Consider the following 115343-nt stretch of genomic DNA (forward strand, 5'->3'; position numbering starts at 1 on the left):
GTCGACTCCGTCGAGACGTTCAGCAAGGCGAAGTTCCCGGACAAGCGCGTCTACTCCGACACCCCGTCCGCGCAACTCCGCCTGATCACCTGCGGCGGCCCGTACAACAAGACCGCCAAGGACTACGAGGACAACGTGGTGGCCTTCGCCCACCTCGACTCCTCGAAGAACGGCTGACGGCCGACCGGCGGACGACGCCGCGATACGACCGCCCGCCGGGCCGGAAACCGTACGGGGCGGCGCGGACCCCGAGCCCGTGCCGCCCCGTACCGGCTTCCGTCCCGGCCCCGCACCGCGCGCGTACCGCCGCGGCTCTTCACTCCGGTGGGAGACACGGAGGCGTCACAGCCAGCCCTTCTCGCGGGCGATGCGGACGGCCTCCGCGCGGTTGCGGACCGCCAGCTTCTGGATCGCCGTCGAGAGGTAGTTGCGGACCGTGCCCTGGGAGAGGTGGAGCGCGGCCGCCACCTCCGCGTTGGTGGAGCCGTCCGCCGCGGCGCGCAGCACATCGCGTTCGCGGTCGGTGAGCGGGTTCGCCCCGTCGGCGAGTGCGGCCGCCGCGAGGGTGGGGTCGATGACCCGCTCCCCGGCGAGCACCTTCCGTACCGCCGACGCCAGTTGGGAGGCCGGGGCGTCCTTCACCAGGAAGGCGTCGGCGCCGGACTCCATGGCCCGGCGCAGATAACCGGGGCGGCCGAAGGTGGTGACGACGACGACCTTCACGGCCGGGAGTTCGCGCCGCAGGACCGCCGCCGCCTCGATGCCGGTCATACCCGGCATCTCGATGTCGAGGAGCGCCACGTCGATGCGGTGTTCGCGGGCCGCGGCCAGCACCTCGTCCCCGCGGGCGACCTGGGCCACCACTTCGATGTCGGGTTCCAGACCGAGGAGTGCCGCGAGGGCCTCGCGCACCATGGACTGGTCCTCGGCGAGGAGGAGTCTGATCATGCTCATTCCGTGGATCCTAGGCCGGAACCGAGCGGGACACTCAAGGTCAGGGTGAAGCCTTTACCGGATCCGGAAGCAGAACCGGAACGGGATGTACCGGACCGGGTGGTCAGCGTGCCGTCGACCGTGGCCAGGCGTTCGGCGATCCCGGTGAGGCCGTTGCCCGGTTCCGTACCCGCGGCTCCGACGCCGTCGTCCGCGACGGTGAGTTCGAGGATCCTGCCGTCGAGGGTCTGGCGCGGGGCGAGGGCGACCGTGCAGTGCCGGGCACTGCTGTGGCGCACGACATTGGTGACGGCTTCGCGCAGCGCCCAGGCGAGCGCCTCCTCCGGCTTCTCGGGGAGGTCGTCGGCGGCCTCGGCCGGGACGTCGGCGGTGATGCCCGCGGCGGCGAGTGCGGTACGGGCTCCGGCCAGTTCGCCGGGGAGGGTCGGCCGACGGTAGCCGGTGACGGCGCTGCGTACGTCGACCAGGGCCTGGCGGCTGACCTGTTCGATGTCGGCGACCTGCGCGGCCGCCTGCTCCGGGTGGTCGGGAAGCATCCGCCCGGCCAGTTCGCTCTTGAGCGTGATGAGCGAGAGCGAGTGGCCGAGCAGATCGTGCAAATCCCGGGCGAGCCTCAGCCGCTCCTCGTTGGCGGCGAGCTGGGCGACGGTCGCGCGGGCCTCGCGGAGCTGGATCGTCGTGCGGATCATCTGCCGTACGCCGGTCATCGCGAACCCGCCGAGCAGAGCGGGGAAGACCAGGGCGGTGATGATCTCGCGGGAGTGCCCGTCGACGAAGCCGATGAGCACCAGGACGGCGGTGACCACGGGAATCAGCCAGCGGGCGGTGCGCAGCGGCAGCGTGGCGCCGACGGAGACCGCCACGTACACGAAGAGGACCAGCCACGCGGTGCCGAGCGTCAGGGAGAGGGTGACGGCGAGGGCGCCGAGGAAGGCGAGGGCGGACTGGACGACGCGCCGGTCGAGGGCCTTCGCCGTGTGGCGGAAGACCAGCACCAGATACGCGCCGACGAAGACCACCAGGCCGAGTACGCCCAGCGCGGTGCCCCACGGCGTGTGGCCGCCGTCGGCCAGGTCCGTGACCGGTGCGCCCAGGAACGCGAGCCAGATACCGATCCAGAGCAGTTTGATCCAGACCTGTCGGCGGCCGGTGGGCGGGAGCCCGGTGCCCACGTACTCCTCCTCGTCGTTCACGCCTTCAGGGTGTCCTTCCGGTAGAGCCAGGCCGCTCCACCCGAGAAGATCAGGAAGTAGACGCAGAGGATGGCAACGTCCTTGGCGTGCGGCGACCCGCCCATTTCGATCGCCTGGCCGAGAGCAGCGTACGCGTGTGTGGGCAGCCATTCGGAAATGTTCTGGAGCCACTGCGGGAAGGTCGCGCTGGGCATCCACAGGCCGCCGAGGATGGAGAGCCCGAAGTAGATGATCATCGTGATCGGGCGGACCGCGTCACCGCTGGCGAGGTAGCCGATGGCGACCCCGAGCGCGGCGAAGACCAGCGAACCGGCCCAGATGACTCCGGCCAGCGCGAACCACTGCCAGGTCTCCAGCCGTACGTGCTTGACGGCGGCGGCGACCAGGAACACGACCACGATGCAGGGCAGGGTGACCATCGCCGCGCTGGCGATCTTCGCCAGGACGTAGCCGCGGCTGGGCAGTGCGGTGAGCCGCAGCTGGCGGACCCAGCCCTTCTCGCGCTCCTTGGCGATGCGTTCGCTGTTGCCCATGAGGACGGCGGTCAGCGCGCCGAAGGAGGCCATCGAGACCATGAAGAAGGCCTGGAGGGTGAGGTCGCTGTTCGGGACCTTGTCCGTGGTGTTCTGCGTGCCGGAGATCAGCAGGTAGATAACCGACGGGTAGACGACCGAGAAGAACATGAACTTCTTGTTCCGCAGGGTGCGGGTCACTTCGAGCCTGATCAGCGTCCACGAGAAGAAATTCAGCATGCGGTCCTGGCCTCCTCGGCCTCGGTGATGGCGACGAAGGCCTGCTCCAGGCCGAGTCCCGCGACTTCGAGTTCGCGCGGGTAGAGGCCGAGCCCGTAGACCGCGTGGACGGTCGCGTCGGCGTTGTGCGACTGGATGCGGACCCGGTTGCCGGTGATGTCGAGCGTGGTGAGGAACGGCAGCCCGCGCAGGGCCGCTTCGTCGACCGGGCCCTCCAGCTCGAAGGAGATCCGGCGGGCCCCGGCTTTCGCCTTGATCTCGGCGGCGGTGCCGTCGGCCAGCAGCCGGCCCTTGTGGAGGACGAGGACGCGGTCGGCGATCACGTCGGCCTCTTCGAGGTAGTGGGTGGCGAACAGGACGGTGCGGCCCTGATCGGCCTGCTCGCGCATGGTGGCCCAGAAGGCCTGGCGGGCGGTGACGTCCATGCCGGTGGTCGGTTCGTCGAGGACGATCAGGTCGTTGGCCCCGGCGGTGGCGAGCGCGAACCGTACGCGCTGCTCCTGGCCGCCGGACAGCTTGTTGACCATGCGGTCGGCGATCTGCGCGACACCGGCCCGGGACAGCACCTCGCCCACGGGGTAGGGCCTGGGGTGCAGATCGCAGGCGAGGCCGACCAGTTCCTCGACGGTGACGTCCTCCATCAGGCCGCCGGTCTGCAGCATCGCGCCGACGCGGCCGGCGGCGATGGCGCCCTGCGGGGTGGTGCCGAAGATCCGGACCGACCCGGAGTCCGCGGTGCGCAGGCCGAGCAGCAGATCCAGGGTGGAGGACTTTCCGGCGCCGTTGGGGCCGAGGAGCGCCACGGTCTCGCCGGGGTGCAGGTCGAGGGTGAGTCCGTCGACGGCGCGTACCGCTCCGTACGCCTTGCTGACCTGGTCGAAGCGGACCGCGGCGGTCTTCGCTCCGGTGGTCTCGCGAGCTGTCGTTGTCATGCGTCCAGCGTGGCGGAGCGGGCGGTGCGTCCGGCAGGGCCGCACGTCGCGGAAACGGGATGACAGATGTCATGCGGAGCATGTGACGCCGCTGCGGGGCGGGTGCCCGAAGCCCTGTCGCGGGGTCCGTCGCGGGGCCTGCTGCACGGTCCTGTGGCGCCCCCCTGCCGCCGGTCCCTACTGCCCGTCCCTGCCTCACGGCCCCTGCCGCACGGCCCTCTGGGGGTGCGCGCCCGCCGCGCACGGCGCCGCCCCCGGCCGGGGGTCCGGCCGGGGGCGGGTGCACGGTGCGGTTCGCCGTGGCGGGCAGTTATCCGTTGCCGTCGAGCGGGATCCTGACGGTCCGTTCGGCGGTGGTCTTGCCCTTCAGCGCCGTCTGCATGGCGGCCGCCACGTCGTCCGCGCCGAGCTGGTGCTTCTTGCCGTCGCCCTTGGTGATCATGACACCGTCGAAGACGCCGTCGCAGAGGGCGTCGATGGCCTTCTTGTCGTAGTGCTCGACCAGCCGGCCCTTGATCGGCACCATCGTGAGGATCTTCGGCAGCGACCGGTCCGGACCGAACGGGATCTGCTTGGGACCGGCCTGGATCACGATCAGTCCGGACATCGCGGGCTTCGCGAACTCCTTCATCGCCCGGTCCAGTTCGGCCTGGTCGATGGTGGGTTCGCGGGTGGTGACAGGCAGTTGGACGGTCTCCGACCGGCCGGTCTGCACCTGCGCCCGGTACGCGTCGCGCACCGAGATCATCGACTGGTTGACGTCCAGCGCCTTGCCCGATTTGCCGGGTACCGCGACGGCCTTGCCCGGCTCGAAACGGATCGTGCCGTCGCTGGCCGAGCCGGAGACGCCCGCCAGATCCGTCAGCGCGACACCGAGCTTCTCCTCGTCGACCGGGATCACCGGGTCGACGACGCGCTTGCCACCGAAGAGGGAGCCGATGACGGAGAGCGGGTTGTAGTCGCTGCCCGCAGCCGAGCGCACGGTCTCCTGGCTGTCCAGGCCGAGCCCCGCCCTGTCCGGTGCGAGCTCGGTCTTCTTGCCGTTCACGGACAGCTGGAGGGGTGCCTCGGCGCGCTTGCCGAGGGCGGCGTCCAGCTTCGCGACGCCCTCCTCCTTCGTGCCTCCGCCGATGTCGACACCGAGGACCGTGGTGCCCTTGGGTACGTCGGCGTGGTTCATCAGCAGCCCGGCGCCGTACGCGACACCGAGCAGGGCGACGGCACCGGCGCAGAGGAGGACCAGCTTGGAACGGCCCTTCTTCTTCGGGGCCGGAGCCGCCGGGGCGGGGCGGGCGGCGGGAGTGGCCGACGAGGCGGCGGGACCGCCCGGTCCGGTCGGGCCGGTGCCCATCGCGTCGTCCGCGACACGGGGCGTCAGGCCGGGGCCTCCGCCACCGGGCCCGCCCGCGAACGGGGACGGCGAGCGGCGCTCCGGCGGGACGACCGGGATGCCGCTGGTCAGCGTGTCACCGGAGACATTGCCGCCGGGCCCGGCGGAGGCCGGGGCCGGGGCCGCGAACTGGGGCGTCAGCACCGCCGTGTCGTCGGACATCCGCGGGGGCGCGCCACCGGGGGCACCGGGTCCCTGCGGACCCGCCGGACCGCCGGAGCCCAGGCCACCCGGACCGGCCGTCCCGTCGAGGTTCGGAGTCAGGGACGAGGTGCCGGTGACCGGGCCCGCGGTGGGTCCGGCGGGGCCCGGCGTACGCACTCCGAGGTTCGGCGTGGGGCGCGCACCGCCGGAGGCGGGCCCCGTGGACGCACGGGGGCCGTACTCGTCGAGAGCACTGCCGGGACGCGGCGCGTCCTGGTCGGCGGTGTGCTGCGGACCGTCCGAGAAGTACGGCAGGTCGGCGCGGGGCGGGGTGGGCGCGGCGTCCTGGGAGCCGTCGGCGCCACCCGGCGCGCCGCCGCCGACGACCGAGGTGTTCGCGGGGGCCTTGCGCGGGGCGAACCAGTCGCTGCCGCTCTTCTCCCTGGCCGGCTTCTCGGCAGCCGGTTCCGCGGTCGCCGATCCGGCTCGCGCCTCGGCGGCCGGTGCGGCGTCGGGCGCGTCCGACGCACCGCCCGGCGCGGGCGCGCCGGGGCGCGGGATGCTGCTGGTGCGCTCGGACTCGCTGGTGTCGGCGTCGCTCATCGGCGTACGCATGACGACGGGCGGGATGGGGCGCGAGCCCGGAATGTTGATCCGGATCCGCGTCGTCAGCGTCGTCTCGGTCCTCGGCTCTTCGGACCGAGGCGGATCCGCAGGCTCCGGGGCCCCCTCCGGGGCGTCCTGCGAAGGGTGCAGCGACGGATACTGGCGGGATCCGTACGGCGGCGTCCCCGAGGGGTACGCGGCTCCTCCGCGCCCCTGGGGCCCGGAGGACGAACTGTCAGTTTCACGACTCAAAGCAGGTTCTCCCGATTGGCTCCGCCGCCCGTACTTCCCCCATGCCGCAGGCCAGGGGACGGCTCGGCGCGCGAACCACCATACTGGCCGCCGCCGACAGACACCCCGCGACCGGGGGAAACGACTGCGCGACCACCGGACGGGCAAAGGGCATTACGGGATCGGACGTGGCACTTTACTTGCCAGGCCGGCCGCTGTCGGTGCCCGGCCGGGGCGACCGCGACATGGTGGCACAGATCACAGCGACGGCCATCCCGCCCAGCATGAAGAGGGTGAGGCCCAGTTCATCGCCGAAGACATAGTCGCCCTCCGGCCGCCCGCCGAGCAGCACAACGATCGAAATCAGCCAGCCCGCGGCCGGCGCCAGGGCGCCGAGCTGGGTGCCGAAGACACAGCGCCCGCCGTAGAACAGTCCGGCGCACGCGAGCAGTGCGAGCAGCAATCCGGCGGGGAACCACGCGGCTTGGACCAGTGCCCCGGCGATCCCGACCAGCGCACCCAGGACGGCGAGACCCACGTAGACGGCGATCCGGCCGGGGTCGAGGGGCGCGGCGAGGCCGGTGCCCGGGACGCCCCCGGAGGGCGTTCCGGTGCGCGGCGCGCGCTGCTTGCCGCCGCTCATCGCTCCGCTCCCGGCGTGTCCGCTCCCAGTACGTCGGCTCCCGGTACCCCGGCGAACAGGTCGTCCTCGCGGGCCCCTTGGGGCGCCCCGGAGACACCGCGCGCCAACTCGTAGTACTCGGTGGTGAAGACGGGCTGGCCGAGGTCGTTGGAGAGGGCGAAGAAGGGGCCGTTCACGGTGATCTGGGTGACGTGGGCCCGCATCGCGGCGCTCTTGGCGGCCCCGTGGGCCGAGCAGTCGATCCGCGCGGTGATCCTCGTGTCGTCGACCACACCCGGTACGTCGTCGATGGTGGCGATCCCCGGGAAGGCGTCCGGCGCCGTCTCCCGCAGGCGCGCGAAGCCCTCTTCGGCGACCGGGCGCGGCAACCGGTTCCAGTAGATCTTGGCGATGGTGTGCGGGGCGTCCGGTCCGGGGCGGTACGCGGGGTCGGCGGCGAGCTCGGCGGCGCGCATCGCGACGCGGTGCGCCTGGATGTGGTCGGGGTGCCCGTAGCCGCCGTCGGGGTCGTACGTGACGAGGACCTGCGGGCGCACCGAGCGAATCACCTCTACGAGGTACCCGGCTGCGTCGTCCACGTCCGCGTCCCAGAAGGCGCCGGGGCGGTGGTTCTGCTCCGCGCCCATCATTCCGGAGTCGCGGAAGCGGCCGGGGCCGCCGAGGAGGCGGTGGTCGGCGACCCCGAGTTCCTTCATCGCCGCGGCGAGTTCACCACGGCGGTGCGGGCCCAGGGCGTCCTCCCGGTCCGCCGCGAGATGGGCGAGGGCGGGCGGGATGATCTCGCCCTCCTCGCCGAGCGTGCAGGTCACCAGGGTCACCTGGGCACCCTCGGCCGCATACCTGGCCATGGTGGCGCCGTTGTTGATCGACTCGTCGTCGGGGTGCGCGTGCACCAGAAGCAGACGCCGGGCGGGATGGTCCGTCATGGGGACCACCCTACGAGCCGAGCGCCTCGGGAACCGACCGTGCCCGCGGACCGGCCGGCGACGAGCCGGGTCTCAGAACTTGAGGCTTCCGATCATGCCTGCCACGTTCGTGGTCAGGTTCGAGATGCTGGGCGCAATGGACGAGCTGGCGAGATAGAAACCGAGCAGCGCGCAGACCACCGCATGTCCGCCCTTCAGTCCGGATTTCCGGATCAGCAGGAAGACGACGATCGCCAGCAGCACCACCGCCGAAATCGAGAGTGCCACGGCGGTTCACCTCCATCAGTACGGTCGGGTCGGGCAGCACACATGGAGCCAGCAGGTTCATACCCACCGAGCGCTACGGATCATAACTATCCGTCGCCCCGCATTGATCGGGGCACAGCAGCACGAGGGGCGCACGACCGGGCGGTCGGGGACTAGGTTCGGGCCCATGACTTCGCAGAAGATCTCATTTCCCCGCCAGCATGCCAAGACCATGCGGTTCACCCTCGGCGCTCCCCGTGCGTTCACCGTGTCACCCGACGGTGAGCGGGTGATCTTCCTGCGGTCGGACTCGGGCACGGACCGGTCGGGCCGGTTGTGGGTGCTGGACCTGCCGGAGGGCGGCACCCCGAAGGAGCGGGTCGTCGCCGATCCCGGGGCCCTGCTGGGCGGTTCGGCGGAGCGGCTGTCGGCCCAGGAGCGGGCCCGGCGCGAGCGCAGCCGCGAGGGCTCCTCGGGGATCGTCGGCTACGCGGTCGACGCGGCGGCCGAGTTGGCCGCGTTCGCGCTCTCCGGGAAGGTGTACGTCGCGGAGCTGCGGGCGGGTACGGCGCGGGCGCTGCCGGTGCCCGGCCCGGTGATCGACCCGCGGCCGTCGCCGGACGGGCGCCACATCGCGTACGTGTCCAAGGGCGCGCTGCGCGTCGTGGGCGCCGGGGGCGACGGGGACCGGGCGCTCGCGGAGCCGGAGGGGGAAGGCGTCTCGTACGGCCTCGCGGAGTTCATCGCGGCCGAGGAGATGCAGCGTTCACGGGGCTTCTGGTGGTCGCCGGACTCGGACCGGCTGCTGGTCGCCCGGGTCGACGACAGCCCCGTGCAGCGGTGGTGGATCGCGGATCCCGCGCACCCGGACCGCCGGCCGGCCGAGGTGGCCTACCCGGCGGCGGGGACGCCCAATGCCGAGGTGCGGCTCTTCGTGGCGGGGCTGGACGGCACCCGTACGGAAGTTGTCTGGGACCGGGCTCGCCATCCGTACCTGGCCCAGGTGCACTGGTCGTCGGCCGGGGCTCCGCTGCTCCTCGTACAGGCCCGTGACCAGCAGAGCCAGCTCTTCCTCGCGGTGGACACGGAGACCGGTACGACGCGGACGGTCCATGTGGACGAGGACCCGGTGTGGCTGGAAATCTTCCCCGGTGTGCCCGCCTGGGCGCCGGACGGGCGGCTCGTGCGGATCGCCGACGAGGGCGGGGCGCGGGTGCTCGCGGTCGGCGACCGGCTGCTGACCGGGGCGCAGTTGCAGCTCCGGGCGGTCCTGGACATCGGTGAGTCGGATGTCCTGGTGGCGGCGTCGGCGGGCGAGGAGGCCGCGGATCCGGAGATCGGCGAGACCCATGTGTACCGGGTCAACGAACTGGGCGTCGAGCGGGTCTCCGAAGGGGCGGGAGTGCATTCGGCCGTCCGCTCGGGCGGGGTGACGGTGCTGGTCTCGCATTCCCTGGAGCAGCCGGGGGCCCGCACCGAGGTGCTCCGGGACGGCAAGCGGATCGCCACCGTCGCGAGCTTCGCGCAGGAGCCGGTGCTGTCGGCGCGGGTCCGCCTCACCGAAGGGGGCGCACGGCGAATTCCGTGCGCCGTGCTGCTCCCCGACGGGTACCAGGAGTCGGACGGCCCTCTTCCGGTGCTCATGGATCCGTACGGCGGACCGCACGGACGCCGGGTGGTCGCCGCCCACAATCCGCATCTGACGTCGCAGTGGTTCGCCGATCAGGGCTTCGCGGTGGTCGTCGCGGACGGCCGCGGCACGCCGGGGCGTTCACCGGGCTGGGAGAAGGCCGTCAAGGACAATCTCGTCCTCAGCGTGGACGACCAGATCGAGGCGCTGCACGCCCTGGCCGGGCGCTTCCCGCTGGACCTCGGCAAGGTGGCGATCCGCGGCTGGTCGTTCGGCGGGTACCTGGCGGCGCTGGCCGTGCTGCGGCGGCCCGATGTCTTCCACGCGGCGGTGGTGGGCGCGCCGGTGACCGACCAGCGGCTGTACGACACCCACTACACCGAGCGCTACCTCGGCGACCCGGCCGAGCGGCCGGAGGTGTACGCGCGCAACTCGGTGCTGACGGACGAGGGGCTCTCCGAGGCCGCGGACCAGGTCCGGCCGATGATGATCATCCATGGTCTGGCGGACGACAACGTGGTGGTCGCGCACTCGCTCAGGCTGTCGTCGGCGCTGCTCTCGGCGGGGCGCCCGCACGAGGTGCTGCCGCTCAGCGGGGTGACGCACATGACGCCGCAGGAGCAGGTGGCGGAGAATCTGCTGCTGCTCCAAGTGGACTTCCTGAAGCGGTCGTTGGAACTGCCGCGGTGACCTGGCCGGGGTGACCGGCGGTCTCGTCCGGCCGCGCCCGTCACCAGCCCGGAGGCGGCTGGGACGGGGGCGGCGGGCCGAAGACGCCGGGCCGCGGACCGCCGTACCCCTGCCCATAGCCCTGGTGGTGCGGGGCGGGGGTGCCGGCGGTGCCCCGCCGGGCCAGCACGATGAGCACCACCGCACCGGCGATCACTTCGAAGAACCAGGTCAGCACCGTGAGTTGCTCCTCGACCGGCAGATCGCCGAAGTGGCCCAGGAACTCGTAGTGCACGGCGCGGGCCACCCCCAGCGCCCCGCCGGACAGCAGCCCACCGGCCGCGATCAGGCCGAACGGCCGCGCGTGCACGGCGCGGCAGAGCGCGCTCGTCGCCGCGTACAGGCAGAGCAGCGCGAGGACCGCGCCGCTCCAGCCGGGCGGCGGGTCGATCAGTCCCTGGAACACCCGGTCCCCGCCCAGGTACCAGTCGGGGTAGATCTCGGGGAACCGCACGGCCTGGCGGATCTCCCAGGCGATCACGACCGCTCCCGCGGCGCCCAGCAACAGGAAGGCCGTCACCCCGGCGCCCTGGCCCGGACGGGTCGGGGCGGCCTCGGAGCTGTCGCGCGCCGGCCGGCGGCCGGCCCCCACGACGATGATCAGCGCGATCCCCGCCGCGAGGGCCGCGAAGGCGCAGACCAGAGCACGGGTGCGGAGGTCGTCGGAGTACCCGGCCTCCATCCGGGACTCACCGATGTTCCAGAGCCCGGGGAGCCGCACGGCGAGGGTCACCACTCCGGTGGCGACCAGCGCGGTTGCGGCCACCGAGGACCGCAGGGCGGCGACGGCGGCGACGAGGTACGCCACGAGCAGCATCACGTCGTCGGCCGAGGTGGCGGGCAGCGCGGCCGGGCGCCCCTCGTAGGAGCCGGCCCAGTGCCGCCACAACTGGCCGGGGTCGTCGACCGCCCTGACGTCCCGTACGAGCCAGCCCGCGACGATCACCGCGAGCAGGGCGCAGAGAACGGCGCCGGTGATCCTCGCTCCGCGCGTGACTGTCACGCGAGCGATGTTCCCCCGTCCCCGCCCGCCGGACAAGAGGGCCGCCCGGAAGGTGCGCGAACGGGCAACCGGCCGGGGGGACTTGACGGCCCCCCGGCCGGTTCACGGCACCCGCACGGCCGTACGGCGGCCATGGTGGCGCGCTTGTGTGCCGGAGGTGGGACGGCCGGGTTTCCCACGCGTTGCCGTATCCGCGGTCAGCGGACCCGGCTGCTCCCCGAGGGCGGCGGCCCGTCCTCCCGCTCCACGGCGTCCGAGGGGCCCGCCTCGTGGTCGTCCTCCGCCTCCTGCGCCCCCTTCTCCCCCGGCGTCTCCAGCAGCCCCTCCGGCGGCACCACCTGCTTCTCCTCCGCGAAATGGCAGGCCGAGTCGTGACCGGCCGGTGTGTCCGCCAGCCGGAAGACCGCCGGGACCGCCAGCAGCGGCACCTCCAGTTCGCACCGCTTCTGCGCCTTCCAGCAGCGGGTGCGGAAACGGCAGCCCGAGGGCGGATGGGCGGGTGAGGGGACGTCGCCGTGCAGGATGATCCGCTCCCGGTGCTCGCGGGCCATCGGGTCCGGCACGGGGACGGCGGACAGCAGGGCCTGGGTGTACGGGTGCGTGGGGTGGTCGTAGATCTGCTCGTCCGTGCCGATCTCGACGATCCGCCCCAGGTACATCACGCCGACCCGGTCGGAGATGTGCCGGACGATCGACAGGTCGTGCGCGATGAAGACGTAGCTCAGCGCGAACTCCGCCTGGAGCCGGTCCAGCAGGTTGACGACCTGGGCCTGCACGGAGACGTCGAGGGCGGAGACGGGTTCGTCGGCGACGATGATCTCGGGGTTGAGCGCGAGGCCGCGGGCGATGCCGATGCGCTGGCGCTGGCCGCCGGAGAACTGGTGCGGATAGCGGTTGATGTACTCCGGGTTGAGCCCGACGACGTCCAGCAGGTCCTGGACCCTGCGCCGCCGGTCGCCCTTCGGGGCCACCTCGGAGTGGATCTCGTACGGCTCCCCGATGATGTCGCCGACCGTCATCCGGGGGTTGAGGGAGGTGTACGGGTCCTGGAACACCATCTGGATGTTGCGGCGCACGGCCTTCAGGGCGCGCCCCGACAGCTTGGTGATGTCCTCGCCCTTGTACCTGATCGCCCCGGCCGTCGGCTGTTCCAGGTGCACCAGCATCCGGGCCACGGTCGACTTGCCGCAGCCCGACTCCCCCACGATGCCGAGCGTCTCGCCCGCCGCCAGGTCGAAGGAGACCCCGTCGACCGCCTTGACGGCGCCGATCTGCTTCTTGATCAGGATGCCCTGGGTCAGCGGATAGTGCTTGACCAGGTCGCGGACCTCCAGAATGGGTTCGCCGCCCGCGCGGGTGCTCCCCGGTTCAGCGCGCATCGAGCGTCTCCTTCCAGAAGTAGCAGGCGCTCTCGCGGTGCTCGGCCACCTCGAACAGCGGCGGCACCTCGCCCCGGCAGACCTCCTGGGCCAGCGGGCATCTCGGATGGAAGGCGCAGCCGGGCGGGATGTGCAGCAGATTGGGCGGGAGGCCCTTGATCGCGTACAGCTCCTGGCCCTTCTGGTCCAGGCGCGGGATCGACCGGAGCAGGCCCTTGGTGTACGGGTGGGCGGGTGCCCGGTAGATCTCGTGGACGGGGGCGGTCTCGACGATCCGGCCCGCGTACATCACGGCGATGTGGTCGGCGACGTCCGCGACCACGCCGAGGTCGTGGGTGATCAGGATCAGGCCCATGTTCAGTTCGCGCTGGAGCTCGGCGAGCAGGTCCATCACCTGGGCCTGGACGGTCACGTCGAGAGCCGTGGTGGGTTCGTCGGCGATGATCAGCGAGGGTTCCAGCGCCATCGCCATGGCGATCATGATGCGCTGGCGCATGCCGCCGGAGAACTGGTGCGGGTAGTTCCCCACGCGCTCCTTCGCGGCCGGGATGCGGACCCGGTCCATCAGCTCGACGGCCTTCAGCCTGGCGTCCTTGTGGGACATCCCGCGGTGGACGACGAACATCTCCCCGAGCTGCTCCCCCACGCTGAGCACGGGGTTGAGGGAGGAGAGCGCGTCCTGGAAGATCATGGCCATCTCCTGGCCGCGGATCTTCCGGCGCTCGTCCTTCCTCATCTTCAGCAGATCGCGGCCCTTGAAGAGGATCTCGCCGCCGCCGATCCTTCCCGGGGGCATGTCGAGAATCCCCATGATCGCCTGCGCCGTGACCGACTTCCCGGAGCCGGACTCGCCGAGGACGGCCAGCGTCTCGCCCTCGGCCACCGAGTAGTCGACTCCGTTGACGGCTCTGGCCACCCCGTCGCGGGTGTGGAACTCCACGTGCAGATCGCGCACTTCGAGCAACATGGCAGCGGGCTCCTCAGCGCAGCTTGGGGTCGAGGGCGTCGCGCACCGCGTCGCCGAGCATGATGAACGCGAGCACGGTGACCGCCAGCGCTCCGGCGGGCCAGAGCAGCATGTGCGGGGCGTTGCGGATGTACTGGGACGCGGCGGAGATGTCGATGCCCCAGGAGACGGCCGGCGGTTTCAGGCCGACACCGAGGAACGAGAGGGTCGCCTCCAGCGAGATGTACGTACCGAGTGCGATGGTCGCGACGACGATCACCGGCGCGACGGCGTTCGGGGTGATGTGGCGCAGCATCATCCGGGCGTTGGAGGCGCCCAGCGCGCGGGCCGCCTGTACGTAGTCGTTCTGTTTGGCGGTGATCACGGAGCCCCGGGCGATGCGGGCGATCTGCGGCCAGCCCAGCAGCACGATGAAGCCGATCACCGGCCAGACGGTGGCGCTGGTGACCACGGAGAGGAAGACCAGGCCGCCGAGGACCACCGGGATGCCGAAGAAGACATCGGTCAGGCGGGAGAGGACCGAGTCCCACCAGCCGCCGAAGAAGCCTGCCAGGCCGCCGAGGAGGCCGCCGAGCAGGGTGACGCCCAGCGTGGCGCAGACGCCGACGGTGACCGAGTTCCTGGCCCCGTAGACGGTACGGGTGTAGACGTCGCAGCCCTGCCCGTCGAAACCGAAGGGGTGACCGGGCTGAGAGCCCTGCTGCGCCTTGCCCAGGTCGCAGTTCAGGGGGTCCTGGTCGGCGATCAGCGACGGCCAGATCGAGATGACCACGAGGAAGAGGATGATCAGCGCGGAGATGATGAAGACCGGGTTGCGGCGCAGGTCCCGCCAGGCGTCGGACCACAGGCTGCGCGGCTTCTCGGCGGGGCCGGTGCCCTCGGGGCCGCCCGGCGTCCTTTCGAGGGTCGTGCCTTCTTCCAGGGCCAGGTCCATCACGCCTCCCGCTCCGGCCGGTGAGATCGCCTCGTCCGGTGTCTGCTCAGGCATAGCGGATCCTCGGGTCGAGTACGGCGTACAGCAGGTCGACGATCAGGTTCGCCGCCAGGAAGACGAGGACCAGGATGGTGACGAACCCGACGACGGTCTGGGAGTTCTGGCGCAGGATGCCCTGGTAGAGCTGGTAGCCGACGCCATGGATGTTGAAGATCCGCTCGGTGACGATCGCCCCGCCCATCAGGGCGCCCACGTCCGTACCGATGAAGGTGACGACGGGGATCAGTGAGTTGCGCAGCAGGTGCCGGACGACGACGCGCCGACCGGGCAGGCCCTTGGCGACGGCGGTACGGACGTAGTCGGCGCGGGCGTTCTCGGCGATCGAGGTCCGGGTGAGCCGGGTGACGTACGCCAGCGAGACCGAGGCCAGGACCAGTCCCGGGACGAGGAGCTCGTTGAAGGGCGCCTCCGGTGAGACGGAGGGCTTGATGACGCCCCACTCCACGCCGAGGAGGAGCTGGAGCAGCAGACCGGTGACGAAGGTCGGGATGGAGATGACGACCAGGGTGAGGATGAGCACGGTGGTGTCGACGGGGCGGCCGCGGCGCAGGCCGGTGACGACGCCGAGGCTGATGCCGATGACGATCTCGAAGACGATCGCGACGACGGTGAGCCGGATGGTCACGGGGAAGGCGGCGCCCATCAGCTCGGTGACCTTCTGCCCGTTGAACGCGGTGCCGAAGTCGCCGGTGAAGACGTTGCCCATGTAGGTCGCGTACTGCTGCCAGACGGGCTTGTCGAGGCCGAATTCCGACCGGAGTTGGGCTGCGGTCGCCGGATCGCACTGGCGTTCGCCGCAGAGGCCCGCGATGGGGTCGCCCATCACGTTGACCATGAGGAAGATCAACAGCGTGGCGCCGAAGAAGACCGGGATCATCTGCAGCAGCCGCCGGATCACATAGCGTCCCATGAAGGTCTCCGGGGGTCGCGGGGGTCAGAGGCTCGGGACTGGGGAGCGACGCGTCGAGGGACGCGGAAGCCGGGTGGCCGGTGCGTCCGTTCCTGGCACCGGCCCCCGGCTTCAACGGGTCACTTGACCTTGATCTGCTCGTACACCGGGACGCTGAACTGGTTGAGCGCCACGTCGGAGATCCGGTCCGAGTAACCGGCGCTGCCGTTCTGGTACCAGAGCGGAATGACGGGCATCTGCTCGACCAGGACCCTCTCCGCGTCCTGGAAGGTCGAGACGGCCTTGGCCTTGTCGGACTCCGCGTTGGCCTTGTCGACCAGGCCGTCGAACTTCTTGCTGCTCCACTTGCCGTCGTTGGAGGAGGCGTCGGTGTAGTACACCGGCTGCAGGAAGTTCTGGATCAGCGGGTAGTCCATCTGCCAGCCGGCCCGCCAGGCGCCGTTCAGCCTCTGCTGGGAGACCTGGCTGCGGAAGTCGGCGAAGGTGCCGACCGGGCCGCCGACGCACGCCTTGTTGTTGCCCATCACCTTGTTGATGCTGTTGCAGACGGCGTCGACCCACTCCTTGTGGGAGCCGGTGTCCGCGTTGTACGAGATCTTGAGCTGGCCGCCGGGGATGCCGCCGCCCTCCTGGATCAGCTTCTTGGCGTTCGCCGCGTTGTACTCGCAGGGCGCGCCGCACAGCCCCTCCTTGAAGCCGCCGTTCGCACCGAGGACCGGGGACGTCCAGTCGGAGGCGGGTGTGCGGGTGTTCTGGAAGATCTGACGGGTGATCTGCTCGCGGTTGATCGCCATCGACAGCCCCTGGCGGACCTTGATGCCGCCGGGGGTGTTCCACTTCTTGTCGTAGAAGGGGAAGGCGAGGGTCTGGATGATGCCGGCCGGGGTGTTGATGTACCGGTCGCCCAGGTCCGCCTTGACGTTCTTCAACTGGGAGGCGGGCACGTCGTCGACGAGGTCGAGGTTGCCGGCCGTCAGGTCGGTGTAGGCGGTGTTGTTGTCGGTGTAGACCTTGAGGTCGATGCCGCCGTTCTGCGCCTTGTCGGCCCCGGGGTACTGGTCCCACCTGCGCAGGTTCATCGACGAGCCCTTGGTGTACTTGTCGATGGTGTACGGGCCGTTGCCGATCGGCTTGGACACCCAGGCGGCGTGGTCGGTGAAGAAGGCCCTGGGCAGCGGCGCGAAGGCCGGGTAGCCGAGGGTGTCGGGCCACAGGGAGAACTTCTGCGTCAGCTTGACCGTGAAGGTCCGGTCGTTGACGAGCTTGAGCCCGGAGAGCGTATTCGCGCGGGCGCTGCCGGATTCGGGGTGAACTTTGTCGTATCCGTCGATGTATCCGAAGAAATACGCGTTCTTCTGATTGTTCTTCAGCAGGGCGCCGTAGTTCCAGGCGTCCACGAACGACTTCGCGGTGACCTTCTCGCCATTGCTGAAGGTCCAGCCGTCCTTCACGGTGATGGTGAAGTTCTGGTTGTCCTTGGTGTCGATTTTCTCGGCGAGCATGTTCATGGCCGCGCCGGTCTTCGGGTCGTACCTCTTGAGCCCCCGGAAGATCATGTCGAGGACCTTGCCGCCCTGCACCTCGTTGGTGTTCGCGGGCTCCAGCGGGTTCTGCGGGTCACCCCAGGAGGAACTCACCATTCCGTCGGCCCCACCGCCACCACCACCGCCGCCGCCCCCGCCGCCACAGGCCGTCGCCGCCAGGGCGACGGCCACCGCGCATGCGGCCCACTTGGCCTGTGTGGCTCCGCGCATGGAGTGCCTCCTCTTGGTCTTCGTCACACGTAGAGCCAAATATCACCGTAAAACGACTCCAATGCACCCTAACTGCGGCCGTACGTGTGTAGGTGTCATCAAGCCATTCGGGTGTGCCGCATAACGAAAAGGACACACCCATGACCGGACACCCCGCCAGGTTCGCCCCGATTACCCCGTTCCGTAAAACACCTGTCCACCTGTAGGACATCCGTGTCTTGTCAAGTTCGGGTCAAGAACCTAAAGACCGGGTGTGGACTTCCACAGCTGATTGACCGTTGTCAACGCGATTGATTGGGTCCGTTCCAACCCCTCAGCTCCTCCTGTCCGGAGGATGCCGCTTTCCGTACGGGGACAGGAGCTCGATGACCACGCCATCCCCGGCCCCCATCACCTCGGTGGACACGACCGCCACCGAAGTCGTTGAGGAGTCCCGGCAGCCCGCAGGCCCCGACAAGGGCGCCGATGCACGGAGTCCAGGCCAGCTGGCCTGGCGGCGCTTCAAGCGCGACAGGACGGGCGTGCTCTCCGCCTACATCGTCGTGTTCTTCTTCGTGATCGCGGTGGCCGCCCCGCTGATCGCGAAGCTGTACGGCAAGAATCCGTACGAGCAGTACGGCCAGGAGATACCCGGGCTGCTCAACGGATTCGCGTATCCGGTCAAGCCCAACGGCGGTATCAGCAGCGACTTCTGGTTCGGCGTCGAGCCCCAACTGGGCCGGGACGTCTTCACGTTCCTGCTCTACGGAATCCGCACCTCGCTCCTGATCGCGGCGGCGACCACCATTCTCGTCACGCTCATCGGTGTGGTCATCGGTGTCACCGCCGGATATCTGGGCGGCAAGACGGACTACCTCATCGGCCGGGTCATCGACATTCTGCTGTCGTTCCCGTCGACGCTCTTCTTCATCGCCTTCATGCCGGTCGTGTACGGGCTGTTCGTGTCGCCGGACGACGAGATCCCCACCTCCCTGCGGGCCACGTGTCTGATCATCGCGCTCACCGCCTTCGGCTGGGCCTCGATGGCCCGCCTGCTGCGCGGTCAGGTACTGGCCCTGCGCGAGCGGGAGTTCGTCGAGGCCGCGAAGGTGACCGGTGCCTCCCCCGCCCGGATCATCTTCAAGGAACTGCTTCCGAACCTCTGGACGCCGATCCTGATCCAGGCGACCCTCGCCCTGCCCGCCTTCGTGACGGCCGAAGCGGGTCTGGCCTTCCTCGGCGTCGGAATCATCGACCCGACCCCCGACTGGGGCGTGATGATCCAGCGCGGAGCGTCCTTCTACACGGACGACATCACCTTCATGCTCTTCCCGGGCATCTCGATGATCATCTTCGTGCTCGCCTTCAATCTGCTCGGCGACTCAGTACGCGACGCGCTCGACCCGAAGTCGAAGCGCTGAGCCTCCGCTCCACCCGGCCCGGCCGCTGACGTCCGGCCTGCCGTACCTGCTTCGTCCACCGACCACAAGGACCGATACGCATGTCTTTCTCCCGCAGAAACTTCCTGATCGCCACCGGCGTGGCGGCCGCGAGCTCCACTGTCCTGAGCGCATGCAGCAGCGGTGACGCGGGCGGCGGCGGCAAGGGGGGCGACAAGGGTACGCAGAAGGTCACCGGCAACAAGGGGGCCGAGATCCTGGTCGGCACCAAGGCCGACTCCACCGGCCCCGCCCCCGAGGTCCCGGGCGCGGTCAAGGGCGGCACGCTCTACACGATGGACCAGATCGACTGCGACCACCTGGACCCGGCGCAGATCTGGTCGAGCTACGAGAACCTCATCACCCCGCTGTTCATGCGTGGTCTGGTCGGCTACAAGGTGGCCAACAACGGCACCACCACGCTCGTGGGCGACCTCGCCACCGACGCCGGCACGACGAAGGACGGCGGCAAGACCTGGTCGTTCACGCTGAAGGACGGCGTGAAGTGGGAGGACGGCGCGGACATCACGATGGAGGACGTCCGCCACACCTTCGAGCGGCTCTTCGCCAAGTTCGTGACGTTCGGCCCGCGTTACCCGCAGGAGTGGCTGGTCGGCGGCGAGAAGTACAAGGGCCCCTACGAGGGCAAGCACCTGGACTCCATCGAGATCGACGGCAAGACCGTCACCTTCCATCTCAAGGAGGCCCGCGGCGACTTCAACTTCACCCTGGGCATGCGGGCCTTCTCCCTGGTGCCGAAGAAGCACGACACCAAGGAGGACTACGACAAGAAGCCGTTCTCCTGCGGCCCGTACAAGATCGACGCCCGCCAGATCGGCAAGTCCATGTCGCTGTCGCGCAACCCGCACTGGGACGCCAAGACGGACCCGATCCGCAACGCCTACCCGGACACGTTCCAGCTGCGGTTCGGCTTCCAGTCGCTGGCCTCCACGGACCGCTACATCGCGGACCAGGGCAACGACCAGCACACGCTGTCGATGTTCAACGAGGTCGCGGCCGAGCGCATCCAGAAGGTCCTCGGTGACCCGGCGCTGAAGAAGCGCGTCCTGAACCACCTCGACGCGGCGACGTACTACTACGCGATCAACACCACGCGCATCACGGACGTGAAGGTCCGTCAGGCCCTCAACTACGCCTGGCCCGCGCAGCAGACCCAGCTGATCCGTGGCGGTGCCTCGTCCTCCGAGATCGCCACCACCGTCATCAGCCCCCTCACCCCGGGCCACGTCGACTTCGACCTCTACGGCAAGAAGGCGAAGCCGGCCGGCGACCCGGTCAAGGCCAAGCAGCTGCTGAAGGACGCCGGCAAGGAGGGCCAGAAGATCGTCATCGCCTTCCAGCAGTCCGACAACGCCGTCAAGCAGGCCGTCGCCATCAAGAGCGCGCTCACCAAGGCGGGCTTCGACGTGGTGACGAAGCAGGTCGACAAGACCTCCTTCTACAGCCAGATCGGCCTGATCAACAACCACTTCGACATGTTCGCGGCCGGCTGGTCCGCCGACTGGCCCGGCGGCTACACCGCCCTTCAGCCCACCTTCGACGGCCGTGTGATCGCGGACGGCGCCTCCAACTGGCCGCAGTTGAACGACGCGGGCGTCAACAAGGCCATCGACGCCGCCGCCAAGATCACCGACCCGGCGGAGGCCAACAAGGCCTGGGGCGCGATCGACCGGCAGATCATGGAGCTGGCGGCGTGCGTTCCGGACTACTGGCCGATCCGCAACTGGTTCTACGGCTCCAAGGTCGGCGGCGTGGCCTTCGACTCGGGCAACAGCGGCATCGCGATCACCAAGCTCTACGCCAAGGCGTGACGCGGTCGGGGAAGGGCGGCCCACCGGCCTCCCTTCCCCGGTCCCGGTCACTCCCCCGCCCACCACCCCCCGGCGACGGCGCCCCACCCGGAAAGTCACGACCCCATGCTTCGATTTCTTCTCCGCCGCGTGACCGGCGCTTTCGTCATTCTGTTGGTCATCAGCGCCATCACCTTCTACCTCTTCTACGCGATACCCCGTGACCCGGCCCGGATGGCCTGCGGCAAGGTCTGCACGCCCGAGCTCCTCGGGCAGATCAGGCAGAACCTGGGGATCGCCGACCCGATGCCCGTCCAGTACTGGCACTGGCTCTCCGGCATCTTCGTCGGCCGCGACTACGGGAACTACGGCCACTGCCCGGCGCCCTGCCTCGGCTACTCGTTCACCAACCGCCAGCCGGTGTTCGGCACGATCATGGACCGGCTGCCGCTGACCCTGTCGCTCTCGGCGGGCGCGGCCTTCTTCTTCGTGATCTTCGGTGTCGGCACGGGCATGCTCGCCGCCGTCAAGCAGGGCAAGGCGCTCGACAAGATCGCCAGCTCGCTCTCGCTGCTGGGCTCCTCGCTGCAGATCTACTTCGTCGGCTACATCGCGATGTTCCTGCTGGTGCAGCAGATGGGCCTGCTCGATCAGCCCTCGTACACGCCCATCACCGAGAACCCCGCCAAGTGGGCCGGCGGGCTGCTGCTGCCCTGGCTGGTGCTGTCGATCATCTTCACCGCCAACTACACCCGTATGACCCGCTCCCAGCTCGTCGAACAGCTCAGCGAGGACTACGTCCGCACGGCGCGCGCCAAGGGGCTGTCCCGCCGCTCGGTCTTCTTCCGCTTCGCCTGGCGCGGGGCGATGGGACCGATCGTCACGATCTTCGGCATCGACCTGGGCACGCTGATCGGTGGCGCCATCATCACCGAGATAACCTTCAGCCTCCAGGGTCTGGGCCAGCTCTCCGTGCATTCCGTCGACACCAGCGACCTGCCCATGCTGCTCGGGGTCACCATCGTCGCGGCGGGCGCGATCGTCTTCGCCAACATCGTCGTGGACGCCGTCTACGGCCTCATCGACCCGCGGATCCGGCTCGCCTGACCCCGCTCCCCGTTCCGGCCCACCCTCTCCCGCAACATCCTCCTGGAGCGTCCCCGTGACGAGCACCGATCAGCAGCCCCTCCTCTCCGTCAGGGATCTACACGTTCACTTCTCGACCGAGGACGGCGTCGTCAAGGCCGTCGACGGCCTGTCCTTCGACGTGGAGAAGGGCAGGACCCTCGGCATCGTCGGCGAGTCCGGTTCCGGCAAGTCCGTCACCAACCTGACGATTCTCGGACTGCACCACCCCGACCACACCGAGATCGACGGCGAGATCCTGCTCGACGGGCAGGACCTGCTCGCCGCCTCGGAGCGGGAGCTGGAGCGGCTGCGCGGCAACAAGATGGCCATGATCTTCCAGGACGCGCTGGCCTCCCTGTCGCCGTACCACACGATCGGCCGGCAGATCGGCGAGGCGTACCGCAAGCACACCGGGGCCTCCAAGCGGGAGGCCAGGGCGCGGGCCGTGGAGATGCTCACCAAGGTGGGCATCCCGCAGCCCGACCTGCGGGTGGACGACTATCCGCACCAGTTCTCCGGCGGTATGCGCCAGCGCGCCATGATCGCCATGGCGCTGGTCTGCGACCCGGAACTGCTGATCGCCGACGAGCCGACCACCGCGCTGGACGTCACCGTGCAGGCCCAGATCATGGATCTGCTCAAGGAGCTCCAGCAGGAGACCGGTACCGCGATCGTCTTCATCACCCACGACCTCGGTGTCATCGCCGACATCGCGGACGACGTGCTGGTGATGTACGGCGGCCGGTGCGTGGAACGCGGCACCAAGAAGGAGGTGCTGCGGGCGCCGCAACACCCGTACACCTGGGGCCTGCTGGGGTCCATGCCGAGCCTCGACGGCCCGGTCGACGTACCCCTGTCGCCGATCCCCGGCACCCCGCCGAGCCTCCTCAACCCGCCGACCGGCTGCCGCTTCCACCCGCGGTGCTCGTTCACCGAACAGGTCGGCGGCAAGCGCTGCGCGACCGATCAGCCGCCGCTGGAGCTGACCGACGGCCGCGGGGCCGCCTGCCACCTCACTCCGGAGCAGCGCGTCCAATTCTTCGCCGACTTCGCCGGCACTCGGCCCAACTGACGTACAAGAGACGGGACTTCCCCACTATGAGCAGCACAGATCCCCTCCTGGACGTCTCCGGACTCACCAAGCACTTCCCGATCAAGGCCGGCTTCCCGATCCGGCGGACAGTGGGCGCGGTGCAGGCCGTCGACGGGCTGGACTTCACCGTGGGCGAGGGCGAGAGCCTGGGCCTGGTCGGCGAGTCCGGCTGCGGCAAGTCGACGACGGGCCGGCTGATCACCCGGCTCCTGGAGCCGACGGCCGGCACGATCTCCTACCGCGGGCAGGACATCACCCACGCCTCGCGCAAGCAGCTGGCGCCGGTCCGCTCCGAGATCCAGATGATCTTCCAGGACCCGTACGCCTCGCTGAACCCGCGGCAGACGGTCGGCAAGATCGTCGCCGGGCCGATGGAGATCAACGGCATCGACCCGGCGGGCGGCCGCGAGGCGCGCGTACGGGAGCTGCTGGAGATCGTCGGGCTCAACCCGGAGCACTACAACCGCTTCCCGCACGAGTTCTCCGGCGGTCAGCGCCAGCGCATCGGGGTGGCCCGCGCGCTGGCCCTGGAGCCGAAGCTGATCGTCGCCGACGAGCCGGTCTCGGCACTCGACGTGTCGATCCAGGCCCAGGTGGTGAACCTGCTGCAGAAGCTGCGCCAGGAGCTGGGCATCGCGTTCCTCTTCATCGCGCACGACCTGGCCGTGGTGCGCCACTTCTCGCAGCGCGTCGCCGTCATGTACCTCGGCCGGATCGTGGAGATCGCCGACCGGGACGACCTGTACGGCAACCCCCGGCACCCGTACACCAGGGCGCTGCTCTCGGCCGTGCCCGAGGCGACGGCCGACGGGGTGCCGGCCCGGGACCGCATCCTCCTCACCGGCGACGTGCCCTCCCCGGTCAATCCGCCGTCGGGCTGCCGCTTCCGCACCCGTTGCTGGAAGGCGACGGACAAGTGCGCGAGCGAGGCGCCGCCGCTGGTGCGGGTCGAGGGCAGCCGGGACGGCCATCTGACGGCCTGCCACTACCCCGAGGACCATGCGGCTGTGCCGTCCGCCCCGCAGGCCCGTAGCGCCCCCCAGGGGCCCTCGCTCGACAAGGCCGCCGAGAACCCCGGGACCGAGGCCTGAAACCCCTGGCCCCGGCCCCCCGGGAACCCTCGCCGGCACGGACCTGACCGGTCCGGGAACCGCGGGGTTCCCCCGGCCCGAGGAACCGAGCACGTCGGCCCTTTGACCCGAGCCACCTGCGAGCCCGGTTCCCGGGCACGAGGAAGCGCCCGGAACCGAATCGGCTCCGGGCGCTTCCGCATGTCCGCGCACCACAGGCCCGCGCACCGCAGGCCCGTACGCCGCGTGCCCGCACGCCGCACGGCGGCGCGCCGCCGGACCGGCACCTCCTCCGGACAAAGCAACGATCATGTCCGCGTCCTACCACCAAAGCTCAATAGTCGCTCAAGTCCCATATCTCACAGGCAACTTGACTGCCAGGATGTGACGCGTACCCCACAAGAACGCCTCGGATCCGGAGGATCTACGTGAAACGTGTCATGAGCACCGTTCTCTCCACCGCGCTGCTGAGCGCGGGAGTCGTAGCGGTGTCCGCCGCACCCGCCTCGGCCGGTACCAAGTGCGACGACTCGCCGATCTACTCGATCGGCGACAAGAAGACCGTCTGGCGCGCGACCAACGTGCACAGCGACTGGGCGAAGCCGGGCGTGACCATCAGCTACGCCAAGAACAAGACCGGCACCTGGACGGCCACCGGCACCGCGACGGTCGGCACGGAGGCGGGCGCCATCTTCGCCAAGGCGTCGGCCTCGTTCAGCGTCGCCGTCGGCAAGTCCTGGTCGAAGTCCGACACCTGGACCTACTCGGCCAAGGTCGAGAAGAAGAAGGGCAAGAGCCGGGGCCGCCTGATGATGTACCACGAGGCCAAGGGCTTCAGCGTCACGAAGTACCACCTGGAGCCGAAGTCCGGCGGCGGCTGCAGGAAGGTGAAGAACTGGAAGAAGCCCAACAACGTCGCCCCGGTCAAGAAGAGCAGCAACCTGTGGGGCATCCAGTACAAGTAGCCTGTCGGCACCAGCCACTGACGTACCGTCATGAAAGCGGAGGATGACGGTACGCCGACCACGGCGGAAGGCCCGGAACCCTGGCGGGTTCCGGGCCTTCCGTGTCATACGTGCCGTGTCACGAGGCCGCGCCGACGACGTCCTTCTCCTCGGCGAAGTGGCAGGCCGACTCGTGCGCGGCCGGCGTGTCCGAGGCCTTGAAGCGCTCGGGGACGGCCAGCAGCGGCATCTCCGTGGCGCACTTGTCCTGGACCTTCCAGCACCGCGTACGGAAGCGGCAGCCCGACGGCGGGTTCGCCGGGGACGGGACGTCTCCGACGAGGATGATCCGCTCGCGGCCCTCGCGGGCCTCCGGGTCGGGGACCGGGACCGCCGACAGCAGCGCCTGGGTGTAGGGGTGCGTCGGGTGGTCGTAGATCTCCGTGTCCGTACCGATCTCGGCCATCTTGCCGAGGTACATCACGCCGACCCGGTCGGAGATGTGCCGGACGATGGACAGGTCGTGGGCGATGAAGAGGTAGGAGAGGTTGAACTCGTCCTGGAGCTTCCCCATCAGGTTGATGACCTGCGCCTGCACCGACACGTCGAGCGCGGAGACCGGCTCGTCGCAGATGATGATCTCCGGGTTGAGCGCGAGGCCGCGGGCGATGCCGATGCGCTGGCGCTGACCGCCGGAGAACTGGTGCGGATAGCGGTTGATGTACTCCGGGTTGAGGCCCACGACGTCCAGAAGCTCCTGGACCTTGCGGCGCCGGTCGCCCTTCGGGGCCACCTCGGGGTGGATCTCGAAGGTCTCCCCGATGATGTCGCCGACCGTCATGCGCGGGTTCAGCGAGGTGTAGGGGTCCTGGAACACCATCTGGATGTTGCGGCGCACGGCCTTCAGCGCGCGGCCGGACAGCTTGGTGATGTCCTGGCCCTTGTAGAAGACCTCGCCGGCGGTGGCCTGCTCCAGCGTCATCAGGAGCTTGGCGACAGTGGACTTGCCGCAGCCGGACTCGCCCACGATGCCGAGCGTCTCGCCCTGGTACAGGTCGAACGAGATGCCGTCCACGGCCTTGACCGCGCCGACCTGCTTCTTGAACAGGATGCCCTGGGTCAGCGGGAAGTGCTTGACCAGGTTGCGGACCTGGAGGATCGGCTCGCCCTTCGACACCGGCGCGTCGAGGGCGGCGACCGCCTCCGACTCGGTGGCGGCGTCGACCGTCTCCACTTCACTGACGTTCGGGGTGGCGTCCACGGGCTCCTTCTTGATGTCAGCCATGGATCGTCTCCTTCCAGAAGTGGCAGGCGCTGCCGCGGCCGACCAGTTCGGTGCCGTCCTGCTCGGTCACCGGGCTCAGCACCGGGATGTCCGTACGGCAGATGTCCTGCGTCATCGTGCAGCGCGGGTTGAAGGCACAACCCGTGGGCACGTTGAGCAGGTTGGGCGGCAGGCCCTTGATCGCGAAGAGCTCCTGGCCCTTCTGGTCCAGGCGCGGGATCGACTCCAGCAGGCCCTTGGTGTACGGGTGCGCCGGGCGCTTGTAGATCTCGTGGACCGGGGCGGTCTCGACGATCCGGCCCGCGTACATCACGGCGATCTTGTCAGCGACGTCCGCGACGACCCCGAGGTCGTGCGTGATCAGGATCAGACCCATGTTGTACTCGCGCTGGAGCTCCGCGAGGAGATCCATCACCTGGGCCTGGACGGTCACGTCGAGCGCGGTGGTCGGCTCGTCCGCGATGATCAGGTCGGGCTCCAGCGCCAGTGCCATGGCGATCATGATGCGCTGGCGCATACCGCCGGAGAACTGGTGCGGGTAGTCCGAGACACGGGCCTTGGCGGCCGGGATCTTGACCTGGTCCATCAGCTCGATGGCCTTGGCCTTGGCGTCCTTCTTGGACAGGCCCTGGTGGACCCGGAACATCTCGCCGAGCTGGTAGCCGACGGTGAGGACCGGGTTCAGCGAGGAGAGCGCGTCCTGGAAGATCATCGCGATCTTCTGGCCACGGATCTGCCGACGCTCCTCGTAGGACATCTTGAGCATGTCCTGGCCGCGGAAGAAGATCTCGCCCTGCGGGATCTTGCCCGGCGGCATGTCGAGGATGCCCATGATGGCCTGGGCCGTCACGGACTTGCCGGAGCCGGACTCGCCGAGCACGGCGAGCGTCTCACCGGCGTCCACGCTGTAGTTGACGCCGTTGACCGCCTTGGCCACACCGTCGCGGGTGTGGAACTCCACGTGCAGGTCGCGGACTTCGAGCAGCGGGCCGACGTGGTCGTCACCCGAGCGTGCGGACGGGACTTCAGCGGTCTTGTCGATGGTGGTCACGTTCGCCCTCCTTATCGCATCTTCGGGTCGAGGGCGTTGCGGACCGCTTCGCCGAGCATGATGAACGCCAGAACGGTGATGCTGAGCATGATCGACGGGTACAGCAGGATGTGCTGCGCGACGCGGATCTGGCTGGCGCCACCGGAGATGTCGATGCCCCACGAGATCGTCGGCGAGGCAAGACCGAGGCCCAGGTACGACAGGGTCGCCTCGGCCGAGATGTAGACACCGAGCGAGATGGTCGCGACGACGATCACCGGAGCCATGGCGTTCGGCAGGATGTGCCGGAAGAGGATCCGGCCGGTGCCGGCGCCCAGTGCCCTGGCGGCCTGTACGTAGTCCGCCTGCTTGATGGTGATGACCGCACCGCGCATGACACGGGCGATCTGGGTCCAGCCGAGGAACGCCAGGGCGAAGACGACCACCCAGACCGTGCGCTCGGTGAAGGCCTGGAGAACGACCATGGCGCCGAGCAGGAACGGGACACCGAGGAAGATGTTGGTGAAGCCGGACAGGAGCGCGTCGACCCAGCCGCCGAAGTAGCCGGACAGCATTCCGACGAGACCGCCGAAGACGGTCACCAGCGCCGTGACGCAGACACCGACGATCACCGAGGCGCGGGTGCCGTAGATGACACGCGCGTAGACACTGCGGCCCTGGAGGTCGTAGCCGAGCCACTCGGGCGAGCCGATCTTGCTCAGTTCGGGCTTGCCGAGGAAGTGGTGCACCAGGTCGCCGGAGGTCGGCGAGGCACTGGTGAAGAGCCCCGGGAAGACGGTGATCACGAGCAGGATCACGATGAGCACCGACGACACGATGAAGTACCAGTTGCGCCGCAGGTCGCGCCAGGCGTCGCCCCACAGGCTGCGGGCCTTCTCGGCCTTCACGTCCACCGGCACTGCGGCGGGCGTCCCGGAGGCCTTGGGCGCGGGTGCGGTCTTGGTCACGTCAGGCATAACGGATCCTCGGGTCCAGGACCGCGTACAGCAGGTCGACGATGAGGCTCATGAAGAGGTAGACGAGCACGAGGATGGTCACCAGCCCGACGAGCGTGGTGCCCTCGCGCTTGACGATCGACTCGTAGATCGTGCCGCCGATGCCCTTCACGTTGAACAGGCCCTCGGTGACGACCGCGCCGCCCATCAGGGCGCCCAGGTCGGTGCCGAGGAAGGTGATGACGGGGATCAGCGAGTTGCGCATCAGGTGCACACCGACGATGCGGCGCTTGGGAAGTCCCTTGGCCACGGCGGTGCGCATGTAGTCCGCGCGCAGGTTCTCGGCCATGGTCGTACGGGTCAGCCTCGCCACATAGGCGAGTGACAGTGACCCGAGCACGATGGCCGGCGCCAGTAGTTCGCCCCAGGTCACGTCGATCGAGACGTTCGGTTCGATCCAGCCGAGCTGGAACGCGAACACCGTCTTGATGATGAAGCCGAGAACGAAGACCGGGATCGAGATGATCAGCAGGGTGAAGATCAGGATCACGTTGTCGGTGAGCCGGCCGGCGCGCAGACCCGCGGCCGTGCCGAGGCCGATACCGACGACGATCTCGATGACGAACGCCAGGCCGGCCAGCCGGAGGGTGACGGGGAACGCGTCGCCGAGGACGTCCGTCACCGGACGGCCGCTGGCAATCTGAGTGCCGAAGTCACCGTGCAGGACGATGCCTGTCATGTAATTCCAGTACTGCTGCAGGATCGGCTGGTCCAGCCCGAGCTTGTGCCGCATGGCGGCGAGGGTCGCGGGATCCGCGCCCTTGTCCCCGAACAGCCCGCGCACGGGGTCGCCGGGCAGCGTGTAGACCATCAGGAAGATCAGCAGAGTCGTCCCGAGGAAGACCGGGATCATCTGGAGCAGTCGTCGTGCGACATAGCGCCCCATCATGCCTCCATGTAATAGGCGGGCGGCAGCCGACGGGCCCTCCCCCGCTCCGACTCCCCCTGTGGGGTCGTCAGTTGCGTGGAAGGGCCCCCCGGCCACTGCGTGCGGTCGGCGCGGACCGTCCTCAGTGTCGGTCCCGCGCCGGCGCGCGGACTACGTCGGTGGTTACTTCTTGACTTCGACCTGCGTCAGGATCGGGTCGCCGTCCTGGGCGTAGTCGACGTTCTGGACCTTCTCCGAGTACCCGGCGTTGACCTTGTAGTACCAGAGCGGGATGGAGGGCATGTAGTTCACCAGCTCCTTCTCGATCTTCTGGTAGGCCGCGACGGACTCGTCGAGGGAGGCCGCGGAGTCGGCCTTCTTGATCTCCGCGTCCAGCGCCTTGTTCGAGAAGTCACCCTGGTTACCGGCGGCACCGGTACGGAACAGGTCCGAGATGAAGTTCGCGTTCACCGGGTAGTCGAGCACCCAGCCGGAGCGGTACAGGGACTTGACCTGCTTGGCGTCACGGGCGTTCGTGTCGGCCTGGAAATCGGCCTTCGAGTCGCCGGTGCACTTGACGCCGGTCGCCTGGGTGATGCTGTTGCAGACAGCCTCGACCCATTCCTTGTGACCGCCATCGGCGTTGAACTGGATGGAGATGGCGTTCTTCGGGACGCCGCCGCCGTCCTTGATGAGCTTCTTGGCCTTCGCCGGGTCGTACTTGGTGATGTCGCCCGTGGCGTTGGGCTGGTAGCCGAGAACGCCCTTGGCGACCCAGCCGGTGGCGGGCTCGCGGGTGCCCTGGAGCACCGTCTTGGTGATGGTGTTCCGGTCGATCGCCATCGACAGGCCCTGGAGGACCTTCGGGTCGATGTCCTTCCACTGGTCGGTGTAGAAGGCGACGGCGATGGTCTGGATGGCGGAGTACGCCTTGTCCACGGCGCGGTCACCGAGGTCGGCGCGGTAGACCGGGAGGTCCTTCGGGCCGATCTGGCGCAGCACGTCGACGTTGCCGGACTTCAGGTCCTCGTAGGCGGTCTCCAGGGTGCTGTAGTTCTTGAAGACCACACCACCGTTCTTCGCCTTGTCGGGGCCCTGGTAGTCGTCGTTGCGGACGACCTTGATCTGCTTCTTGTGGTCCCAGCTGACGAACTTGTAGGCGCCGTTGCCGACCGGCTTCTGACCGGCGGCCTTCGGGTCCTTGTAGAAGGACTCGGGCAGCGGGGAGAAGACCGTGTAGCCGAGCTTGTACGAGAAGTACGGCAGCGCGCCGTTGAGCTCGATGGTGAAGGTGTGGTCGTCGATGACCTTCAGGCCGGACATCGTGTCCGACTTCGGCTTGGCCTTGGCGTCCTCGGGGTGGACGTCGGAGAAGCCCTTGATGTCGCCGAACCAGGACGCGTTGGTCTGGTTGTTCTTGATGTTCGCGGCCCAGTTCCACGCGTCGACGTAGGACTTGGCGGTGACCGGCGTTCCGTCGTGGAACTTCCAGCCCTTCTTGAGCTTGACCGTCCAGAGCTTGCTGTCCTTGGTCTCGACAGACTCCGCGTTGATCATTTCGAGCTTGCCGGCCGGGTCGTAGTCAACGAGCTGCGAGAAGATCGCGTCGGTGACGATGCTGCCGTTCGACTCCATCGTGTTCGCCGGCTGCAGCGGGTTCTGCGGCTCACCGACCTCGACGGAGAAGATGCCGTCGGCGTTGACAGCACCCTTGGCGCTGTCGCCCCCCTTGCCCTTGCCGCTGTCGTCGCCGCCACCACAGGCGGTCGCAGCCAGGGCGATGATTGCCGCTCCCGCGACCCACTTGGCGCTCTTGGCACCACGCATGGGTTTCCTCCTCATGAGTCCACTTTTGACTACAAGAGGGGCACTGGAGTGATCCACCGACACCCCTGACGGTGATCGTTTCAGTGCCCCGAGTGTGCTCGTGAGTCGGCACTCCCCACAGTGCGTGACCCATTGACCCGAGCTCAATGGAGCCAACTATTAAGTACAGCCGGGCCGTAAACCACACTTAAAGGGTCTCGGTTTGACAACATCAGCGAGGCATGGTTGACCGAAATCCGGACAAAGTGATCCCAGACAGACACGCCCGAAACGGACCGTTAACACATGTTCCGGAGAGCGACGCTCGATAACCGGACACCTCGGGCAGGGAAAACGAGTTGACGAAACGACCGGGCCCCCACAGTGTCTGCGGGGGCCCGGCCCTCATGTCAATGGCTCGAACGGTTCATACGGCCGAGCCGTCGGCCGACGCGTCGTCAGCGCTTGGCGCGCGACGCGGCGCGGCCGCGCTCCTTCTGGTCCAGGACGACCTTGCGGATACGGACCGTCTCCGGGGTCACCTCGATGCACTCGTCCTCGCGGCAGAACTCCAGGGACTGCTCCAGGGAGAGCTTGCGGGCCGGCACCACGTTCTCCGTGGTGTCCGCGGAAGCCGCACGCATGTTGGTGAGCTTCTTCTCCTTGGTGATGTTCACGTCCATGTCGTCGGCGCGGGAGTTCTCGCCGACGATCATGCCCTCGTAGACCTCGGTGCCGGCCTCGGTGAAGATGACACCGCGCTCCTGGAGGTTGACCATCGCGAACGGCGTTACGGAGCCCGCGCGGTCGGCGACCAGCGAGCCGTTGTGACGGGTGCGCAGCTCACCGAACCACGGCTCGTGGCCCTCGAAGATGGAGTGCGCGATGCCCGTACCGCGGGTCTGCGTCAGGAACTCCGTACGGAAGCCGATGAGGCCGCGGGACGGAACGATCCACTCCATGCGGACCCAGCCCGAACCGTGGTTCGTCATCGTCTCCATACGGCCCTTGCGGGTCGCCATCAGCTGGGTGATCGCGCCGAGGTGCTCCTCGGGGGAGTCGATCGTCATGCGCTCGATCGGCTCGTACGTCTTGCCGTCGACCTGCTTGGTGACGACCTCCGGCTTGCCGACCGTGAGCTCGAAGCCCTCACGGCGCATCTGCTCGACGAGGATGGCCAGCGCGAGCTCACCGCGGCCCTGGACCTCCCAGGCGTCGGGGCGCTCGGTGTCCAGGACGCGGAGCGAGACGTTACCGATCAGCTCGCGGTCGAGGCGGTCCTTCACCTGACGGGCGGTGACCTTGTGGCCCTTGCCGCCCTTGCCGACGAGCGGCGAGGTGTTCGTGCCGATGGTCATCGAGATGGCCGGCTCGTCGACCGTGATCAGCGGCAGCGCGATCGGGTTCTCGGGGTCGGCCAGGGTCTCGCCGATCATGATGTCCGGGATACCGGCGATGGCGCAGATGTCGCCCGGACCCGCCTTCTCGGCCGGCTTGCGGGTGAGCGCCTCGGTCATCAGCAGCTCGGTGATGCGGACGTTGGACATCGTGCCGTCGCGCTTGATCCAGGTGACGGTCTGGCCCTTGCGCAGCTCGCCCTGCTCGACGCGGCAGAGCGCGATACGGCCGAGGAAGTTGTCGGCGTCCAGGTTGGTGACGTGGGCCTGGAGCGGGGCCTCGTCGTCGAACTCCGGGGCCGGGACGTGCGACAGGATCGTGGAGAAGAACGGCTCCAGGTTGTCGCTGTCCTGCGGGACGGTGCCGTCCTCCGGCTTGGTCAGCGAGGCCACGCCGTCACGCGCGCAGGCGTAGACGATCGGGAACTCGATCTGGTCCTCGTCCGCGTCGAGGTCCAGGAAGAGGTCGTACGTCTCGTCGACGACCTCGGCGATCCGGGAGTCGGGGCGGTCCGTCTTGTTGATGCAGAGGATGACCGGCATCTTCGCGGAGAGCGCCTTGCGCAGCACGAAGCGGGTCTGCGGGAGCGGGCCCTCGGAGGCGTCGACGAGCAGCACGACCGCGTCCACCATCGACAGCCCGCGCTCGACCTCGCCGCCGAAGTCGGCGTGGCCCGGGGTGTCGATGATGTTGATCGTGATCGGGTCCCCGCCGTCCTTGGGGTGATACTTCACCGCCGTGTTCTTGGCGAGGATCGTGATGCCCTTCTCACGCTCCAGGTCGTTCGAGTCCATCATGCGGTCGTCGAGGTGCTCGGCGGCGTGCGCGGCGAAGGCACCGGCCTGCTTGAGCATGGCGTCGACCAGCGTGGTCTTGCCGTGGTCGACGTGGGCGACGATGGCTACGTTACGGATGTCGTGGCGCGTGGGCATGGGTGGCTTGCGCTTCTCTCGGTTCGTGGGGTCAGGCGTCTCAGTCGCTCTCGGGTCCTCGTACGCCCGCCGGGCGGACGCGCCACGGCTACCACCATGGTACGGGGCTGGCGCCCGGGCGGCTTCCCGGGCAAGAACTACCGGCCGCAGGACAGGCGCTCGGCCTCGCGGGCGGCGGCCGACGCGTGCGCGCGCAGCGGCTCCTCGCAGCGGAGGATTCCGCCGACCACTGCGGCAGCGGCGGCCGCGGCCGCCGGTGTCCGCTTCATGTTTCCGCCCCCGTGGTCATGTCTTCCGGTGAATTTCACCGGTTGCCATGACCACGGTCCCCCGGGCGGAGACGGCAGACACGGGACTTGAGCAACCTCAGAGGCGGGGCTCCGAAGCGGCTGCTCCGAGACGGGCCCGGAGCCGGGGCTCCGGGGTGGGGGGCTCGGAGGTGGGGGGATGAGCGGCCACCCGGGTCGGCAGGCACCCACGACCTTGCCCGCCGGGGCTCCGGCGGGCAAGGGACTTGAGCCAGTTCTGAGCTTCCGGCCCCGTTCTGACCTGCTACTTCTTCTTGTTCGCCGGGGCTCCGGCGGCCTGCGGCTTCTTGAAGCCGATGTCCTGGTAACGGGGTGTCCCGAAGCCGAAGGCGCCGACGTTCGCCAGCTTTCTGTTCGTCGCCACGAGCTGCGGGCGCTGGTAGAGCGGAATCGATCCGGCGGCGGCCCAGATCCGGGCGTCCGCCTGCTTCATCAGATCCCGGGCGGCCCCCTCGTCGAGCTCCGCGACCGCCTGGTCGAAGAGCTGGTCGATGTGGTCCGTACCGACGCGGGTGTAGTTCTGCTCGACCAGCAGCGAGCCGTCGGTGGCGGGTACCGGCTTGGCGAAGATCGGGCGGTCGTCGGTCGCCGGGTAGGCGGTGGCGGGCCAGGAGTACAGCGCCAGGTCGTAGTCGCCGGAAGCGATGTGGTCCTGGAAGTAGCTGTCGTCGGCGACCTTGGTGACCGACGTGCCGATGCCGATCGAATCGAGCATCGCCGAGATCTTGTCCCCGACGGCACGCAGCGCCTCCGAGCCGGGACCGGACGGCAGGACGAAGCGCAGGGTCAGCGCCTTGCCGTCCTTGCCCAGCGGACCGCGGCGGGCGTCGGGGGCCTGGGCGGGGGCCGCGGTGCCCGCGGGGGCGTACGCACCGGTGGCGCCGCCGGGCCGCTCGTCCTGGGCGGCGGCCTCGGCCGGGGCGTCCACGGAGGTGACGGTCCCGGCCAGGTGTCCGGCCTGGCGCAGCAGGGCGGCGCTGTGGAACGCGGCGGTGGTGGCGGGAGCGAGGATCCGGGAGGTGCTGCCGGACGCCCTGCTGTCGCCGGGCTTGTTGTCGTCGCCCACGATGTACAGGCCGTCGTCGGCCGCGGGCTCGCGCTCGTGCCGGTGGGCGGCGTGGCCGGCCTTGCCGTCGTCGGCCTTGCCGTCGCCGGTCTTGCCGTCGCCGGTCTTGCCGTCGCCGGTCTTGCCGGTCTTGCCGGTCTTGCCTTCGCCTGCTTTGTCCGCCTTCTCGGACGGATCCGCCTTGCCGTCCTCCCCGGCGGCGGTGTCCTTGTCCTTCGTGCCCTTCTTCCCGGCCTCGCTGCCCGCCTTGGTGCCGTCCGGCTTCTTGACCGCGCCCTCCCGCGTCCAGCCCGCGTCGGCCAGCAGCGCCCGCGCCTCCTCGGTGTCGTGCCCGCCGAGTGCGCCGCTGCTGTCCTTGTACCCCGGCTGCCCGACCAGGGCCACGTGGCTGCCGAGCGGCGCGGCGGGCAGGCCGAGCGGTTTGAGTACGGTGTCGGCGAGCTCCTGGCGGTTCAGGGCCCGGGCGACCGCCCGGCGTACCCGGTCGTCGGCGAGCGGCCCGGACTCGCCGTTCAGCGCGAGCTGGGTGTAGGCGGGCTCCAGCGCCTTGCGGACCACGTACGCGCGCAGTCTGCCCTGCTCGGCGGCGTGCGCCTCGGCGGCCGCCCGGTTCTTCTCCCTGGCCTCCTGCGCGGCCGCCGCCGCCTCCTCGTCCGAGCCGTGCGCCACCGCCCAGGAGCGCAGCGCGGCGGCCGGGCCGGTCCCCGAGCCGGGGCCCTGGGCGAGCGGCTGCCCGTTCCCGCCCTCGTCCCGGCCCGCCTGCACGATGCGGTGCGCGGTCGCGGCGTCGACGTCGGCGACATCGACCTTGCCCTCGGTCAGCGCCTGGGTGCGGTCCTGCGGCTTGACCGCCCGGAAGACCAGCGTGTCGAGCTTGGCCGGGCTGCCCCACCAGCGCGGATTGCGGTCCAGGGCGACCTGGCCCGTCTTCGTGTCCACGCCGCGCAGGCGGAACGGGCCCGCGGTGGCCTTGAGGGTGGTCCGCGCGCCGTCGTTGAAGGCGTTCGGGGTGCCGGTCACCTCCTTCGGGTACAGCGGGGAGAAGAGCGAGCGCCAGTCCGCGTACGGCTTGGCGAAGGTGACCCGGACCTCCAGGTCGTCCGCACCGCGCTCGATCTTCTCGATCCGCTCGTAGCCGGCGTTGCGGGCGGTCCAGTACGCCGAATCCTTGCCGTTCAGCGCCCGCCACTGGGCGACGAAGTCGGACGCCCCGATCTCCCGGCCGTCGCTCCACACCGCCTGCTGGTTGAGCCGGTAGAGCACCACCTGCCGGGGCTCGCGCTCGACCACCTTCGCGGACTCCAGATAGTCCGGGTTGAGCTGTGGCCTGCCCTGCGCGTCCAGCGGGAAGAGCGTCGGCAGCAGAGCGCCGGTGATACGGGTGGTGGAGCTGTCGGCGTCGGCCTGGAAGGTGTTGAGGGTGGTGGGCATCGCGTCGATCGCCCAGGTGGCCGTGGAGCCCACGGCCACCGTGCTCCGGGCCGCGACCGCGACGTCCTGCGGGACCACGGCGGAGGCCGTGCCGCTGTCGTCGGAGCTGCAGCCGGCCAGTACGGGGAGCGTCAGCACACCCGTCGTGAGGAGCGCGAGCGAGCGGCGCTTTCGGGCCGTCCCCCGCGGGACGCCGACGTGGGACATGGCTGATACCTCCGAGGCCGTCCCGGTCCACCCGCACCGGAGTGGGCCGGATTGTGCTTTTTTGGTGGCATATGCAGTTGATCACACCGATTCCGTCCGCCCACTGAAGGCGCCCCCGCGCGAGAGGCGGCGCAGACACGGCGCAGCACCCCCCGAACCTCACCCGTGCGGCGGAACACCCGCAGCAGACCGGAAGGTCCCGCACTCTTCCCAACGGGGGTGTGACGCGCGACACTCTCAGGCGCATGAACATGACCACCCGCGACTGCGGAAGTGAGAGCAAGTCATGTCACTGCAAGAGGAATTGACGGTTCTTCAGGACTGCCTCGACGATCTGGTCCGCACCGTCGGCCGGCTGGAGCGGAGTCTCGCGCGGCTGCGCGGGGCGGAAGCCGGGCCGGCCCCGCTCGAAGCCGCCGGCGGCACCGGACCCGCCGGCGGCGTCATCACGATCAGCGAAACGCCGTACGACGCCACCCTGTGGACGGACTCGGACGACGAAGGTCTGGGCGTCCGGGGCCGGCACGCCCCCTAGGAGAGTTCCTTGGCCACCGGTACGGAAACAGGAACAGCACCAGGTACGGAACCACCCCACCCGAAGGGCGCGGGAGGCGTCCACCACGCCTCCCGGGCCGCCATCGCCGCCCGCCACCTGCGCACCGACCGCTGGTGGCTGTCGCCCGCGCTGACGGCCGGCGGGCTGCTCGCCTTCATCGCCTACTCGACGTGGCGGGCCTTCTCGAACGCCGGCTACTACGCCGCCCCGTACGTGTCACCGTTCTACTCGCCCTGCCTGGCGGAGAACTGCGCGCCCATGCGGCACGGCCCGAACTGGGAGCTCTTCGGCAGCTGGTGGGGCCTCTCCCCCGCCCTGCTGATCCTGATCTTCCCACTGGGTTTCCGGCTGACCTGCTACTACTACCGCAAGGCGTACTACCGGGGCTTCTGGGCGTCACCCCCGGCCTGCGCCGTCGCCGAGCCGCACACCACGTACACCGGCGAGACCCGCTTCCCGCTGATCATGCAGAACATCCACCGGTACTTCTTCTACGCCGCGGTGCCGGTCGCCGGAATCCTCACGTACGACACCGTGCTCTCCTTCCGCGACGAGCACTACGCCTGGGGCCACATGGGCCTCGGTTCACTGATCTTCCTGGCCAACATCACCCTGATCTGGGCGTACACGCTGTCCTGCCACTCCTGCCGGCACATCATCGGCGGCCGTCTGCGGCACTTCTCCAAGCACCCGGTGCGCTACCGGCTGTGGAGCTGGGTGGGCCGGCTCAACGCCCGGCACATGCTGCTCGCCTGGGCCTCGCTGATCAGCGTGGCACTGGCCGACTTCTACGTGTATCTCGTCGCCTCCGGCGCCTTCGACGATCCGAGGTTTTTCTGAATGACAGAGCTCGAACGGCAGCAGTGGGACGTCGTCGTGGTCGGTGCCGGAGGTGCCGGGCTGCGCGCCGCCATCGAGGCGCGGGAGCGCGGCGCCCGTACCGCGGTCATCTGCAAATCGCTCTTCGGCAAGGCGCACACGGTCATGGCGGAGGGCGGAATCGCCGCGTCCATGGGCAATGTGAACTCCGGGGACAACTGGCAGGTGCACTTCCGCGACACCATGCGCGGCGGGAAGTTCCTCAACCAGTGGCGGATGGCCGAGCTGCACGCCAAGGAGGCGCCCGACCGGGTCTGGGAGCTGGAGACCTGGGGCGCGCTCTTCGACCGTACGCCGGAGGGGAAGATCTCCCAGCGCAACTTCGGCGGCCACGAGTACCCGCGCCTGGCACACGTCGGGGACCGTACCGGCCTCGAACTGATCCGCACCCTCCAGCAGAAGATCGTCTCGCTCCAGCAGGAGGACCACCGCGAATTCGGCGACTACGAAGCCCGGTTGAAGGTCTTCCAGGAGTGCACGGTGACCCGCGTCCTGAAGGACGGGGACCGTGTGTCGGGCACCTTCTGCTACGAGCGCGAGTCCGGCCGCTTCTTCGTGCTGGAAGCACCCGCGGTCGTCCTCGCCACCGGCGGCATCGGCAAGTCCTTCAAGGTGACGTCGAACTCCTGGGAGTACACCGGCGACGGCCACGCGCTGGCCCTGCTGGCGGGCGCGCCGCTGCTGAACATGGAGTTCGTGCAGTTCCATCCGACCGGCATGGTCTGGCCGCCGTCGGTGAAGGGCATCCTCGTCACCGAGTCGGTGCGCGGGGACGGCGGGGTGCTGCGCAACTCCGAGGGCAAGCGGTTCATGTTCGACTACGTCCCCGATGTGTTCAAGGAGAAGTACGCGCAGTCGGAGGAGGAGGGCGACCGCTGGTACGACGACCCCGACCACAACCGCCGCCCGCCCGAGCTGCTGCCGCGCGACGAGGTCGCCCGTGCCATCAACTCCGAGGTCAAGGCGGGCCGGGGCTCGCCGCACGGCGGGGTGTTCCTGGACGTGTCGACCCGGATGCCGGCGGAGGCCATCCGGCGCCGGCTGCCCTCGATGTACCACCAGTTCAAGGAGCTGGCGGATGTCGACATCACGGCGGAGGCGATGGAGGTCGGCCCGACCTGTCACTACGTGATGGGCGGGATCGCCGTCGACTCCGACACCGCGGCAGCCGTGGCCGTGCCCGGTCTGTACGCGGCGGGCGAGGTCGCGGGCGGCATGCACGGCTCCAACCGGCTCGGCGGGAACTCCCTCTCCGACCTGCTGGTCTTCGGGCGCCGGGCCGGGCTGCACGCCGCCGAGTACGCGCACACGACCGGTGCCGCGCCGGTGGTGGACGAGGAGCAGATCGACGGGGCGGCCGCGGAGGCCCTGCGCCCGTTCGGCTCCGGGGCGCCGGGCACGGCCGGGAGGCCCGCGGAGACCTCAGAGGCCGCAGCGACCGCAGCGACCGCGGAGAATCCGTACACCCTCCACCAGGAGCTCCAGCAGACGATGAACGACCTGGTCGGCATCATCCGGCGGGCGCCCGAGATGGAACAGGCCCTGGAGAAGCTGGCCGCGCTGCGGGTACGGGCCCGGCGCGCCGCCGTCGAGGGGCACCGGCAGTTCAACCCCGGCTGGCACCTCGCCCTGGACCTGCGGAACATGCTGCTGGTCAGCGAGTGCGTCGCGCGGGCCGCGCTGGAGCGTACGGAGAGCCGGGGCGGCCACACCCGGGAGGACTGCCCGGAGATGGAACGCTCCTGGCGTCCGGCCAATCTGCTGTGCCGGCTGGCCGACGGGGCCGCCGAGGGCGCGCCGGGCGGCCGAATCGAACTCGTACGGAAGACGACCGAACCCATCCGTCCGGATCTGCTCTCCCTCTTCGAGAAGGAGGAGCTGGTCAAGTACCTGGCCGAAGAGGAGCTGTACGAGTGAGCAGCTACAACGCACGGTTCAGGGTGTGGCGCGGCGACCAGGACGGCGGTGGTGTGGAGGACTTCGAGGTCGAGGTGAACGACGGCGAGGTCGTCCTCGACATCATCCACCGGATCCAGTCCACCCAGGCGGGCGATCTCGCGGTGCGCTGGAACTGCAAGGCGGGCAAGTGCGGTTCGTGCAGCGCGGAGATCAACGGCAGGCCGCGGCTGATGTGCATGACGCGCATGTCGGTCTTCGACCGGGAGGAGACGATCACCGTCACCCCGCTGCGGGCCTTCCCCGTCGTCCGCGATCTGGTGACCGATGTGACGTTCAACTACGCCAAGGCACGGGAGGTGCCCGCCTTCGTACCCCCACAGGGGGTGAAGGCGGGCGACTACCGGATGCAGCAGGTCGATGTGGACCGCTCGCAGGAGTTCCGCAAGTGCATCGAGTGCTTCCTGTGCCAGGACACCTGCCACGTGGTGCGCGACCACGAGGAGAACAAGACGGCGTTCGCCGGGCCGCGCTTCCTGATGCGGATCGCCGAGCTGGACATGCACCCCCTGGACGCCGCCGCCGAGTCGGGGCTCGACCGGAAGGCGACGGCGCAGGAGGAGCACGGGCTGGGGTACTGCAACATCACGAAGTGCTGTACGGAGGTGTGCCCCGAACACATCGCGATCACCGACAACGCGCTGATCCCGCTGAAGGAACGGGCCGTGGACCGCAAGTACGACCCGCTGGTGTGGCTGGGGAACAAGATCGGCCGGCGCGGGGACCGGACGTGAGGCCCGGCACCGGGGTGGTCAGCCGAGCAGCTTGAGGATCGCCTCGGTGGTGTCCGTCTCGCCGAGGCGCGGGAAGATCCTCTCGACGCTGTTGCGGTGGGCATCGGCGTCCATGTCGGTGACCGCGTCCGTGGCCACGGTGACGTGGTAGCCGTGCTCGTGGGCGGCGCGGGCGGTGGACTCGACGCCGATGCTGGTCGCGACGCCGGTGACGACGACCTGGGTGACGCCGCGGCGGCGCAGCTGGAGGTCGAGGTCGGTGCCGTGGAAGGCGCCCCAGGTGCGCTTGGTGACGACGATGTCGCCCTCGCGCGGGCCGAGCTCGGGCACGAGGTCGGCCCAGTCGGCGGGCAGCTGCCCGCCGGACTGCGCGGGGCCCTCGTTGCGCCCGGGGGCGCCGCCGACGACGTGGACCAGGACGACCGGGAGGCCCTTGGCGCGGAAGGCGTCGGCGAGGCTCGCGGAACGGGCGACGATGTCGGCGGTGGGGTGGACGGTGTCGCTGGTGACAATGCCCTTCTGGAGATCGACGACGACCAGGGCGGTCTTCGGGTCCAGGGTGGTGGCGGTCATGTCGGCTCCTCCGAGGGGGCGGATCGATCGTTGGGGTTCAGGTACGGCGGGTGCGGATCCGGGGCGGACGCCGCTCCCGGGGCACGGACGGCGGACACGTCACGCCCCGGGCCGGTGGGGCGCCGGTCAGGTCCCGGCCTGTCGGCCACGCCCCGGGCCGGTGGGGCGCCGGTCAGGTCCTGACCAGTCGGTCGAGCAGCTCCGCGGCGCGGGCGACGGTGAGCCGCTCGTCCGCGTCGAGCTCGGCGGCGACGGCCTCGGCGAGCCAGTTGTGCTTGGCGGCCCGGACCGCGGTGAGCGCGGCCAGCCCGGCGTCCGTGATCGACATGACCGACTTGCGGCCGTCGGCCGGATCGGGCGCCCGCCCGACGAGCCCCTGGCTCTCCAGCGCGCCGAGGGTCAGCCGCATCGACTGCGGACGCACGTACTCGGCGCGGGCCAGCGCGGCCGTGGTGGCCGGGCCCTCGCGGTCCAGCCGGGCGAGCACCGAGCGCTGCGTGGGCGTGAGCAGGCTCTCCGACGACGTGGTGCGCAGCCGTCGCAACAGCCGGCTGATCACGGCGGCGAGCTGCGTCGCCAACTGCTCGGGGCTCAGCTCGGCGGACGGGGCTTCGGTCGGTTCCGGCATGCCTTCACCGTAGAAGATGCACAGGCAATCTTGCAAGGTTGCCTGTCTATTCCGTGGCGGTCTTGCCCGTCGCACAGCCCGCGATCTAGGGTGAATGCGCTTTCAGAAGAGGGTCGGTACATGCAACAGCAGGTGCTTCGGTACAGAAGAAGAAGCGGACGGTCGGTCGAGTGAGCGCCCCAACGGTGTACGACGTCGCCGAGCGGTCGGGCGTCTCCATTGCCACGGTCTCGCGGGTCTACCGCACCCCCGATTCGGTACGCGCGCAGACCCGTGAGCGGGTCCTCGAAGCCGCCCGCCAGCTCGGCTACGTACCCAGCGGGAACGCCCGGGGCCTGGCCAGCCGGACCACCGGCGTGCTCGGCCTGTGCTTCCCCGACTACGCCGACCCGGACGCCGAGGCCGACGCGGAGGCGGACAGCGACGCCGACGACGCGGTGATGCTCTACTCCGACCAGATCATCCGCGGCATGGAACGGGCGGCGCGCCGGCACGGTTACGCGCTGCTGATCGCCGCCTCGCTGGAGGGCGGGCCGGAGAGCCTCGTCGCGAAGGTCGCGGGGCGGGTCGACGGCTTCGCCGTACTGGCGCAGACCGTGCCGACCGAGGACCTCGACGTGATATCGCGCCGGCTGCCGGTGGTGATGCTCGCCGGACCGCGCGAGATCGACCATCTCGACCACATCGTCGTCGCGAACGCCGACGGGGAGCGGGAGCTGGCCCGCCACCTGATCGAGGACCACGGGCTGCGCAGGCTCGCGTTCGTCGGGGGCGAGGTCGACTCACCGGACGCCGAGGCGCGGTTCCTCGGCTTCCAGCAGGCGTGCCGCGACGCCGGACTGCCGGTGCCGGACGAGCCGGACCTGCGGGCATCGATGATGACGCAGGCCGAAGGGGCGCGGGCCGCGGAGGCGCTGCTCGACCGGGAGCCCGAATGGCCGCAGGGCGTGCTGTTCGCCAATGACCAGATGGCCGTGGGCGCGCTGCGCGCACTGGAGCGGCGCGGGGTGCGGGTGCCCGAGGACATCGCGGTGACCGGCTTCGACGGGATTCCACTGAGCCGGATCGTACGGCCGTCGCTGACGACCGTACGCCAGCCGATCCGCCAACTCGGCGAGCAGGCAGTCGAGTTGCTGGTACAGCGCCTGGGCGACAGCGGGCGCGACCCGGTATCGCTGATGCTGCCGGTCTCCCTGATCCACCGAGCGAGCTGCGGCTGCGGCTGACGAGTCCACCGAGCGAGCTGCGGCTGCGGCTGACACGGACGACGGCAGGCGGCCAGGGCCGGTCCGCCGCTCGACGACCGACCGGGCGCGGGACACCCCGCCACACGGCCCCGGAGCGGGCGCCCGGCACCCTCGGCCGACGTGTCAGGGCGCAGCTGCCCCCGGGCACGACACCGGCCCGCCAGAGCCCGGCTCACCACCGGGCTGACTCACCCGCCCGGCCCGGCTCACCACCGGGCCGACTCACCGCCCGGCCCGGCTCACCGCCCGGCCCGGCTCACCGCCCGAGCCACGCCCCGAAGAACCGCCGACGGGCCGCCCGCAGCTCCTCCGTCTCCGCCGTCAGCCCCTCGTACACGAAGTGCCCCGCACTCAGCACCTGGAGCTCGCGCTCCCCCGCCAGCGCGTTGTGCACGGCGAACTGCCCCGGCGGCGGCACCGAGGGGTCGAAGAGCGCCGCGGCCACCAGCACGGGAAGCTCCAGCCGGGTCGCGGCCGTGGCGGCGTCGAAGTACCGCAGCACCTCCGCGACCTCCGGGTGCTCCCGGTGGTAGCCCTGCACCGTCGCCCCGCTCCCCGCGCACGGCAGGGTGAGCCGCAGCGGATGGTTGCCGAAGGTCGGCACCGTCAGCTGCCCGGCCCCGAACCGGTCGTCCCAGGGCAGGGCCAGCGCGCCGAGTCCGCCGCCGAAGCTCTCCCCGAGGTAGCCGAGCCGCGGCCTGCCGTCCCCGGGCGCCGTCTCCGGCAGCAGTTCGTGCAGCGCCGACGCCGCACACCACAGGTCCGCCACGCAGTCGCCGATGACGTAGGTGTCGCGCGACTCGATGCCGTGCAGCACATGGGCGTCGGACACGTCCGGGATGCCGTCCCGCAGGCCGCGCGCGCCCATGCCGCGTACGCACGGCAGGATCGCCGCCGCCCGGGGCAACGGCAGCGGCACGTCGGGGCCGGGCGCCTGCCGGCCGCCGTAGCCGTGCCCGATGACGAATCCGTACTCCGCGGCCCCCTCGGCGGGCAGCGCGACCCAGCCCCCGAGCCGGACCCCGCCCACCGAGGTGAAGGTCACCCCGTGGATCCGCACACCGTCGCGCTCCTCCTCCAGCGGGCCGAGCTCCGGCTCCGTGGCGACCTCGCGGGCCTCCTCGTACCGGGCCCGCCAGAAGGCGTCGAAGTCGTCCGGGGCGGCGGGAGCGGGTATGCGCAGCAGGTCGTCGAGCGTGCGCCCGTAGGTCGGATCGAAGGGGAAGTCATGCGCGAACGAAGCCATGATCACGACAATATCGCTCCCCTCCCCTCCCCGCCCCACCCATGCCGGTGCGGACGCGCGAACACGCGGACCAACCACGCGAAATAGGTCACACCATTTCCAATTTCACAAACAAGGCGCTTACCGTGCCAAGTTGAACATTCAGATGTCCAGCACGTTGCACGAGTGTGACCTAGCACCCTCTTGCGGATTCCCGAATCCCTGCCGCAGAGTGATGTATGCGCTTACAGGCAGCGCATACATTCGGATTGCTCAAGGAGGAGCCCTCCATGCCCCGCACCGCCAGAAACGTTTCGGTCGGCATCGCGGCCGCAGCCGCACTCACCTTCGGTGTCACCGCGTGCGGCAGTTCCGGTGGCGACGACGTCGCCGCGGACAAGAAGCAGACGATCACCGTCTGGGCCATGGGGGCCGAGGGCGAGAAGCTCGCGGATGTGGCCAAGGAGTACACAAAGGCCAACCCGAACGTGACCGTGAAGGTGACCCCGGTCGGCTGGGACGTCGCCCACCAGAAGCTGGTCTCCGCGGCCGCCGCCGGCACCCTGCCGGACGTGGCGCAGATGGGCGGCAGCTACATGGGCGAGTTCGCCGAGCTCGGCGTCCTGGAGCCGGTCGACACGAAGACGTTCAACGAGAAGGACTTCTTCCCGTCCGGCTGGAAGCAGGGCGAGGTGGACGGCCAGGCGTACGGCGTGCCGTGGTACGTCGACACCCGCGTCCTCTACTACCGCACCGACCTGGCCGAGAAGGCGGGCATCACCAAGGCTCCGACCGACTGGAAGGAGATGCAGGACCTCGCCTCGGCCTACCAGAAGAAGGCCGGAACCAAGTGGGGCCTGTCCATCCAGCCCAGCGGCCTGGACACGGTGCAGAACTTCTACTCCTTCCTGTACTCGGCCGGCGGTGAGATCGTCGACGACAAGGGCAAGGTCGTCATCGACAGCCCGGAGGCCGTCAAGGCCCTCAAGGAGTACGGCTCGTACTTCGACAAGGGGCTCTCCAACAAGTCCGTGCAGCCCGGCTACGACGTGGTGAAGGACTTCGGCAACGGCCGCGTCCCGATGTTCTTCGGCGGCCCCTGGCACGTCACCCTGCTGAACGAGGGCCAGCCGCAGCTCAAGGGCAAGTGGGCGGTGGCCAATGTGCCCGCCGACAAGTCCTCCGTCTCCATGGCCGGCGGTTCCTCCCTGGTCGTCTCCAAGGACAGCAAGCACAAGGCGGCGGCCACCGAGTTCATCAAGTACCTGACGGACACCAAGGGCCAGGCCGACTGGTACAAGCGCACCAAGGACCTGCCGGCCAACACCTCCGCCTGGACCTCCGGCGACCTCGCCGACGACGCCGACCTCCAGGTCTTCAAGAAGCAGATGGACACCGCCAAGTCCTCCCCGTCGCTGTCCAACTGGACAGAGATCACCGACAAGGTCGACCAGGCCATCGCCAAGGTCACCCAGGGCAAGGCGTCCGCCGAGGACGCACTCAAGACGGCCCAGTCCGAAATCGAAGGCCTCGTGAAGTAGGAGTCATGCGCACCATGACCGCAAAGGCCGCAGAGTCGGCCAAGGTGCAGGCCGGGCCGGGGGCTTCCGAGCCCCCGGCCACCGGGCCCGCAGGTCGCCGGGGTGGCAAGAAGTCCTCGATGGGCGTGCAGAACCTGGCCGGCTGGCTGTTCTCCACTCCTTTCCTCGTCCTCTTCCTCGTCTTCATGGCGCTCCCGATCGTCGCGACGCTGGTGATGAGCTTCACCGACTTCGGGCTGCGCAATGTCACGCACCCGCTGGACGCGAACTTCATCGGCTTCGAGAACTACGTCAATCTCTTCAGCGACGAGAAGTTCCTCAAGTCGCTGTTCAACACGGCGTACTTCGTGGTGATCGGCGTCCCCCTGACGATCCTCCTCGGGCTGGTCGTCGCCGTCCTGCTGAACAACGGCATCGACCGGGCGCGGACCTTCTTCCGTGTCGGCTTCTACGCCCCGGTGGTCACCAGCATCGTCGCGGTCGCCGTGGTCTGGCGGTTCGTGCTCGACCCCGCCGACGGACTCATCGCGGGCCTCTTCTCCGAGGTCGGTCTCACCTCGCCGGACTTCCTCGGCTCCGAGACGCTCGCCATGCCCTCGATGATCGCGATGGCGGTCTGGCGCAACCTCGGCACGGTCATGGTGCTCTTCATCGCCGGTCTGCAGGCCATTCCCACCGAAGTAAGGGAAGCCGCGCGGCTGGACGGCGCCGGTGTCTGGCAGGAGTTCAAGGGCATCACGGTGCCCCTGCTGCGGCCCACGCTGCTCTACGCCACGGTGATCACCACCATCGGTTACCTCAATGTCTTCGAGGAGCCGTTCGTGATGACCCAGGGCGGCCCCTCGGACTCCACGCTCACCGTCTCGCTGAACATGTACCGCGAGGGCTTCAACTTCTTCCACATGGGCTATGCGAGTGCCATGGCGTATGTCCTCTTCGTAGTGATCATGGGCATCACGGTGCTGCAGCTCCGACTGCTGAAGGACAACACGAAATGAGCGCCACCCGTGCACCCGGCGCCGTCTCGACGGCGCCGGCGAAGAAGCCCCAGGACACGCCCGAGCCGGGCGCGAAGAAGGCTCGCAACCCGAAGCGCGTCCTCGTCTACGTCCTGCTCTCCATCGGCCTGCTGATCATGTCGGCGCCCTTCCTGTGGATGGCCCTCTCGGCGTTCAAGACGTCGCAGGAGCTGACCGCGAGCCCGCCGGTGTGGATCCCGACCGAGTGGACGCTGGAAAACTTCCGGGACCTGCTCGACAAGCTCGATCTGCCGCTGTACTTCATGAACTCGGTGATCGTGGCGGTGCTGGTCACCGTCTCGAACCTGGTGTTCTGCTCGATGCTCGGGTACGCCCTGGCCAAGCTGAACTTCGCCGGGCGCAACAAGATCTTCGGCCTGGTTCTCGGCGCCCTGATGGTGCCCGGCAACCTGATGCTGCTGCCGCTCTTCGTGCTGATGAGCAAGCTCCACCTGATCGACTCGTACGCGGGTCTGGTGCTGCCGTTCGCCGCCGGAGCCTTCGGCGTCTTCCTGATGCGGCAGTTCATGCAGTCGATCCCGGACGAGCTGCTGGAAGCGGCCCGGATGGACGGCGCCGGCGAGTGGTACATCTTCTGGCGGATCGTGATGCCGCTGGTGAAGCCCGCCCTGGCGACGCTCTCGATCTTCACGTTCCTGGGCTCCTGGAACAACTTCGTCTGGCCGCTCATCGCGACCAACGACCCCGACAAGTACACCCTTCCGGTCGCCCTGGCCACCTTCGCCACCGACCCCAACAAGGCGGGCGGGTCCAACGGCATGCTGATGGCCGGCTCCCTGCTGATCGTGCTGCCGGTCCTGGTCGTCTTCATCGCGCTCCAGCGGCACTTCACCCAGGGCATCGCGACGGCCGGCATGAAGTAGCCGCCACCCCGGGCGGGCCGGACCGCCCAGGCCGCCCACCGAAACGTACGAGGCCGCACCCCGCACCCCGCCGGCCACACCCCTTTCACGCACCAGAAGGACAGTTTGCGATGACTCACACCCAGGTCCCGTTCCCCGAAGGCTTCCTGTGGGGCGCCTCCACGGCCGCCCACCAGATCGAGGGCAACAACACCAACAGCGACTGGTGGGTCAAGGAGCACGCCGCGGGCACCCACATCCAGGAGCCCAGCCTGGACGCCTGCGACAGCTACCACCGCTGGCACGAGGACATGGACACGCTGGCCGGTCTCGGCTTCACCGACTACCGGTTCTCCATCGAGTGGGCGCGCATCGAGCCGGCCGAGGGCCGCTTCTCCCGCGCCGAGCTCGCCCACTACCGCCGCATGGTCGACGGAGCCATCGAGCGCGGCCTGCGCCCCATGATCACGCTGCACCACTTCACCGTGCCGCAGTGGTTCGAGGCGCGCGGCGGCTGGACCGCCGACGGCGCGACCGAGCTCTTCGCCCGCTACGTCGCGGCCTGCGCACCGGTGATCGCCGAGGGCGTCAGCCACGTCTGCACGATCAATGAGCCGAACATGATCGCCGTGATGGCCGGCCAGGCCAAGCGCGGCGACAACAGCTTCCCGCCCGCCGGTCTGCCGACCCCCGACGACGAGACGACCCAGGCCGTCATCGCCGCACACCACGCGGCCGTCGAGGAGGTCCGTGCGATCAACGCCGGCATCCAGGTCGGCTGGACCATCGCCAACCAGGTCTACCAGGCCCTGCCCGGCGCCGAGGAGGTCACCGCGGCCTACCGCCACCCCCGCGAGGACGTCTTCATCGAGGCCGCCCGCGGCGACGACTGGATCGGTGTGCAGTCCTACACCCGGACCAAGATCGGCCCCGAAGGCCCGATACCCACGGCCGACGGCGTCGAGCGCACCCTCACGCAGTGGGAGTACTACCCCTCCGCGGTCGGCTACGCGCTGCGCCACACCGCCGAGGTCCTCGGCAACGACGTGCCGCTGATCGTGACCGAGAACGGCATCGCGACCGATGTCGACAGCCGCCGGATCGACTACTACACCGGCGCGCTGAACGAGGTCGCGGCCGCGATCCAGGACGGCCTGAACATCCAGGGCTACCTGGCCTGGAGCGCGCTCGACAACTACGAGTGGGGCTCCTACAAGCCGACCTTCGGCCTGATCGGCTGGGACCCGGAGACCTTCGAGCGGCTGCCCAAGCCGTCCGCCGTCTGGCTGGGCGAGATGGGCCGCACGCGCGCGCTGCCGCGCATCGCCGACTGACGTCGGCCCCGCGACCGGGAGCAACCTGACCGCTCCCGCCCGTACGGGAACCGGCGGCACCTGACGGACGCCGGTTCCCGTACTGCTCTGCCCGCGTGGACGCCGCCCTGTCCAGCCCCGCCCAGGTGCGGCGCCCACGCGGGTGCTCGACCACGGGAACCACGGTCATCAGGACGGGGCCCGGCGCGATCCACCGCGGCCAGGTCTGCCACAGCGCTCTCCAAGCGCTCTCGATGGGCTCCTCAAGCGCTCTCCAAGGGCTCTCCGAGCGGCTCTCCAACGGAACAGGGCCGCCCGGTCCCGTACGGCCGGGGCCATGCGCTTCATCCGCGTCGGCGCGTGTCCGTACCCCCTGAGTGCCGAGGCGTGCCGGCGCAGCATGAAAGGCGCCCCCCGGCCTCCGGCCCCGGTTACCGCGCCGGGTCGCGGGTGACCGAGGGTGCACATAGCCTCACAAAGGTGACACCGCTCGCGAGCCGTACCCGGATTCCGATACCGGGCCGGGCCCTTCTCACCGTGCTGCTGACGGTGTGCTGGCTGGCCCTCCCCGCCGCGCTGACCGCTCGCGCCGACGATCCCGTCACCCTGTTCAGGGACGGGCAGATCACCGATCGGGTGGGGGCGCTCGGAGACCGCAGGGACCAGGTCGCGGCGGCACTCGACCGCCTGTACGACGACCGCCGCGTCCAGCTCTTCGTGGTGTACGTGCGGGACTTCTCCGGCCGCTCCGCGCAGAGCTGGGCCGATGCGACGGCCGACCGGAACGGTCTCAGGGGCGACGACGTCCTGCTCGCCGTCGCCACCCACGTCCGGCAGTACGCCTACACCGTCGAGCAGGGCTCGCGCCTCACCGACGCCCAGCTCCGGGACGTGGCGACCACGGCCGTCGATCCCGCACTCAGGAAGTACGACTGGGCCGGCGCGGCAATCGGCGCCGCGAACGGATACTCCGCCGTGCTGGCGGGCAGGGCCGTGCCCACCCCGACCCTCACCCCCGGCGCTCCCGATCCCGGAACCGGGAGTTCCGGCGGGACGGGTGCCGACGACCTGATCCTGCCGGTGGCCGTCCTCGGCGCGGCCGCCGCGGTCGCCGGCTACACGTACACCCGGCGCAGGAGGCGGGCCACGACCCGCACCACGCCCGGTGCGACCGGCTGGGGTCCGGGCTCCGCCGGACCGGGCGGACCGCCCCGGCCGCCGGTCCCGTTGCCGGAGCTCGATGCCCGGACGAAGGAGACGCTGGTGGGCACCGATGACGCGGTCCGCACCAGCGAGGAGGAACTGGGCTTTGCCACCGCCCAGTTCGGGGAGGAGGCCGCGGCCCCGTTCGCCGCGGCCGTCGCCCGCGCCAAGGGCGAGCTGACAGCCGCGTTCCGGCTGCGCCAGCAGCTGGACGACGCCTTTCCCGAGGACGATGCGACGCGGCGCCGGATGCTGGACGAGATCATCAGCCGCTGCACGGACGCCAACGCCCGCCTCGACGCCGTGTCCGAGGACTTCGACCGGCTGCGTGCCCTGGAACGCGACGCTCCGCAGGCCCTGGCCGCGGCCGAGACCGCGTTCCGCGCCCTGACCGGCCGCGTCTCCGCCGCCGACGCCGCTCTGAGCGCGATGCGCGACCGGTACGCGGAGTCGGCCTCCACGCCGGTCGGCGACGCCGTCGAACAGGCCAAGGACCGGCTCGTCTTCGCCACGTCCGGTCTCAATCGGGCCCGGCAGTCCGTGGACAGCGGGAACAACGCGGCGGCGGCGGTGTACGTACGGGCCGCCGAAGGCGCGGTCGACCAGGTGGCCACCCTCGTCGACGCCGTGGACCGGCGGAGCCGGGAACTCGCCGAGGCGGCGGGCAGACTGCCTGCCGCCCTCGCCGAGACGGCCACCGACCTGGCCGAGGCGGGCGGGCTGCTCGAAGGCACCGGGGAAGGTGTGCCGACGGCGGATCTGCGGGGCCGGATCGCCCGTGCGGAGTCGGTGCTCGGTGGGGTGCGGGAGCAGATGCGGGCCGGTCCGTACGATCCCATCGACGCCCTGCGCAGGGTGGAGGAGGCGGACGCGGCGCTCGACGCGGCGCTGGCCGGCGCCCGCGAACAGGAACAGGGCGCTTGGCGGGCCCGCTCCCTCCTCGACCAGGCGTCGCTCACCGCGCGCTCGGCGATCGCCGCCGCCGCCGACTACATCACCACCCACCGCGGCGCCGTGGGCAGCCCGGCCCGGACCCGCCTCGCGGAGGCCCAGCGGCGGCTCGGCCGTTCCCGCGAACTGGCCGGGAGCGACGATCCCCGGGGCGCGCTGGCCGAGGCGCAGCAGGCGGACGCCCTGGCCGGGCAGGCCCGGAGCCTGGCCGAGCAGGACGTGCGGTCGTACGGCGGTCCGGGCGGTGTGCGGGGAGGGGGCGGCGGGGCCGGCGGCGCGGTGCTCGGCGGGATCATCCTCGGCGGTCTCCTGGGTGGTGGAGGCGGCCGCGGCGGGGGCCACCCAGGCGGGTTCGGCGGGGGCTACGGAGGAGGCTTCGGCGGGGGCGGAGGGGGCGGCGGGCCCGGCAGCTTCGGCGGCGGGGGCACGCGCGGACGGCGGGGCGGCGGCGGCCGCTTCTGAGCCGACGGCACCGCCCCGGGCCCAGGGCTTCACACGTACGCATTCACCCACAGGAGAGGCGCCATGACCAAGCAGACCATCCTCGGACGTGTCACCCAGCTGGCGAAGGCCAACATCAACGCGCTGCTGGATCAGGCGGAGGATCCGCAGAGGATGCTGGACCAGCTGATCCGCGACTACACGGCCAACATCTCGGAGGCCGAGCAGGCCGTTGCCGCGACCATCGGCAATCTGCGCCTGATGGAACAGGACCACCGGGAGGATGTCGACGCGGCCAGGGAGTGGGGCGACAAGGCGCTCGCCGCCAGCCGCAAGGCCGACGAGCTGCGGGCGGCCGGCGCGGGCGTGGAGGCCGACACGTTCGACCATCTGGCCAAGGTCGCGCTCGGGCGCCAGCTCCAGTCGGAGAAGGAGGCGAAGACCGCGGAGCCGGCCATCGCGTCGCAGACCGAGGTGGTGGACAAGCTCAAGTCCGGCCTGGACCGGATGAAGACCAAGCTGACGGAGCTGAAGTCCAAGCGTGACGAGCTCGTCGCCCGCGCCAGGTCCGCCCAGGCACAGAACCGGATGACGGACTCCGTCAAGAGCATCGACGTCCTCGACCCGACCAGTGAGCTCAGCCGTTTCGAGGACAAGGTGCGGCGCGAGGAGGCGAGGGCGCTGGGCCGGCAGGAGCTCGCCGCGTCGTCCCTGGACGCCCAGTTCGAGCAGTTGGACGGCCTGGGCGACAGCGCGGAGGTCGAGGCCCGGCTCGCCGCCCTGAAGACGGCCTCCTGACCTCGCCCCCGCCGGCCTCCTGAGCCCTCCCTTTCAGAACATGCTCAGCAGCTGCTTCAGAACATACTCAGCAGCTGCTCGACCGTGCGCTCGGCGACCGGCTCCCCGTCGGGCAGCGCCAGTTCGAACCAGACCGTCTTGCCACGCGGTGTCCGCCTGGACCCCCAGGCCACACTCAGCAGCCCGACGAGCTGCAGCCCGCGCCCGCCCTCGTCGGTGTCGCGCGCCCGCCGCCGCCGCGGCTGGACGAGGCCCGCGTCCCATACCTCGCAGACGAGCGTACGGTCGCGCAGCAGCCTGAGCCGGATCTCGCCCTCCCCGTACCGCAGGGCGTTGGTGACCAGCTCGCTGACGAGCAGCTCGGTGGTGTCCACCAGTTCGTCGAGCCCCCAGGCGATCAGCTGATCACGGGCCAGTTCGCGCGCGCGGCCCACGGAGCGGGGTTCGCGGGGCAGCCGCCAGTCCCCGACGGCGTCCACCGGCAGCCCTCGGATGCGGGCCATGAGGAGGGCGATGTCGTCCTCGCCGTGCCGGGTGTCGAGGGTGGTCAGCACGTGGTCGCAGACGTCTTCGAGCGGCCGTTCCGGTGCGACGAGCGCGCCGCGCAGGGCGTGCAGCCCCTCGTCGAGCGGATGGTCGCGGGACTCGACGAGGCCGTCCGTGTAGAGGGCGAGCAGGGCGCCCTCCTTCAGTTCGACCTCGACCTCCTCGAAGGGCTCGCCCCCGACGCCGAGCGGCATCCCGGGCGGGACGTCGAGCAGCATGGCCGGTTCGCCGGGCTGGACCGCGGCCGGGGGGAGATGGCCGGCGTTGGCGAAGGTGCACCGCCGGGTGACCGGGTCGTAGACCGCGTACACGCAGGTCGCCAGGTACACCTCGGAGAGGTCTGCCTCACGGGACCTGTGGGCGGCCCGCGAGGGCCACTGGGCGCCGCCGCCGGAGGAAGAGGAGGTGCCGCCGCCGGGCGTGCCGAGCCCTCGGGCGACCTCGTCGAGCGCGGAGAGCACCTCGGCGGGTTCCAGGTCCAGCAGGGCCAGGGTCCGCACGGCGGTGCGCAGTTCGCCCATGGCCACGGCGGCGCGCAGTCCGCGGCCCATGACGTCGCCGACGACGAGTGCGGTGCGGTGGCCGGGGAGTTCGATCACGTCGAACCAGTCGCCGCCCACTTCGGTGGCCGTGTTGCCGGGGAGGTAGCGGCAGGCGATGTCGAGACCGGCGGCGACGGGGTCGCCGGGCGGCAGCAGGCTGCGCTGGAGGATCAGCGCGCGCTCGTGCTCGCGCCGGTAGAGGCGGGCGTTGTCGATGCAGACCGCGGCCCGGGCGGCGAGTTCGGTGGCCAGTGCGCGGTCCCGCTCGCCGAAGGGTTCGCTGCCCTTGGTACGGGAGAACTGGACGAGGCCGACCACCGTGTCGTGGGCGACCATCGGTACGGCGAGCGTCGACTGGACGAAGCCCAGGTCGTCGCCGGGCACGTCCTCGACATGACCGGTGCGCAGGGCGATGGCGCAGGGCGAGCTGTACGAGAAGCGGTGTACGGCGCCGAGCGCGGGCGGGCCGGTGCCCGTGTCGGGTGCGTCGAGGTCGGCGGCGGGCAGGGCGTCCGACACCGCGCTGGCGAGGGCGACGCGGCGCAGTTCGGCGGAGCCTCCGACGGACTCCTGGCGGAGCGAGTCCCAGCGGCCGGGCGGCGCGTCGTCTCCGGTGAGCAGCCCTTGGTAGAGGTCGACGGAGGCGAGGTCGCAGAAGCCGGGCACGGCGACGTCGAGGAGTTCGCGGGCGGTGGTCTCCAGGTCCAGGGAGTTGCCGATCCGCGCACTGGCCTCGTTGAGCAGCGCGAGGTTGCGGCGGGCGCTGGCGGCCTCGCGGGCGGCGATGTGCCGTCGGGTCACATCGGTGGCCAGTCCGGCGATGCCGATGGGGCGGCCCGATCCGCTGTGCACGCGGTACAGGTTCATCGACCAGTGACGGCTCTCGGTGTCACCCGGCGCGGTGCCGACGAGCTGGAGGTCGGTGACGGACGCGCCGGTCTCCAGGACGCGTTCCAGGGTGGCGGTGAGCCGGTCCGCCTCGGGGCGGGAGAGGTAGTCGTCGACCGTGCGACCGCGGTGGTCCGCGGCCAGGCCGCCGAAGACGGTGGCGAAGCGCTGGTTGGCGCGGATGACCGTGAGGTCCGTCCCGAACAGCACGAAACCGAAGGGAGATTGACCGAATATCGCCTGTGATGCGGCGAGGTCCGTCTCGATGCGGCGCAGCGCGCGGACGTCCACGACGATGCAGAGCGCGGCCCGTTCCCCGGCCTCCGTCTCACTCGGCATCACATAGATCTCGGCGAGTCCGTGCACCGGGTCGTCGCCCGGTATCCGGAAGGGGACGAGGCCCGTCCATTCCCTGCCGTCGAGGATCTCGCCGATACGGCGCCGGCCGTCCGGGCGCAGTTCGGCGGGCATGAATGCCTCGACCGGATCCAGGCCCACCGCCTTGTCCGCGGCAATGCCGAAGAGGCCGGCGGCCCGGCGGCTCCACTGCTCGATCAGGCCATCGGGGCCGATCGAGAAGGAGGCGACCCTGATGTAGTCGTAGATCGAGCCAGGCGGGCTGCTCTGCCACACAATGTCGCCCGCTGTCCCAGGTATTTCGCTCACGCGACCGTCCCCTCCAGCTCACACACCGGACCGGTCCTGCCCGCAGTATTCAGCACTACGGCCCCTACCGACACGGCGTTCACGATCACAGCACGGTCTCAGTCCCTTTCGGCCAGGTTCCGCCCGGCCCATGGTCCGACCTCGGTGATCGCTGTGCGTCCCACCCCACTCCTAACCAGGCAGGGCCAGCTCGAACCACACCGCCTTGCCGGTCTTTCCGCGCCTTGTCCCCCAGCGGCGCGCGGAACAGGCCACCAGCTGCAGCCCTCTGCCGCCCTCGTCGTCGGGTCCCGCCATACGTTCGGTGGGCGGATCCGGAAGCGGATCGGAGACTTCCACGAGCAGCCCGGGGTGCGCGGCGGGGCCGTCACCGTTGGGATGAGGGCGTTGCAACCGTACTCCGATGGGGCCCGATGTGTACTGCATGGAATTGGTGACCAGCTCGCTGACCAGCAGAACTGCCACCTCCCCCACGGCGTCGTCCAGCCCCCAGCCGCGCAGCGCCTCATGGACGGCGTGCCGCGCGGAGCGCACCGCGCCAGGCACAGCCGGAAAGGTCCACTCGGCGCAGTCGCCTTCGCTGTCGATCACGCCGACCACTTCCCAAGACCAGCAACGGAGGACGTCCTGTTTTACGGGGGTTAATCAGCACATACCCGATATTCAGGGCGAACTACCGCCGCGATCGACACGTGGGGCGTACGGGTGTATGGCCGCGCGCACGAACAGTTGTACACAGGGAGAGGGGCGCACGAGGCCACATGTGCGCGCCGCAGAAACCCACACCGGCGGCGCTCGGCACCGGAGGGGCGCGCCGTCGGCGGGAACACGGACCGGCGGGCTTCGACCGATGGGAGAAGCGGCCCGGAAACCGACAGGCACCCGTCGGCAGGGCCACGGGCCGGCGGACTCCCCCACCGAACAGGCGCCCTTCGACAGGCGCACGGACCGACAGGCGCACGGACCGACAGGCGCCCTTCGACAGGCGCACGGACCGACAGGCGCACGCGTCGGCAGGCGCACGGACACGCAGGCTCCACCCGACGCCCGTCGGCAGGGCAGGCCGCCGCCTGACCGGTACGCCTCAGCTCAGCGGGGCACGCCGTCCGACAGGCGGCGCATCGCCTCCGCGACCGCGGGCAGGTCCTGATCCAGCCAGTCGACCGTGCCGCTCTCGCCGGGCCCGATCCAGCGCAGCTCGTCATGGTCCTGGAGCGGCGCGGGCACCCCGGACACCAGACGGGCCGCCCACACCCGGAGCACGTACCCGGGTTTCAGCGGCCACTCACCCGGGATGCGCTCCAACGGCTCCGTCTCCACACCGAGTTCCTCACGGAGTTCCCGTACGAGCGCCTGCTCGTCGCTCTCCCCCGGCTCCAGCTTCCCGCCCGGCAGCTCCCACCGGCCGGCCAGCCCGGGCGGGGCGCTGCGGCGGGCGGCCAGCAGGCGGCCCCGGTCGTAGACGGCTCCGGCCACCACCACGCGATCATTCATGAGCCGGAGCGTAACTCCCCGGGCCACTCCCCGCGGACGCCCTACGAGCCCCGCGGACGCCGCACGAGCCCCTCAGGCGCCGTACAAGTGCGCTACGGCCGGGTGCGCTGTCCGATGCGCTCCACCCAGTAGAGCTGCTTGTGGCCATGGGCATCGAGCTTGTCGGCGATCTTCTGGGCCTCGCTCTGCGTGGCATACCTGCCGACGCGGTAGCGATTGCCGTTGTCGTCCTCTCTTATCACCAGCCACGGGAGCTCGGCACCGCTGTCGGTCATTGCGCCCCTCCCCAGCATTGCGCCCCTCCCTCGAACGGCATGCACGTCTCTAAGGATCCCCAGGAAACCGCAGTACGCATATGCCGGACCCTACGCCTGACCTTCACTCAACGGATACGTAATTACACAAAGAGATACCGATCCGGCCACGAAAAGGGGGGCGCACCCGACTGGATGCGCCCCCCTTAGGAGCGGGACATGACAAGCCATGACAGTCGGCGACGGCCCGTCCGTCATGGCACCCGGCCGGGCGTCGCCCCATCGTCACCGCCACCGCCACCGCCACCCCCACAGGCACAGGCACAGGCACAGGCACAGGGCGGTGCTCCCCGCGTACCGGTCACCGGACCGGAAGGTGGTAGGCGATCCGGAAGCGATCGGCGGGCACCACCACGTCCGCCGTCTCGACCGCGCGACCCGACGCGTAGTACGTACGCTCGATCACCATCACCACATGCCCCGGAACGCCACCGAGCGCCAGGAGCTCCTCCGCCAGCCCCGGGCGCGCACCGACCTGCTCGGCCACGTTGTCCACGACGATGTCGATCGCGGCCATCCGCTCGACCACCCCGCAGCCGCCCAGCGGCCCCTCCTCCGGCAGCATCACCGGTGTACGCCCCGTCACGGCGAGCGGCTCCCAGGAAGTGGAGAGCATCATCGGCTCCCCGGCCTCCCGGAAGGTGTATCTCGTACGCATCACCCGGTCGCCCGGTTCGATACCGAGGCGCTCGGCGATCTCGCCGCTCGCATCCTCCTGCTCACTGCGGGACTCCCACGTTCCGCGCACCCCCTCCGCCGTCTGCTCCTGACGGAACGGGCTGGCCCCGGCCCCGGACCGGTAGCCGGAGCGGGCGATCCGGCGCGGGACCGGGCGCTCGCGCACATACGTACCGGATCCGGAACGCCCCTCGACCAGGCCCTCGGCCATCAACACCTTGCGCGCCTCCAGCGCGACGGTGTCCGAGACTCCGTACTCCTCGCGAATGCGCGCCTGCGAGGGCAGGCGCGTACGCGGCGGCAGCGAACCGTTGACGATCTTCTCTCTCAGATCGCTTGCAACACGCAGATAGGCGGGCTGCTCACCGAAAGTCACAGGCCTCTCCCAACAGGTTGACAGTCTGCAACAGCCTGACGACCGTCGGTTGTTGTCCGCAAGTACAGGCCACAGTTTCACTCGAAGTGATGATTCGTCATGACCTCACGCATGGCGCGCGGCCGACCGACGCGAGGGCCGCACCCCTCCTCCCCGAACCCTCCCCGCTTCCCCACCTCCCCACCTCCTTGCGCCCTTTGCCCCTTTGCCTCTTTGCCCCGGACCGACGCCCCCTCTCCATCTGACGGGCCTTCCGCACTGCGGCCGGGGCTCGACGGAGACACGGACGACGGCGAAAAATTGACCGTTTCATGGGAATCCCACAAGGGAACGTTGAGATGTGCCTTACCATCACCACTCGGCCACCACACGCCTGACATGCTGACGGGCATGGTCATGTATCTCTGCCCGCGGGACGGCACCCGTGCCCGAACCACCGCCCTCACCTGGTGCTGCCCGGTCTGCCGCGGCCCCTGGGACCTCGACTTCGAGATCGCCGGGCCGCTCTCGCTCAACGCCCTGCCCGGCCGGGTCAATTCACTGTGGCGTTACGAAGAGGTGCTGCCGCTCGCCGCGCCCGCGACCACGCTCGGCGAGGGCCGCACCCCGCTCGTCCCGCTCACCGGCACGGTGTCGGCCAAGCTCGACTTCCTGATGCCGACGCTCTCCTTCAAGGACCGCGGCGCCGTGATGCTCGCCGAACTGGCCCACCGCCTCTCGCCGGAGCGCGTCGTCGCGGACAGCAGCGGCAACGCGGGCACGGCCGTCGCCGCGTACTGCGCCCGGGCCTCGCTCCCCTGCACGGTCTACGTCCCCGAGGGCACGTCACCGAAGAAGACCGAGCAGATCCGGGCCCACGGCGCCCGCCTGGAGATCGTCCCCGGCGACCGTGAGGCCACCGCGCTGGCCGCCCGTACCGCCGCCGACACCCCCGGCACCTTCTACGCCTCGCACGTCTACAACCCGTACTTCCTGCACGGCACGAAGACCTACGTGTACGAGATGTGGGAGGACCTCGGCGGCCGACTCCCGGAGGCCATCGCCGTACCGGTCGGCAACGGCACCCTTCTTCTCGGCGCGGCCCTGGCCACCGCCGAGCTCCACGCCCAGGGGCTGATCGACCGGCGCCCGGCACTGATCGCCGTACAGGCCGAGGCCGTGTCGCCACTGGCCGCCGCCTTCCGCGCGGACGCGGACGAACTGCTCGACGCCCCGGCCGGCTCCGCCGCCCCCACTCTCGCCGAGGGCATCGCCATCCCCCGCCCGCCGCGTGCCCGAGCCATCCTGGCCGCGGTACGGGAATCGGGCGGCACCTTCCTCACGGTGACCGAGGATCAGATCCGCACGGCACAGCTGGACCTGGCCGCCCGCGGGTTCTACGTGGAGACGACGGGCGTCGCCTGCTGGGCCGCGGTCGGCGGCTGGACGGACCGGAGCGTCGTCGTCCCCCTCTGCGGCGCGGGCCTCAAAACGGGCCTCGCCGGCTGAGGGCCGACCGGACGCGGGTCGGCCGCAAGCGGGTCGGCCGGCCCGTCGGCCGTTCACCCGGGCGCCGCGCGCCGTGCACCGCCGCTCGGTGCGCACCTCCATACCTTCGTACGGTGAGCCTCTCGCGCGTCTGTCTCCTCACGTCCCTGACGTCCCTGGTCGCGGGCGCCCTGATCGCGCCGCTGCCGTCCCTCTCCTACGCGGCCACTCCCCGCCCGCCCACGTCCACCTCCTGCGGCCGGGACACCGACCCCGCCTGGGCGCCGGCCTCCACCCGGTTCGGCGGGGCCGACGGATACGCCCCCTATACCGGAAACGGATATCTGGCCCACCGCGTGCCCGCCACGGGCGCCGGATACGCCGCGCCGGGCGGGAAGACCGGCTGGCCGCTGTTCACCCCGCGCTACGACGGCGCCTTCGTCTCCGGCCTGTTCGGCCGCGACAAGGACCTCGCCGACGGCCGCGAGGTGATCGCCGCTCTGCCGAGCTGGACGACCCTGGACGTACGCGTCGGCGAGGAGACCTTCGGCTCCGGCACGCCCCCGGGCCGGATCTCGCACTACCGCCAGACGGTGTTCCTGCGCTGCGGCCTGGTACGTACGTCACTGCGCTGGACCACGGCCGACGGGCGCGCGACCGACCTGGTGTACGAGGTGCTCACCGACCGGTCCGATGTGCACACCGGCGCCGTACGACTGCGCATGACACCGCACTGGAACGGTACGGCGACCGTCACCGGCCGCCTCGACCCGCGGGGCGCACGCCGGATCACGCTGAACGCCGACGGAACGTTCCGCACGCAGGGCACCGGGACGGCGGGCGCGATCGTCCAGACACTGCGCAGCGGCGGACCGGAACCGGCCCCCGGCACGGACCGGCCACGCACCGCAGGCCCGGCCCGCCCCACGCTCCCGGCCCGCACCGCGCCCCACCTGCGCACCGCGCCCCAGGTACGGGCCGGGCGCACGTACACCTTCGAGAAGTACGTCGGAGTCGACACCGCGCTCACCTCGTCCGCCCCGCGCACCACCGCCCGTGAGGCGTCCCGGCGCGCGGCCCGGCGCGGCTGGTCCGGAGTCCTCGCCGCGAACGCCGCCGCCTGGCGGCGGGCCTGGGCGGCCGACATCTCCGTACCGGGCAGTCCCGAGCTGCAGAAGTGGCTGCGGTCGGCGCAGTACGGCCTGCTCGCCTCCACCCGGACCGGGTCCCGCGACAGCATCGCCCCGACCGGGCTGACCAGCGACAACTACGCGGGCCTGGTGTTCTGGGACGCCGAGATCTGGATGTACCCGGGGCTGCTCGTCACCCGCCCGGAGCTGGCCCGTTCGGTCGTCGAGTACCGCTACCGCACGCGCGGAGCCGCCCGCGCCAACGCCCAGAAGCTGGGGTTCCGGGGCCTGTTCTACCCATGGACGAGCGCGAGCAAGGGCGACCTGTGGTCCGAGTGCCAGAGCTGGAACCCGCCGCACTGCCTCACCCAGAACCACCTCCAGGGCGATGTGTCGCTGGCCGTCTGGCAGTACTACCTGGCGACCGGGGACCGCGCGTGGCTGGCCGGGCGCGGGTGGCCGCTGCTCCGGGGGATCGCCGACTTCTGGGTCTCGCGGGCGACCGCGAACGGCGACGGCAGCTACTCGGTGAAGGACGTCGCGGGCCCCGACGAGTACAGCAACGGCGTCACCGACGGCGTCTTCACCAACGCGGTGGCGGCCACCGCCCTGCGCAACGCCACCCGGGCGGCACAGCTGCTCGGCCGTCCGGCACCGGCCGCGTGGACGCGGGTCGCGGACGGTCTGCGCATCCCGTACGACCCGAAGCGGAAACTCTTCCTCCAGTACGCGGGCTACAACGGCTCGACGATCAAGCAGGCCGACGCGGTGCTGCTGATCTACCCGCTCGAATGGCCGATGGAGCCGGGCGCCCGGGCGGCCACGCTCGACTACTACGCCGAACGCACCGATCCGGACGGCCCGGCGATGACGGACTCGGTCCATGCGATCGACGCGGCCGCGATCGGGGAGGCCGGCTGCGCCACGTACACCTATCTCCAGCGGGCCGTGCGCCCGTTCATGCGCGGCCCGTACGCCCTGTTCAGTGAGGCCCGGGGTGCGAAAGCGGGCGCGCAGGACCCGCTGTCGGGCTCCCCCGCCCAGGACTTCCTCACCGGGAAGGGCGGATTCCTCCAGGTCTTCACGCACGGTCTGACGGGCCTTCGGCTGCGGGAGGACGGGGTGCGCCTCGATCCGCTGCTGCCGCCGCAGCTGGGCGACGGCGTCACGCTGACGGGACTGCACTACCGGGGCCGCACGTTCGACCTCGCGATCGGCCCCCTGACGACGACGGTCCGGTTGACCTCCGGTGCCCCGTTCACCGTCCACACCCCCACCGGCCCCCGCCTCCTCACCGGCACGCTCGCCCTCGCCACCCGCCGCCCCGACCTCGCCCGGACGACGAACGCCGCCCGCTGCCGTCCGGTGACGGCGACCTCCGAGACCCCCGGCCTGTACGCCGCCGCGGCGGTGGACGGCAGCACGGCCACGGCCTGGTCCCCGGACGGCGCGACGGGCGCGCTGACGGTGGACCTGGGCCGCGCCGCCCCGGTGACCTCGATCGAGCCGGAGTGGACGGACGCCCGCTTCTCCTCGTACCGCCTGGAGACATCGGTGAACGGCACGGACTGGCAGCCGTACCGGTCGGGGGCGGTGGCGCGGCGGGTGCGCCTGACGGTCACTTCGGAGGACGCTCACAAGCCGGTGGGCGTACGGGAATTGAGGGTCGCGCAGCCTTGATCGCGGGCGCACCGCGCATCCGCCGCCCGGCCACCGGCCGTCCGAGGAGGATTCCGGCCAGGACGAGGGCCAGCCCGCAGAGCTGCCTGAGGGTGAGCGATTCACCGGCGATGGCGGTGCCGAGCAGTACGCCCGTCACCGGGTTGAGCAGGCCGACCAGGCCGACCGTGGCGGCGGGCAGGTGGCGCAGGCCCGCGAACCAGGCGGCGAAGGCGAGCGCGGTCGCCACCACGGTGACGTAGCCGAACCCGAGGACGGCCGGTCCGTCGAGTGCGGGCGGCGCGCCCTCCACGAGGACGGCGAGGGGCAGCAGCAGAAGCCCTCCCGCGATCAGTTGCCAGGCGGTCGAGGCGAGCACGTCGACCTCGGCGCCCCACCGCTTGGCCAGGACGTAACCGAGGGACGACATGAGCATCGCGGCGACCGAGGCGAGCACGCCGCGCACCTCGATCGCCGCCGTCCCGGTGAGCAGCATGAGACACACCCCGCCGAGCCCGACGGCGGCACCGGCCAGCGGCAGCAGGCGCGGGCGCTCGGCGAGCAGCGCCCAGGCGATCAGCATCATCACCATCGGCGAGGTCGCCATGACCGTCGAGGCGGTGCTGGTCGGGAGCAGCTGAGCGGCTACGTAGACGAGGGCGAAGAACCCGCCCATGTTGAGGGCGCCGAGGACCAGGGACTTCCACCACCAGGGGCCGCGCGGCCGTTCCCGGCGTACGGCCAGGAGCAGCAGCCCGGCGGGCAGGGCCCTGATCGCGGCCCCGTACAGGGGGTGGTCGGCGGGCAGATACGCGTGGGTGACGAAGTAGTTCGTGCCCCAGGCAACGGGTGCGATCGCCGTGATCAGGACCCACCGCAAAGTAGCTTCCATGGAAGCCATTATTCCTTCCACGGAAGCTAAAGTGAACCCATGCACCCCGACACCACCGGGCCCACCCCTGCGCCCGTTCCCTCACCGCTCGACCACATCGCCCGCATCCAGGCCGAGTGGGCCCGGGAACGACCGGACGTCGACGTGAGCCCTCTGGGGGTGATCGGCCGGCTCCACCGCCTGGCCGGAATGCTCACGGAACAGCTCTGTGTGGTCTACCGGCGGTTCGGCCTGAGCGAGGGCGAGTTCGATGTGCTGGCGGCGCTGCGCCGCGCGGGAGAGCCGTTCGAACGGGCCCCCGGGGAGCTGGCGTCGCACACCATGGTCACCACGGGGGCGATGACCAAGCGGATCGACCGTCTGGAACGGGACGGCCTCGTCACCCGCCGCCGCTCGGCCGGCGACGGCCGGGGCCGGGTGGTCGCACTCACCCATGCGGGACGGGAGCTGATCGACCGGGCCTTCGTCGAGCACATGCGCAACGAACGCCACCTCCTCGACGCCCTGTCGCCGGAGGAGGCGGCGCGGCTGGAGGGGCTCCTGACCACGTGGCTCGGCCGCGTCGAACCGCCGCGCGCCGCCGGATGACCGGCCGGCACCCCTGAACCCGGCGGCTCAGCCCTGCGGCTGGAAGTAGCGGGCCCCCTTCTCGATCAGGTGAGAGGCGTAGGCCCGCCCCAGGGCCGGCTTCCCCCGGTACATGCCTACGTAGCCCTGCACACTGTCGACGACGACCGGCCGCGCGAAGCAGGCGAACTGGTTGCGCTGCTTCTCCTCGGCCCACGCCATCGCGGCCGGATCGATCCGGTCACTGACCAGCACGGGGAAGGACGCCACACCGGTCTGCATCCCGACGGGCAGGCCGCCCTTGTTCTTCTTGGCATACGCGAGCACTTGAGTCGTGAACGTGTCGATCACCGGCACGGTGACCTCGGGCACGGCGGCGGCCACGGTGAACAGATGCAGATTGGTGGCCGCCCACCGCATCCGGAAGTCGGCCCGCCGCCCGACGAGGACCGGAACTCCGGCCCAGTCCTCCCAACGCGGGGCGCAGCCGTCCGCCGCCAGTCGGCTCTCGACCGAGGCCAGGTAGTTCCGTATCGACTCTTCACTCATGGCCGCGATTGTCCACGGGCCGCCCGGGTTCGCAAAGTTGCGGGGCGACCCGGTTCCGCAGCCGCGCGGAGCCCGGCACGGCTCGCCCGGAGGTGGGGGGAGAGCCGAGCCCGGCACGGCTCCCCCACCTCCGGGACCGTCGTCGTGCCGTCGCCCCGGACGCACCCAGGTGACGACGCTCCCGGCCGCGACCGCTTCGGGCACCGGCGGCGAGGCAGCTCTTCCGCGCGAACCGGCACCCCGTGACCGGCGGCCGGAGACGGCGTCATCCGACCCCTTGTCACCCCGATCGATTCTGCCTACCTTCGTGGACCAGAACCTTGACTCAGCGGGCCTGCCGGTCTGACCGGCAGGCCCGCGCCATAAGCGAATGCTCGACGAGACACGGAGGCGTCACATGCCCGTAGCCATGCTGGAACTCCCGAAGGTCGACGAATTCCGCGACGCGGGACCGCTGGAAGTCGATGACGAGGCGATCGTGTTCGAGGACGACGACCGCAGCGACCGCGAGCACACGGCGTGTCTCTCCGATCCCTGGGTCACCGCCACCACCCGCTTCGCCTGCGATATGAACTCGTAGCGGTGGCCGAGTCCACCGCCGGCCGCAGCGGATGGTCCGACGGCACCTGGTCGTACCTGAACGATCCGCGGATGCCGGCGGTGGACCACGGCTGGAAACTACATATATCGGCTCGTCCCGGCGATCTGGAGGACGTGACCGCCCTCGTCCTGACGGTGCTTCAGCGGCACGTCTGCCACGCGAAGTTCGCCAAGGACCCGGAGACGCTGCGCGCCATCAATTCCGGGGTGCCGAGCGCGGGCGCCGTCGGGAAGGCGGTCACGGTCTATCCCCTGCCCGGCACCGTCGTCGAGATCGCCGGGGACCTCGTCGCCGCGCTGCGTGGCCGGGAAGGTCCGCAGGTCGTCAGTGACCGGCGGGTCGATCCGCACTCCCCCGTCTACTACCGCTACGGGCCCTTCACGGGCGACTACCGGACCGGCCGGAGCGGACGGCTGGAGTCGGTCATGACGGGACCGGACGGCCGGATCTTCGACGGACTGGCCGACGGTTCGTACCGATGCCCGCCCTGGGCCGAGGATCCCTTCGCGATCGAACCCCGGCACGACACCAGGCCGCCGTCGCCCGGTTTCGGCGGCGGACGCTACACGGTCACCGCCGGCATCGTGCGCAAACCGCAGGGGAACGTCTACCGCGCGGTCGACCGGTCCTGCGGACGGTCCGTGGTGGTCAAGCAGGCGAGGGCCTTCGTGGCCGAGGACGAGTCCGGTGCGGACACCCGGGACCGGCTGCGCAATGAACGCACGATCCTGGCCGCACTCGACTCCGTCGCAGGTGTGCCCCGCGGGCTGGACTACTTCCGGCATCACGCGGACGAGTACCTGGTGATGAGCAGTTGCGGCGATCGGGACCTGCGTCGGGATGTGCAGGAGAACGGTCCCTACCGGGACGACGACGCCCGGCCGTCGCGCGCTCTGTCCTCTCTCGCCACCCGGCTCCTGCGCATAGTGGACGAGATCCACGGCCGAGGCGTGGTCGTCCGCGATCTCAAGCCCAACAACGTGGTCCTCGACGACACGGGCCGGTGCCACGTGATCGACTTCGGCATCAGCGAGCTGGACGGCGCCGGCCCGAGGGGGGCGACCCCCGGCTACAGCGCGCCGGTTCTGCGCGCATCCGGACCGGCCGCACCCGCCGACGACTACTACGCGCTGGGCGCGACCCTGTTCTTCGCTGCCACCGGCCTGGACCCGGTGATCGTCGACGCCGACGCCGGGGTGAACCGGGATCGGACCCTCGACGGCCTGGCGTGGGCGCTGCCCGGCGATGCCCACCGGGAGATCCGGTCGTCGATCACCAGCCTGATGAGCTTCGACGCGGCCGTGCGAACCGCCGGCGCCGACCGGCTCCGCACCGGGGTGCCCGGCGTATCCGGAACACTTCGGCGGCCTCGGCGGCACCGCCTCGACGACGGCCTGCTCCAGGAGATCATCGAGCACACGACCGCGTTCTGTGTCGACGAGGCGCGCAGGATCGTGGACCCGGTGCTCGCCGCCCGCTTGAACATCCCGACGCCGATCGATGTCTACGGCGGAAGCTCGGGGCTCGGACTCGAACTTCTCCGCCATACGTACCGGCCCCGGGTGCGGGAGACCGTCGATGCGCTGGCGCGGTGGACCGCGGAACAGTCCAGGAGCGTGTCGCCGGGCTTCTACTCGGGCCGCACCGGCGTCGAGCTCTTCCTCGCGGAGGCGGGTGCGGCAGCGGCGGACGGGCAGCCCGACCACCCCGTCCTGCCGCCCCGGACGCCGGACGGCGGACTGCCGGAAGCGGACCTGATCGAGGGCGCCGCCGGAATCGGCGTCGGCCGGCTGCTGCTTGCCCGGCACGCCCTCGAAGCGGGAAACCGCCACGCCGCCGACCGGCACCTCGCCATCGCCGCCGCGTGCGACCGGATGTGGGCGTCCGGCGCCGCCCGGCTGACGCCCACGGGCTCCGACACGATCGGCGGCGCCGCACTGCGTGAGGGGCTCGCGCACGGCGAGGCGGGGGTCGCGTACTTCCTGCTCGAATACGGCAGTGCGACGGGGGACCCCGCCGCGATCACCAGGTCCAGGGAGGCATGTGCGCGCCTCGCCGCCGTCACACCGGGCATCATCGCGGCGGCGACCGAGCCGCGAGCCACACGCCGCTACGGCTCTTGGTGCCGTGGCCTCGCCGGAATCGGGGCCGTACTCGTCCGGGCCGCCGACCGCCTCGGCGAACCCGAGTACCTCGTCCTCGCGGAGCGGGCCGCACGCACCTGCGCCGCACTGGCACCACGCATGCCGCTGGTCACGCAGTGCTGCGGGCTGTCGGGAGCCGGCGACCTGATGGTGGACGTCGCGCGCGCGTCCGACTCCGAGGAGTTCTGGGACGCCGCCGAGACCGTCGCGATGATCATCCTGAGCCGCAGCGGCGGCACCCGGTCCCGTCCCGCGTTCCCCAACACCGAACTGACCGGATCGAGCGCCACTTGGGCCGGCGGCTCCGCCGGGGTGCTCGCCTTCCTCAGACGACTCCACGACCGCGGCGGACGGCGGCTCGGCCTCATCGACTGACCGCTCCCGAGACGATTTGCCGCGCCCCGCCAACAGACGACCGGCCCCGCGACAACCGAAGCCCACGCGCCGGAGCCCCTGTCGCGCCGAAGCCCCCGTGCCGGAGGACACCACACGCGGAGCCCATCGCGCCGAAGCCGCTCCCGTGCCGGAAGACACCCTGCGCGGAGCCCCCGTCGCCCCGACGCCCGCCCGACGGGGCCCTCGCACCCGTCCGCCCCGCCCTGTTCCCGATCCACGACGGAACAGGCACGGGGTACGGCCCCCGCGGTCTCACCCCCGGCAGAGGCCGCAGCGACGACCACGGCTCCCCGGCACACCGGGGACCCTGCCGATCCCGGGTCGCTGTTCCGGAGCCTGGGCAACGGCATGGCCGATTTCGTGCTGTGCAATCCACCGTTCAACCAGCGCGTCCAGGGTCTTGAACGCCTCAGCTGGCCCTTCGGGTCGCCGCCCGGCCTGCTGCGCGAACAGCTCGCCCTGACACGGCGCATCCGCCACGGCGCGCTGGACGGAGGCATCATCCCCACGCCGTAGCCACCACCACGGCCGGGACTGCCGCGGGCATCGCCCCGCCACGCCACGGCCTGCCGACGGATCGACACCGAGTGCGCCCCCCTCCCGGGCAGGCCCACACTCCCCAGGAAGAAGGCCGCGGGCACGGGTCATGGCGACCAGGAACTGACTGCGCGCGAGTTGCGGGCGTCCGGTCTCCGCTTCCACGGGACCCGGGACGCGGGAGGCAGACCTGGGTCCGTACCTCAGATCCCGGCCGTGACCAGAGCGCATGGAGGGCGCGTTCTGGTGCCGACGGTCCTCAAGATACGGGTGTTGAGGCAGTGGGGCCGATCCGGCCGAGGTAGACCTCGTCGCTGCGCTCATCTCGCAAGGTGCGAGCCGGAGCGCATTGCTGACGATGCTCCTGTGCGGGGCTCCACCGGATCACTCACGACGTGAGAGATCCCGGACTTCGCGGCTATCGGGGCTGCCACGCCCGTACGAGGTCCTCCGGCCCCCAGTGCGCGGTGAGCGGCAGATCATCGGTCACCCCGCAGCGGGAGACCGCGACCAGTGGAGTATCCGGGGCGGTACCGGGGACGGCGAGCATGTCGCGCACCAAGGCGTCGTACTCATGACGGCCGAAGGGCTGGGTCTCCAGCCACTTGACCGACCCGACGAAGGACACCTGCCGGGCCACCGGCTCGCGGTCCGCACCGATGAGGTCGATCTCGGGGTTGTTCTGACGGTTCCACCAACCGCCGATGGCCTCGGTCTCGGGCCACTCGTCATTGGGCATCAGGCGCAGCAAGGACTCGCGGATCAGTGGCTCGACCGCTCGCCCGCGCCAACTGGTCCATGACCGCTCGATGCGTTCCAGTGCCAAGTCACCGCGGCCTCGCTCGATGAGCGGGATCGCGCGTGCCAGGAACGCCAGCCAGAACCGCAGATACGGGTCGGCGATCCGGTAACGCTTGTTCTTGCTGTCCGGCTTGACCGACAGGGGGAGATCAGCAGCCAGGACTCGCTTGGCCTGCAGCATGGCCAGCAGCGGGGAGAGCGTGCCGGACGGCAGAGCGCTGGCGCCACCGGCCTGGGCTGCGATTGCACTGAACGTGCGCTCACCGCTGCCAACCGCTTCCAGTACGGCCCGTGAGTGCGAAGCCTCGGGGAATTCGCCCAGCAGGGACAGCTCGCCGGCCACCAGCAGGGGCGAGAGAGGATTGGCGACCGAAGCCTGCAGGAAGTCCGTACGCCCCATTCCCGGCCGCCACGACTGCACGATCTCGGGGAATCCGCCAGTGATCAACTGAGCGTCGACGGCCCCTGCGGCATCGAGTTCGGTCATGGCCTGTACGTCGGCCAGGTTCAGGGGGTGGACGGTCATTTTCGCTGCCCGGCCGAAGAACGGGCGTCCGTACGACTGCAGTGCCTCCATCACCGACGTATCGCTGCCAACCAGCAGCAGAAGCACGGGTTTGGAGGACAAGTGACGGTCCCAGACAGTCTGGAGTGCGCCCTCGAATTCCTGATCCTGCTCGACCAGCCAGGGCACCTCGTCGATCACCGCGATGCTGGGTGAGTCATCGGGTACCGCGAGCGCCAGCGAGCGCAGGGCCTGGTTCCAGTCCTGCGCCTGGAGGCCGGCGACCAGCTCCGCCCCAGGCAGTAGCGACTGCGCGAGCGTCGCGGCAAAGTCGGCGCGCTCCGTCACAGGGTTGCGCCCACGGGTGGCCTGAAACACCACGTACGGCGCTCCCGAGCGGTCGCAGAACTCCTGGACCAGTCGCGACTTCCCTACTCGGCGCCGTCCCGTCATGATCACAGCCCGCCCCCGAGTGGCTCCACCCCCCTCTGCCACTGTCCGGTACTGCTCAGCCAGCAGCTCAAGATCTCCGGCCCGACCTTGAAACTCCACGACGCACCTCTGGGGACAATTAACGTAGATAGATTCTTACGTAGATTGAATCTTACTTCACCTTGTGACCTGATGGATCGAACGGGGAAAAACCAGGGGCCCGACTCAGAAGAGCCGGGCCCCTTCTGACCTGCTTTTTTGCCAGATCAGTGACGTACCGTATCGCGCCCGCTACACGTTGAAGCGGAATGTCTGCGGTCTGATCCTGACCTGCGGCGGAGTCCCGGCCAGGGCTCTGACCAACCATTTCTCAGTTGACAGCGTTGGGTCCCGATGGCTGTTTACGAGTGTCCTGCGGACTGACTGCGGACTGGCCGGGGGCGCCGCGGCAGAGAAATCCATGGCGCACCCGCAGGGCCTGCAACGAGACTGCGCAGGTGAGCGACCGCTACCCCTGTCCCTGCTGCGGGCGTCTCGTCCTGGACGAGATGCCCGGCGCGTACGCCATCCACCCTGGCTGCTTCTGGGAGGACGACGCCATCCAGTTTCGGTGGCCCACCATGGATGGCGGGGCGAACAAGGTCTCCCCCATCCATCAACGACCTGGCCGACCACGCCCAAGTGATCCTCCACTCCCAGTTCTGGCAGGTGGACGCCGGCCGCACGTACGGCGTCTCCGGCACTGGCCTGGACTGGGAACTCGACTGGACTGAGCCCTGGGAGCACCTGGTCGAAGAGTCCCGCACCTGGCCCCTGCTGGAAGCCTCCGACGCTCCCGCCGGCGACAACATCTTCGTCGCCCCCACCTGGATCGACGAGCGCTGCGACTTCGTGAACGACTGGCCCCCGCCCGTGATCCTGTCATTCTCGATCGCCATGTACCGATCACGGTCGACCCCGGTCGCTCCAAGAAACGGACGGGAAACAACGGAGAATGAAAGAGGCAACGGGCAACACCGCCGAACCCCGATTCTCCAGGCGCGCGTCGCGCCCGACTCACTTTCGGATGCGGACCGGAACGAAGCCGTCACGCCAGGTATTCGCCGTCGGGTTTCGTGTCGACCGGTGATCGCCGGATGACGGCTCCCGTGAGGGCGGACGGCTCTCGCGGTCACTGTTCAAGGGGAGGTTGATGATGAGCACGACTTTACGTTTTGGCCCGGAACTTCGCCGTTTACGAGTAGAAGTGGGGCTGACTCTGACTGAGTTCTCCGTGGCGCTCAACTACGACAAGGGGCACATAAGCAAGGTCGAGCGCGGGGAGCGTTCCGCGTCCCCCGAGCTAGCCCGGCGGTGCGACGCCTTCCTCGGCGCGGACGGCGAGCTGCAGCGCCTGGTCACCCGACCCGAGACGGACTCGGACTCGGGCACCGCCGAATCCCCCGCCGGTCCGAGCCGCTGGCTCGTCGGGCTCCGGGCGGTCCTCTCGGCGGGTACGGGAGCGCTGATCGACCTCGGCCTGAAACTCGGCAGCCAGGCGCTGTCCTCCGCCGACGACCCCCTCCTGCCCTCCTTCCGCATGCAGTTCGACCAGCTGCGGAAGCTCGGTCAGTCCACCTCGCCCAAGGTCCTGCTGCCCCTGCTGGAGACGCAGACGCGCATGGTCGCCGGGCTGGCCGCCGACGCCCGGTCCGTTTCTCGGGCCCCTGCGCTCGGGCTCGCCTCGCGGTTCGCGGAGTTCACCGGCTGGATGGCCCAGGAGGCCGGGGACAGCGACGCGGCACTCGGCTGGACGGGCGAGGCCGCCGAACTGGCGCGCGCCGGGGGTGACCCGTACCTCGGTTCCTACGCACTGGTGCGACGCGCCCTGGTCACAATGTACGGCGGGGACGCCGCTGGCACCGTCGCCCTGGCCCGCCGCGCCCAGAGCAGCGAACTCCCGCCGCGCATCCGGGGACTCGCGGCCCAGCGGGAGGCCCAGGGGCACGCGCTCGTCGGCAACGAAGTCGACTGCCTCCGCAGCCTCGACAGGGCGCGGGAACTGCTCGCCAGCGACGACGCCCGCAATGGCGCCGAGCCCGTGATCGGCACCTCCCATGTGAGCGATCCGGCGGCGATGTCGACTGGCTGGTGCCTGCACGACCTCGGCCGCCCCAAGGCCGCCGCCGAGGTACTCGACCGGGAGTACCGCCGCCTCCCGCCGCACGCGCTGCGTACCCGCGCCCGGTACGGCTTCCGCCGGTCCTTGGCTCATGCCGCCTCCGGGGAGGTCGAGCACGCGTGCGCGATCGCCGGGGATCTTCTGGGAGTGATGCCGGCCGTGCCCTCGGCGACGTTGAACAGCGACGTCCGGCGTCTCGCACGGGAACTCTCCCGGTTCCGGAGCAGCCGCGCCGTACGTGATCTGCAGCCCGCGCTGGCACGCGTACTCGCCCCCGCGCACGGCTGACAGCCCCTCCACGACCGACAGACTAGAGCCGCCCGGCTCGCCGGACTACCCGGCACCTCCGCCCTCCGGATCCCACGATCCCCGGCGGAACCCTCTGATCACCGCTCGACGCGTCGCATCGCGCCCCCGGCTTCTTCGGGCTGCCCGCGACCAGTGACACACCAGGCGGCGCCCCTCCATCCGCACGCCCTCCCGTGGATGCGCCATGCCGTCCACACGGTCGGGACCTCATGGCCCGGGCGGACCGGAGCCCCGGTCCACAGCCCCGTGCCCGTTCACCCCGTCTTCCTTTCACGAAGGGAACCTTCATGCCCGACGTCTTCGTCAACTACCGCACAGGCGACGAGGAGTCCGCAGCGACCATGATCGCTCGGGAACTCGCCCGTCGGTTCGGCGACGAGCGGATCTTCTTCGCCAGCAACTCGATCGAGCCCGGACGCCGTTTCCCGGTGGAACTGGTCAGGGCGGTGGAGGAGTGCGAGGCTCTCCTCGCCGTGATCGGCCCGCGCTGGGCAGAGGTGCGGGGGGCCGACGGCCGCCCCGCCCTCGAAGCCGAGCAGGACTGGACCCGTCGCGAGATCCAGACCGCGCTCGACCGCGGGGTCCTGGTGATCCCCGTGCTCGTCGGAAAGGCCACGAGGATCGACCGCTCCGTCCTTCCGGACGATCTGCTGGAGCTGGCGGACTGCCAGTACAGGCGGTTCGACCACCGCAACGCCGAATCGGACCTGACGGCGCTCGGCGACACCCTCGCCCGGCTCCTGCCCGAGCTGGGTGCGGTGGACCGCGACGCCCGTGCGGCGCGGGAGCGGGCGGAGGCGAAGTCCCGCAAGAAATCGGCCAAGGATGCCAGGCACACCAGGATGCGGACGCGCGACGTCGAACAGCGCGTGCGCGGCATCGGAAACCTCAACGGAGATCTGTCCGGCACCTTCGTCAACGAACCGCAGGGGCCCGTGAACACCGGTGGGGGGCACCAGTACAACGCTCCCCACTTCGAGGGCGACAACACCGGGGTCCAGTTCACCGCGGGCGACAACAGCGGTACGGTCCACCAACGCTTCGAGCGCGAGCGTCGGCGCTCGGACGACGGACGATGACCGAGCAGGACCGCGCCACCGTCAACGATCCGCGTGGCCCGGTGAACAACGGCGAGGGGCACCAGTACGTCTTCTACGGCGTCGGCGCGGACTGGATGATCCGCAAAGGGGTCGAGTCCCTCCGGATCCCCCGCGAGGACCGGGTGCGCCTGGCCGACCGGTTCGTTCGGCCGGTGGGCTATCGCATCGCCGCCGGCTGCCTGGAGAAGCCCGGATCGGTGGTGCTGCTGGAGGCTGCGCCCGGCAGCGGCCGGCGCGCCGCAGCGATCATGCTGCTGCACGAGCTCGGTGAGGACGCAGGCGCTGAAGAGGAGCAGGAGGAGGACCGGTTCGAGGAGCTTCCCGCCGCGGACAAGGACGAGGCCACTCTCGCCCCCGGCGAGGGGGACCGCTTCCTCCTCGACCTCTCCGGGATCGCCGACGAGGAGGCGTATGCCAAGGCCCAGCGCCTCCTGGTCGTGCGCCGGTCACAGGTCCAGGAGGCGGGGGCCCACATGGTGGTCGTCCTGCCGTCGGGCATGGAGCACGCCCACGCGCCGGAGCTCGAACCGCACACGGTGGCGCTGGGGCGCCCTCGGGGGATCGCTGTCGTCACCCGGTACCTCCGTATGGACCGGATGGCCTTCCACTCCACGGACCTGGGGAGCTACGACCTCCAGCGCCTGTGCGAACGCTCCCCCATGCGGGAACTGGCGCGGCTCGCGGGGCTGGTGAGGTCTGCTCGCGACAGCGGCCGGTTCGGCGTCGACTTCGCGGGATGGCTCGACCAAGCGATGCACGCGGTGACCGACCGTGCCGGTGAGGTGGGCCGGCAGGTGGCCACGGTCCGCACCGCGCCCGAGCGGGCCCTGCTGCTTGCGGCGGCAGTGTTCGAGGAGGCCCGCGCCGACACCGTCTACGAGGCGTGGCACGGCTTGATGAGGACGGTGAGGCACGAGGAAGAGACGACAACCGAGCTCGCACGGACGGATTTCGGGGAGCGATTGGCGACGCTCGGGATCGAGCGGGACCTGGAAGGGCGGCTCCACTTCGGGCGGCTGGCCTACGCCGACGCGGTACGGACGTACTTCTGGGCGAACTTCCCCGGGACGCGCGACGACCTCAGGAATTGGATCGGCCGTGCCGCCGGGCTCCGCGGTCTGACCACCGACGACCGGGTGAACGTCGTCGTCCGCTTCGGCGAGCGGTCCCTGGCCGTCGGGCGGCCCGACCACCTCTTCGACCTTGTGGTCCGCTGGGCGGACCACGCGACCGGGGCGTCCTGCGACCCACGAGCCGTGGCGGCCCTCGAACTCGGTCTCAGCCACGAGAGGTTCGGGGGATGGTTCCGCAGACGGATGTACGAGTGCGCGAGGTCCGGCCCCTTGTCGGACGGTCTCGTTCGCGTCCTGACCGCTGCCTGCCTCCAGAGCCTCGGCGCGACGCACCCGGATCAGGCGATGGTGCGGCTCCATTACCTCGCCGTACGGAAGGGGGAGGCGGCACGCGGGGCCCGGGAAGTACTTCTCGACCTCGCCGGCCGCGACCGTCGGCCCTACCGGCTACTGATCGACCGCCTGCGGGACCGGACGCGTCGGGAGCCGCGCGGGGCAGAGCTCCATCTCCAGCTGCTCGCTGAACTGTTGAGGAGCGACCGGGCACCGGAGCCGCCGCCGTGGCCGGACCTGTTCCTGGGCTGGGAGACGGTTTTCTCCCAGCCGCCGACGGAGCTCTGGAACCTGCTGGTGATCAGTTGGCTGAACGCCGCGGCGGGCGACAGTACGCGGGAGATGGCGCTGGGCGTGATGGTCGGGGCGACACACGGCCGCACGGCCGCTCTGCACCGCCTCTACGCCATCGCCTGCGACTGGGCGGGGCCCAGGCACCACCCGTCCCGGGCGGCCGTCGCCGCCCTCTTCTGGCAGCACATCGACAACGCGCAGTACGTCCGCACGGAGAGTGCGAAACGTGCGGGCGCCGGACCACGGACCACGGAAGAGGCACGATGAAACACCGCTTTCCCAGCCTGCTTTTCGTCGCTCTCTGCGGCCTCGCACCGGCTGTGCTCGGAAACCTCCTGCACTGGTCGGCGTGGCTGTGGGGCTTCATGTCCATGGTCACATCCTCGGGCTCCCTGCTGCTCGTGATGACGGTCCTCAGCGGTGGCCGCGCGTCGGCCGATCCCTACGAGCCCGAGGAAGCTGAGCCGCCCGCGGCGCCGACGGAGCAGCCGTACCAGGAGACTCGGGTGGTCGACGCGGCGCTGCCGAGCGCAACGGACGGCTACGACTTCCTCTTCTCCGCCACCGTGTGGTGGAGGCCGGCCCCCGACCACGCCGACTGGTCCGACGGCGCCTCCCCAGCCCTCGCCGTTTCCTCGGTCGTCAGCCGGGCCCTGCAGGTCGTCCGCCACGAGGAGCCCGGCCGGGCGAGCTTCGCACGGTATCTCCTGGAAGGGGAGCTGGGCGCCCCGCTCCCGGACCGGAGCGGACGGGTGAAGGCCCTGGCGGCCGATGTGACACTGACCCTCGCCCCCGCCGACCGCGAGCGCCTGCGGAAATTGAACGACCTTCGCAAGGACGAGGAGCTCTGGGAGTACGAGCGTCAGCACGAGCGCAACAAGCGGGGCTACCTCGGTGACGACGTGCTCAAGAGCACGGGCAGCGCCGTGGTGTGGTGGCTGGCCCGTCACGAGGACGACATCGAGAAGGCAGTCGACATGATCGGTCCGCTCGCCCAGATCTCGGCGGCGGCCAAGAACGAGGAGGTGCCCGAGATCTTCCGGCACCTGCTCGTCCCGCCCGTGGACGCGCGGACCGAAGCAACCGTCGGAGGCCCGCTGTGGGACGGACACGCCCAGGGAGGAGGGACGTTCGACCGCGAGGAGGAAGTGGGGGTTTCGGATCGGCTGCTCCTGCTGCTGGCGGCGGTGGGCCTGAAGCCGGACATGGATGAGTACACGGTGTTCGTGCACCGTGTGGTGCGGAGCCTGGAGGCGGCCGGGCTGGACGAGGCCGCCGAGGAGATCAGGCGGACCCTTCTCCCGGCGCCCGACGAGGGGCCGGGGGGTGAGCCTCCGAGCGAGGGGGACACCACCGGGCCCTGGTCGCCGCGCTTCCAAGCCCCCGAGGGCGCGCCGTTCACCGACGCGGCCGCGGACCCGGATACCGACGCGGACACGTTCACGCCGGGGTCCGCGGAGAGCGGCGCAGGCGAACGGAACCAAGACCGGCAGGAGACGGGCGAGGACGACATGGCGCCTCCCTACTTCTGGGACACCTCGCACAGCCCGCACCGGCCCGCCGCACCTCGCGCACAGGACGAGGACGACGAGGACAGGAGCTGATCCGGTAGACGGTCGGTCCTCCGAGGCTCCCCCTTCACCGCACACCGCGGCGGGGGAGCCTTTCCTGTCCCGGGACCTGGGCACGAGGAGGCTCAGGACCGCCAACGCTGCACAACAGCGCCGGTAAGCGACCGAGGCCTCACCGACTCCCGTACCTCACCTGACATCCGCCACTCACAGCGGCCAGGCGGTCAGCAAATCGCCGGGGCCGTAGGTGGCGTCGAGCCCCGGACAGTCGACTCCACTACGCGAAACCGCCACGACTGGAACAGGTTCGTCGGTGAGGGCAGCCCGGTGCCGATGCAGAGCGGCCAAGTCATGCCGGTCGAAGGGCGACTGCTCCAGCCACTTGATGGAGCCGACGAAGAACAGCTCCTTGGCGATGGGGGCGCGGTCGGCCCCGACGATATCGATCTCGATGTCGTTGGTGCGGGTCCAGTAGCCGCCCACTGCGGGGGCCGCGGGCAGCCGGTCGTCGGGCAGTATCCGCGCCAGGGCCTCACGGACAAGAGGCTCGACGGCCCGACCACGCCAGCTGGTCCAGTTCTCCCGGATGCGCGCCAAGGTCAGATCGCCCCGCCCCCGCTCGATCTCCTCCATCGACGGGCCGAGCAGGTGCAGCCAGAACCGCAGGTACGGATCTGTCACCCGGTAGCGGCGGTCCTTCGACGGGCGCAGCGATACAGGCAGCTCGCCGGCGACGATCCGTTTGTCCGTAAGCAGCTCCAGAGCTCGCTGCAGCGGCGTGGCCCCGATCCCGCCGGCTGCACGGGCGATACTGGTGAAGGTCCGCTCGCCACTCCCGATGGCCGTCAGCACCTTGCGCGCCTGTACCCGCGGGGGGAATTCGGCGGCCAGCGAACGCTCGGCCGACACCAGCAGGGCCGAGACCGGATCGCTCAGCGCCTCGCCCAGGAAGTCCCACAGCCCTGCGCCGCGCGGCCACTCTGCGCAGATCAGCGGCAGCCCGCCGGTGACCAGTGCGGCGTCGAAGGCTTCCGCCGGATCCAGCCCAAGCATCTGCCCCACCTCGGCGGGGTTGAGCGGTCCCAGCACCATCTCCCGGCCGCGCTGATGGAAGGGGCGTCCGTAGCTGTTCAGTGCCTCCATCATCGACAGATCGGAGCCGATGAGGACCAGCAGCACCGGCTTGGTCTCCAGCACCCGGTCCCAGGCCCGTTGCAGCATCCCTTCAAAGGCGCCGTCGGTATCCATCAGGTACGGCACTTCGTCGATGATCAGAACGCTCGTCCGGTCGGCAGGCAGCGCCGCGGCCAGCACATCGAACGCGGCATCCCAGTTCTCCGGCCGCGCGGCGGCCACCAGCCCCGCCAACGGCAGCGTCGACACTTGGGCGTCCCTGGCCAGCCGTGCCAGATCATCCCTGGGGGATGCACCAGTCGCAGCGAAGAACAAGAAAGGGGCTCCGGAGCGCTCCGCAAACCGCTCGACCAGCCGCGACTTGCCCACCCGGCGCCGCCCACGCAACATCACGCACCGACCGGGCCGCTCCCCGCCGATCCCTGCCGCCACCTTCTGCAGCTCTCGCTCCAACGTCGCCAGCTCCTGGCGACGTCCTACAAAATCCACCACGTCTGGTCGACCTCCCACCTATGACACTAACAACAATGTTAGTAACATAGAGGTTAGTGATTGCCTTCGTGACCCTCGACAGACGTGTCGACCGAGCCTTAAGACGTGGTGGCAGTCTGCGCACCGGTGTGCACTCAGGGTTGTCGTTTCGAGCAGACCGCGCGCGTGCGCATCGTGTACGGGCAGGTGACACCGGAGGTGCTGTACCGACAGAACCGGTACCCGCGCACGGAATGATCGAGGTCGTAACCTGGACCAGGAACGTTCACTGCTTCTCAAGCCGTCCCCGCCCATCGAAATGACAGGCCTCATGAAGAGTATCGATCACCCTTACTTCGGGCACCTTGAGGTTCCGCCGGTGGACGAGACGGAAGTCATCTGGGAAGGCACAGCCGCGCTGGGAAGCAGTGAGGTCGAAGTACGGCTGTGGGCCGAACCCAGCTCCGGGCTGGATGCGGGGGAACTGGATGCGTTCGCGACGCACCTGGCCCACCTGCCGGCTCTGGACACCGCGGCTCGCGCGGCAATCCGTGAGGACCTGCAGCAGGATCGCTGCTTCATCGACCACCACGCCGCCGAACTCGACGACGTCGAGGTGATCAAACGCCTCACCCTGGAAGCGAACGGCGAAGCGATCAGCGCCGACGCGTTCACCGCAGCCATGCACCCCGTTCGGATCGGACTGTGGCACCTGATCGGCGAGGCCAAGGCCCGGATCGTCATGGACTACACGATCGACGCTGCGACCAGTGACGAACTCCTCGCCGTCAAGATGGCCCGCGACGGGGCCGCGGTTTCCGTCGACTGGGAAAGCTGACGGCGTCAGCCCCGCCTCGGTGGTGGCAACCCGGCAGCACCGGACGGGACACGGCGCATCGATCCTGGGCGCTGAAGACCCGGACCGCGTCCCGGAATCAGCCACCCAATCGGCAGCTCATCCAACGAGCGCATGCAACCCAGATTGTGTACACATGGCACACTCGGTACCCTTGGGGCATGACTCAGCCGCTGCCCATAGAGTCCATCCGCGACGTACGCGCCCACTTGGCCGAAGTCGTCGAACGGGCCGACCGCGACGACATGCCCACTGTCATCACCCGCCGCGGCAAGCAGGTCGCCGCCGTGGTCTCGATCGAGGTGCTGCGCAAGTACCAGGAGTGGGAAGAGCGCGAGATCAACCGCATCATCGACGAACGCATGGCGAGCCCGGCCGCCGGCGTCCCGATCGAGGACGTGATGAGGGAGACGCTGGCACGCAGTGAGTGACTACCGCACGGTGTTCCGACCCGAGGCCCAGGCCGAGCTTCGCAAGATCCCTCGCGACATGGCGCTTCGTATCCTGGCCAAACTGACAGAGCTGGAGAGCGACCCTTTCAGCTTCAACACCACGGCACTTGTCTCCCAGCCTGAGCGCCGCCGCCTGCGAGTCGGCGACTATCGCGTCTTCTACACCATCGGCAACGGGGAACTAGTGGTGTGGGTCGTACACGTCGGACACCGCTCCACGGTCTACGACGCCTAGCCGCTTCAGGTTCTGCGGACTACTGCGGACAGCACAACGGCCTGACCTGCCTTCTCGCAGGTCAGGCCGTTATTCACGTCCAATCAGACGTTGAAGCGGAACGTCTGCGGCCCGAACCTGACCTGCGGCGGAGCCTCCTGCATGCCCCTGACCTGGTATTTCCTGGTTGGCATGCGTTGGCTCCCGACGACCATTTACGGGTGTCCTGCGGACTGGCTGCGGACTTGCCGGGGGATCCGAGGCAGCGAAATCCCTGGAGCTGTAAACCGCGTCTGAAGCGGCCGAGCTCGATGAGGGTCGTCGTGCCCGGCACCACCAGCACAGAGGCCGCCTGGAGGGCGGGCAGAGCGATGACGGCAAGCGGCTGTGGCGGCCGAAGGCCGCCCCTTCGTGAAGACGCGAAGACGTACTTCAGTCTGGCGAGCGCCGCCGTAACGCATCGGGCGATGTCAGGCGATTGTCTGACAGGCGAGGGATGGGTCCGGTAGATCTGTGCCCGTGACTGACTCCATGCCCCCCGATGACGGCGAGCCCACTTCCCTCCGCGAGAAGGCCAAGGACTGGGTCGAGAAGGGCAAGGGCTGGGCCGAGAAGCACCCGAGGACGATCCGCTTCGTCAAAGTCGCGGGCGTGGCTGCGGGCATGGTCGCTGTTGTGGTCCTCGCGCCGCGCAGCATGGATGAGGACGCAGACGAGTTCCCCAGCTATGCCGAGGGTTCCGCAAACGCCGAAGACGTTGAGGATGCTGAGGGTGCCGCGGAAGTCGAGGGTGTCGCTGGCCAAGAGCAGCCCTCCGCCTCCGAAAGGACGAGCAGTCCTCGCGACTCCGTCAAGAACCACCTGCGGAATCTCCACCACGGCTGGAACGCCAGCGAGGAGAAGAAGGCGCAGTACAAGGAGGAGACAGGGGAAGATCTGCCTCCCGGCACCACCTGGGTCTCTCCAAAGTCCGATGCGGACGATTCCCCGGAAGGCGAGGCCCCGGGTGCGGATGATTCCCCGGAGGACGAGTACCCGGGCGAAGCAGCAGCCTGAGCGCTCAGGTGCAGGTCGCCGCGACCTCCATTCTTGTGCAGTGCCAGCGCAGGCCCTTACGTTCCGTCCCATGACCGCATCAGACGATCTACTCCGCCGGATCGAGCAGGGGCCTTCCCTTTCTGCCGCGCTCGCCTGGCCTGGCGATTTCGACGTCGAACGCCGGGACCCCATAGAGGACCTTGCCCTTCCCACCGGTATCCCCCTACACCCGATAGCCAGCTGCGGCGCCGGCGGCACGTACTTCCTGTGCGGGGAAGCCGGGGCCGAGGAGAGGACCGTCCTGTACGCCGACTCGGAGGGCCAGACGACACTGATCGGCGCCGACCTCGTCGAGGCCATCACACTCATCGTGGTGCTGCCCTTCTGGCGCGACCTGGCGAAGGGCTTCGCGATCAGCGAGCTCGGCTCGGACCTTCGGGCCGACCACCCGGACTTCGACGCCGAGCGCGACCGCCTTCTGCACGCCCTCGGGCTTGCCTCCATCTCCGAGGAGGAGGCTGCCGCTCGCCTGCTGGCGGTGGCTGCACGCACGGCCCCGGACTACGTGCCGCGCGTACCGGACGACGATTACCTGCCTTACAAGCTTCTGTTTCCGAGTGGCCCTGCATAACGAATCCAGCGCTACGTCAGTACCGGTCGATGACCTGCCGCAGGTCCGTGCCCAGGAGGTCCTCCAGCGCGTGGACGCTGGCTTGCGGCAGCGGCAGCTCGCATTCTGGATCTGTGGTTACGAGGCTGTACCTGGCGAAACCCGCAGCCCAGACGTAGTCGAGGGCGTTCAAGTCCGTCTGGGCAGAGCAACAGGGCACCGTAACGGCAAGCGAGTCGAAATAGCCGTCCGGAAGGGCTGCCGTGTCCATCGCGTTGCCCCACCAGTCTTCGATGTCGGAGCCGCACACGGGGCACCGAACACCGCACCAGTTCTCCCCGGGGTCGATGAAGGCTGCGCCGGGGATGTCCCAGACGTCATAACCGCCCAGCGCTTCAGGAACCAGTTGCTGTAGCTGGGCCTGCGCAGCCTCGCTCGCGGCCGACGCAGGCGAAAAGTTCGGATCCTTGGGTATGAGGTGAAGCAGCGTGATGCTCACGCTGCCGACCAGCCGTCCAGCGAGACCTCCAAGCCGTCATTCAGGTAATGGTGGAAGGCGCTGGCAGTGGTATCCACGAACGCTTCGGGGATGGCGTTGGCGTCGATCCAGCGGACCTGGGAGTGCTTGCGGGGTTCGCGGTTTTCGGGTTCGCCGGTCCATTCGTGGGTGGCGAAGACGACCGTGAGGAAGCCGTTGGGGGCTTCGACGCCCCAGGCGCCGTGGATGATGTGGGCGACCTTGAGGGACTCGGGCTTCACCGTGAGGCCGGTCTCCTCGTAGAGCTCGCGGACCGCGGTCTCCGTGATGGGCTCGCCCGGTTCGCTCTTGCCGACGGGCAGGTCCCACATGCCCTGGGCGAACTTCGCGTTCTTGCTGCGCTGGAGGAGGACGACGCGGTTGGTGGCCTTGTCGTGGACGATGACGGCCGCGACCAGCAAGGTCATCGATTCGAGCGCCGGCTTGAGGGCCTTGGGCTGGTCGTCGGTCTGCTGGGTCACAGTGTTCCCTTCGTCGGGCGGGTTGTTGGGCATGCTAGGCGAGGGCCTCGCGGGCGCGGCGGGCGAGATCCGCAGCTCCCGGGACGCGTCGGCGCTGGTAGACCGCGAGGATAGAGCGGATCGAGGTGATCGCCTTGCGGGTGCGGTCGGAGGTCATGCCCTCCATGAGGACCAGGGCCTGGGTCCAGGCGGCGACGGCTTCGTCGGCGCGGGCCTGGGCGGCCAGGCTGTCGCCGAGGTCGGCGTGGGTGAGGGCATGGACGCGCTTGTACTTTTCGGGGTCCCAGCGGGTGAGCGCGTCGCGGTGCTGCTGTTCCGTACCGACGTGGTCGGCGAGGTCGGTCAGTGTGCGTGCGGTGTGGCTGGCCACGGTGCCGGCGGCGGGGCCGCTGACGCGGGAGAAGCTGGGCTGGGGACCGTCCTCGCGCAGGAGCGCGTCTTCGGCGGCGAGGAGAGCTCGGGCGGCCAATGGGTTCTCGCCAACGGCTGCGTAGGCGCGCGCGTGCGTAATGTGAAGGAGCGCTTCCGTCTGGCCGTCTACGTGGCCGAGGCCGCGAGTGAGGGCGCCTTCGACGAGGTCCACGCAGTGGTGGGGCTGTTTGAGGCTGAGGGCCTGGTGGGCGAGGGCGCGCATCATCCAGGCGGCGTGGCCGCGGGGGTCGGCTTCGCAGGCGAGCTTGTAGCCGACCTGGTAGTAGCGCTGGGCGGCGCCTTCCTGGCCGAGGTCGTGGTGCTTCCACCCTGCGAGGTAGGCGAGTTCGGCGACGGCTCCGAAGGCGGCCCGGCGTAAGGCTTCGCTGGGGAAGCGTCCGCGCAGCATGGGGGCTGCGGTGTCGGCGAGGTACGCGGTGACGGTGGTCAAGCCGTGCCCGCCGCCGAGGCGCTCGTCGGCCGCACTGAAGGCCGCGGTGATCTGGCGTACGACGTCCACGTCTTCCGCCCCGACCAGGGACGTGCCGGTGCGGGCACGGAGCATGCGGGCAGTGGCTTCGTGGTCGTATCCGAGCGGCATGGCGACGCCGGCGGTGGTGAAGGCCGCGATGGCAAGGAAGCGGCGGCGCTCGACGTCGGCGCGGCCCAGATCGGTGACTGCGAGGACGGGGTCGGATTCTGCCGGCGCTTCGTCATCGCTGGCCTGGAGTCCGATCTCGGTCTGGGTGATCGTGCGCCCCGCTCGACGGGACAGCGCTTCGGCGAGGTACTGGCCTACTCGGCCCGACGGGGCACGGGTGCCGTTCACCCAGTGAGAGATAGCCGACTTGTTGGTCTGGAGGATCTCGCCGTTCTCGGCGGCGATGCGCCGCACGTCTCTGGCGAGGGCCTCGTAGGTGCAGTCGACCGCCGCGATGACGTCACGCAGACGGGAGTTTGGTTCTCTCGGCGCCGCCACGATCGCCTCCACTCCGGAGCTGTAAACCGCGTATACCGCTTCAACTGCCTTCCACCGTACCCACTCAGCGTGACCACCGGTTCACTTATCAGCAGCCGCCCGGAACGGCGCGACCGTGATCCAGGCTCCCCCTTGGTCCGGGCGGCACCCCGAAGTTCCGTACACCCACACCGGACTCGGGCATTCCTGTGCCCGAACCCGGCCGATCAGAGACGGAGACACGGTGACCACCATCGACACCGCGACCATCACGGTCGAGCTGCCCGACGCCTTCGACCCGCGCTGGAACCGCCTGCCCGGCATCCAGGTGGACGGCTGGCGCATCACCATCGACCCGACCGAGTACTTCTTCCGCTTCCAGTCCAGCACCTGGCTCGTCGCCGACTGGGAGCTGGTCAAGGCCCAGCTCCTCGACGTGGACGAGACGACCGAGAGCACGGTCGAGCAGCTCGCGCTCGACTTCATCAAGAACCACGGCGAGTCCACCTCCGACGCGGCCCGCGTGCTGGCGACGGCGTACGGGGTGTACTCGTACCTCTTCCGCGAGGAGCACCTGGCCGGCCTCGGTCTCCCGCAGATCACCGCCGACCACCTGCGCATGCTCCGTGAGGCGGCGACGCTGATGGCGCTCAACAAGGTCGAGCTGGACGGGCACATCTCCAACGTCGGCCCGTGCTGGTTCTTCCCTGCCGCCACCTCCGTCGTCTTCGACCTGGACGACGAGATGGGCGGGATGCTCGACGAGGTCTACCACGGCGGCTGGTTCAACGAGCACCGCCGCATCGAGTCCATCAAGGCCCACGCCGCGCTCGGCGGCCGGCTCGTGCATGGCTGCCAGTCCGTGCCGGACCAGTCCGGCGGCGTCGTCGCGCCCTACGGTGCCTCGATGGCCAACTTCCGTGACGACCTAGCCGAGTTCAAGGCGGGCTGGATCGAGCAGGTCTACGCCCACCGCGTGCCCGCAGCCGAGTAACCCCACCCCAGTACGGCTCCGGGGCGGGCCAGCTCGCGCGCGCCCGCCCCGGAGCCCACCATCCCCTGGAGACCCCCATGGACCAGAGCGTGTCCGCCACCCTGCTGGACGACCTGTGCACCCTCGTCGGCAAGCCCCTCCCCGACCGTGCCGAGATTCGGGTCTGGGGCATGTCCGGCGTCGAACGCGTCACCTTCCCCGACGGCACCACGGCCGTCTTCAAGTACGCCAAGGAGCCCTTCGACCGCGAGGCCCAGGCCCTGCGGATGGCCCACCAGCGCCGGCTCCCGGTCCCCGCGCTCCACGCCACCGCCATGCAGGACAAGTGGCTCGGGATGCTCATGGACGACCTCGGCACGCCCGTACGGAACGCCGACGACCTCGACGGCGTCGCCGCCGCCGTCATGCTCCACGCCGCACGCCCAGGGGGCGGTCTGCCCCTCCTCGACGGGGCGGGCCTCGCAGCCCTGCCCGGCCGAGCCCTCGATCACCTCCAGCGGCTGCGGAAGGCCGACCGCTGGACGGACTGCAACAACATCGAGACCGCGCTGGGGAAGATCTCCGCAGCGGCCGAGACTCGCGTCGAAGGTGCGACGCTCGACCCGTTCGGCTGGGTCCACTCCGAGTTCCACCCCACGAGCGTCCACATCGGGGAGAACGGCTGGCACCTCCTCGACTTCGCACGCGCTTTCACCGGCCCCGGCCTGATCGACCTCGCCTCGTACCACGGCACCACCGACGTACCGAGCCCCTTCCGCATGCGGGTGTTCCTGGAGCAGTACGTCACCGCAGGCGGGCATGAGGACGCGCTCGCGTCCAGGGGCGGCCTGACCGCCCAGGCATGGGCCCTGGGCTGGCACCGCATGTGGGTCGTGGAGTGGTTCATGGAGCAGGCCATCCGCTGGATCGACGACCCGGCCAAGGACCCCGCGTACATCCCCGTCGTCCGCCGCCACCTGGGCGACGTGGTTCAACTCCTGGAGGTCTAGGTGCTCGCCCAGGTCTCCCCCTGGTACGCCCACGCAGCCCAGCGCACAGCCGCTGCCCCCGCGCACGCCCTGACCGCACCGGCCCGTATGGAATGGAGCACCCACGCCGGCCTCGGTCCCGGCGCCGAGATCCTGGGCCGGGACCTGTGCGGCAAACGTGTCCTGGAGCTGGGCTGCGGCCCCGGCCACAACGTTGCCCACCTCGCGATACACCACCAGGCCCGCGTCACCGGCGTGGACCTGATCGGCCTCCAAGTGCGCCGCGCCCGCTCCCACTACGGCCACATCGACGGCGCCACGTTCGCCGCCGGCCACGCACTGCACCACCTGCAGGCCACCGGCCAGACCTTCGACGCGATCTACTCCGTCTTCGGCGCCGTCGGCCTCGTCGCCCCCGAACTCCTCCTCAACGCCGTTTCCCGACGTCTGAAACCGGGCGGTGTGCTGGCCTTCTCCGTCCCTCACCCGGCACGGGCCGGAAGACATCCCTCCACGGACGACCGCCCGCGCGAGGACTACGTCATCATGCCCGACCGAACCCGACTGCCCCTCGCCCGGTGGGAGTTCGACGTCCGCCGCTGGGAAGCCCACCTGTCCCGGGCGGGCTTGTGCGTCACCTCGACACAGGAGCTGCGGCACCCACGCCGCGACCCGTGGCCCACCACCCTCCTGATCACCGCCCGCAAACGCTGACCGCCGGAGGCACCGATGACCCTGCCCTACCTGCTCCTGGACGTCGACGGAGTCCTCATCCCGTTCCCGGCCGCCGACGGCAGCACCCCGCCCACCCACGTCCGCCACACCGTCCTGCCCACCGGCCGGCACCCCGACGACCCCGTGCCCATCTGGCTCGACCCGAGCCACGGCCGCATTCTCAGCGACCTCCTGACCAGCGGACTCGTCACCCCCGTGTGGTGCACGAGCTGGCGCAAGGACGCCTCCACGATCATCGGCCCTCTCCTGGGACTGCCCGACTTCCCCTACATAGACCTGCCTCGCCCCCAGATCACCACCAGCCACCCCGACGGCTACCTCTGGAAACGCGACCACGTCGACGTCTGGCTGGCAGACGCCCCCGCCGTCTGGATCGACGACGATTTCACCGGCCTCGACCACGAATGGGCGATGGAGCGCACTACGAGGGGAACGGCGACTCTCCTCATTCAGCCTGACCCGCACCTTGGTCTACAGCCCGAGCACCTGACCGAGGTCACGAGGTGGGTCACACAGGTACCCACAGCTCGCGCCGCCTGACGGCCGATGCCCTCGCCGCTGCGGGCGGGCGGAAAGCGAATCTCGTTGGTGGGGAGTTCTTCTTCCCAAAGCCGGTCAAGGCCCCTCCTGCCCGGCCGGGTAACGTCCTCGGATGAATCTTCACCTCATCAACGATGTGCCCGACGGCCTGACCCGACGAGCGCGAACCTTTGTCGGCGCGCACGGCGTCAAAGTAGACGTTCGCCCCGTTGAGGGGCACCGCGAGTGGTGGCTCGAACGAGACGTTCCACCAGCGGTGATTGATCGGATGGCGTCCTACCAGGACCGATGGGGCGGTCTGCTCCTGCCACCCGCACCGCAGTACGACGGAGGCCCCAAATACCTCGATCCGGACTCACCGGAAGAGGACTCCGCAGGGTGGTGGTTCGAAGCTGGGATGCAGCGGACCGCAGTGCCCTACTCGTTCATGATCGATCCGTCCGGTGAGTTCGGCATCCAGGCGGAAAAGTGGGCTCCCCTCCACAAAACCATCGAGGGTTGGGTAGAAGCGCTGGCCTTGGCTCACCACGCATCTAAATGGGCGAAACAGGTCACCAAGCTCGTTGGAGACGACGTCGTCGGCATTGACTTGAGAGGTTATGTGCCCGTGCGCGAGGTGATGGGCTTGGTCGACACCTGGTGGCGAGGACCCGATGCGCTGATCGCCCTCTACAGCGGTGAGGCCACATCGCTGGACTTCCCCAGAGGCCGCGTTGCAGTGATCTACTCCGGCCTCGATGAGTGGGGCCTGCGAGGAGGTGTGGCCGACGACGGCTGACCTGTCGTTCACCTCGCCTCGGCTGGGATGGAGGCAAGGTAGGCAGCGGCGCCAACCAAGAGGTGATCGATAGTCTCTTCGCATGACCGTGAGCGGAGATCGCCAGCTTCCTGCCGCCCTCGCCGCTGCGATGGCAGTTCGGCTCAAGTGCATCGGCGAGGACAGGGTCGATTTCGAGCCGTACGGGTCGTTTCTGACTGCCGATGAGACCACCGACTGGCTTCGGGCGTGGACAGGCAACGCCGAGTTGAACGGAGATGACTTCCGTGTCTTCGGCCAGGACGGCACCGGCGGTTACGCGGCGTTCTGGCTGGTCCGGCCGGGCATGGATCTGGCAAAGCAGCCCGTCGTCTTCCTGGGCTCCGAAGGAGAGACAGGCGTCGTCGCTAGCGACATGGACGCCTTCCTGTGGCTTCTGGCTGATGGCTTCGGCCCGTGGGAGGCAGCCACTTCGGGCGAGCCCGAGCCCGATTGGGCTCCGCAGGTCAATCGCGACCTGGCTGCTATCGCAGAGCGATTTGCTCCAGGCCACCGTGCGTCGGCCGCAGCGATCATCGCGCAGGCTACGGACGAGTTCCCTGACTTCGATGACACCATCATGAAGCTTTGCCGTTGAACCCGAACTGATGCCCTCGCTGCGAAGCCTGGCGAGGACATCAGACTGGTGTCAGCGGTGTCGACTGCGCTCTCCGGGCCTCCTGCCCACTGATGTGGCCGGAGGGCGCGGCCTGGCAGACGTGGACGTCGTTCCGCTGGTGACGGTTCGGCTGCGAGCCGCTTGCGTCCGCCGGTTCGGTTGTGTGGCGATGCGCCAGGTGAGGACCTCGGCGGGGCGCTCGGCGCTGTCGAGCTCTCGTCGGGCGCTCACCTCGATCAGGAGACGTCGGGGGTTGTGGCCGGCGGTTTCGGCTTGGGCGAGGGTTGTGGTCAGGGCGGTCCAAGTGGGGTCGGTGAGGATCCGGTCGGCGTAGTCGGGGAGGGCCGCGCGCACGTCCTGCTCGAAGCGGCGGGTGGTTGCGGCTCGCGGTGCGCGGTGGGCAAGCTCCGCCAAGACGGGTGTGGCGGCCTGCTGGTAGCACGCCTGGAGGTGGCGGAAGGCTTCTTCAGCCGCAGCGGCCTGCTGTTCGTGGCCGCGCTGTTCGTGCCACGTGGCGGCGGCGTGGGCCAGATGCACGGTGGCGAAGAGCAGGGCGATGGCAAGTCCGCCCGGTTCGTTGGAGGCGTAGGCGAGTTCCTTGGCGGCCTGGCGTAGGGCGTGAGCTGCTTGGTGGTCCGCGCGGGTGGCGGAGCGGCGGGCACGGTTGAACGCCATTGCCGCCGCTCGTAGTTCCGCCTGATGTGCGCCGGTCGTGGCGCTGGCGATGTTGTACAGGGCGTCGCCGAAGGCAGCCAGGTGGCCCTGGGCGGCGGCATCGTCACTGGAGTCGAGGACGGTGCGTGCCGTGTGTACGGCAGTGGTGGCGTGGCGCCATGGGTCGGTGGGGTCCGTCACATTTCGGGGGTGGTCGGTCACCTCTTGGTCGGGCAGGCGTTCGCGTAGGCGGTTGATGGAGAGGTCGGGGGCGAGCTTCGAGCCGCCATACCAGACGGGTTCGCCGGCGCTGTTGGTGTCGCCGGGGGCTGCGAGGCTGTAGCCGATTACGTCGCCGGTCTCGGGACCGAGGCGTGTCTTGACCTTGATGCCAAGGGATTGCAGCACGGTGAAGTAGTCGGCCTCGGTGTGTACGGCAGCAGCGACGGCGTACGCCCGCTCGCGCAGCCACTGCCGTGCCGTCACCGAGTGGCCCTGGCGCTCCGCCTTGGCGCGTTCGGCGCCGGTCGGGGTACGAGGTGCCGTGAGGTCACCCGACTTCAGTCGGCGCAGGCCGAACTCGGCCTCGATGCTGCGGCACTCCTCCTGTGCCCGTCGACCGTCCTGGTGGGTGCGTGGGCGGCGTCCGTCGGCGCGGACGGTGGTGGCCATGATGTGGATGTGGTCGTCGGCGTGCCGGACCGCGATCCATCGGCATGCCCGTTCGTCGCCTTCGGGGGCGATGCCCGTGGCATGCACGACGCGGCGGGCGACCTCGGCCCACTCGGTGTCGGTGAGGTAGCGGTCGCCGGGCGCGGTGCGGACCGGGCAGTGCCAGACGTGCTGCGGTGGCTTCTTGCCGCCCAGCTCGCGGGTGCGGAGGTCGACGTGGTGGTCGAGTCGCCTGGCGAGCTGGGAGTAGGTGGCTGCCGGGTCGCGGCCGGGGTCGGGAGCGCCGGTCATGTCCCAGGCGGCGATGATGTGGGGGTTGGTGTGCTCGTCGCGGCGGCCGGGGCCGAAGAGATAGGCGATCAGTCCGCGGCTGTCGGAGCCAGTGGAGACGTCAGGAACCATGAGTCGTGCCGTTCGCGAGCAGCCGGTCGATGAGGTGGAAGCTGTTCTGTGCCGCTTGCTCGACGCGGTCCAGAACCGCCTCGGCGCGCTCGGGCACGGTTCCTCGGTTGATGGCCGCGGTGATCTGGTTGAGGTTGCCGCCGATGCGGTTCAGGGCGACCGTGTGCGCTTCGATGGCCCCGATCAGCGGGCGCAGAGGATCGTCCTCCGGACTGCCGACCATTCCCGCCTTGCCCTGCGCGACGGCCAGGGCGGCGTCCCCGACGAATCCGGCGAACCTCTGACCACGCTGCTGAGCGGCGGCGCTGATCACCTGGACCGCGGTGCGCGTGAAGCGGATGGTCTTCTCCTGGTCGCGCTTCTCCACGGTGCGCTTGCGGTTCATCTGCGCGGGCAGGGCGGGGGCATCGAGTTCTCGCCAGGAGGGCTGCTCGACGAGCGGTGTGGCATCGGTTGGCGTACGGCGAGGAGCGGAGTCGGCTGCGGGCTGGCCAGAGTCCTCGGCTACCCCCTCCTCCGGCTCGGGCGCCCCCTGGCGCTCGGCCTTGTCCTCCGCCACCCCTGGGGCGGGGGCAAGCGCGGACGAAGCCTCGTTAGAGGCTCGTTCGCTCCAGCTTGCTGCTGGTCGTCGGGTGAGCCTGAACAGCTTCCTGCGGCGGCGGCAGGTGAGGTCGTCGGCGTTCGATTCGGGCATGGTGGTGCTCCGTCAGTCGTGAGGGGTGGTGTCGTCGCATCCGTCGCATCCGTCGCGTGGCTGGTCAGCACAGGTACGGAGATGGCCGCAGGTACGGAGCGATCCGTAACGGCGAGGAGATCCGTCCCCGCGCTGACCTGCGCGGGGACGGATGCAACGGATTGATGCGGACCTGGGGTCAGCGAGTGGGCCTGGGGCCTGCGGGCCCTGTCGGCGGGCCGGTGGGCAGCATCCCGGACGGAGGGGCGGGTGGCCTGCCCGGGGTCGGACGTGCCGGGACCTCGGCGGTGGGTGCCGACGGGGCGGGGTCGGGGCAGTAGCGGGCCCAGGCGTCCACGAACTGATTGCGGGCGTACGCCTTGGCCTGCCTGCCGTTCTCGAACCGGTAGTTGGCCGGGCTGATACCGAAGTCGCGCAGCAGATTCGCCAGGTGGTAGGCGTTGAGCCCCTTGGTGCCGTACTCCGCCCACGGGGCCTCGGCGTCCTGAATGAGGACCGCGAGAAGGTCCTGGCTGCGCAGAGCCTCCTTGCCGGCCTCCTGGTCGAAGACGCGGCGGATGTCACGCAGCAGCCGCGTCTTCAACGTCGTCTGCTCGTCCTGGACCACCTCGTTGCGCGTCATCGCCAGACAGGCAGCACGTGCCCGCGCGGGCCAGTGCCCACCGGCAAGATCGGCGACGATGACGAGCGGCTCCCATGTGTCGGCGGCACGGTCCTCGACGGGCATCTCCGGCACCAAGCCCGCGACGGTGCCGCGCAACGGGACCAACCAGTCGGCCAGCCGGTCGCGAAGCGCGTGCAGTTCGGGCACGGAGTACCGCGAACGGAACGGGGTGATCCGCTCGCCCGGCTTCCGCTTCTGCATCCGGATGACGATCGCGCGGTCCATGATCGTGTCCGGCAGGTCACCGATGCCGGCCAGCGCCGCCATCGCGAAGGTGGGGAACGCGGTCGGCTTGTGCTCCGGCCCGGAGATCCGCCAGGCGGGCCGGTTGCGCTGGTGCCCGGCGTTCAGCAGGCCGCGTAGGTCTTCCTTGTCGCCTGCCTTGGGGCCGAAGATGGTGTCGGCCTCGTCCACCAGCAGCGTCGGCGGGTTCTTGCCGATGACGCGGAAGACGACCGCCGGGGAGGTGTTCACCGTCATCATCGGCTGGTGGACGGTCTCGTAGAGAACGTCCAGGAGACGGGACTTGCCGCACCCCTTGGTCGGCCCGACCACCGCCAGCCGCGGCGCGTGCTGAAGGGCGGGCTGAATGTGGGAGGCCGCGACCCAGAGGGTAGCGGCGGTCAGGGCCTCGTCGCTCGGCAACACCACGTACCGCCCGATCGCCGTGCGGAGGTCGTTCAGCAGCGCGGTACCTGCACCTGCCGTGCTACCACCGCCAGTGGCTGCTGGTGCGTCGGGAGCGGCGTCATCTGCACTGTCGGGCACGAGGGCCGGGGTGCTGGCCTCTGCAGCCTGCGTATCCAGCGTGTTCCGATTCGGAACGCCGGTTGAGGCGTCGGCAGTGGCTCCTGCGGAGTCGTGTTGCTGTTCCGCCCGCTCACGGTTCCGAGGCAGACCCTGGCCCGGGACTGCGATCGGTGGCCAGGCAACACTGGATGCGTTCGAGGTGGCGGGGGACGTAGGGTCCTTCATACATAGACGTTCCTCTCGGGTGAGGGGCGAGACGGGCAAGGTCTCGCCCCTCACGGGTTCGTTCGTTCAGGGATGGGCGACGTGCAGGGGAATCTCCGGCCCTCGGCGTTGGCGCGCCGGGGGCCGTTGCTGTGTCTGGGCCTGTCGGTGGCTCATGAGGCCAGGCCCCAGTCCTCTCCGCCGTCGATCAGCGCGCGCTCGTAGCGCAGCAGTTCGGCCTCGGGGTAGAGCACCCGCTTGCCGATCTTGATGCCGCACGGTCCCTTCTCCAGATGGCGCCAGTAGCGGACGGTGCTCTCGGCGGTGCGGTAGCGCTCGGCGACCTCGGAGGTGGTCAGGTATCGCGTGCGTTCCCATTCGGCTAGCTCTCGATTCGATCTGCATAATCAGTACCCCATGATCGGCGGTTAGCCAAACCGGGAAGCCCATGTTTCAATTCGGATAGCGATGGTCACGATGGAGGTTCGATGGCAGGCGAGAGGGCCGAGGGCGGCGAGGTGCCGCTGCTCTACAGCGAGGGCAACGTGGCGGGACGCGTGGCCCTGGAGCGCGAGGTCAGAGGGTGGAGCACGACCGAGCTGGCCGAGCGGGTGACCAGAGCTGGCGTGAAGATGAACCAGACGGCCGTGTGGCGCATCGAGAACGGCTCTCCCCGCCGACGGATCAACCTCGATGAGGCGCTCGCCTTCTCCCGCGTATTCGAGCTCCCCCTCGAAGAGCTGATGTCGCCGCCCCTGGAAGGGCTCGACGTCGACAGCCGACGGCTCGTCCAGGAAGCCGTCGAAGCGTTCTACGAAACCCGTGACGCCCGCGACCGTCTGCACCGTGCCGTGCTCGCCGTCGCCGACCACATCAAGGCACACCCCGACAGCTCACGCGCGATCAACGAACAGTGCCTCCGCCTCATGGGCGACGAGCGGGACGCTCGCACCCTCACCAGCGACATCGAGGACGGCGGCCACTACTGACAACCAGCACAAAGGAGAAGCCACTTGGCGAGCATCCAGAAGCGCCCCAACGGCAAACGGCGTGCCCGATACCGCGACCTCGACGGCAAGGAACACGCCCGCCACTTCGACCGCAAGATCGACGCCCAGCGCTGGCTCGACGAAGTAACGACCAGCGTGGTCACCGGCCAGTACGTCGACCCGCGCTCGGCGAAGAAGCCCTTCAAGGAGTACGCGGAGGAGTGGCGGGCCAGCCAGCCGCACCGGCCGTCGACGGCCAAGGCCGTGGCCCAGCACCTGCGTTGCTACGTCTACCCCGTCTGGGAGAAGCGGGCACTCGGCGCGATCAAGCCCGGTGACGTGCAGAGCTGGATCACCAGCCTGACGACCACCCACAAGCTCGCCGCGAGCACTTCCCGCACCGTCTTCAACACGGTCAACGCTGTCTTCCGGGCAGCGGTACGCGACCGCATGATTCCGCACAACCCCTGCACCGACGCGAAGCTGCCCTCAGTTCCGAGGAAGAAGGTCGTACCCCTGGCCGTCGAGCAGGTGCGGACACTGTCCGAAGAGATACCCGCCCGCTACAAGGGCCTCGTGCTGCTCGGCGCTGCCACCGGGCTCCGCCCCGGCGAGCTGTTCGGCCTCCAGCTCCGCCACGTGGACCTGCTGCAGGCGACGGTCTCGGTCGAGCAGCAGATCCAGCAGACCGCCAAGCACGGCGTGTACGTCTGCCCGCCCAAGACCGCTCGCTCACACCGCACGGTTCCACTCCCCCGCATAGCGGTGGACGCGGTGAAGGCCCACCTACGGGATTTCCCCGCAGATGGGCCCGAGAGCTGGATCTTCACGGCACCGCAAGGCGGGCCCGTGGTCTACACGCACTTCATGGACGGGTCCTGGCGGCCCGCCTGTGCAAAGGCCGGCATAGCGAAGGGCACCGGGCCCCACGCCCTCCGGCATCACTACGCCAGCCTGCTGATCAAGCACGGTGAGTCCGTGAAGACGGTCTCCGAGCGTCTCGGCCACACCAATGCGGCCATGACGCTGAACATCTACACCCACCTGTGGCCCGACTCCGAGGAGCGGACCCGGGCCGCGGTCGACAAGGCGTACGCGGACCTGTCCGCCGATGCCCAGCCACAGGTCGACGAAGCGGCGTAACCGCTCCTCCGCGTGCCGGAGTCATCCAGCACGCTGCGGACTCTGTGCGGACCGCAAAGGCCGCCCAACCCGCTCCGTCGCAGGTCAGACGGCCTTTCGCCGAACGTATTAGACGTTGAAGCGGAACTCCACCACGTCGCCGTCCTGCATCACGTAGTCCTTGCCCTCCATGCGGGCCTTGCCCTTGGCGCGGGCCTCGGCGACCGAACCCGTTTCGACCAGGTCCTCGAAGGAGACGATCTCCGCCTTGATGAAGCCCTTCTGGAAGTCGGTGTGGATGACACCGGCCGCCTCGGGGGCCGTGGCGCCCTTCTTGATCGTCCAGGCCCGCGCTTCCTTCGGGCCTGCGGTGAGGTAGGTCTGCAGGCCCAGGGTGTCGAAGCCGACGCGGCCGAGGGTGGCGAGGCCGGGCTCTTCCTGGCCCATGGACTGGAGGAGTTCGAGGGCCTCGTCGTCGTCGAGCTCGATCAGTTCGGACTCGATCTTGGCGTTGAGGAAGATCGCCTCGGCCGGGGCGACCAGGGCGCGCTGCTCGTTCTTGAAGTCCTCGTCGACCAGTTCGTCCTCGTCGACGTTGAAGACGTAGAGGAAGGGCTTGGTGGTGAGCAGGTGCAGCTCGTGGAGGAGCTTGCCCTTCTCCGTGCCCGCGCTGATGCCTGCGGCGAAGAGCGTCTGGCCGGACTCCAGGATCTTCTGGGCCTCCTCGACCGCGGCGAGGACCGCGACCTTGTCCTTCTGGAGGCGGGACTCCTTCGTGAGGCGCGGGACGGCCTTCTCGACGGACTGGAGGTCGGCGAGGATCAGCTCGGTGTTGATCGTCTCGATGTCGTCCTTGGGCGAGACCTTGCCGTCGACGTGGACGACGTTCTCGTCCTTGAAGGCGCGGATGACCTGGCAGATCGCGTCGGACTCGCGGATGTTCGCGAGGAATTTGTTGCCCAGGCCCTCGCCCTCCGAAGCGCCTCGGACGATGCCGGCGATGTCGACGAAGTCGACCGTCGCGGGGAGCAGGCGCTGCGAGCCGAAGATCTCGGCCAGCTTGTTCAGGCGGGCGTCCGGGACGCCGACGACGCCCACGTTCGGCTCGATCGTGGCGAACGGGTAGTTGGCCGCCAGCACGTCGTTCTTGGTCAGGGCGTTGAACAGGGTCGACTTGCCGACATTCGGCAGACCGACGATTCCGATCGTGAGCGACACGTTGGCGACTTCCTGAGGAGTGAGGAGGTGAGGGGAGCAGTGGGAAGGAGGGCGGACATGCATGGGTCCGGGTGGGCCGAATCTCCAGTTTACGGGCGGGGGCAACCGGGTAGCCACGGGTCCGGCCGGGCACCGGTCCGGTCGCCGTTCGGCCGTGTGGCATCGAACTCATCCCCAAGGTCACCCAAAGCGCGTGTCCCGCACCGGTTTCCTCCCGCCCGGCGACCTACGTTGTCCCGGTGGAGCAGCACAGGACACGTCCCCCGCAGCGCAGGCAGTCTCAGCAGGCCCCGCTGTCCCCCCAGGGCACCATCGACGAGGCCGCCACCGTCTACCGGGTGGTGGACGCGCAGCCGGAGGGCCGGTCCCGGCCGGTGCCGCCCGTCGTTCTCGCGCTGCGCAGACTGCCGAATCCCCGGCTGACCGGCATCGGTGCGGGGCTCTTCGCCGCCGCCTCCATGTTCGTACTGGCATGCCTTGACGAACTATTGTTCGAAGGTTCGTCGGCCGTGTTCGGTGCGCTGTTCCTGCCCGTCAGCGCGCTGACCGCGCTGTGGGTACGGCCCGCGGACCTGGTCACCGCCCCGATCATCGTGCCGATCGCGTTCGCCGTCGGGGTCATCCCGATCTCCGGCGGCACCAGCGGTTTCGCGGGCCAGACCATGGCACTCGTCACCGCGCTCGCCGTGCACGCCGGGTGGCTGTACGGCGGGACGCTCATCGCCGGGCTCATCGCGACCGTGCGGAAGGTACGGCTCATGCGGCAGCGGCAACGTCAGCGCCGGATGCTGCTCGCCGCAGAGACGGCCCGCGCCGCACAGCCGCCCCGTCGCCCCCAGCGCTGACCGGGGGCGGAGCGGGAGCGGGGCCACACGGCCCTACGCCTTGTCCGCCGCCGCCATCGCCGCTCCCACGATGCCCGCGTTGTTCTGCAGCTCCGCCGGCACCATCTCGGCCCGTACGTGCTCGATCAGCGGCAGGAACTTGTCGGCCTTGCGGCTGACTCCGCCGCCGATGATGAAGAGTTCGGGCGAGAACAGCATCTCCACATGGGCCAGGTACTTCTGCAGCCGGTGCGCCCAGTGGTGCCAGCTCAGCGCCTCGTCCTCCTTGGCCTTGGTGGAGGCGTGCTTCTCGGCGTCGTGGCCGCTCAGCTCCAGATGGCCCAGCTCGGTGTTGGGGACGAGCTTGCCGTCGGTGAAGAGGGCGCTGCCGATCCCCGTACCGAGCGTCAGCACGATCACCGTCCCCTTGCGGCCGCGCCCGGCGCCGAACGCCATCTCCGCGATGCCCGCCGCGTCCGCGTCGTTCAGGACGGTGACGGGGAGGCCGAGCCTGTCCCCGAGCAGTCCGCGGGCGTCCGTGTCGATCCAGGACTTGTCGACATTGGCCGCGGTACGGGTGCAGCCGCTGGTGACGACGCCCGGGAAGGTGATGCCCACCGGGCCCGACCAGTCGAAGTGACCGACCACCTCGGCCACGCACCCGGCCACGTCCTTGGGCGTGGCCGGGTGCGGTGTCAGTACTTTGTGGCGCTCCTGCGCCAGGTCTCCGCGGTCCAGGTCCACGGGAGCGCCCTTGATCCCGGATCCGCCGATGTCCACGCCGAAGATCTGCATGCAATCCACGGTACGGGCAGGTGGCCCGGCCCACTTCCCGGAACGGGAGGCCGCCGTCGTACGGCCGTCACTTCTCCATGAGCGTCGCGGCCTCGGCACGCAGGTCGCGGCGGAGTTCCTTGGGAAGCGAGAACGTGATGGACTCCTCGGCCGCCTTGACGATCTCCACGTCCTCGAAACCGCGCTCCGAGAGCCATGCCAGGACGCCGTCGACCAGGACCTCGGGAACGGAGGCGCCCGAGGTGACGCCGACCGTGGAGACACCCTCCAGCCAGGCCTCGTCGATCTCGTCGGCGAAGTCGACCAAATGGGCGTCACCGGCGCCGGCGCCGAGGGCGACCTCGACCAGGCGGACGGAGTTGGAGGAGTTCTTGGAGCCGACGACGATCACGAGGTCGGCGTCCGTGCCCATCTGCTTCACGGCGATCTGGCGGTTCTGCGTGGCGTAGCAGATGTCGTCGCTGGGCGGCGAGATCAGCAGCGGGAACTTCTCCTTGAGCGCGCCGACCGTCTCCATCGTCTCGTCGACGGAGAGCGTGGTCTGGGAGAGCCAGACGACCTTCGACGGGTCGCGCACCTCGACGCCCGCGACATCCTCGGGGCCGTCGACCAGCGTGATGTGGTCGGGGGCCTCGCCGGAGGTGCCGATGACCTCCTCGTGGCCCTCGTGGCCGATCAGGAGGATGTCGAAGTCCTCCTGCGCGAAGCGGACGGCTTCCTTGTGGACCTTGGTGACCAGGGGGCAGGTCGCGTCGATCGTGGCGAGCTTCCGCTCGGCCGCCTCCTCGTGCACGGTCGGCGCGACGCCGTGCGCGGAGAACATCACGATCGAGCCCTCGGGGACCTCCGCCGTGTCCTCGACGAAGATCGCGCCCTTCTTCTCCAGGGTCTGTACGACGTACTTGTTGTGGACGATCTCATGGCGCACGTACACCGGGGAGCCGTACTGCTCCAGGGCTTTCTCCACGGCGATCACGGCACGGTCCACGCCCGCGCAGTAGCCACGGGGAGCGGCGAGCAGGACGCGGCGGGGTGTCGTAGCAGTCATGCGCCCCATCGTAAGGCCGCGTCGGACGCGCGGAGGATCGGCGGGGTCGCGAGACTGATCCGTACGCGATCGACGGAGGGCTCATGTCGGGGACCGGCAGCGGCAGCGGCAACGGGGGCAGCGGCGGGGGTAGCGGGGCGCGGGAGGCGGCGCACCAGGAGGAGGGCAGGCTGCGGCGGACGCTCGGCTTCCGGGATCTGGTGGTCTACGGGCTCCTCTTCATCGCGCCGATGGCGCCCGTCGGCATCTTCGGCGCGCTCGACGCGAAAGCGGGCGGCGCGGTCGCGCTGGTCTATGTCGCGGCGACCGTCGTGATGGCGTTCACGGCCTTCAGTTACGCCCAGATGGTGCGCGTCGCCCCGCTGGCGGGCTCGGTCTTCGCGTACGCGCGCAAGGGGCTCGGCGAGGGGCCGGGGTTCGTCGCCGGATGGATGGCGATGCTCGACTACCTGCTGATCCCGGCGGTCGCCTATCTCTTCTCCGGCATCGCGCTCCACGCGCTCGTGCCGTCGGTGTCGCCGTGGGTGTGGACGGCGCTGGCGGTCGTCGTCACCACGTTCCTCAATCTCTGGGGTGTGCGGGCCGCCGCCCGCGTCGGCTTCGCGGTGCTCGCGATGGAGATCGTGGTGCTGCTGGTGTTCCTGGTGTCGGCGGTGGTGGTTCTCGTACGGGACGGGGCGCAGCGCGGCTGGCTGACTCCGTTCACCGGTGATTCCGGCTTCTCCGCGTCGGCGGTGCTGGGAGCGGTGTCGGTGGCCGTGCTGTCGTATCTGGGCTTCGACGCGATCGCCTCGTTCGCGGAGGAGGTGACGGGAGGCCCGTCGAAAGTGGCGCGGGCGGTGCTGTTCTGCCTGGTGCTCGCGGGTGCGCTGTTCGTGGCGCAGGGGTATCTGGCGGCGCTGCTGGAACCGATGACGTCGGCGGAGCTGGCCGCCGATCCGGCCGCGCAGGGGTCGGCGTTCTACTACACGGTGGACTCCGCGGTCGGGACCTGGCTGCACGATCTGGTGGCGGTCAGCAAGGCGATCGGGGCGGCCTTCGCGGCGCTTGCCGGGCAGGCCGCCGCGGGGCGGCTGCTGTTCGCGATGGCCAGGGAGCGGCGGCTGCCCGCGCTGCTCTCCAAGGTCGATCCGCGGTCCGGGGTGCCGCGGCTCGCGATCCTGCTGGCCGCCGTGGTGACGCTGGTGGCGGCGGTGTGGGCGGCCCGGCGCGCCGACGGTCTCGACCGTCTGGTCTCGGTCGTCGACATCGGTGCGCTGACGGCGTTCGTGCTGCTGCACGCGTCGGTGGTCGGCTGGTTCGCCGTACGCCGGATGGAGGGACCGCCGAGCTGGTGGCGGCATGTGCTGGTGCCGGTGGTGGGCGCGGGCGTGCTGATCGCGGTGATCGTGGAGGCGACCGCGAGCGCTCAGGTGGTGGGGGTGTGCTGGCTGGGGGTGGGGCTGGTGGTGCTCGCGTTGCAGTGGGGGCGACGCACGGCCTGAGGCGGGAGAGCGGCGCACGGCTTGGGGGACGGACGCACGGCCTGGGACGGACGCACGGCTTGCGGCGGGAGAGCGGGAGCGTGGGGAGAGCCGGAGCGCGGAGTGGCGTTCAGCCGTGGGGGCTTTCGGACGCGGGCGTCGGCGTGGGCGCGGGTTTCGGGCGCGGGCGCGGGTCGCGGGCGCGGGATTCGGGCTTGGCTTCTCCGCGACGGCTGATTGTCGGTGGGGGCGGATACGCTCGCTCGCATGGCTCTCCAAACGTCCGCGGAAGCTCCGCTGCCCGTCGGTGATGTGTCGCGGCTCATCGGGGGATGGATCGACCGGCTCGGGGCGGTCTGGGTCGAGGGGCAGATCACCCAGCTGTCGCGGCGGCCGGGCGCCGGTGTGGTGTTCCTGACGCTGCGCGACCCGTCGCAGGACATCTCGGTGAGCGTGACGTGCTTCCGCCAGGTCTTCGACCGGATCGCGGATGTGGTGACGGAGGGGGCGCGGGTCGTCGTCCTCGCCAAGCCCGAGTGGTACGCGCCCCGCGGTCAGCTGTCCCTGCGGGCCACGGAGATACGGCCGGTCGGCATCGGTGAGCTGCTGGTCCGCCTTGAGCGGCTGAAGAAGTCGCTGGCCTCGGAGGGGCTCTTCGCGCTCGACCGGAAGAAGCCGCTGCCGTTCCTGCCGCAGCTGATCGGACTCGTCTGCGGGCGGGCCTCGGCAGCCGAGCGCGACGTCCTGGAGAACGCGCGGCGGCGGTGGCCCGCGGTGCGGTTCGAGGTGCGCAACACCGCGGTGCAGGGGGTGCACGCGGTGAATCAGGTGGTCCAGGCCGTGAAGGAGCTGGACGACCTCCCGGAGGTCGACGTGATCGTCGTGGCGCGGGGTGGCGGCAGCGTGGAGGATCTGCTGCCGTTCTCGGACGAGCAGCTGATCCGTACGGTCGCCGCGTGCCGTACACCGGTGGTGTCGGCGATCGGCCATGAGCCCGACTCCCCCCTGCTCGACCTGGTCGCGGACCTGCGCGCCTCCACGCCGACGGACGCGGCGAAGAAGGTCGTGCCCGATGTGGGCGAGGAGCTGGACCGGGTGCAGCAGCTGCGGGACCGCGCGCTGCGGACCGTACGGGGGCTGCTGGACCGGGAGGAGCGTGGGCTGGCGCATGCGCTGGGCCGGCCCTCGATGGAGCGCCCCCTGCGCATGGTGGACGAGCGGGCGTCGGAGATCGACGCGCTGATCGGGCGGGGGCGGCGGGTACTGGGTCACCTGCTGGACCGGGCGGACTCGGAGCTCGCCCACACCCGGGCGCGGGTGGTCGCGCTGTCGCCCGCGGCGACCCTGGAGCGCGGATACGCCGTGCTGCAACGGGCGGACGGCCACGTGGTGCGGGCTCCCGCGGACGCCGGGGCGACGGGCGATGTGCTCCGTGCGCGGGTCTCGGGGGGCGAGTTCGCGGTGCGGGTGAGCGAATGAGCGGGAGTTCGGGGAGCGGGGGTTCGCGGCGCGGCGGTCCGGCGCACGGGGGTTCTCTGCGCGGGGCTTGCGTACCCGGAAGCGCCGCGCGCGGGCGGACGGGCCCGGAGCGCGGGGCCGACAGTGACGACGGACGAGATCGAAGGCTCCTGGCGGGGCGGAACGTAGGGTGGAGCGCATGACGGACGACGGGACCACGGCGGCTGGTGCCACGGGCACGCTCGGCTACGAGCAGGCACGTGACGAGCTGATCGAGGTGGTGCGCCGCCTGGAGGCGGGCGGTACGACGCTGGAGGAGTCCCTCGCGCTGTGGGAGCGGGGCGAGGAGCTGGCGAAGGTCTGCCGGCACTGGCTCGAAGGCGCGCGCGCACGGCTGGACGCGGCCCTGGCGGGGCCTGCCGACCCGGCGGAGAACGGCGGCGGCCCGGCGGCCGACAACGGCTGAGACTTCCCTGGATGTCGCCGAGACCGCCACGGTGAGCCGCCCGGTCGCGGCGAGACGCCAGATCGCGGCGGGAGGACAGGTCGCGGCGCAACCTCCGGTCACAGCGAGACGCCCGGTCGCGGCGGAACGCCCGGTCACGGCGGGGGAGCAGGTCGCGGCAGGACGCCCGGTCACGGCGGGACGCCGGGCCGCTGACGGCGCCCGTGCCGGACCACGTGCCCGGTCTCGGACGGCGCCCGTGTCCCCCACATGCCCGCTGCGGCGGTCCTGGCGGGGCGCGGAGCCTGTCCGCGACGGCGCGAGAAGGTCCGCGCCAGGTGCAAACGGCTCGCGTCGGCGCACGAGGTCGCACTGTGGAACGGATCACTCCGGCCCAGTTTTAGTTGAAAGTTAACCAACCTCTCCCGTACGGTGATCGTCGTTGCTTGATCCCCTGTATGCCCGGAAGGTAATACGCACGATGCCGCTCGCTCTTGACCCCGCCGCCCAGAACCTCCTCTTCCGCGAGGCCCGCACCGCCAACACCTTCACCGACGAGCCGGTGACCGAGGAGCAGGTCCAGGCGATCTACGACCTGGTCAAGTACGGCCCCACCGCGTTCAACCAGTCGCCGCTGCGCGTCGTCCTGGTCCGCTCCGACGAGGGCCGCGAGCGCCTCGTCAAGCACATGGCCGAGGGCAACCGGCCCAAGACCTCGACCGCCCCGCTGGTCGCCATCCTGGTCGCGGACAACGAGTTCCACGAGGAGCTCCCGGCCCTGATGCCGCACTTCCCGCAGGCCAAGGACGCGTTCTTCTCCGAGCGCCCGGTCCGCGAGTCGTCCGCCGCGCTCAACGGCGCGCTGCAGGCCGCGTACTTCATCATCGGTGTCCGCGCCGCCGGCCTGGCCGCCGGCCCGATGACGGGCTACGACGCCGCGGGCATCGAGAAGGAGTTCCTGGACGGCGACCACAAGGTGCTGATGGTTGTCAACATCGGCAAGCCGGGCGAGGACGCCTGGTTCCCGCGTCTGCCGCGCCTCGCCTACGACGAGGTCGTCACGACCGTCTGATTCGTCTCCGCGCGCACGGAGAAGGCCCTGGAACGGCACACCGCCGTGCTCCAGGGCCTTCTCCGTTTCCCCGCTTCCCCGTACGTCGCCTTCTCCGCTTCCCCGTACGTCGCCGCACGGCGTCACCCACACCCGGCGTCAGGACGACTTGAGCGCGGCCGCCATCTCCGCCAGCCGCTCCGGCGAGGCGGAACCCGTGACCACCGTGGTCGCACCCTTGTCCTGGCGCACGAGGGCGTCGTACTTCTCGCCCTTCCAGTGCTGCCAGGTCTCGCCCGCGACCTGCTGCGTACGCCCGGTGTCCCTGGCGTCCTGGCTGACCTCCGTCACGTACTTCTTCGCCGGGGAGGTGGACTGCTCCACCGCGACGTACTTGCCCTCCGGGTCGAGGAAGCCCAGATGCCAGCTGTTGTCGGCCTTGCGGTCGTAACTGACCGAGGTCGGCTTCCAGTCCTTGGCCAGTCCGTCCGGTGCGACCACCGGATAGGGCGCCGCGCGCCGCGCCGTCAGCAGCTCCACCCGGTAGTCGACCGGCTTGACCGGGTTGGCGTTCTCGTCGTGCGGAACGAAGATGTAAACAACCCCCGCCGCGGCGGAGATCACCGCCATCGACAGGAACATGTCCCGCACCGTCTGCTTGCCTCGCTTGCTAGCCACGGGTCCATGGTCGCATCAGACCCGCTGGGTCCGATTCGGGGGGCAGCCGCTCATAAGTGACCCGGTCTGCTCATTTTGTCGACCTGACGATAGAGTCACAGCACCCTCTTCCGGTCGTCGTCGTACAGAAAGGTGCGCTCCGATGTCCGAGCATCATCTGCCGTCTCAGCTTGAGGTCTCCCCGGAGGCCCCCGACCGCAACCTCGCCCTGGAGTTGGTCCGGGTCACCGAAGCCGCCGCCATGGCAGCGGGGCGCTGGGTCGGCCGTGGCGACAAGATCGGCGCCGACGGCGCCGCCGTGAAGGCCATGCGCACCCTCGTCTCCACCGTCTCGATGAACGGCGTCGTCGTCATCGGCGAGGGTGAGAAGGACGAAGCCCCCATGCTGTTCAACGGCGAGCGCGTCGGCGACGGCACCGGCCCCGAGGTCGACATCGCCGTGGACCCGATCGACGGCACGACCCTGAACGCCAAGGGCATGCCGAACGCGATCGCCGTGCTGGCCGCCGCCGACCGCGGCGCCATGTTCGACCCGTCCGCTGTCTTCTACATGGACAAGCTGGTCACCGGGCCCGAGGCCGCCGAATTCGTCGACATCAACGCGCCCGTCTCGGTGAACATCCGCCGTGTCGCGAGGGCGAAGAACTCCGCCCCCGAGGACGTCACCGTCGTCGTCCTCGACCGCCCCCGCCACGACGGCATCGTCAAGGAGATCCGGGAGACCGGCGCCCGGATCAAGTTCATCTCCGACGGCGACGTCGCGGGTTCGATCATGGCCGCCCGCGAAGGGACCGGCGTCGACCTGCTGATGGGCATCGGCGGCACCCCCGAGGGCATCATCTCGGCCTGCGCCATAAAGTGCCTCGGCGGTGTCATCCAGGGCAAGCTCTGGCCGAAGGACGAGGCCGAGCGGCAGCGCGCACTGGACGCCGGGCACGACCTGGACCGGGTGCTGTCCACCGACGACCTGGTCAGCGGCGACAACGTGTTCTTCGTCGCGACCGGCATCACGGACGGCGAACTGATGCGCGGCGTGCGGTACCGCGCGGAGACGGCGACCACCGAGTCGATCGTCATGCGGTCCAAGTCCGGCACCATCCGGAAGATCGACTCGACGCACCGGCTGTCGAAGCTGCGCGCCTACAGCGCGATCGACTTCGACCGCGCGAAGTAACTCCCGTCCCCGGGGTCCGGGGAGAGGAAAGCGAAGAGGCGCCCCCGTGTGCGGTGGGGGCGCCTCTTCGCGCGGTACGGGCGCGCATGGAAACGTACGGGCGCGTACGGAAACGCACAGAAACGTACGGGCCCAGACGGACCCGTACCGGCACGCACGGACACGGAGCGGCCGGTTCGGCATCCCGGCGCCCGCCCGGGGTGCCGAGACCCCGGCCGGTCAGCCCGCCGCCGCGATCCGGCCCGCCGCGCCGGAGGACGCGGATGATGCCTTGAGCTCCATCTCGCGCCGTCTGCGCCGGGCGAGCACCACGCGGCGTTCGGCGGCGGTGAGGCCGCCCCACACCCCGTACGGCTCCGGCTGTATGAGGGCGTGTTCCTGACATTCGACCATCACCGGACAGCGCGCGCAGACCCGCTTCGCGGACTCCTCGCGCGCGAGTCTGGCAGCAGTCGGCTCCTTCGACGGGGCGAAGAACAGCCCGGCCTCGTCCCGGCGGCACACCGCCTCCGAGTGCCAGGGGCCGGCCTGGTCCTCCCGAGCAGGGGTGCGCTGGGGAGGGACGGCGGCGACCTGCAGGGGCTGATGCGGCAGTTGCAGCACGGTCTACTCCTGACGACGGCTTCGGCTTCGCGAGCGAGAGACGATGCAGCACTCCCTACCCGCTGTGCGTACGCCTATGCACTGAGTGCTTCCGGTTCCGGGCCGCGGAATTGCCGTTGGTCAGAAATATGGCTTGTTTTCGAAGGAGTTCGAAGCCGTGGAGAAGCGAGGTGGAACGCGTGGCTCCTAGCCGAGGTATTTACGCAGCCGGTCCTGGAGGTCCGCGATGAACTTCCCGCGCTTGGGCTTCGCCTCGACGCTGCCGAACACCGAATAGCCATTGACGACGACCACGGGCGCTTCGGGGTCGACGGATTCCAGCGTGGCGACTTCGAAATTGCCGAAGACGCCGGTGCCGCTGCCGCGCAGGGAGATGTTCTCGGGGACCTTGATCTCGATGCTCCCGAAGATGGACGTCGCGTTGATCACCGTGAGCCTCTGACCGAAAAGCGCCTCGGTCAGATCGATCTCCACACCGCCGAAGAGCGCGAAGGCGTTCGTACGGCCGCCGACCCGCCAACGCCCCCTGCGGGTGGAGCTGCTGAAGATCGCCACCAGGTTCTCGGCGGGGCCCGTCGGGCCCTCCTGGCCGGACGCGCCCATGGCGGTCGCGGCGGCCGGGCGCGAGGCGCCCGACGGTGCGGGCAGATCCCGTACCAGCGGTTCGAGTTCACCGACGGTCTTGGCGCGGTAGACCGCGTCGACCCGCTCGGCGTGCTCCTCGGCGGTGAGCCGGCCCTCGGCCATGGCCTCGCGCAGGATGTCCGCGATCCGGTCGCGGTCCGCGTCGGAGGCGCGGATACCGGCCGGCTCCGCCGGGGCTACGGGCTGCTGGGGGTGCTTTTCGAGGTCCACCGGCCCAGGGTACCCAAACGCGATAGATCGCGACTAGCCCCCGCCCCACCCCCGCCGTGTCGCCCCCGTGCCACCGCCGCGCCGCACCCGTCTCGCCCTCGTGTCGCCCTCACGCCGCACCCGCGCCGCCGCCACGCGGACGCCCGACTGAGCCTTACCTCACAACCTCGGTACCCGCGGGGCGTTCTACCCTGGTGGATGCGCTGTCCAAGGGAGGCCAGCCGCTGTCTGCCGAGTGAGGAATGGCCGTAATGCCAGAGTTTGCGTACTCCGATCTGCTCCCTCTGGGAGAGGACACCACTCCCTACCGTCTGGTGACCTCCGAGGGTGTCTCCACCTTCGAGGCCGACGGTCGTACGTTCCTCAAGGTCTCCCCGGAGGCGCTGCGCACGCTGGCCGCCGAGGCCATGCACGACATCTCCCACTACCTGCGCCCCGCCCACCTGGCGCAGCTGCGGCGGATCGTGGACGACCCCGAGGCATCGTCCAACGACAAGTTCGTCGCGCTCGACCTGCTGAAGAACGCGAACATCGCCGCCGCGGGTGTCCTGCCGATGTGCCAGGACACCGGCACCGCGATCGTCATGGGAAAGCGCGGGCAGAACGTACTCACCGAGGGCGGTGACGAAGAGGCCCTGTCGCACGGCGTCTTCGACGCGTACACCAAGCTCAACCTCCGCTATTCGCAGATGGCTCCGCTCACCATGTGGGAGGAGAAGAACACAGGCTCGAATCTTCCGGCGCAGGTCGAGCTGTACGCCACGGACGGCGGCGCGTACAAGTTCCTCTTCATGGCGAAGGGCGGCGGCTCGGCCAACAAGTCGTTCCTCTTCCAGGAGACGAAGGCCGTGCTGAACGAGGCCTCGATGATGAAGTTCCTGGAGGCCAGGATCCGTTCGCTGGGTACGGCCGCCTGCCCGCCGTACCACCTGGCGATCGTCGTCGGCGGTACGTCGGCCGAGTTCGCGCTGAAGACCGCGAAGTACGCCTCCGCGCACTACCTGGACGAGCTGCCCGCCGAGGGCTCCCCCACGGGGCACGGCTTCCGGGACAAGGAGCTGGAGGAGAAGGTCTTCGAGCTGACGCAGAAGATCGGCATCGGCGCCCAGTTCGGCGGCAAGTACTTCTGCCACGACGTGCGTGTCGTCCGCCTCCCCCGCCACGGCGCCTCGCTGCCCGTGGCCATCGCCGTCTCCTGCTCGGCGGACCGGCAGGCCACCGCGAAGATCACCGCCGAAGGCGTCTTCCTGGAGCAGCTGGAGAAGGACCCGGCGCGCTTCCTGCCGGACACCACCGACGAGCACCTCGACGAGGCGGGTGACGTCGTGGAGATCGACCTCAACCGGCCGATGGACGAGATCCTCGCCGAGCTGACCAAGTACCCCGTGAAGACCCGGCTCTCGCTGACCGGCCCGCTGGTCGTGGCGCGCGACATCGCGCACGCCAAGATCAAGGAGCGGCTGGACGCGGGCGAGGAGATGCCGCAGTACCTGAAGGACCACCCGGTCTACTACGCGGGCCCGGCGAAGACGCCCGAGGGGTACGCCTCCGGCTCCTTCGGTCCGACGACGGCCGGCCGCATGGACAGCTACGTCGCGCAGTTCCAGGCGGCCGGCGGCTCGAAGGTGATGCTCGCCAAGGGCAACCGGTCCCAGCAGGTCACCGACGCGTGCGACGCCCACGGCGGTTTCTACCTGGGCTCGATCGGCGGTCCGGCGGCGCGTCTCGCGCAGGACTGCATCAAGAAGGTCGAGGTCATCGAGTACGAGGAGCTCGGCATGGAAGCGGTGTGGCGGATCGAGGTCGAGGACTTCCCCGCGTTCGTCGTCGTCGACGACAAGGGCAACGACTTCTTCACCGAGCCCGCCCCGGCACCGACGTTCACCAGCATTCCGGTACGGGGCCCGGGTCTCGCCTGACAGGTTGAGGCACATCCGAGTCGCCTTCCCGCAGGGGCGTTCCGGCCGTATCGCACCGGCCGGGGCGCCCCGCGGGCCGTTCACGCCCGCCGGAGCGCCCCCGCGCGGGCCGTTTCTCGCCGCGCGGCTCCGGCGCCCCCGCGGGCCGTTCACGCCGGCCGGAGCGCCCTCGCGGCTCCGGCTCCCCCGCGGCTCCGGCTCCCCCCGTGATCACACCTCCAGCAGCCCCGACGTCGCGACCAGATAGCCGAGTTGGGCGCGGCTGTTGCTGCCCAGCTGTTCGGAGACCCTCCGCACGTGTTCGGCGACGCTGCGGCGGCTCATGCCGAGCCTGCGGGCGATCGAATCGTCGGTCTCGCCGTCCACGACCGCCTGCAGGATGGTCCGTTGCAGGTCGGAGGTGACGACCGGGGTGCGCAGCGGTACGCGTTCCGGGCGGACCGGGACCGCGCGGGCCCAGGCCTCGTCGAAGTGGCGGACCAGGAAACGGATCAGGGGCGGGTGCTGGATGCGCAGGGCACTGTGCGGCTCGTCGGAGTAGGGGACGAACGCGAGGTTCCGGTCGAAGACGATGATCCGGTCGACGATCTCGGCGAGTGTCCTGACCTCGGCGCCCTCGGTGGTCACCTGCTCGATGTAGGCGAGCGTCGTACGGTCCGAGCGGACAGTGTGCTGATAGATCGTCCGCTGCCGGATGCCCCGCCGCAGATTGCGCAGGTCCCGGGGGAGCGACTCCTCCAGTGTGTGCGCGGGACGGCCCCCGCCGGGGTGGGCGGTGCGGACCTCCTCGCGACAGCCGGCGACGCCGGCTTCGAGCGCCTTGCCGATCACGGCCGCGCCGGAGAGCCGGGCGAGGGCGGGCTGTTCGAGCCGGTGCACATCGGCGTACAGGCCCTCGAACACGGCCAGCGCGGCACGGGCCGAACGCAGCGTGCGACGCTGCCGGGCGATCGCCTCCTCGATGGGTCCGAGCGCGTCGAACGAGGCGGTCTCGGGCGGCACGGGGATCAGATACCCGGGCGAGTCGCGGTCCTCCATCACCAGGTGAAGGGCGCTCAGGCAGCGGGGCACGTCGCTCGCCGGAAGGCTGCCTTCCGTGAGCGCACGCCGATAGACCGCGAGGGCCGTGCCACAGGCGCGTTCCGGTGACGATTCGCGGCAATCACACGCCCGTGGGCCGGAATGATCGTCCTTCACAACCATGCAGATTACATTCGTGCAATCCGAAGGCCACGGGCGAGCGCGGCCGCTCGGTGAGTATGAGCCAGTGACGCACGACATCGAACAGGCGGGCGAGCGGCCGGAACGCGCACCGGACGCCGATCCGGCGCGGACCGCGCGCGGCGAGCACCGATTTCGGATTCTCGTCGCCGGATACTCGCTCTCTTCGTACGGCACCTTCCTGAATATGGTGGCGCTCAATCTGTTCGTCTACGAGACGACGGGCAGAGCGCTCGCGATGGGCCTGTTCATGGCCGTGCGCCTGGCGTCCGGATTTGTCGCCGGACTGGCCGCCGGTGGCCTTCTCGCCCGTTTCACGGCCAAGAGCCTCATGCTGTGGACGAATGTGGCGCAGGCGGCGGTGATGCTGTCGCTGGTCTTCGCGCCGCAGGGGATGCGGACGGCCGCGCTGATGGCCGTTTCCGTGGTGGTCGGCTCGTGCGGAACGCTTTTCATGGTGTCGCTGCGCAGTTCCATTCCCGAGATGGTCGGCGACGACCGCCGCTCGTGGGCGAACTCCCTCTCCATCACCGGGCGTTCACTGGCCATGGTGGCCGGTTTCGCCTCGGCGGGCGTGGTGGTCTCACTCGTCGGCTACACCGCCGCGTTCGTGGTGGACATGGTCACCTTCGCGGTCTGCGCCGTGACGGTGGCTCTGCTGCCGATCGCGGGCGGTGGCAGGGGGAAGGGCGCCCGGCCGGAATCGGAGAGGGATTCCGACGGGCGTACGAGCGCGGGGACGCGGAAGGGGAAGGGGAAGGCCGGGACCGGGACGGCCGGGGGGAGCGGCGCCGGGGCGCGGCGGTGGCGGGTGCCGGGCGCGTTCCTCGCGTCGGCCGCCGCGCCCGGTCTCGGTCTGATGGTGGTGCTGCGGTGCGTGGACGCCTTCGGTTCGTCCTCGCACAACGCCGCGCTGCCGGTCTACTCCGCCGGGCTCGACACCTCGCACCCCGCCGTGTTCGTCAGCGCGTTCTGGTGTCTGTGGGCGCTGGGCAACGTCGTCGCCCAGCAACTGATCCAGCGGTACGCCAAGCGCACCGGCCGGGCGGTGGGCGCAGCGGGTTTCGGGTACGGCACCTGTCTGATGTCCGGGGCCTTCATCCTGGCGTTCGCCGGGTTCCCGTCGGCGGCGACCGCCGTGATCGCGCTGGTCGCGGGCGCGGCCGACGGGCTCACCGAGGTCTCGTACACCTCGCATCTGCAGACGCTCCCCGCCGAGCTGCGCGGTCACGCCTTCGGGCTCTCCGCGACCGTCGAGAACCTCGGCTTCGGCGTCGGCATGATCCTGGTCGCGGCGGCGCTCGACAGCTACCGGCCGCTGACCGTGGTCGCCTGGTCGCACGGGGTGGCCATCGTGGTCGCCGTGATGTTCCTGATCCGGGTGGCGGGGTTGCGCAGAGGTGATCGCGTCCCCGCTCCCCGCTCCGGCACCGCTCGCGACGGGCAGATGCCGTGAGGGTTCGCCTACGGCGGTATTCAGCCAATCTTCAGCCGGTCCGGGCGCGACCGCCCGCCCGGCCCCGTACGGGTGCGCCCGGCGCGGATGCGCGGTCGGCGCCGGGGGCCCACGGCCCGCGTACGGTCCGGGCCGCGGGCGTCCGGCGCGGCGGGAGGACGGGGACGGACGGCGGGCGCGGGCAGTGGGCGGCGGGCGGCGGGCGGCGGGCGGCGGGCGGTGTCCCGGAACGGGGTGCCGCGCGTCCACACCCTCCGGAACGCCTTTCCTGGACGCCCTCGGTACGGACCCCGTACACCTCCGCCGCCTCGGCCCCCGACGCCGCGGCGGCCGATCCGGCACCGCAGCTTTCACGCAGCGGGCCGCGCCGCGGACTTGCACCGTGCCGGGCCGCTGCGGTGGATTGTCGAACGCTCCTGAAGTACTCCCCGACGCGGGAAACAGCCCGGGGGAATCCAGGAATCGGCCGTCACCCCCCACACCTCGAAAACCCTCACTCGCTCACCGTCGAACATCGGAAAGGCGGACGCCGTATGACGCCGCTTCCCCACCGCAGCCACGCCGACGACCTGCTGTCGTTCATCAGGGCCAGCCCTTCCCCGTACCACGCGGTGGCGATCGCCGCCCAGCGCCTGGAGAAGGCCGGCTTCCGTGAACTGCACGGCACGGACGACTGGACGGGCACGACCGGCGGCGGCTTCGTCGCCCGCGGCGGCGCCCTGATCGCCTGGTACGTCCCCGAGGGCGCCCCCGCCCACACCCCGTTCCGGATCGTCGGCTGCCACACCGACTCCCCGAACCTCCGGGTCAAGCCCACCCCCGACACCGGGTCCGCGGGCTGGCGGCAGATCGCCGTGGAGGTCTACGGCGGCGTTCCGCTGAACACCTGGCTCGACCGCGATCTGGGCATCTCCGGACGGCTCGCGCTGCGCGGTCCGGGCGGGGGCGTCGAGTCCCGGCTCGTCCAGATCGACGAACCGCTGCTGCGGGTGCCCCAGTTGGCCATCCACCTGGACCGCACGGTCAATGAGGGGCTCGCCCTGGACCGGCAGCGCCATCTCGCCCCGCTGTGGGCGCTCGGGGCGCCCGAGGAGGGCGCGCTGCTGCGCCGGGTCGCGGCGGCCGCGGAGGTGGAGCGGGGCGACGTCCTCGGCTGGGACCTGATGCTCCATGACGTCCAGCCGCCCGGTTATCTCGGCGCGGACCAGGAGTTCGTGGTGTCCGCACGGCTGGACAACCTGGTGTCGGTGCACGCGGGCGTCACGGCCCTGGTGGCCGCGGCGACCGCGGCCGAGGAGCCCTCGTACATCCCCGTCGTGGCGGCCTTCGACCACGAGGAGGTCGGCAGCGGCTCGGACACCGGTGCGCAGAGCCCGCTGCTGGAACGCGTCCTCGGCCGCTCGGTCGCCGCGCGCGGCGGCAGCTCCGAGGACTGGTCCCGCGCCCTGTCCGGTGCCTTCTGCGTCTCCGCCGACATGGCACACGCGGTCCACCCCAACTACGCGGAACGCCACGACCCGGGCCACCATCCGCTGCCCAACGGCGGTCCCACGGTCAAGGTCAACGCCAATCAGCGGTACGCCACCGACAGCACCGGCATGGCGGTGTTCGCGGCGGCGTGCGAGCGGGCGGGGGCGCCGTGGCAGCCGTTCGTCTCCAACAACGCGATGCCGTGCGGCACATCGATCGGACCGCTCACCGCGGCCCGGCTGGGTGTCGCGACGGTCGACGTGGGGGTGCCGGGACTGTCCATGCACTCGGCGCGTGAGCTGTGCGGGGCCGCGGACCCCGGTCATCTGGCCGCTGTCCTGGGCGCGTTCATGACGTCCGGCTGACGCACCGGCCGGGGCGGCGGGACGGGGCAGTCCGGGCCGCCGCGCCCGGTGCGGCGAGGGAGGGGCGGGGCGGTACGGGCCACCCGGGCCGGGGCCGGCCCGCCCCTCCCCCGCCGCAGGACGCGGTCGCGCGAACGCCGCGGGACGTGGTTACGCGAACCGCTGCTTCGCGCCGCCGTCGCAGGTCTGCAGCTTCAGCGGGTCCTTGGCCGCCGCGAGTGTGAGGCACAGCCCGGTCGAGGCCGCCGGACGCACGGTGCCCGACTGCTTGACGAACTGCTGGTTGGCCGCGCCGGAGCAGTTCCACAGGATGAGCGTGGCGCCCGCCTTGTAGTCGGCGCCCGGCACGTCGAGGCACCGGTCGTGGCTCAGCTCCGTACGGAGGTTCCTCGTGCCGGAGTCGTACCACCAGCCCTGGTTGCGGCCGCCGTGGCAGTCCCAGCCGCCGATCTCGGTGTCGTTGCGGGTCACCGAGGCGGGAACGTCCACGCAGGTGCCCGTGGCCTCGTTCTTCAGGGGCTTGAAGACGTCGTCCCACGCCGCGGCCTGCAGCACCGGCTGCCCGGTGCTCGCCGGGTCGGCGCAGCTCGCCTCGCGCAGGTTCGAGTTGTAGATCTGGGTCAGGCAGGACGCGAAGGCACCGTGGCCCCGCGCGTTCGGGTGGAAGGACTGCCGGACGGAGTTGGAGTCCGGCGGGAAGTGCGACAGGTCGATGTAGAGGCCGCGGGCCCAGGTGGACTCGCTGCAGACCTCGTGGCCGTGGAAGAGCCGGGAGTTGTCGAGGTAGACGGCCCCCGATTCGGCTGCGGCCTTGCGCATACCGCGTTCGAAGGCGGGAACGGCGACGTTGCGGCCCCAGGCGGCGTCGGAGTCGTAGCCGGCGCAGCCGCCGGGAAGCTTGCCGGGGAAGTCCGGGTTGTCGTAGAAGTCCGGACCGATGGGGCTCGGGTAGCCCATGACCACGAGCTTGTAGTCGCTGTTGGTGTATCCGGCGTCGGACATGACGGTCTTCAGATCGCGCACCGTCTTCTCGACCTTGGGGACGAGTCCGTCGACGCGCGCCTGCCAGCCGCCGTCGTACTTCGGCTGACAGGTCCCCTGGGAGAGCACCCAGCGCTGGACGCAGTCCGTCATGACCGGGCCGAACTGGAGGTCGTCATTGGCGCCGGCGACCAGCACGACCATCTTGATGCGGGTGTTGCGTGCCTTGATGGCGAGGTTGTCGCTCTGCACGAGTTCGTCGGCGTACTGCTTCGAGCCGCCGATCACGATGTTGCCGGTGTACGCGCCGGAGCAGGAGACGTTGTACGTGACGTCGGCCGGGATGCCGGTGCGGTGGATGGCGGAGTCGGGCGAGCGGTGGCACCAGTTGTCGGGGCCGTTGGTGCCCGCCTCGTACGTGCCGACGCCCTCGCCGGAGATCTCGCTGTCGCCGAGCGAGATCAGCCCGGTCTTTCGGTCGGCGAGCGGGCGCTCGGCCGGGTCGCCGTACAGCTGGGTGGCTTCGGCGGCGCGGATGGCCTCCAGCTCGGGCGACAGGGGGGTGGATGCGGTAGTGGTGGTACCGGACCGGTCCGCCGCGCCCGCCGGCCCTGCGGCGGCCGCCATGCCGCCGCATGCCGCCGCCATGGCCGCGGCGGCCGCGACCGTACTGCGAAGTCTGTGCCTGGTGCGCCTCATTGCGCCTCCCCGGGTTGTGGTTACCCCCGGTATTTACTGGTCGGTAGGCAACTTGGGAATACACAGAACGAGACAAGTGCTCAACTTTTTCAGGAGGTTGAACCCCATGGACGACGCACAGGCCACCGCTCAGACCCCAGCGGACAGCACGGATTTCCGCATCGAGCACGATTCGATGGGCGAGGTGAGGGTGCCCGCGAACGCCAGGTGGCGGGCCCAGACGCAGCGCGCGGTGGAGAACTTCCCGATCTCCGGGCAGCGCCTGGAGCGGGCCCACATCGAGGCCCTGGCCCGGATCAAGGCGGCCGCGGCCAAGGTGAACGCCGAACTGGGGGTGCTCGACCCGGACATCGCCCTGGCCGTCCAGGAGGCTGCCGACGAGGTCGCCGGGGGCCGCTGGGACGCCCACTTCCCGATCGACGTCTTCCAGACCGGGTCCGGCACCTCGTCCAACATGAACACCAATGAGGTCGTGGCCACCCTCGCCACCGAACGCCTGGGCCGCGAGGTCCATCCCAACGACCACGTCAACGCCTCCCAGTCGTCCAACGACGTCTTCCCGTCCTCCATCCACATCGCCGCCACCGCCGCCGTAACCGGCGACCTGATCCCGGCACTGGACCACCTGGCCGCCGCGCTGGAGCGCAAGTCCGCCGAGTTCGCGACGGTCGTGAAGTCGGGCCGTACGCATCTGATGGACGCCACGCCCGTCACCCTGGGCCAGGAGTTCGGCGGCTACGCGGCGCAGATCAGGTACGGGGTCGAGCGGCTGCGCGCCTCCCTCCCCCGCCTCGCCGAGCTGCCGCTGGGCGGCACGGCCGTCGGCACCGGCATCAACACCCCGCCCGGCTTCTCCGCCGCCGTCATCGCCGAGGTCGCCCGCGCCACCGGCCTGCCGCTCACCGAGGCCAGGGACCACTTCGAGGCGCAGGGCGCGCGGGACGGGCTCGTGGAGACGTCCGGCCAGCTCCGCACCCTCGCCGTCTCGCTCACCAAGATCTCCAACGATCTGCGCTGGATGGCGTCCGGGCCGCGCACCGGCCTGGCCGAGATCAACCTCCCCGACCTCCAGCCCGGCTCGTCGATCATGCCGGGCAAGGTGAATCCGGTCATTCCCGAGGCCGTCCTGATGGTGGCGGCCCAGGTGATGGGGAACGACGCGACGGTCGCCGTCGCGGGCGCGGCGGGCAACTTCGAACTGAATGTGATGCTGCCGGTCATCGCGAAGAACCTGCTGGAGTCGGTACGGCTGCTGGCCAACGCCTCCCGGCTGCTCGCGGACCGCACGGTGGACGGCATCACGGCGAACGCGGAGCGGGCCAGGGAGTACGCGGAGTCCTCGCCGTCCGTCGTCACCCCGCTGAACAAGTACATCGGCTACGAGGAGGCGGCGAAGGTCGCCAAGAAGTCCCTGGCCGAGCGCCGGACGATCCGCGAGGTGGTGCTGGACTCGGGATACGTCGAGCGCGGCGATCTCACGGTGGAGCAGCTCGACGAGGCGCTGGACGTGCTGCGTATGACCCGCCCG

General features: G+C 70.0%; 103 protein-coding genes (2 of these 103 running past the window's edge). 54 read left to right on the forward strand and 49 right to left on the reverse strand.

Going from position 1 to position 115343, the window contains the following annotated elements:
* Positions 1-177 carry the 3' portion of a class F sortase gene (locus tag ACIOMQ_RS00500; protein WP_362200422.1) on the forward strand. The gene continues 546 nt to the left of window position 1, outside the view, so 177 of the gene's 723 nt are visible here — the last part of the coding sequence; the start codon falls outside the window, past its left edge; the stop codon is at positions 175-177.
* 165 nt (positions 178-342) lie between these two features.
* Here the strand turns inward: ACIOMQ_RS00500 and ACIOMQ_RS00505 are convergent, their stop codons facing one another.
* The 8 genes from ACIOMQ_RS00505 to ACIOMQ_RS00540 form a co-directional block, all read right to left on the reverse strand.
* On the reverse strand, positions 343-954 hold the full coding sequence (locus ACIOMQ_RS00505; protein ID WP_362200419.1) for a response regulator transcription factor: 612 nt from the start codon (positions 952-954) through the stop codon (positions 343-345).
* Entirely contained in the window at positions 951-2147 is a 1197-nt protein-coding gene (locus ACIOMQ_RS00510) for a sensor histidine kinase (protein WP_402187366.1), read from the reverse strand. Before ACIOMQ_RS00510 ends, ACIOMQ_RS00505 begins: the two co-directional genes overlap by 4 nt.
* Positions 2144-2899 carry an ABC transporter permease gene (locus tag ACIOMQ_RS00515; RefSeq protein ID WP_362200413.1) on the reverse strand — a complete coding sequence of 252 codons (756 nt, stop codon included), beginning with the start codon at positions 2897-2899 and terminating at the stop codon, positions 2144-2146. Before ACIOMQ_RS00515 ends, ACIOMQ_RS00510 begins: the two co-directional genes overlap by 4 nt.
* Complete coding sequence (locus ACIOMQ_RS00520) at positions 2893-3831, reverse strand: ABC transporter ATP-binding protein (RefSeq protein ID WP_402187368.1); 939 nt, start codon at positions 3829-3831, stop codon at positions 2893-2895. The genes ACIOMQ_RS00515 and ACIOMQ_RS00520 overlap by 7 nt, the downstream gene beginning before the upstream one ends.
* Before the next feature lie 310 nt (positions 3832-4141).
* The gene (locus tag ACIOMQ_RS00525) at positions 4142-5968 is read right to left on the reverse strand and encodes a hypothetical protein (RefSeq protein ID WP_401938172.1); all 1827 of its coding nucleotides are present in this window, start codon (positions 5966-5968) and stop codon (positions 4142-4144) included.
* A gap of 430 nt (positions 5969-6398) precedes the next feature.
* On the reverse strand, positions 6399-6845 hold the full coding sequence (locus ACIOMQ_RS00530; protein WP_362200404.1) for a DUF6113 family protein: 447 nt from the start codon (positions 6843-6845) through the stop codon (positions 6399-6401).
* Positions 6842-7771, reverse strand: a complete 930-nt coding sequence (mshB, locus tag ACIOMQ_RS00535; RefSeq protein ID WP_362200401.1) for an N-acetyl-1-D-myo-inositol-2-amino-2-deoxy-alpha-D-glucopyranoside deacetylase — start codon at positions 7769-7771, stop codon at positions 6842-6844. The genes ACIOMQ_RS00530 and mshB overlap by 4 nt, the downstream gene beginning before the upstream one ends.
* Positions 7772-7843: 72 nt before the next feature.
* The gene (locus ACIOMQ_RS00540; RefSeq protein ID WP_093896879.1) at positions 7844-8038 is read right to left on the reverse strand and encodes a hypothetical protein; all 195 of its coding nucleotides are present in this window, start codon (positions 8036-8038) and stop codon (positions 7844-7846) included.
* 166 nt (positions 8039-8204) lie between these two features.
* Here ACIOMQ_RS00540 and ACIOMQ_RS00545 point away from each other — a divergent pair, with 166 nt between their 5' ends.
* Entirely contained in the window at positions 8205-10337 is a 2133-nt protein-coding gene (locus ACIOMQ_RS00545) for a prolyl oligopeptidase family serine peptidase (RefSeq protein WP_362200398.1), read from the forward strand.
* Positions 10338-10377: 40 nt separating this feature from the next.
* Here the strand turns inward: ACIOMQ_RS00545 and ACIOMQ_RS00550 are convergent, their stop codons facing one another.
* From ACIOMQ_RS00550 to ACIOMQ_RS00575, 6 genes are all read right to left on the reverse strand, one after another.
* Entirely contained in the window at positions 10378-11379 is a 1002-nt protein-coding gene (locus ACIOMQ_RS00550) for a hypothetical protein (RefSeq protein WP_401261261.1), read from the reverse strand.
* Positions 11380-11576: 197 nt separating this feature from the next.
* Positions 11577-12758 carry an ABC transporter ATP-binding protein gene (locus ACIOMQ_RS00555; RefSeq protein WP_402187370.1) on the reverse strand — a complete coding sequence of 394 codons (1182 nt, stop codon included), beginning with the start codon at positions 12756-12758 and terminating at the stop codon, positions 11577-11579.
* The gene (locus ACIOMQ_RS00560; RefSeq protein WP_362200390.1) at positions 12748-13725 is read right to left on the reverse strand and encodes an ABC transporter ATP-binding protein; all 978 of its coding nucleotides are present in this window, start codon (positions 13723-13725) and stop codon (positions 12748-12750) included. The genes ACIOMQ_RS00555 and ACIOMQ_RS00560 overlap by 11 nt, the downstream gene beginning before the upstream one ends.
* A 13-nt stretch (positions 13726-13738) precedes the next feature.
* Positions 13739-14713, reverse strand: a complete 975-nt coding sequence (locus ACIOMQ_RS00565) for an ABC transporter permease (protein WP_362200387.1) — start codon at positions 14711-14713, stop codon at positions 13739-13741.
* Positions 14706-15629: an ABC transporter permease gene (locus ACIOMQ_RS00570; protein WP_362200384.1), complete on the reverse strand. Its 924-nt coding sequence runs from the start codon at positions 15627-15629 to the stop codon at positions 14706-14708. The genes ACIOMQ_RS00565 and ACIOMQ_RS00570 overlap by 8 nt, the downstream gene beginning before the upstream one ends.
* Positions 15630-15748: 119 nt before the next feature.
* Complete coding sequence (locus ACIOMQ_RS00575) at positions 15749-17383, reverse strand: ABC transporter substrate-binding protein (protein ID WP_362200381.1); 1635 nt, start codon at positions 17381-17383, stop codon at positions 15749-15751.
* A 365-nt stretch (positions 17384-17748) separates the two neighbouring features.
* On the opposite strand from ACIOMQ_RS00575, the gene ACIOMQ_RS00580 reads away from it, so the two are divergent.
* From ACIOMQ_RS00580 to ACIOMQ_RS00605, 6 genes are all read left to right on the forward strand, one after another.
* Positions 17749-18783, forward strand: coding sequence for an ABC transporter permease (locus ACIOMQ_RS00580; protein ID WP_362200378.1), 1035 nt, complete (start codon positions 17749-17751; stop codon positions 18781-18783).
* A gap of 80 nt (positions 18784-18863) precedes the next feature.
* Positions 18864-20633: an ABC transporter substrate-binding protein gene (locus ACIOMQ_RS00585; protein ID WP_362200375.1), complete on the forward strand. Its 1770-nt coding sequence runs from the start codon at positions 18864-18866 to the stop codon at positions 20631-20633.
* Between the two features lie 105 nt (positions 20634-20738).
* Complete coding sequence (locus ACIOMQ_RS00590) at positions 20739-21719, forward strand: ABC transporter permease (RefSeq protein WP_362200372.1); 981 nt, start codon at positions 20739-20741, stop codon at positions 21717-21719.
* 55 nt (positions 21720-21774) lie between these two features.
* Positions 21775-22812, forward strand: a complete 1038-nt coding sequence (locus ACIOMQ_RS00595) for an ABC transporter ATP-binding protein (RefSeq protein WP_362200369.1) — start codon at positions 21775-21777, stop codon at positions 22810-22812.
* A 26-nt stretch (positions 22813-22838) separates the two neighbouring features.
* Entirely contained in the window at positions 22839-23924 is a 1086-nt protein-coding gene (locus ACIOMQ_RS00600; protein ID WP_401753837.1) for an ABC transporter ATP-binding protein, read from the forward strand.
* A gap of 419 nt (positions 23925-24343) precedes the next feature.
* Positions 24344-24868 (forward strand): hypothetical protein, encoded by a 525-nt coding sequence (locus ACIOMQ_RS00605; protein ID WP_362200363.1) that lies wholly within the window; start codon positions 24344-24346, stop codon positions 24866-24868.
* Positions 24869-24986: 118 nt separating this feature from the next.
* Here ACIOMQ_RS00605 and ACIOMQ_RS00610 read toward each other — a convergent pair whose 3' ends face one another.
* The 8 genes from ACIOMQ_RS00610 to ACIOMQ_RS00645 form a co-directional block, all read right to left on the reverse strand.
* On the reverse strand, positions 24987-26132 hold the full coding sequence (locus ACIOMQ_RS00610) for a dipeptide ABC transporter ATP-binding protein (protein WP_362200360.1): 1146 nt from the start codon (positions 26130-26132) through the stop codon (positions 24987-24989).
* Positions 26125-27183, reverse strand: coding sequence for an ABC transporter ATP-binding protein (locus ACIOMQ_RS00615; protein ID WP_362200357.1), 1059 nt, complete (start codon positions 27181-27183; stop codon positions 26125-26127). The genes ACIOMQ_RS00610 and ACIOMQ_RS00615 overlap by 8 nt, the downstream gene beginning before the upstream one ends.
* An 11-nt stretch (positions 27184-27194) precedes the next feature.
* Complete coding sequence (locus ACIOMQ_RS00620) at positions 27195-28139, reverse strand: ABC transporter permease (protein WP_402187374.1); 945 nt, start codon at positions 28137-28139, stop codon at positions 27195-27197.
* Positions 28132-29064, reverse strand: coding sequence for an ABC transporter permease (locus tag ACIOMQ_RS00625; RefSeq protein ID WP_362200946.1), 933 nt, complete (start codon positions 29062-29064; stop codon positions 28132-28134). Before ACIOMQ_RS00625 ends, ACIOMQ_RS00620 begins: the two co-directional genes overlap by 8 nt.
* A gap of 165 nt (positions 29065-29229) precedes the next feature.
* Complete coding sequence (locus ACIOMQ_RS00630; RefSeq protein ID WP_401985415.1) at positions 29230-30873, reverse strand: ABC transporter substrate-binding protein; 1644 nt, start codon at positions 30871-30873, stop codon at positions 29230-29232.
* 437 nt (positions 30874-31310) lie between these two features.
* Positions 31311-33182 (reverse strand): translational GTPase TypA, encoded by a 1872-nt coding sequence (typA, locus tag ACIOMQ_RS00635; RefSeq protein ID WP_362200348.1) that lies wholly within the window; start codon positions 33180-33182, stop codon positions 31311-31313.
* A gap of 137 nt (positions 33183-33319) precedes the next feature.
* Positions 33320-33451: a hypothetical protein gene (locus ACIOMQ_RS00640; RefSeq protein WP_362200345.1), complete on the reverse strand. Its 132-nt coding sequence runs from the start codon at positions 33449-33451 to the stop codon at positions 33320-33322.
* Positions 33452-33734: 283 nt separating this feature from the next.
* Positions 33735-36194, reverse strand: a complete 2460-nt coding sequence (locus tag ACIOMQ_RS00645) for an ABC transporter family substrate-binding protein (RefSeq protein WP_402187377.1) — start codon at positions 36192-36194, stop codon at positions 33735-33737.
* A gap of 286 nt (positions 36195-36480) precedes the next feature.
* On the opposite strand from ACIOMQ_RS00645, the gene ACIOMQ_RS00650 reads away from it, so the two are divergent.
* From ACIOMQ_RS00650 to ACIOMQ_RS00665, 4 genes are read left to right on the forward strand one after another with little or no spacing between them, the layout of a single operon-like run.
* A complete protein-coding gene (locus ACIOMQ_RS00650; protein ID WP_402187380.1) occupies positions 36481-36729 on the forward strand; it encodes a hypothetical protein in 249 nt (82 codons plus the stop codon).
* Between the two features lie 9 nt (positions 36730-36738).
* The gene (locus ACIOMQ_RS00655; protein WP_402187382.1) at positions 36739-37590 is read left to right on the forward strand and encodes a hypothetical protein; all 852 of its coding nucleotides are present in this window, start codon (positions 36739-36741) and stop codon (positions 37588-37590) included.
* Positions 37591-39546, forward strand: a complete 1956-nt coding sequence (locus ACIOMQ_RS00660) for a fumarate reductase/succinate dehydrogenase flavoprotein subunit (RefSeq protein WP_402187384.1) — start codon at positions 37591-37593, stop codon at positions 39544-39546. It abuts the gene before it with no gap.
* On the forward strand, positions 39543-40319 hold the full coding sequence (locus ACIOMQ_RS00665; RefSeq protein ID WP_362200330.1) for a succinate dehydrogenase/fumarate reductase iron-sulfur subunit: 777 nt from the start codon (positions 39543-39545) through the stop codon (positions 40317-40319). Before ACIOMQ_RS00660 ends, ACIOMQ_RS00665 begins: the two co-directional genes overlap by 4 nt.
* Positions 40320-40337: 18 nt before the next feature.
* Here ACIOMQ_RS00665 and ACIOMQ_RS00670 read toward each other — a convergent pair whose 3' ends face one another.
* Together ACIOMQ_RS00670 and ACIOMQ_RS00675 are read right to left on the reverse strand one after the other, a co-directional pair.
* Positions 40338-40892: an isochorismatase family protein gene (locus ACIOMQ_RS00670; RefSeq protein ID WP_362200327.1), complete on the reverse strand. Its 555-nt coding sequence runs from the start codon at positions 40890-40892 to the stop codon at positions 40338-40340.
* Positions 40893-41064: 172 nt separating this feature from the next.
* Complete coding sequence (locus ACIOMQ_RS00675) at positions 41065-41520, reverse strand: MarR family winged helix-turn-helix transcriptional regulator (RefSeq protein ID WP_401261282.1); 456 nt, start codon at positions 41518-41520, stop codon at positions 41065-41067.
* 170 nt (positions 41521-41690) lie between these two features.
* Here ACIOMQ_RS00675 and ACIOMQ_RS00680 point away from each other — a divergent pair, with 170 nt between their 5' ends.
* Positions 41691-42746 carry a LacI family DNA-binding transcriptional regulator gene (locus ACIOMQ_RS00680; RefSeq protein WP_362200319.1) on the forward strand — a complete coding sequence of 352 codons (1056 nt, stop codon included), beginning with the start codon at positions 41691-41693 and terminating at the stop codon, positions 42744-42746.
* A 277-nt stretch (positions 42747-43023) separates the two neighbouring features.
* On the opposite strand, the gene ACIOMQ_RS00685 is transcribed toward ACIOMQ_RS00680, so the two are convergent.
* Positions 43024-44013 (reverse strand): acetylxylan esterase, encoded by a 990-nt coding sequence (locus ACIOMQ_RS00685; RefSeq protein WP_401261285.1) that lies wholly within the window; start codon positions 44011-44013, stop codon positions 43024-43026.
* A 269-nt stretch (positions 44014-44282) separates the two neighbouring features.
* On the opposite strand from ACIOMQ_RS00685, the gene ACIOMQ_RS00690 reads away from it, so the two are divergent.
* The 6 genes from ACIOMQ_RS00690 to ACIOMQ_RS00715 all read left to right on the forward strand — a co-directional run bounded on the left by ACIOMQ_RS00690 (position 44283) and on the right by ACIOMQ_RS00715 (position 52121).
* A complete protein-coding gene (locus ACIOMQ_RS00690) occupies positions 44283-45533 on the forward strand; it encodes a sugar ABC transporter substrate-binding protein (protein ID WP_362200313.1) in 1251 nt (416 codons plus the stop codon).
* 5 nt (positions 45534-45538) lie between these two features.
* The gene (locus tag ACIOMQ_RS00695; protein WP_362200310.1) at positions 45539-46531 is read left to right on the forward strand and encodes a sugar ABC transporter permease; all 993 of its coding nucleotides are present in this window, start codon (positions 45539-45541) and stop codon (positions 46529-46531) included.
* Positions 46528-47436 (forward strand): carbohydrate ABC transporter permease, encoded by a 909-nt coding sequence (locus tag ACIOMQ_RS00700; RefSeq protein ID WP_401261289.1) that lies wholly within the window; start codon positions 46528-46530, stop codon positions 47434-47436. The genes ACIOMQ_RS00695 and ACIOMQ_RS00700 overlap by 4 nt, the downstream gene beginning before the upstream one ends.
* 110 nt (positions 47437-47546) lie before the next feature.
* Entirely contained in the window at positions 47547-48749 is a 1203-nt protein-coding gene (locus ACIOMQ_RS00705; protein ID WP_362200304.1) for a family 1 glycosylhydrolase, read from the forward strand.
* Positions 48750-49208: 459 nt separating this feature from the next.
* Positions 49209-51344 carry a TPM domain-containing protein gene (locus ACIOMQ_RS00710; RefSeq protein WP_402187387.1) on the forward strand — a complete coding sequence of 712 codons (2136 nt, stop codon included), beginning with the start codon at positions 49209-49211 and terminating at the stop codon, positions 51342-51344.
* A gap of 63 nt (positions 51345-51407) precedes the next feature.
* Positions 51408-52121 (forward strand): PspA/IM30 family protein, encoded by a 714-nt coding sequence (locus ACIOMQ_RS00715; RefSeq protein WP_362200298.1) that lies wholly within the window; start codon positions 51408-51410, stop codon positions 52119-52121.
* Between the two features lie 56 nt (positions 52122-52177).
* On the opposite strand, the gene ACIOMQ_RS00720 is transcribed toward ACIOMQ_RS00715, so the two are convergent.
* From ACIOMQ_RS00720 to ACIOMQ_RS00740, 5 genes are all read right to left on the reverse strand, one after another.
* A complete protein-coding gene (locus ACIOMQ_RS00720) occupies positions 52178-54730 on the reverse strand; it encodes a SpoIIE family protein phosphatase (RefSeq protein WP_402187912.1) in 2553 nt (850 codons plus the stop codon).
* A gap of 204 nt (positions 54731-54934) precedes the next feature.
* Positions 54935-55363, reverse strand: coding sequence for an ATP-binding protein (locus ACIOMQ_RS00725; RefSeq protein ID WP_362200295.1), 429 nt, complete (start codon positions 55361-55363; stop codon positions 54935-54937).
* 489 nt (positions 55364-55852) lie between these two features.
* On the reverse strand, positions 55853-56257 hold the full coding sequence (locus ACIOMQ_RS00730) for a (deoxy)nucleoside triphosphate pyrophosphohydrolase (RefSeq protein WP_402187390.1): 405 nt from the start codon (positions 56255-56257) through the stop codon (positions 55853-55855).
* Positions 56258-56349: 92 nt separating this feature from the next.
* On the reverse strand, positions 56350-56532 hold the full coding sequence (locus ACIOMQ_RS00735) for an SPOR domain-containing protein (RefSeq protein WP_362200289.1): 183 nt from the start codon (positions 56530-56532) through the stop codon (positions 56350-56352).
* Between the two features lie 340 nt (positions 56533-56872).
* Complete coding sequence (locus ACIOMQ_RS00740; RefSeq protein WP_362200286.1) at positions 56873-57625, reverse strand: GntR family transcriptional regulator; 753 nt, start codon at positions 57623-57625, stop codon at positions 56873-56875.
* 390 nt (positions 57626-58015) lie between these two features.
* Between ACIOMQ_RS00740 and ACIOMQ_RS00745 the strand changes: the two genes are divergently transcribed.
* Together ACIOMQ_RS00745 and ACIOMQ_RS00750 are read left to right on the forward strand one after the other, a co-directional pair.
* Positions 58016-59113, forward strand: coding sequence for a threonine synthase (locus ACIOMQ_RS00745; protein WP_401261296.1), 1098 nt, complete (start codon positions 58016-58018; stop codon positions 59111-59113).
* A gap of 113 nt (positions 59114-59226) precedes the next feature.
* A complete protein-coding gene (locus ACIOMQ_RS00750; protein WP_402187392.1) occupies positions 59227-61902 on the forward strand; it encodes a discoidin domain-containing protein in 2676 nt (891 codons plus the stop codon).
* On the opposite strand, the gene ACIOMQ_RS00755 is transcribed toward ACIOMQ_RS00750, so the two are convergent.
* A complete protein-coding gene (locus ACIOMQ_RS00755; protein ID WP_362200276.1) occupies positions 61841-62773 on the reverse strand; it encodes an EamA family transporter in 933 nt (310 codons plus the stop codon). The genes ACIOMQ_RS00750 and ACIOMQ_RS00755 overlap by 62 nt on opposite strands.
* A 39-nt stretch (positions 62774-62812) precedes the next feature.
* Here ACIOMQ_RS00755 and ACIOMQ_RS00760 point away from each other — a divergent pair, with 39 nt between their 5' ends.
* On the forward strand, positions 62813-63361 hold the full coding sequence (locus ACIOMQ_RS00760; protein WP_402187394.1) for a MarR family winged helix-turn-helix transcriptional regulator: 549 nt from the start codon (positions 62813-62815) through the stop codon (positions 63359-63361).
* Positions 63362-63388: 27 nt separating this feature from the next.
* Here the strand turns inward: ACIOMQ_RS00760 and ACIOMQ_RS00765 are convergent, their stop codons facing one another.
* Complete coding sequence (locus ACIOMQ_RS00765) at positions 63389-63889, reverse strand: levansucrase (RefSeq protein WP_362200270.1); 501 nt, start codon at positions 63887-63889, stop codon at positions 63389-63391.
* A 397-nt stretch (positions 63890-64286) separates the two neighbouring features.
* Here ACIOMQ_RS00765 and ACIOMQ_RS00770 point away from each other — a divergent pair, with 397 nt between their 5' ends.
* The 3 genes from ACIOMQ_RS00770 to ACIOMQ_RS00780 all read left to right on the forward strand — a co-directional run bounded on the left by ACIOMQ_RS00770 (position 64287) and on the right by ACIOMQ_RS00780 (position 67546).
* Positions 64287-64469, forward strand: a complete 183-nt coding sequence (locus tag ACIOMQ_RS00770) for an SflA family class IV lanthipeptide (protein WP_362200267.1) — start codon at positions 64287-64289, stop codon at positions 64467-64469.
* A gap of 2 nt (positions 64470-64471) precedes the next feature.
* Complete coding sequence (gene lanL, locus ACIOMQ_RS00775) at positions 64472-67009, forward strand: class IV lanthionine synthetase LanL (protein WP_402187397.1); 2538 nt, start codon at positions 64472-64474, stop codon at positions 67007-67009.
* A 369-nt stretch (positions 67010-67378) separates the two neighbouring features.
* Positions 67379-67546 carry a hypothetical protein gene (locus tag ACIOMQ_RS00780; RefSeq protein WP_362200261.1) on the forward strand — a complete coding sequence of 56 codons (168 nt, stop codon included), beginning with the start codon at positions 67379-67381 and terminating at the stop codon, positions 67544-67546.
* Positions 67547-67985: 439 nt separating this feature from the next.
* Here ACIOMQ_RS00780 and ACIOMQ_RS00785 read toward each other — a convergent pair whose 3' ends face one another.
* Complete coding sequence (locus tag ACIOMQ_RS00785; protein WP_401261307.1) at positions 67986-69425, reverse strand: ATP-binding protein; 1440 nt, start codon at positions 69423-69425, stop codon at positions 67986-67988.
* A 428-nt stretch (positions 69426-69853) separates the two neighbouring features.
* Between ACIOMQ_RS00785 and ACIOMQ_RS00790 the strand changes: the two genes are divergently transcribed.
* From ACIOMQ_RS00790 to ACIOMQ_RS00815, 6 genes are all read left to right on the forward strand, one after another.
* Positions 69854-70078: a CPCC family cysteine-rich protein gene (locus ACIOMQ_RS00790; protein ID WP_402187914.1), complete on the forward strand. Its 225-nt coding sequence runs from the start codon at positions 69854-69856 to the stop codon at positions 70076-70078.
* On the forward strand, positions 69987-70445 hold the full coding sequence (locus ACIOMQ_RS00795; RefSeq protein WP_402187401.1) for a hypothetical protein: 459 nt from the start codon (positions 69987-69989) through the stop codon (positions 70443-70445). The genes ACIOMQ_RS00790 and ACIOMQ_RS00795 overlap by 92 nt, the downstream gene beginning before the upstream one ends.
* Positions 70446-70500: 55 nt before the next feature.
* The gene (locus ACIOMQ_RS00800) at positions 70501-71754 is read left to right on the forward strand and encodes a helix-turn-helix domain-containing protein (protein ID WP_402187403.1); all 1254 of its coding nucleotides are present in this window, start codon (positions 70501-70503) and stop codon (positions 71752-71754) included.
* 308 nt (positions 71755-72062) lie between these two features.
* Complete coding sequence (locus ACIOMQ_RS00805) at positions 72063-72854, forward strand: toll/interleukin-1 receptor domain-containing protein (RefSeq protein WP_072483967.1); 792 nt, start codon at positions 72063-72065, stop codon at positions 72852-72854.
* Entirely contained in the window at positions 72851-74842 is a 1992-nt protein-coding gene (locus ACIOMQ_RS00810) for a hypothetical protein (RefSeq protein ID WP_402187406.1), read from the forward strand. Before ACIOMQ_RS00805 ends, ACIOMQ_RS00810 begins: the two co-directional genes overlap by 4 nt.
* On the forward strand, positions 74839-76179 hold the full coding sequence (locus ACIOMQ_RS00815; RefSeq protein WP_402187409.1) for a hypothetical protein: 1341 nt from the start codon (positions 74839-74841) through the stop codon (positions 76177-76179). The genes ACIOMQ_RS00810 and ACIOMQ_RS00815 overlap by 4 nt, the downstream gene beginning before the upstream one ends.
* A gap of 174 nt (positions 76180-76353) precedes the next feature.
* Here the strand turns inward: ACIOMQ_RS00815 and ACIOMQ_RS00820 are convergent, their stop codons facing one another.
* Positions 76354-77772, reverse strand: a complete 1419-nt coding sequence (locus ACIOMQ_RS00820; RefSeq protein WP_402187412.1) for an ATP-binding protein — start codon at positions 77770-77772, stop codon at positions 76354-76356.
* 358 nt (positions 77773-78130) lie between these two features.
* On the opposite strand from ACIOMQ_RS00820, the gene ACIOMQ_RS00825 reads away from it, so the two are divergent.
* The 5 genes from ACIOMQ_RS00825 to ACIOMQ_RS00845 all read left to right on the forward strand — a co-directional run bounded on the left by ACIOMQ_RS00825 (position 78131) and on the right by ACIOMQ_RS00845 (position 80942).
* On the forward strand, positions 78131-78589 hold the full coding sequence (locus ACIOMQ_RS00825) for a DUF2004 domain-containing protein (RefSeq protein WP_402187415.1): 459 nt from the start codon (positions 78131-78133) through the stop codon (positions 78587-78589).
* 179 nt (positions 78590-78768) lie between these two features.
* A complete protein-coding gene (locus ACIOMQ_RS00830; protein WP_072483971.1) occupies positions 78769-79038 on the forward strand; it encodes a type II toxin-antitoxin system Phd/YefM family antitoxin in 270 nt (89 codons plus the stop codon).
* Entirely contained in the window at positions 79031-79294 is a 264-nt protein-coding gene (locus ACIOMQ_RS00835) for a type II toxin-antitoxin system RelE/ParE family toxin (protein ID WP_402187417.1), read from the forward strand. The genes ACIOMQ_RS00830 and ACIOMQ_RS00835 overlap by 8 nt, the downstream gene beginning before the upstream one ends.
* A gap of 498 nt (positions 79295-79792) precedes the next feature.
* Complete coding sequence (locus tag ACIOMQ_RS00840; RefSeq protein ID WP_402187420.1) at positions 79793-80329, forward strand: hypothetical protein; 537 nt, start codon at positions 79793-79795, stop codon at positions 80327-80329.
* A gap of 70 nt (positions 80330-80399) precedes the next feature.
* Positions 80400-80942, forward strand: coding sequence for a hypothetical protein (locus ACIOMQ_RS00845; protein ID WP_402187423.1), 543 nt, complete (start codon positions 80400-80402; stop codon positions 80940-80942).
* Between the two features lie 16 nt (positions 80943-80958).
* On the opposite strand, the gene ACIOMQ_RS00850 is transcribed toward ACIOMQ_RS00845, so the two are convergent.
* From ACIOMQ_RS00850 to ACIOMQ_RS00860, 3 genes are read right to left on the reverse strand one after another with little or no spacing between them, the layout of a single operon-like run.
* Positions 80959-81420, reverse strand: a complete 462-nt coding sequence (locus ACIOMQ_RS00850) for a hypothetical protein (RefSeq protein ID WP_362200249.1) — start codon at positions 81418-81420, stop codon at positions 80959-80961.
* Positions 81417-81953: an NUDIX domain-containing protein gene (locus ACIOMQ_RS00855; protein ID WP_402187426.1), complete on the reverse strand. Its 537-nt coding sequence runs from the start codon at positions 81951-81953 to the stop codon at positions 81417-81419. The genes ACIOMQ_RS00850 and ACIOMQ_RS00855 overlap by 4 nt, the downstream gene beginning before the upstream one ends.
* A gap of 1 nt (position 81954) precedes the next feature.
* On the reverse strand, positions 81955-83310 hold the full coding sequence (locus ACIOMQ_RS00860) for a tetratricopeptide repeat protein (RefSeq protein WP_402187429.1): 1356 nt from the start codon (positions 83308-83310) through the stop codon (positions 81955-81957).
* Between the two features lie 223 nt (positions 83311-83533).
* Between ACIOMQ_RS00860 and ACIOMQ_RS00865 the strand changes: the two genes are divergently transcribed.
* From ACIOMQ_RS00865 to ACIOMQ_RS00890, 6 genes are all read left to right on the forward strand, one after another.
* Positions 83534-84283 carry a hypothetical protein gene (locus tag ACIOMQ_RS00865; RefSeq protein ID WP_402187433.1) on the forward strand — a complete coding sequence of 250 codons (750 nt, stop codon included), beginning with the start codon at positions 83534-83536 and terminating at the stop codon, positions 84281-84283.
* A gap of 77 nt (positions 84284-84360) precedes the next feature.
* A complete protein-coding gene (locus tag ACIOMQ_RS00870) occupies positions 84361-85272 on the forward strand; it encodes an aminoglycoside phosphotransferase family protein (RefSeq protein WP_402187436.1) in 912 nt (303 codons plus the stop codon).
* Positions 85273-85965 (forward strand): class I SAM-dependent methyltransferase, encoded by a 693-nt coding sequence (locus ACIOMQ_RS00875; protein ID WP_402187439.1) that lies wholly within the window; start codon positions 85273-85275, stop codon positions 85963-85965.
* Between the two features lie 15 nt (positions 85966-85980).
* A complete protein-coding gene (locus ACIOMQ_RS00880; RefSeq protein ID WP_402187442.1) occupies positions 85981-86526 on the forward strand; it encodes an HAD domain-containing protein in 546 nt (181 codons plus the stop codon).
* A gap of 112 nt (positions 86527-86638) precedes the next feature.
* Positions 86639-87304 carry a hypothetical protein gene (locus ACIOMQ_RS00885; protein ID WP_402187444.1) on the forward strand — a complete coding sequence of 222 codons (666 nt, stop codon included), beginning with the start codon at positions 86639-86641 and terminating at the stop codon, positions 87302-87304.
* An 82-nt stretch (positions 87305-87386) separates the two neighbouring features.
* Positions 87387-87920: an SMI1/KNR4 family protein gene (locus ACIOMQ_RS00890; protein WP_402187447.1), complete on the forward strand. Its 534-nt coding sequence runs from the start codon at positions 87387-87389 to the stop codon at positions 87918-87920.
* Positions 87921-87971: 51 nt separating this feature from the next.
* Here the strand turns inward: ACIOMQ_RS00890 and ACIOMQ_RS00895 are convergent, their stop codons facing one another.
* The 4 genes from ACIOMQ_RS00895 to ACIOMQ_RS00910 form a co-directional block, all read right to left on the reverse strand.
* On the reverse strand, positions 87972-89669 hold the full coding sequence (locus ACIOMQ_RS00895) for a relaxase/mobilization nuclease domain-containing protein (protein WP_402187450.1): 1698 nt from the start codon (positions 89667-89669) through the stop codon (positions 87972-87974).
* On the reverse strand, positions 89659-90228 hold the full coding sequence (locus tag ACIOMQ_RS00900) for a hypothetical protein (RefSeq protein ID WP_402187916.1): 570 nt from the start codon (positions 90226-90228) through the stop codon (positions 89659-89661). Before ACIOMQ_RS00900 ends, ACIOMQ_RS00895 begins: the two co-directional genes overlap by 11 nt.
* A 313-nt stretch (positions 90229-90541) precedes the next feature.
* Complete coding sequence (locus ACIOMQ_RS00905; RefSeq protein WP_402187452.1) at positions 90542-92002, reverse strand: DUF3631 domain-containing protein; 1461 nt, start codon at positions 92000-92002, stop codon at positions 90542-90544.
* Positions 92003-92154: 152 nt separating this feature from the next.
* Positions 92155-92340, reverse strand: a complete 186-nt coding sequence (locus ACIOMQ_RS00910; protein ID WP_402187918.1) for a helix-turn-helix transcriptional regulator — start codon at positions 92338-92340, stop codon at positions 92155-92157.
* A gap of 129 nt (positions 92341-92469) precedes the next feature.
* On the opposite strand from ACIOMQ_RS00910, the gene ACIOMQ_RS00915 reads away from it, so the two are divergent.
* Both ACIOMQ_RS00915 and ACIOMQ_RS00920 read left to right on the forward strand, forming a co-directional pair.
* Positions 92470-92970: a helix-turn-helix transcriptional regulator gene (locus ACIOMQ_RS00915; protein ID WP_402187454.1), complete on the forward strand. Its 501-nt coding sequence runs from the start codon at positions 92470-92472 to the stop codon at positions 92968-92970.
* Between the two features lie 24 nt (positions 92971-92994).
* Complete coding sequence (locus tag ACIOMQ_RS00920; protein ID WP_402187456.1) at positions 92995-94113, forward strand: tyrosine-type recombinase/integrase; 1119 nt, start codon at positions 92995-92997, stop codon at positions 94111-94113.
* Positions 94114-94221: 108 nt separating this feature from the next.
* Here the strand turns inward: ACIOMQ_RS00920 and ychF are convergent, their stop codons facing one another.
* Positions 94222-95310 (reverse strand): redox-regulated ATPase YchF, encoded by a 1089-nt coding sequence (gene ychF / locus ACIOMQ_RS00925; RefSeq protein WP_362200212.1) that lies wholly within the window; start codon positions 95308-95310, stop codon positions 94222-94224.
* Positions 95311-95549: 239 nt separating this feature from the next.
* On the opposite strand from ychF, the gene ACIOMQ_RS00930 reads away from it, so the two are divergent.
* Positions 95550-96155: a DUF6542 domain-containing protein gene (locus tag ACIOMQ_RS00930; protein WP_401261352.1), complete on the forward strand. Its 606-nt coding sequence runs from the start codon at positions 95550-95552 to the stop codon at positions 96153-96155.
* Positions 96156-96188: 33 nt separating this feature from the next.
* Here the strand turns inward: ACIOMQ_RS00930 and ppgK are convergent, their stop codons facing one another.
* Together ppgK and ACIOMQ_RS00940 are read right to left on the reverse strand one after the other, a co-directional pair.
* Positions 96189-96929 (reverse strand): polyphosphate--glucose phosphotransferase, encoded by a 741-nt coding sequence (ppgK, locus tag ACIOMQ_RS00935; RefSeq protein ID WP_362200208.1) that lies wholly within the window; start codon positions 96927-96929, stop codon positions 96189-96191.
* Between the two features lie 67 nt (positions 96930-96996).
* Positions 96997-97986, reverse strand: coding sequence for a 4-hydroxy-3-methylbut-2-enyl diphosphate reductase (locus ACIOMQ_RS00940; RefSeq protein WP_389794195.1), 990 nt, complete (start codon positions 97984-97986; stop codon positions 96997-96999).
* A gap of 74 nt (positions 97987-98060) precedes the next feature.
* On the opposite strand from ACIOMQ_RS00940, the gene ACIOMQ_RS00945 reads away from it, so the two are divergent.
* The 4 genes from ACIOMQ_RS00945 to ACIOMQ_RS00960 all read left to right on the forward strand — a co-directional run bounded on the left by ACIOMQ_RS00945 (position 98061) and on the right by ACIOMQ_RS00960 (position 102415).
* Complete coding sequence (locus ACIOMQ_RS00945) at positions 98061-99461, forward strand: APC family permease (protein WP_402187460.1); 1401 nt, start codon at positions 98061-98063, stop codon at positions 99459-99461.
* A gap of 246 nt (positions 99462-99707) precedes the next feature.
* Complete coding sequence (xseA, locus tag ACIOMQ_RS00950; protein ID WP_362200199.1) at positions 99708-100919, forward strand: exodeoxyribonuclease VII large subunit; 1212 nt, start codon at positions 99708-99710, stop codon at positions 100917-100919.
* Positions 100920-101097: 178 nt separating this feature from the next.
* Positions 101098-101364, forward strand: coding sequence for an exodeoxyribonuclease VII small subunit (locus tag ACIOMQ_RS00955; protein WP_362200197.1), 267 nt, complete (start codon positions 101098-101100; stop codon positions 101362-101364).
* 460 nt (positions 101365-101824) lie between these two features.
* Entirely contained in the window at positions 101825-102415 is a 591-nt protein-coding gene (locus tag ACIOMQ_RS00960; protein WP_402187463.1) for a malonic semialdehyde reductase, read from the forward strand.
* 138 nt (positions 102416-102553) lie between these two features.
* Here ACIOMQ_RS00960 and ACIOMQ_RS00965 read toward each other — a convergent pair whose 3' ends face one another.
* Positions 102554-103072 (reverse strand): DUF4245 domain-containing protein, encoded by a 519-nt coding sequence (locus tag ACIOMQ_RS00965; RefSeq protein ID WP_362200191.1) that lies wholly within the window; start codon positions 103070-103072, stop codon positions 102554-102556.
* A gap of 142 nt (positions 103073-103214) precedes the next feature.
* Here ACIOMQ_RS00965 and glpX point away from each other — a divergent pair, with 142 nt between their 5' ends.
* Positions 103215-104246 (forward strand): class II fructose-bisphosphatase, encoded by a 1032-nt coding sequence (gene glpX, locus ACIOMQ_RS00970; RefSeq protein WP_389794188.1) that lies wholly within the window; start codon positions 103215-103217, stop codon positions 104244-104246.
* 219 nt (positions 104247-104465) lie between these two features.
* Here glpX and ACIOMQ_RS00975 read toward each other — a convergent pair whose 3' ends face one another.
* Together ACIOMQ_RS00975 and ACIOMQ_RS00980 are read right to left on the reverse strand one after the other, a co-directional pair.
* The gene (locus ACIOMQ_RS00975) at positions 104466-104849 is read right to left on the reverse strand and encodes a WhiB family transcriptional regulator (protein ID WP_362200184.1); all 384 of its coding nucleotides are present in this window, start codon (positions 104847-104849) and stop codon (positions 104466-104468) included.
* A 186-nt stretch (positions 104850-105035) separates the two neighbouring features.
* Positions 105036-105704: a DUF1707 domain-containing protein gene (locus ACIOMQ_RS00980; RefSeq protein WP_362200181.1), complete on the reverse strand. Its 669-nt coding sequence runs from the start codon at positions 105702-105704 to the stop codon at positions 105036-105038.
* A gap of 251 nt (positions 105705-105955) precedes the next feature.
* Here ACIOMQ_RS00980 and ACIOMQ_RS00985 point away from each other — a divergent pair, with 251 nt between their 5' ends.
* Positions 105956-107623, forward strand: coding sequence for a fumarate hydratase (locus ACIOMQ_RS00985; RefSeq protein WP_362200178.1), 1668 nt, complete (start codon positions 105956-105958; stop codon positions 107621-107623).
* Positions 107624-107833: 210 nt separating this feature from the next.
* Here the strand turns inward: ACIOMQ_RS00985 and ACIOMQ_RS00990 are convergent, their stop codons facing one another.
* Positions 107834-108820, reverse strand: a complete 987-nt coding sequence (locus tag ACIOMQ_RS00990; protein WP_402187469.1) for a LuxR C-terminal-related transcriptional regulator — start codon at positions 108818-108820, stop codon at positions 107834-107836.
* Positions 108821-108890: 70 nt separating this feature from the next.
* On the opposite strand from ACIOMQ_RS00990, the gene ACIOMQ_RS00995 reads away from it, so the two are divergent.
* Both ACIOMQ_RS00995 and ACIOMQ_RS01000 read left to right on the forward strand, forming a co-directional pair.
* Complete coding sequence (locus ACIOMQ_RS00995) at positions 108891-110300, forward strand: MFS transporter (protein WP_401985442.1); 1410 nt, start codon at positions 108891-108893, stop codon at positions 110298-110300.
* Positions 110301-110833: 533 nt separating this feature from the next.
* On the forward strand, positions 110834-112135 hold the full coding sequence (locus ACIOMQ_RS01000; protein WP_362200169.1) for a M18 family aminopeptidase: 1302 nt from the start codon (positions 110834-110836) through the stop codon (positions 112133-112135).
* Between the two features lie 150 nt (positions 112136-112285).
* Here ACIOMQ_RS01000 and ACIOMQ_RS01005 read toward each other — a convergent pair whose 3' ends face one another.
* Positions 112286-113815 (reverse strand): ricin-type beta-trefoil lectin domain protein, encoded by a 1530-nt coding sequence (locus ACIOMQ_RS01005; RefSeq protein WP_401261364.1) that lies wholly within the window; start codon positions 113813-113815, stop codon positions 112286-112288.
* A gap of 106 nt (positions 113816-113921) precedes the next feature.
* Between ACIOMQ_RS01005 and ACIOMQ_RS01010 the strand changes: the two genes are divergently transcribed.
* Positions 113922-115343 carry the 5' portion of a class II fumarate hydratase gene (locus ACIOMQ_RS01010; protein ID WP_401985443.1) on the forward strand. The gene runs 3 nt beyond the window's last position, so 1422 of the gene's 1425 nt are visible here — the first part of the coding sequence; the start codon lies at positions 113922-113924; the stop codon falls past the right edge of the window.

This window comes from Streptomyces sp. NPDC087845, assembly GCF_044742755.1.
Taxonomy (GTDB): Bacteria; Actinomycetota; Actinomycetes; order Streptomycetales; family Streptomycetaceae; genus Streptomyces.

Bases quoted from the DNA above. Each gene is read 5' to 3' on its own strand.
- ACIOMQ_RS00505 (WP_362200419.1), bottom strand. From the start codon at position 954: ATGAGCATGATCAGACTCCTCCTCGCCGAGGACCAGTCCATGGTGCGC.
- ACIOMQ_RS00515 (WP_362200413.1), bottom strand. From the start codon at position 2,899: ATGCTGAATTTCTTCTCGTGGACGCTGATCAGGCTCGAAGTGACCCGC.
- ACIOMQ_RS00520 (WP_402187368.1), bottom strand. From the start codon at position 3,831: ATGACAACGACAGCTCGCGAGACCACCGGAGCGAAGACCGCCGCGGTC.
- ACIOMQ_RS00525 (WP_401938172.1), bottom strand. From the start codon at position 5,968: ATGAGCGACGCCGACACCAGCGAGTCCGAGCGCACCAGCAGCATCCCG.
- ACIOMQ_RS00530 (WP_362200404.1), bottom strand. From the start codon at position 6,845: ATGAGCGGCGGCAAGCAGCGCGCGCCGCGCACCGGAACGCCCTCCGGG.
- mshB (WP_362200401.1), bottom strand. From the start codon at position 7,771: ATGACGGACCATCCCGCCCGGCGTCTGCTTCTGGTGCACGCGCACCCC.
- ACIOMQ_RS00545 (WP_362200398.1), top strand. From the start codon at position 8,205: ATGACTTCGCAGAAGATCTCATTTCCCCGCCAGCATGCCAAGACCATG.
- ACIOMQ_RS00555 (WP_402187370.1), bottom strand. From the start codon at position 12,758: ATGCGCGCTGAACCGGGGAGCACCCGCGCGGGCGGCGAACCCATTCTG.
- ACIOMQ_RS00560 (WP_362200390.1), bottom strand. From the start codon at position 13,725: ATGTTGCTCGAAGTGCGCGATCTGCACGTGGAGTTCCACACCCGCGAC.
- ACIOMQ_RS00565 (WP_362200387.1), bottom strand. From the start codon at position 14,713: ATGCCTGAGCAGACACCGGACGAGGCGATCTCACCGGCCGGAGCGGGA.
- ACIOMQ_RS00570 (WP_362200384.1), bottom strand. From the start codon at position 15,629: ATGGGACGCTATGTGATCCGGCGGCTGCTGCAGATGATCCCGGTCTTC.
- ACIOMQ_RS00575 (WP_362200381.1), bottom strand. From the start codon at position 17,383: ATGCGCGGAGCCACACAGGCCAAGTGGGCCGCATGCGCGGTGGCCGTC.
- ACIOMQ_RS00580 (WP_362200378.1), top strand. From the start codon at position 17,749: ATGACCACGCCATCCCCGGCCCCCATCACCTCGGTGGACACGACCGCC.
- ACIOMQ_RS00585 (WP_362200375.1), top strand. From the start codon at position 18,864: ATGTCTTTCTCCCGCAGAAACTTCCTGATCGCCACCGGCGTGGCGGCC.
- ACIOMQ_RS00590 (WP_362200372.1), top strand. From the start codon at position 20,739: ATGCTTCGATTTCTTCTCCGCCGCGTGACCGGCGCTTTCGTCATTCTG.
- ACIOMQ_RS00600 (WP_401753837.1), top strand. From the start codon at position 22,839: ATGAGCAGCACAGATCCCCTCCTGGACGTCTCCGGACTCACCAAGCAC.
- ACIOMQ_RS00605 (WP_362200363.1), top strand. From the start codon at position 24,344: ATGAGCACCGTTCTCTCCACCGCGCTGCTGAGCGCGGGAGTCGTAGCG.
- ACIOMQ_RS00610 (WP_362200360.1), bottom strand. From the start codon at position 26,132: ATGGCTGACATCAAGAAGGAGCCCGTGGACGCCACCCCGAACGTCAGT.
- ACIOMQ_RS00620 (WP_402187374.1), bottom strand. From the start codon at position 28,139: ATGCCTGACGTGACCAAGACCGCACCCGCGCCCAAGGCCTCCGGGACG.
- ACIOMQ_RS00625 (WP_362200946.1), bottom strand. From the start codon at position 29,064: ATGGGGCGCTATGTCGCACGACGACTGCTCCAGATGATCCCGGTCTTC.
- ACIOMQ_RS00630 (WP_401985415.1), bottom strand. From the start codon at position 30,873: ATGCGTGGTGCCAAGAGCGCCAAGTGGGTCGCGGGAGCGGCAATCATC.
- typA (WP_362200348.1), bottom strand. From the start codon at position 33,182: ATGCCCACGCGCCACGACATCCGTAACGTAGCCATCGTCGCCCACGTC.
- ACIOMQ_RS00640 (WP_362200345.1), bottom strand. From the start codon at position 33,451: ATGAAGCGGACACCGGCGGCCGCGGCCGCCGCTGCCGCAGTGGTCGGC.
- ACIOMQ_RS00645 (WP_402187377.1), bottom strand. From the start codon at position 36,194: ATGTCCCACGTCGGCGTCCCGCGGGGGACGGCCCGAAAGCGCCGCTCG.
- ACIOMQ_RS00650 (WP_402187380.1), top strand. From the start codon at position 36,481: ATGTCACTGCAAGAGGAATTGACGGTTCTTCAGGACTGCCTCGACGAT.
- ACIOMQ_RS00660 (WP_402187384.1), top strand. From the start codon at position 37,591: ATGACAGAGCTCGAACGGCAGCAGTGGGACGTCGTCGTGGTCGGTGCC.
- ACIOMQ_RS00670 (WP_362200327.1), bottom strand. From the start codon at position 40,892: ATGACCGCCACCACCCTGGACCCGAAGACCGCCCTGGTCGTCGTCGAT.
- ACIOMQ_RS00675 (WP_401261282.1), bottom strand. From the start codon at position 41,520: ATGCCGGAACCGACCGAAGCCCCGTCCGCCGAGCTGAGCCCCGAGCAG.
- ACIOMQ_RS00685 (WP_401261285.1), bottom strand. From the start codon at position 44,013: ATGGCTTCGTTCGCGCATGACTTCCCCTTCGATCCGACCTACGGGCGC.
- ACIOMQ_RS00690 (WP_362200313.1), top strand. From the start codon at position 44,283: ATGCCCCGCACCGCCAGAAACGTTTCGGTCGGCATCGCGGCCGCAGCC.
- ACIOMQ_RS00695 (WP_362200310.1), top strand. From the start codon at position 45,539: ATGCGCACCATGACCGCAAAGGCCGCAGAGTCGGCCAAGGTGCAGGCC.
- ACIOMQ_RS00700 (WP_401261289.1), top strand. From the start codon at position 46,528: ATGAGCGCCACCCGTGCACCCGGCGCCGTCTCGACGGCGCCGGCGAAG.
- ACIOMQ_RS00705 (WP_362200304.1), top strand. From the start codon at position 47,547: ATGACTCACACCCAGGTCCCGTTCCCCGAAGGCTTCCTGTGGGGCGCC.
- ACIOMQ_RS00715 (WP_362200298.1), top strand. From the start codon at position 51,408: ATGACCAAGCAGACCATCCTCGGACGTGTCACCCAGCTGGCGAAGGCC.
- ACIOMQ_RS00730 (WP_402187390.1), bottom strand. From the start codon at position 56,257: ATGAATGATCGCGTGGTGGTGGCCGGAGCCGTCTACGACCGGGGCCGC.
- ACIOMQ_RS00735 (WP_362200289.1), bottom strand. From the start codon at position 56,532: ATGACCGACAGCGGTGCCGAGCTCCCGTGGCTGGTGATAAGAGAGGAC.
- ACIOMQ_RS00745 (WP_401261296.1), top strand. From the start codon at position 58,016: ATGGTCATGTATCTCTGCCCGCGGGACGGCACCCGTGCCCGAACCACC.
- ACIOMQ_RS00755 (WP_362200276.1), bottom strand. From the start codon at position 62,773: ATGGAAGCTACTTTGCGGTGGGTCCTGATCACGGCGATCGCACCCGTT.
- ACIOMQ_RS00760 (WP_402187394.1), top strand. From the start codon at position 62,813: ATGCACCCCGACACCACCGGGCCCACCCCTGCGCCCGTTCCCTCACCG.
- ACIOMQ_RS00765 (WP_362200270.1), bottom strand. From the start codon at position 63,889: ATGAGTGAAGAGTCGATACGGAACTACCTGGCCTCGGTCGAGAGCCGA.
- ACIOMQ_RS00770 (WP_362200267.1), top strand. From the start codon at position 64,287: ATGCCCGTAGCCATGCTGGAACTCCCGAAGGTCGACGAATTCCGCGAC.
- ACIOMQ_RS00780 (WP_362200261.1), top strand. From the start codon at position 67,379: ATGGCCGATTTCGTGCTGTGCAATCCACCGTTCAACCAGCGCGTCCAG.
- ACIOMQ_RS00790 (WP_402187914.1), top strand. From the start codon at position 69,854: ATGCCCGGCGCGTACGCCATCCACCCTGGCTGCTTCTGGGAGGACGAC.
- ACIOMQ_RS00800 (WP_402187403.1), top strand. From the start codon at position 70,501: ATGAGCACGACTTTACGTTTTGGCCCGGAACTTCGCCGTTTACGAGTA.
- ACIOMQ_RS00805 (WP_072483967.1), top strand. From the start codon at position 72,063: ATGCCCGACGTCTTCGTCAACTACCGCACAGGCGACGAGGAGTCCGCA.
- ACIOMQ_RS00810 (WP_402187406.1), top strand. From the start codon at position 72,851: ATGACCGAGCAGGACCGCGCCACCGTCAACGATCCGCGTGGCCCGGTG.
- ACIOMQ_RS00815 (WP_402187409.1), top strand. From the start codon at position 74,839: ATGAAACACCGCTTTCCCAGCCTGCTTTTCGTCGCTCTCTGCGGCCTC.
- ACIOMQ_RS00830 (WP_072483971.1), top strand. From the start codon at position 78,769: ATGACTCAGCCGCTGCCCATAGAGTCCATCCGCGACGTACGCGCCCAC.
- ACIOMQ_RS00845 (WP_402187423.1), top strand. From the start codon at position 80,400: ATGACCGCATCAGACGATCTACTCCGCCGGATCGAGCAGGGGCCTTCC.
- ACIOMQ_RS00855 (WP_402187426.1), bottom strand. From the start codon at position 81,953: ATGCCCAACAACCCGCCCGACGAAGGGAACACTGTGACCCAGCAGACC.
- ACIOMQ_RS00870 (WP_402187436.1), top strand. From the start codon at position 84,361: ATGGACCAGAGCGTGTCCGCCACCCTGCTGGACGACCTGTGCACCCTC.
- ACIOMQ_RS00880 (WP_402187442.1), top strand. From the start codon at position 85,981: ATGACCCTGCCCTACCTGCTCCTGGACGTCGACGGAGTCCTCATCCCG.
- ACIOMQ_RS00885 (WP_402187444.1), top strand. From the start codon at position 86,639: ATGAATCTTCACCTCATCAACGATGTGCCCGACGGCCTGACCCGACGA.
- ACIOMQ_RS00890 (WP_402187447.1), top strand. From the start codon at position 87,387: ATGACCGTGAGCGGAGATCGCCAGCTTCCTGCCGCCCTCGCCGCTGCG.
- ACIOMQ_RS00895 (WP_402187450.1), bottom strand. From the start codon at position 89,669: ATGGTTCCTGACGTCTCCACTGGCTCCGACAGCCGCGGACTGATCGCC.
- ACIOMQ_RS00905 (WP_402187452.1), bottom strand. From the start codon at position 92,002: ATGAAGGACCCTACGTCCCCCGCCACCTCGAACGCATCCAGTGTTGCC.
- ACIOMQ_RS00915 (WP_402187454.1), top strand. From the start codon at position 92,470: ATGGCAGGCGAGAGGGCCGAGGGCGGCGAGGTGCCGCTGCTCTACAGC.
- ppgK (WP_362200208.1), bottom strand. From the start codon at position 96,929: ATGCAGATCTTCGGCGTGGACATCGGCGGATCCGGGATCAAGGGCGCT.
- ACIOMQ_RS00940 (WP_389794195.1), bottom strand. From the start codon at position 97,986: ATGGGGCGCATGACTGCTACGACACCCCGCCGCGTCCTGCTCGCCGCT.
- ACIOMQ_RS00945 (WP_402187460.1), top strand. From the start codon at position 98,061: ATGTCGGGGACCGGCAGCGGCAGCGGCAACGGGGGCAGCGGCGGGGGT.
- xseA (WP_362200199.1), top strand. From the start codon at position 99,708: ATGGCTCTCCAAACGTCCGCGGAAGCTCCGCTGCCCGTCGGTGATGTG.
- ACIOMQ_RS00955 (WP_362200197.1), top strand. From the start codon at position 101,098: ATGACGGACGACGGGACCACGGCGGCTGGTGCCACGGGCACGCTCGGC.
- ACIOMQ_RS00960 (WP_402187463.1), top strand. From the start codon at position 101,825: ATGCCGCTCGCTCTTGACCCCGCCGCCCAGAACCTCCTCTTCCGCGAG.
- glpX (WP_389794188.1), top strand. From the start codon at position 103,215: ATGTCCGAGCATCATCTGCCGTCTCAGCTTGAGGTCTCCCCGGAGGCC.
- ACIOMQ_RS00985 (WP_362200178.1), top strand. From the start codon at position 105,956: ATGCCAGAGTTTGCGTACTCCGATCTGCTCCCTCTGGGAGAGGACACC.
- ACIOMQ_RS01000 (WP_362200169.1), top strand. From the start codon at position 110,834: ATGACGCCGCTTCCCCACCGCAGCCACGCCGACGACCTGCTGTCGTTC.
- ACIOMQ_RS01005 (WP_401261364.1), bottom strand. From the start codon at position 113,815: ATGAGGCGCACCAGGCACAGACTTCGCAGTACGGTCGCGGCCGCCGCG.